Genomic DNA, 105,815 nt, shown 5'->3' with positions numbered 1-105,815 from the left:
AAAATACAATGGAAATGTGGAACGGCCAGTAAGCGCTTTTTTTGCTTCTCTATCCACTCAACCCTTCGGTGCTCAGCACATAAATAACAACTGCGATGACGACACGAATGATAATGCTCCCAAGTATCGTGCCCTTGAGCGCAACGATATGTACTCACACCCATTTCCGGAGAACGGCAAGCAGTGATAGCATCTATCGCTTTTCGATTTTTCAGCGGCTGTCGCTGCTGATCTAGTTCCGAGCGATACGCTCGAAACACACTTTGTAAGAGTCTATTTGGCATGTCCCTATGCCTATAATCCTTTGAATTTACTACTCTACCGCGTAGCGGTTATGTCCAACATTTTAATAACACGCCAACTCGCTTTGTCGAACCTACCATTTCAAAAAAACGCATCTATTTAACTGTTTTAAAATAACTTTTTTAAAAACGTTTCAAGTACAGACCCATCAAAACGAGCTCGCACGGTTCGTCAAATCACTCAGGCACGTTATTCTGGTCGGAAAATTAATAATACATTGATCCTAATATAGATTTTTTGAAAAAACCAGTGAAAACCGAGCGACTAAATGACATATTTGCCGACTATTCGTGCCAATCTATTGAAATCCCAAAAATATACTGTATATTTATACAGTAAATATCATCACACAGGAAGTGAATCATGTCTTCAAGCCCCTTTATAAACTCAATACGACGTGAGATTAGGCTCAGAGGTTATAGCTACACAACAGAGAAGTCTTACTTATACTGGATTCGGTTTTTCATACGTTACAATGCCTTAAAACATCCAACCGAAATGGGTGCTACTGAGGTTAGAAACTTCTTATCTTATCTTGCTACAGAGCGTCATGTTGCGGTCAACACTCAAAAATCGGCACTGAATGCTCTCGTTTTTTTATACCATAAAGTATTAAACAGGCAGCTAGGTGACCTTGGATTCCAACATGCTAAGCAAGGGCGTAGATTACCAACGGTCATCTCAGAGGTTGAAATCAAACTATTGATTGACCAGATGAATGATAGAGATAAGCTGATTTTTTCACTCCTCTATGGAAGCGGTTTAAGAATTAGCGAATGCTTAAGAATACGAATACAGGATCTTAACTTGTCCAATGGCAGCTTGCTCATTCGATGTAGCAAAGGAAACAAGGACAGAGTCACTATTTTAAGCCAAAGGCTTGAGAACGCACTAGATGTACAAACAGACATAGCGATCAAGCTTCAAACTGAAGACAATTCACGTGGCTATGGCCCTTACTTACCCTACGCATTATCAAAGAAATATCCAAACGCCTTTCGACAAAAAGGATGGATGTACTTATTCCCATCCTCGACTCTAAGTCCACATCCAATTTCAAATCATCTATGCCGACATCACTTACATGAATCTGTACCACGAAAATCATTAAAAAAAGCTGTTAATCAACTGGGTACAATAAACAAAAAAGTGAACTGCCACACCTTTCGTCATTCATTTGCAACTCACCTTCTAATGGCTGGACGCGATATACGAACGATACAAGAGCTATTGGGCCATAGCGATGTATCGACAACGCAAATATACACTCATGTCATCGGCCAGCACTTTGCTGGCACAACCAGCCCCCTAGACAAAATCCTATAACTCTTTCCCCATTTTCTCACCACTAACCAAGACTCAGCCCCTCAAAATCTGGATAATAGCGGGTTATCGCCTCTGTTTGATCAATCTTTAGCTCGGTACCCTCTGCATGGAAATCAAAGTTAACTTTCTCGACAATCTTCGACTTGAAGCCAAGTTTGATGATTTCACCGTCATCACTGACCAGCCCATACGTTACAAGGGGGATGGCTCTGCACCGAGTCCTTTTGACTATTTTCTCGCTTCTTCTGCCTTGTGTGCGGCCTACTTTGTGCGGGTGTATTGCCTGGCGCGTGACATTCCGACCGATAATATTCGCCTGTCGCAAAACAACATTGTCGATCCTGAGAATCGCTATAACCAGATTTTCAAAATTCAGGTGGAGTTGCCCGAGAGTATTTCTGAAAAAGACCGTGACGGTATTTTGCGCTCCATCGAGCGTTGTACGGTTAAAAAAGTGGTGCAAACGGGGCCTGAGTTTCAAATTGAAACGGTCGAGAATCTTGATGAAGATGCGCAAGCTCTGTTGATGGTGAAGCCAGAGGGCGAGTCGAGTACGTTTATTCCCGGTAAGGATTTACCGCTGGAGCAGACCATTGCCAATATGACGCAGATGTTGGCGGACTTGGGCATGAAGATCGAAATCGCATCATGGCGTAACTTGGTGCCGCATGTTTGGTCTTTGCATATTCGAGATGCAGCCTCGCCCATGTGCTTTACCAATGGCAAGGGCTCGACAAAAGAAAGTGCGCTTTGCTCTGCATTGGGTGAGTTTATTGAGCGTTTGAGCTGCAATTTCTTTTACAACGATCAGTATTTTGGTGAAGACATCGCCAACAGTGCGTTTGTGCACTACCCCAATGAGCGTTGGTTTAAACCCGGCGCAGATGACAGTTTGCCAAAGGGCATCCTGGATGATTACTGCCTAGAGATATACAACCCAGATGGGGAGCTGGGCGGTTCCAATCTGATTGACACCAATTCAGGCAACGAAGCCAGAGGCATTTGCGCCCTGCCCTTTGTGCGTCAGTCTGACGGTGAGGTGGTGTATTTCCCATCGAATTTGATTGAAAACCTCTACCTCAGCAACGGCATGAGCGCAGGCAATACGCTGTATGAAGCGCAGGTGCAGTGTCTGTCTGAAATTTTTGAGCGTGCGGTTAAAAAAGAGATTATCGAAAACGAACTGGCGCTGCCCGATGTCCCTGCCGAAGTGCTCAACAAGTACCCCAGCTTGTTGGAAGGCATCAAAGCCTTGGAAGAACAGGGCTATCCTGTGCTGGTGAAGGACGCGTCGTTAGGCGGTCAGTTCCCTGTGGCCTGTGTAACCCTGATGAACCCGCGCAATGGCGGTGTCTTTGCCTCGTTTGGCGCACACCCCAGCATGGAAATTGCCTTGGAGCGCAGTTTAACCGAGTTGTTGCAGGGTCGTAGCTTTGAGGGGATGAACGATTTCCAGCCGCCAACTTTCAGTGGCTTAGCTGTGTCCGAACCCAATAACTTCGTCGAGCATTTTATCGATTCGTCTGGCGTGATTTCGTGGCGTTTCTTTAGTAACAAAGCCGATTACGATTTCTGCGAATGGGACTTTTCTGGCACCAATCAAGAAGAAGCGCAACGTCTGTTTGCCATCTTGGAGGACCTCGGAAAAGAGGTCTATATGGCCATTCATGAAGACCTCGGCGCACCTGTGTGTCGCATTCTCGTGCCGGGCTATTCTGAAGTGTACCCGATTGAGGATTTGATTTGGGACAACACCAATAAGGCGCTGGATTATCGGGATGACATTCTCAATTTGCATCGTTTATCCGATGCGCAGTTGGCCGCCTTGTTCGAGCGTTTGGAGGAGAGCCAGCTCGATGATTATATGGACATCATCACCCTGATCGGCATCGAGTTTGATGAAAACACCGAGTGGGGACAGCTTACGATTCTGGAGTTAAAGCTCTTAATTCATCTGGCCTTGGGTCAGCATGAAGAGGCCTTGGAGCGCGTTGAGCAGTTCTTGCAGTACAACACCAATACTGTGGCGCGCGGCTTGTTTTATCGCGCAATCAATGCCGTGTTGGAAATCACCTTAGACGATGAGTTGGCATTGGAGGACTTTTTACCCAACCTCGTGCGCATGTTTGGTCAAGAGACCATGGATGCTGTGGTGGGTTCGGTGACTGGGGAGGTGCGCTTTTATGGTCTCACGCCCACGAACAGCCAATTAGAGGGACTCGACAAGCATTTGCGCTTAATCGAGAGTTATAAAAAGCTACATGCCGCGCGAGCAGCAAAAGCCGCCGTCTAAAAAGAATCAACAGCCTGCGGCCCACCTCTGACAAGACGGGCGGCAGGCTGTTCATGAACACGCCCCTACTGAATCAGCGTGATTTCAGCCGGAGCGATGGATGGTCGCTTGCGGTGTTCGCTTAATGCGCGCCCGTCCAGGTGCGTTAAGAGAATCTGCAAGGGATCACCATGGCTCACAAGCACCAGTGTTTGATCCGCATAGGTGGCTTCGCAGTGTTCAATCACCGAGTGCATTCGCTGGGCCACACGCTCTAGGCTTTCGACCCCCTCGGCTGTGACATCAAGCCCGGCGGAGTCTTTGGCCCAGACGCTCTCATAAAACTGATCGCTTTGTTGTTCATACACCCCAAAACAACGCTCACGCAATAAGGTGTTCACCTCGATTGGGCAGTTGAAATGCTGTGCTAAACACTGGGCGCTCTCTGTTGTTCTTAAAAAGTCAGAATGAAGCAGGCGATCTGGGATTGGATAGAGCCAATCCTTAAGCGTCTGTTGCAGTTGCGCACGCCCCACATTCGATAGACCATACGCATGAATGCCATTATCTGGATGGCTAATAATGCAACCCGCTTCATTCGCCAAACTATGACCATGGCGCATCAGTAAGTAGGTGTTTTTTAATGGAGGCATGCTCTGGCTCTCGTTACATTAAACGTTTACGAACTTGGACAACAATAAACTCTATCAGGAGCACCACAGCGAAGATTGTGGTTAGCACCATGGCCACTTTCGGCCATTGAAACAGGTTCATTGCGTCATTCAATACAACACCAATTCCCCCGGCTCCCACCAGTCCTAATACGGCAGATTCTCGCACATTAATGTCCCAACGGAACAACAAGATACTAAAAAAAGCGGGTTTGGCTTGTGGCCAGTAGGCTTTGATCAACACCGAGGTAAAGGAGGCACCCGTTGCGCGAATGGCTTCAACACTGCCCATATTGACCTCTTCCAAGGCTTCTGAAAACAGCTTGCCGACAAAGCCGACCGAGCGCAGCGCAACCGCCAGTACACCCGCCAAGACACCCGGTCCAAAGATCGCGACAAACAATAATGCCCAGATCAAGGAGTTGACCGAACGTGATGCAACCAAGAAGAACTTGGCAATCCAGTTCACCAATGAAGACTTCACAATGTTGTTGGCATTCATTAAGGCCAGAGGCACGGCCAGAATCAAACTGAGCAAAGTGCCCAGTGTGGCAATATGCAGAGTGTCGAGCATGGCACCGTGAATGGTGGTTGGATAGGCGGCAAAATCCATCGGCCACATGCGTCTGAACATGTCAGCCAATTGCTCGGGTGCATCCAGCAAAAACTCAGGGATGATTTCGACCGTGCGCAAAGAGGCAAAAAAGGACATGACGATGATCAGATACACCATATAGCGTGCGGATCGTTGTCCGAGCGTAAAACGCTGCCATTTTGGGGACTCCGTTGCATGGGAAACAGGCGTCATTACGGCATCTGCTTTCATTGGAAGATCCTCCGTACAAGATTGGATAAGGCTTCGCCCACTAAGATCAGGGCAATAATGGCCAACAAGATGGCTGTCACAAAGTCATAATCGAAACGCTGGAAGGCCGAGAAGAGTGTTCCCCCTAGACCACCGGCGCCAACGATCCCCACCATGGTGGAGTTGCGCAAGTTGGAGTCTAATTGATAGATGGAAAAGCCAATAAATCGCGAAAACACTTGAGGAATCACCCCAAACACAATGGTGCTGATAAAGCCTGCCCCCGTGGCCCGGATCGCTTCGACTTGTTTGAAGGAGATTTCTTCAATGGCTTCGGCAAAGAGTTTGGCGACAAAGCCAATGGAAGCCACGGTCAGGGTTAAAATCCCGGCAAGGGCTCCAAAGCCCACCGCCTTCACAAACAAAATGGCAATAATCACCGGGTGAAAAGTACGGCACAGCGCAATAAACACACGCACGGGGATACTAATCACGTTTGGCATCATATTGCGAGCGGCCATGAGCCCAACGAATAAGGAAATAAAAATACCCGCCACACTGGCGATAATGGCGATTTGAAGACTTTCAATTAAGTCATGTAACAACAATTCCCAACGAGTAAAGTTGGGTGGAAACAGTCGATCAAGTAAGCGCCCTCCTTGGTCAAGGCCCAGGACAAAACGATCCCAGCCAATATCCAAGGTTGTGAAGGCATAGGCTAGGTAAACGAACAGCCCCAGCCATAAGAACTTGGTGGACAGCGAAGTTTTAAAAGGGTTTTGACGGTCAACTATTGTAGCCATGACTCACCCCCATAAATGGATTTTAGATGCGTATCGGTAATGCCATCTGGCTTGCCGTCATACACCACTTGGCCACCACTCATGCCGATCATACGTTGGGCGTAACGCTTGGCAAGGTTGACATCGTGAATGTTGACGAGGGTGGGAATGCCTTTATCCTGTGCCAGCTGTCTCAACAGCTCCATAATCTCTACCGATGTTTTGGGGTCCAAGGATGAGGTTGGCTCATCTGCCAGCAGAATCACGGGTTCTTGCATAAGGGCACGCGCAATGCCGACACGCTGGCGCTGGCCACCCGACAGGCTGTCGGCGCGTTGCATCGCAAAGTCACTGAGCCCTACAAATGCCAATAATTCGAAGGCGCGCTTAATGTCTTTATCGCTGAAGTTGCGCCGCCAAGCACTCCATGCTGACATATAGCCCAAACGCCCCGTTAAGACATTTTCCAACACAGAGAGACGTTCAACTAAATTGTATTCCTGAAACACCATGCCTATTTGGCGGCGTACTTCTCTGAGTGATTTGCCTTTGATCTTCGCAACATCTTTGTCCTTGAACAAAATGCTGCCATCGGTTGGTTGAATCAGTCGGTTAATGCATCTCAAAAGGGTGCTTTTTCCGGTTCCAGACGGTCCAATAATCGCAATAACGCCCGGCTCATCAATTTCTATATTAATGTTTTTTAAGATGGGTTTATTCGACACATAGGCATGATTAAGCTCACGTATTTCAAGACGGCTCATAGCAGTATCCTTATAGGCATAGCGAACCCAAGACCATCGAAATAAGATGGCCTGAGTTCAAAGAGGATAAAAAAGTGGACGGTTATTTTTTCGCGGCGGCAGCTTCACGCTCAGCCAATTGTTGCAAACCGCGCTCTGTGTACGCGGTACCGGTGGCGTGTGCTATATCACGAACAACTTCCCAGTCGTCTTTGTAGGTAATTGGGAAAAAGCGATCTGCGCCGTCAAAGTTTGCCTGCATTTCGGGCGGAAAGCGGTAAGAGTCGAAGGCGTCTTTGATTTTTTCCACTAACTCGGGATGCAAGTCATGTGCATAGCCAAATGCGGAGGTGGGAAAACGTGCACTGCGGTAAATAACTCTAAAGTCCTCTGCCTTCACACGGCCTGCTTCAACCATGCGATCGTACACATCGGAAGCAACGGGGGCTGCATCGTAGTCACCGGTCAACACGCCCATTACGGATTGGTCATGCTTGCCAGAATAGGCCACTTTATAATCTTCATCCGGTACAACACCTAAGGCCGGAAACAAGGCTCTAGGGGCTAGGTTACCTGAGTTGGACGATACGGCGGTATGAGCCACTGTACGGCCTTTGAGGTCTTCCATCGTTTGAATATCACTGTCGGCACGCACGATGGTGATCAGATTGTAGCCTTGGAATTCATTTTCATAGCCTTTTACTGCAATCGGTACATAGCCTGCAAGGTTCACAGCATAGCCTGTTGGCCCTGTTGAGAAGCCTGCGATATGCAAGCGCCCTGAGCGCATGGCTTCGACTTGTGCCGAGTTGGAGTGAACGTTGTAGTAGACCACTCGTTTGCCAGTGGCTTCAGATAGGTGGCGTTGGAAATCAGCAAATGCATCTTGGTACACAGCGGGGTCTTCCACCGGGGTATAGGTGAACACCAATGTACTGGGGTTGCGCCAACGGCTGGAGTCTTTGGGGGTGTCGGCCACCATGTCCATGTTCTCATCGCAGAAGCGATCATCCAATGCACCGCGATGCCCACAATCGGCTGCAAATGCTGCAGAGGTGGATAAAGCAACGATCAGTGACGTGGTAATACCGAGACGACCAAGGGTGAGTAAACTCATGTGAAGAATCTCCGAATTATTATTGTATTGTTAGCCGCCAACTGTATTGGGAAAATGCAGTGCGGGTACGCAAATACAGAGCAAAAGCGATACCAACACAAAATAGTCATTATTTTTCATATCGTTAGAATAGAATCAAGAAAAAAGTCTATTCACCTGCCCAAAAAATGGGACACATCTGCCCCATTCAAACGGGTGATTTTTCAGGCGATAGGTCACCAATGTCCCATCAGGCTCTAAACGTTTGCTTGTCCAACTGGAATTTTTTCATTTTGCGATACAGGGTTTTACGAGACATTTTTAACTGCTCGGCGGCTTTGCCTATTTGACCCGCAGCGGCGGCTAAGGAGTCTTCAATCAGCTTGCGCTCATAGTCTTCAAGCTTCTGATCAAACTCATCGAGCGCAGGAGCACGGATAGCCTGCGACGTATCGTTCAAAGAAAAGCCATCGCCTTCGATGCCCAGCACAAAACGATCTGCCGTGTTGCGCAACTCTCTGACATTGCCTGGCCAGGCATAGTGCAGAAGTTTTTCTTGATGATGGGCGCGTATCGGTGGGCAGGCTTTTTGAAAGCGTTCGGCGGCCAGTTGGCAGTAATGCTGAAACAGCATCAGGATATCATCACCGCGCTCTCTCAAGGGCGGAAGCCTCAAGCTCGCAACGTTTAAGCGGTAGTATAAATCGAGACGAAACAGTCCTTTTTCACTGATTCGCTGTAAATCGTCTTTGCTTGCGGCGATCACGCGAATGTTCACCTGAATGGATTGTGTGCTGCCAAGACGCTCCAGGCTGCGCTCCTGTAACACGCGCAACAGCCGAATTTGCGCTGTCAACGGCATGGTTTCAATTTCATCTAGGAACAGTGTGCCTCCTGAGGCGGCCTCTATTTTCCCCATTTGACGCTGTTTCGCCCCAGTAAAAGCGCCAGCTTCGTAACCAAAGAGTTCGCTTTCGATAAGGTTTTCGGGCATGGCACCGCAGTTGATCGCGATAAACGGATGGTGACGACGCTGACTCGCATCGTGCAGTGCGCGAGCGACGACGTCCTTACCGCTGCCCGTTTCACCGTAGATCAGGGTGTCTACATCGGCATTGGCCAGCACCAAAATTTGCTCGTGAAGTTGTTTAATGCCGGGGGACTCGCCCACAACATGGCGCTCGACAATGGCTTTGTCGTCTTGGCACAACTGCTGCTCACGACGCGCAAGCACCCATTTGCGCTGACGTTGCGCTTGGCGTAAGCGTTCAACCAAAAGCGAGGGCGAGACGGGTTTCTCCAAAAAATCAACGGCCCCTTCACGCATGGCTTGCGTTGCCATCGGAATATCGCCATGGCCACTCATTAAAACAACCGGTAACTCCGCATCAAGGTTTTGCAGGTGTGCAAGCAGCTGCATGCCATCCACGTCCGGCATGCACACATCGCTCAGTACAACGGCATTGGGATTTTGTTGCAAAAAGGTCAGCAGCAGCGAGGGCCCACTAAAGCATCGAGGTTCAAAGCCTTCAAGGGTCAGCATTTCGGCAAAACTGTCGAGAACAGAAGGATCGTCGTCAACAATACAAACTATCGGTAATTGGGACATAGGCGGATTCTTATCGTTTTGGGTAACGCATTAATAAGGGCTGGCTATTCGTCATAACAACGGGGATTTAGCTAATTACACCATCTTGCCAAACATTTGCCATGAGTTAAACAGGTGTCGTGTCGGATGCCATCGGAATCATGATTTGAAAACAGGCACCGGATGTCGTGTCCATCAAGGAAATGCGCCCATCAAAGTCCTGTAAGATGTTGTAACTAATCGATAACCCAAGACCTAACCCCTTGCCGGGTGACTTGGTGGTAAAGTAAGGGTCGAATATATGCTCCTTGCAGTCCGATTCTATACCCGGTCCGTTGTCTTCAACAAGGATTTCGACCCACTCGGCGTTCGTACAGACGCTCCAAGAGACGCGCACAGACGGATTTTGGCTCTGTTGAACCGCATCCAGTGCATTCATAATCAGGTTAACCATCACTTGCTCAAGTCGAATCGGCTCAGCCATCACCCAAACATCGGCATCGCCTGTCAACTCAGGCTGGCAATGGCTGGATTTTGACTTAAGCAATTCAACCGCTGCATCAATGACGGGCGCCAAGAGGATGGGATAGGGTTTTTGATCGGTTTTTCGGGCAAAGCCACGTAAGTGGTGCGTAATCCCGGCCGTTTTTTCCAACTGTTGGGTGAGCCTCTCTACCCCGGATTTGGCTTGATCCATTAAGCCCTTGTCCAGACACAGGCCAACACTGTGCAGTTGGTTGCGCATCACCGCAAGGGGTTGGTTAATTTCGTGTGTAATCGCCACGCTTAACTGCCCCAGCGCGGCCAGTTTACCTGCTTGAATCAAGTCTTGCTGTGCCAGTCGTAAACGCTTTTCGGTGTCTAATCGCTCTTGCGTTTCCGCGGCCAATTGGCGATGCATCGCTTCTGTCTGAACCGCCGCTTCTTGAAAGGTTTTGAGATCTTTGGCCATTTCAGAGATTTCATCCTGCCCTTCTTGAATGACATTGATGCTCAAAGTACCGCTGGCGATGGAGTGCATATTGGATTGCAACCTCACCAAACGGCCCAGTATGTTCCGCCTCACGTAGAACCAAGACACGCTCGCTGCGAGCAGCAAACTCATGATGGACAGCATCAGAGTTGCATCCCTCGCTTTGGAGACCGACAGGCCCGCCTCTGCAATTTCATCATCAACACGCTGGTTTACTCGCTCGGTGTACTGTGAGATTTGAGCCGCCAGCTGCTGTATATGGCGCTGGCTATTGTTCACCAAGAATTCTTCTTGATAGCGCAGGTCGAGTTCACGGTTTTTTTCGGTAAAGAGCGGTCCCTCACGGGAAACCAGTAAGAACAACGCATCGATAGGGGCATTGTCAAATGCGCGTATTAGATCGTCATCCTTGTGCTGCAAGGCTTGTATCTCTGCCACTAAGGCTTCCAAGCGTAAGAAGGTGTAATCCAACTCCTTAAATGTACTGTCCGTGTGTACTTTTTCAGCCAGCGCAAACAAATAACTTAGGCTTAAGCGTGTGGACAAAAATGCCTCTGAATAGGCTGATAAGGGGCGTTGATCCAAGGCTTGATTCACCTCGACGTAGAGTGGGTAGAGGCGCAAACGTTGCTGATCCGACGACTGAGCATGGCGATGGCGCTCTTCAACGGTTTGATGAATCAGGCCAATGCTGTAACGAATCTGGTCACTGATTTCGATGAAATAACGGTTGTAGTCGGGCAGATGAATCACCCACGTCTGCATTTCAGCTAAGACGCGGTTTAGCTGCTCCCTAGTGCGCTGCCGCACATAGTTTGAGTCGGCACTGATTAAACGCGGGACCAGCGCTGTGAGTTGTTGGCTGAGCTCATTCAAACGTGCGGAAGCATAGAGCACTTCAATGCTATCCGCCCGAATCTGCTCTAAGCGCTGTTGCAAAAGCCCATTGCTGTGGGAGGCAAACCCCGCGGCCAACAAGGTCATCAAGGCAACGGTTGCAAAGGCCAGCATCAAGCGCGTGCTGACACTTTTAGGAATCCACTGCTGAAACTGCATCATCGGCCAGATTTAAAAATTAAAACGCCCGGATTCTTCAACATTGATGAAGGGAATCAAGGATCCTGCATCAATGCGCGCTTTGAAGGTGTAGTTGTACTGATTGCGTTGCGAGGATAAAACATCGCTGATCAAACGCGCACTGCCCAATAAATCGGGGCTGGCCTCTATGACAAAGTTGGCACTGCCATACGCAGGCACAGAGGGTAAATCCGGTGCAGCACCGCTTAGAATTCGATAATTCTCAACCTCTACACTGTAGCTCATCCCACGCAGGTTCAATCCCACTCGGTTCGGATTCACCACCTCTAGACCTATGGCAAACTTGGGGGCAATCCCTTGTTGATTCGGCACCATCGTGAAAGACGTTACCTTGACATGCGGCTTTTCGTAGGCCCCTTTTAAGGATGCACACCCCATCACAGGCAAGGCAAGAATCGACAGTAATACAGCGCGTCTTGTTGAGTTCATCTCTGTCTCCTTTGGGTAATTAGGCTGGATTAAACCTGAGTTCAGCTGAGCCTTAGCTGAACTCGGTGGAGACCCTACACCACTTCCGCTAAATTCCCTTTATCTTCAAGCCATTGTTTACGATCAGATGCACGCTTCTTCGCCAACAACATATCCATCAGTTCATGGGTGTCATCACCATCATCAATCGTCAGTTGCACCAGTCGACGGGTATCCGGTGACATGGTGGTTTCGCGTAGCTGTAAAGGGTTCATTTCCCCCAATCCCTTAAAGCGCTGCACGCCCACTTTCGCATTTTTACGTTCAGCACGGATGCGATCAATGATGGCGTCTCGCTCATCATCATCAAGAGCATAAAACACCTCTTTTGCAACATCGATGCGATACAACGGCGGCATGGCCACGTAGACATGCCCTGCGGCCACAAGGGGTTTAAAGTGCTGCACAAACAAAGCGCACAACAGCGTTGCGATGTGCAAGCCATCGGAGTCGGCATCTGCCAGAATGCAGATTTTGTTGTATCGCAGTCCTTCAAGATTATCTGAGCCTGGATCAACGCCAATGGCGACAGAAATATCGTGAATTTCCTGCGAACCGAGTATTTCAGATGAGTCCACTTCCCAGGTGTTCAGAATCTTACCGCGCAGGGGCATGATGGCCTGAAACTCTCGGTTTCGGGCTTGTTTTGCCGAGCCACCTGCCGAATCACCCTCAACTAAAAACAGTTCGGATTGAGCGGCATCGGCACCGGAACAGTCGGCCAATTTACCGGGTAAGGCTGGACCTTGCGTGACTTTTTTACGAACCACTTTCTTGTTGTTGCGCATGCGCTTTTGCGCGTTCGTAATCACCAATTCGGCGATTTTTTCACCTTCTTCGACATGACGGTTGAGCCAGAGTGAGAAGGCATCTTTCACGGCACCTGAAATGAAGGCTGCGATGCCGCGTGACGATAAGCGCTCTTTGGTTTGACCCGAAAATTGAGCGTCACGCATTTTGGCCGACAGGATATAACAGCATTTATCCCAAATATCTTCCGGCGTGAGTTTGACACCACGGGGCAGCAGGTTACGGATTTCACAAAACTCACGCATGGCTTCCAAAAGCCCGGTGCGCAGCCCATTCACATGGGTTCCGCCTTGTGCCGTGGGGATGAGGTTAACATAGCTTTCGGCCATGATCTCTCCCCCCTCTACCAACCACTGCACAGCCCACTCGACGGCATCTTCCTGCCCCACCAAACTGCCAACAAAGGGCTCTTCTGGCAGGGTGTCGTATACCTGGGTTGCCCCTTTTAAATAGGCCACCAAGCCATCTTCGTAGTACCACTCTTCTTGATCTTGCTTAGCGCCGCTCAGGTCTTTAAAAATCACCTTGAGACCTGGGCATAGCACCGCTTTTGCCCGCAAATTGTGCTTTAAACGAGAGACACTGAATTTTGGCGTGTCAAAATACTTGGGATCGGGCGTGAATCGAACCGTTGTTCCGGTGTTGCGCTTGCCACATTGCCCTATCACTTCAAGATCGGATACTTTTTCTCCGTCGGCAAAAACAATTTTATGGACTTGGCCGTCACGACGAATTTCAACGTGCAGGAGTTTAGACAGGGCATTTACGACCGACACCCCAACACCATGCAGACCGCCGGAAAAGGTGTAGTTGTCATTGTTAAATTTGCCGCCTGCATGCAGACGCGTCAAAATCAACTCGACACCACTGACGCCCTCTTCTGGGTGGATATCGACGGGCATGCCACGGCCATCGTCTGAAACAGACAGCGAGCCGTCTTCATGTAAGGTCACTTCAATTTGTTTTGCATGGCCAGCCAGTGCTTCATCGACCGAGTTATCTATGACTTCTTGTGCCAAATGATTGGGGCGGTCCGTTTCGGTGTACATACCTGGACGGCGTTTTACGGGGTCTAAGCCACTGAGAACTTCAATAGCGTCGGCATTGTATTGCTTTGTCATTAGGCTTCCTGTTGTGCTAAAACGGTCAAAGTAGTTGCTGGAGGCTCGATGGCTTTGCCTTCGGAAAAGGCAAGTATCATGGGTATCCACTCATCAAAGGCATCAAATCCATGACTCCCGCCCTCTTGAATATACTGAGTGGAACCCGCAAATTTTTCAACGGCTTCACGGTAATCCAAGGTTTCATCTCCGGTTTGCGTTAACAACACATAGCGGGATGGATCAAAGATTTCCGGTACATCCAACGCATGCAACTGCGCTAAATGTTCATGCGTTAATTGGTAACGCTCGTGGGTATAGATGTTTTCGTTTTCACCTAACCAGTTTTCAAGCAGCCGATAGGGGTAGACCGCTGGATTAACCAACACGCTGCGCACATTCAAGTAATGCTCGGTTAGCCACGTGCTGTAATACCCACCCAACGAGCTGCCGACCAGAGTAATAAAACGCTCTCTGTGTGCTTGGACAATTTCTTGTAATTGTTCCATCGCCTCCGCGGGGGATGCTGACAGCGGCGGAACAAGTACATCCTGCTCTCGACCGATTGCTTGCATATACGCAACCAAACGTTGGGCTTTCCATGAGGCAGGAGAGCTGTTAAATCCATGAACATAAATAATTAGCGGTAAATTAGCCATTCATTTTCTCATGAAGTTATACGGTGTTATAGCAACGGCATGGGGCTCATTCGGGAAGTGCGACTTCAAGCTGATGACCATGGTTTAAACACTGGTTCAGCCATTCACCTAAAAAAAGATTGAGTTGAATCTTTTCATCGGGCTGATGCATGTTGCGATTGGGGTAACCATAAACCCCACTGAGCTGCTTGCGTCGGCGCGCACAAATGACCTCAGCCATTAAGGCGTCGTGGTACAAGCGTATCACCAATTGTGGGGACTCAAGCCAAGGGGAATAAGGCTCATGAATATGGGTCATCACCACCGAGCTGGTATAGCGAAACTCTTCGTCTATGTGCAAACGGACCAAGACGTGTTTCTGATGCCAAACCACCCGAAACTCGCGGACAGGGTGTTCGCCCGCTTTAGGCAGCAGTTTTTGCAGGCGTGCATAATTCGCTTGGCAAACAGCCATTTGACGTGTCAGGTCAGGAACATACTTACGTTTCATTGCTCTTCCGCATCACTTCAACACCCTCTTGTACAATTCGATCATAGTGTATTCTTAACCATTGTACGCCAATAATGATTGCACCGTTATTCAAACGTCCTTGATCAAGCAAGTCGAACACCTCTTGTGCAGGTAAGCTTAGCACTCGAATGTCTTCGTGCTCGGAATCCAAGCCGTGTATTCCAGAGGCCAATGACGCATCAACGAAGCCATACCATAAATCAATCCACTCATCCATACCGCCAGGGCTGGGTAAATAGCCAAGAATGGGCGCTAAGTGCTTGACGGTGATGCCGGCTTCCTCTTGTGTCTCACGTTCGGCAACCTCTTGAATCGACTCACCTGGCTCGACCATACCCGCAACCAATTCCAACAACCAAGGACCTCCGGGTGCATCAACCGCACCTGCTCTGAACTGCTCGATCAACACCAGACTCTCACGGATAGGATCAAACAACAAGACAACCACCGCATTGCCGCGACGAAAAATTTCACGTGTAATGGTCATAGGTGCCCGCTCAAAACAGGCATGACTCAGTGTTAAACGATGCATTTTAAAGAAGCCGTCAAACACACGTTTATCTTCTTGAATCACAACATCCTTTGCGTCAAATGTAGGTGACCATGTCATCGTTAATACCTCGTTAGGGGTTGGACGTTATACACGCCAATTTAAATAACCTTAGATTTCTTCGTTGTTACTTTGCACTTGCGATGGCTCAAAAAATGTAAAGCCATTGCGGCCTTTTGCTTTGGATGCATACATGGCCAGATCGGCTTCTTTCAAAAGCGCATCGACGGGCTTTTCCCCTGCACAAAACACCGTAGCACCAATGCTAATGGTAATTGGATACTGAATATCTCTGAGTTGATACAGATCCGCAAGGTCACCTTGTAGACTCAAAATAACATTTTCAGTTCGAGTATAGGCTTTCTGTACATCTTCACCTGCATCGTCGACTAGCACAACAAACTCATCCCCGCCTAAACGTGCAACAAAACAATTCCCATCGACACCTTCCTGCAATCGATCGGCTATCTGTTGTAACAGCAAATCCCCATAGTCGTGACCATAGCTGTCGTTTAAGGGTTTGAAGTTGTCAAGATCGATAAAAAGTAAACTGGCATATCCAGCGCCTGACTGACGGCCATCATTGCGATTGGACAAGGTGTTCATAAAGGAACGTCGATTCGGTAAAGAGGTCAGCGGGTCGAAAAAAGCTAAGGCGCGAAGCTGCTTTTCTTTCTCCTTTAGCTCTTTTGCTTGTTTCTCTAATTGACGCTGCTGAGCTTGATTGGTTTCGTGATAGCTTCTGAACAGGCGTCGGGACCAGCGCGAAAACACCAAGGATGCCAGAACCGATAGAGTCAGAGCAATACTACCCCCTATCAACAACTGACGATAGTTTCGCGCTTGCGCCACTGAGAAGGCTTGCCGCTCTTGACTGAGTAAGCTGTTAAAATCGTCTTCAAAAATAGTGGTTGCCAAGATCCACCCCCAGTCTTCGTAGACCCCAACTAACGCTTGTTTTTTTCTCAACACTTTAGTGGATGGCTCTTCAAACCAATAGTCAACAAAGCCACCACCATCGGTTGCAGTCAATACCATTTGATTGAGCGACGCTTGCTCAATCTGTGAGCGTTGAGTAGGAGGTGTTTGCTCAAGTTCAACATTCCCCGGCGACACAAGCAACTGCCCTGAAATATCAAATAAGGTAATGTATCCCGACTGCCCAAACCGATGTGACCGAATCCAATTCTTGGCAACCTCCTGTTGTTTTTTGTCCCACTCGTAGGTGTAATCACCCGTGCCAATTAACCAATCGAAGGGCTCAAAATACCGAACATAGGCAAGTTTATCTGACATTTGGCTTGGATGTTCTGGATGATACCAACGATATTGCGAAAACCCCTCGCCTCTAGGCTTGCGTGCGGCCTCAATTAAGCCCTGCATAATAAAGTGCCCAGTATCGTCTTGGTTATCCGGCATTAGACGCCCTTCGAACTCAGGTGCTGTCGGCAGTAAGATAAAACGCCCCTCCATATCATCAACAAAAAAATAACCACGCCCATCAAAAAACCTCAGTTCTCGCAGAGATTCTACAATCATTTTTTTGATTTCTTGTGTATTGCGTATATTGCGCTCTTGTTGATAAATCGTATTCATCAGATCATACGCAAGATCGACTTGTTCGATTAAGCGAGCACGAAGAATCTCGTCCGATTGAGCACGGGTATGATCTAAGTAATTGCGTAACGTGATCATTTCCGATTGCAGCTGATCCTGAATTTGCTGGGCGACCGAGTCTTCGAGCTTGTTTAGAAAGTTGATTTGATCAGCAAATCGTTGACCTAAAAAAAGGCCTCCGAGCATCAGGGTTAATGTAAAAACAACCAGTAATGTCCCCAAAAGATGTAGCTTAGGTAGGTTTTTAGCAGGGTTTGACAATCGCATAGACGTGAGTAATACCTATCATTTTTTATTTGTGTAAGTGTATAAGAAACGGCGCTATAAAGCAGTTAAAAGCGATTTTCTAATGTACAATTCCAGACTTGAGTCAAACGTAAATCTACCCATTATCAAGAGATAACACCCGATGTCTATTGAGAGCGCAATTACCTATTTTATCGCCATTTTTATCTTTGCCATCACACCCGGTCCGGGTATTTTTGCATTGATTTCAAGAGGGATGAGCTCTGGTTTCAGTGCCTGCATCCCCCTTGCGGCGGGAATGACACTGGGCGATCTCATTTATCTAACGCTTGCATGTTATGGATTAGCGACCCTGGCCGAACACTGGAGTGAGGTGTTTACTGTGATTCGTATTGTAGGGGCGATATACCTGATCTACCTAGGGTGGAAAATGTGGACAGCGCCCACTCATCTAGCGGACATTCCTAAGGATACTACGCTTGGGTCAGTCAAAGGCTTTGTTCAAGGCTTTTTGATTTCGTCGTCCAATCCTAAGGTTATTTTGTTTTATATTGCATTCTTACCTACGTTTATTGATTTAACCCAAATGACTCAGTCGGATATTGTCTTGATTGCCGTGCTGACACTAACAGCTCTCATGCTGGGCCTTTTATTGATTTCAGCGGGTGTCTCAACGGCTCGCAAAGCCTTTAGATCCCACAAAGCCATGCGTACATTGAATCAAAGCGCAGGCTCTCTGATGATTTTGGCCGGGGTCTACTTGGCGACGAAAAGCTAACGTCACGATCAATCATCGCCGTCTTCATGCGATGGAATAATTTCAGATAATAGGGTTTGAATAGGTGATATTTATGGTCATTTTACTTAAAATAAGGCGGTTAAACGACCATCCACCCAACTCCATAGCACATGCGGATACTATTATGACGGACCATCTATCTTCTTCACCTAAACGTCGACTAATCTTCCCTCTAGCAGGCTTACTCATCGCGAGCTTAGGTATTGCTTATGCTGTATCGGATTACTATTTGACGTATCAACAAAAGCAGGAAGGCGCCGCAGAAAAAGCACTTATTCAGGAGCAAGTTGCGGCATCTGTTGCCGACATAACTGCGTTAAAAGCGCAAATGGCTGAATTAGAAGCGAAAAAACAAGGCCTGATCGATACTGAGCAAAACAATCTTGTTCAGCTAGAGTCTTTATACGAGCAGGCCAATCGTTTTCAAGAGAGCTTAGTCGGCAATGAAGGTTCTATTTCAAGCTTACCCAGCGCTGTGCCTTCAGGCGCCGAATCGCTCTGATAAGTATTGATGTATTTGCTTTGATTCATACATCCAAGTTGTCTTGCCGTTGTCCTCAATCTTTAGACAAGGCACTTGGATTTTTCCACCCTCTTGCTCTAGCTCACGGCGATACTCTGGATTTCCCTTAGCATCTTTTAACGCAATGGATACGTTGAGTCGATGAAGCGTGCGTCGTGTTTTGACACAAAATGGGCAAGCATGGAATTGATACAAGGACAGTTGCTGAGCGTCTGCATCTACTTTCGCCTGCTCTTCTGGCGTACGTTTCATTTTAGCGGGGCGCGAAATCCAATCTAAAAAGACGATCACATTTCCCAAACCTTTTCTAAGCATCGATACCAACATTTGTTCTACAACCTTTTATTTCGAACCTTAATGAAGTACTCATTTTACCAGACTGCCCAAAGCAACGTTAGCCTCTCTGGCGAATAGCCCCTATGGACTCAATCGATTACTAGTTAATTTAATTGGATCAAGCAGGCTCATCAGTTCAGACTCCGACAAGTCTGTCATTTCAAGGGCAACCTCTAAGACAGGCCGCTGTTCTTGGTACGCACGCTTGGCTATTTCAGCCGCCTTCAGATAACCGATGACGGGATTCAAGGCAGTGACTAAAATGGGATTACGCGATAACGACGCAACGATATTTGCCTCGTTGACTTTAAAAGTGGCAATCGCTTTGTCGGCTAGGGCATAGGCAATATTTGTCAAAAGCTCAATGGATTGCAATAGATTACTGGCTACTAACGGCAGCATCACATTCAATTCAAAATTGCCCGACTGACCCGCCAACGTAATACTGGCATCATGACCTATCACCTGTGCCGCCACCATCGTGGCCGCCTCTGGAATCACCGGATTTACCTTTCCAGGCATGATTGAAGACCCTGGCTGTAAAGCTTCCAGTTCAATTTCGGCCAATCCCGACAAGGGACCTGAATTCATCCAACGTAAATCATTTGCAATTTTCATAATTGACACAGCGGTCGTTTTTAACTGTCCGGACAGGCTCACCGCCGTGTCTTGGGCACTCATCAGTGCAAAGACATTGTCTGCTGGTAAAAAGGTGATCCCGGTTTGATCACTTAAAGATGCACAAAACTCCGAGGCAAAGTCCGGGTGTGCATTAACCCCTGTTCCAACTGCGGTCCCTCCTTGCGGTAGATGCTGCAAGCTCACCTGCAACGATTGTATATGCTTAATATTCTGAAGAATTTGTGCAGACCAAGCACTCAAAGATTGGCTCAAACGGATTGGCATGGCGTCCATCAGATGTGTTCGTCCTGTTTTAACACAGTGATCCACCGATGCCGCTTTACGCATAATAGCTTCAGATAAATGACTCAAGGCCGGGAGCAACGCATCTTCAACCATGACAGCGGCACTGATATGTATCGCGGTTGGAATACAGTCATTACTGCTTTGTCCAAAATTAACATGGTCATTGGGGCTAACGTCATCTTTTAAAATACGGCTGGCTAAAGTGGCCAATACCTCATTTGCATTCATATTACTGCTTGTCCCAGAACCCGTTTGGTAGATATCCACTGGGAAGTGCGCCATCAATTGCGCATCGTCCATTAGGTCATCGACGGCTTGCACGATTGCATCGGCTATAGGTTCGGATAGGAGTTTCAGACGTTTATTGGCGACGGCCGCTGCTCGCTTTGTCATTAATAACGCACGAATAAATGCAGTAGGCATAGGCTGACCGCTAATCGCAAAGTTGTTAATTGCACGCTGCGTCTGAGCGCCGTACAAAGCCTGCTCAGGGACACTAACGGTTCCCATACTGTCTTTTTCAATACGATGCGTCATGTTCAATCCTCCCCAATATGTGCATTGAAATACAAGCCTGCTCTGATGTACTCAAACGTAATGTGCAATTCATATTGCAAGCGATTAAGGGTGCGATAGCTCCCTTTAAATCGTGGCAAACGCTTCATCGCCAACAGGGGTCTATTGATATTTTCCAAACAAAAGATACGCCACTGAGCAGGCAACACCTCATCGGCAAGGGTTTCTAGCAATAAACGAAATTGCTGTTCATAGTGGGCAAACTTTTCTTTGTGATGATCGGGTAATGCTTCATTTTCTAAAGAAAACCAGCGGTAAATCAGCAGCGGATCATCTGGACACTGCGCTTGCCTGATCATGGTCCGTAACTGTTCTAAAGAAACTGTATGCGTGTAACTGGACATAACTCATCTCATTTTGAAGTGATAATACGGCGTAAGGTCAACTAGTGCATGACTGATGACGGCAGGATTAGCATTGTGGTGCAGAGCGCCCCCACACCAACACAAACAAACTCGAACCAATAATTACTCATAGGTTTCTCTTCATTATAGGTTAGGATAAAAATGCGCCGATTAGCTGCTGAAACAAGAAGTGGCTACAAACGCAACGAATACCAAATGTTATTGATAATTATTATCAATACTGATTCGATCTATGTCAAGCCTGTTCTCTAAAACATGGGATATAAAAAAAGCCCAACAGCATCTCTGCCATTGGGCTTTGAGGAGAACATCGGGATTAGGCGGCCGCTTCGTCTTCGACAGAAGAGCGGATCAGATAATCGAAGGCACCCAATGCAGCGCCTGCGCCATTACCCATCGCAATAATAATTTGTTTGTACGGAACGTTGGTCACATCCCCTGCTGCAAACACACCTGGGATATGTGTTTCGCCGTGCGAGTTGACTTCAATTTCACCAAAACGCGTCAGCTCAAGATCCCCTTTCAACCAATCGGTATTTGGGATGAGTCCGATTTGTACGAAGATCCCCTCTAGGTCCAGATGGTATATTTCATTACGCTCGCGGTCTTTATAGGTCAAACCAATCACTTTTTTACCATCGCCTCGAACCTCAGTGGTTTGAGCCATTTTTATGATGGTAATGTTGCTCATGGATGCAGCTTTTTTCTGCAGAACGGCATCGGCTCTGAGCGTGTCGCTAAACTCCAACACCGTTACGTGCGCAACGATCCCGGCAAGATCAATGGCCGCTTCGATGCCTGAGTTACCGCCACCAATTACGGCTACACGCTTACCTTTAAATAACGGGCCATCGCAATGTGGGCAATAGGCGACACCTTTTCCACGGTACTCTTGCTCACCGGGAACATTCATTTCTCTCCAGCGTGCACCTGTGGCTAAAATGACAGACTTACTCTTCAGCGTTGCACCACTTTCAAGATCAATTTCAATCAGGCCATCTTTGCGCAGTTTCTTAGCACGTTGGTTGTCCATGACATCCACATCGTACTCTTTAACATGCTGTTCAAGACTGGCAACCAGCTTTGGCCCTTCGGTGTAGTTAACCGAAATAAAGTTTTCGATGCCCACGGTATCCATTACCTGACCGCCAAAGCGTTCAGCAACAATACCCGTGCGGATCCCTTTACGTGCAGCATAAATAGCCGCTGCCGCACCTGCAGGCCCGCCACCCACAATTAACACATCGTATGGGTCTTTTTCATTCAGGGCTGCAGCTTCACGCTTTGCTGCACCTGAGTCAACTTTTGCAACGATTTCTTTCAACGTCATACGACCTTGACCAAAGGGCTTGCCATTGAGCAGCACGGTTGGCACGGCCATGATCTCTCTTTCTGCAACTTCTTCTTGGAAGAGCGCACCGTCGATCATGACGCTGGTCACATTCGGATTCAAAATCGCCATTAAATTCAGAGCCTGAACTACATCAGGACAGTTTTGGCATGACAGTGAGATATAGGTTTCAAAATGAAACTCTCCCTGCAATTGTTTTACTTGCTCGATCAATTCTGGATCGGCTTTTGATGGATAGCCGCCTGCTTGCAATAAAGCCAGGACTAACGAGGTAAACTCGTGACCCATCGGAATACCTGCAAAGCGCACTCTTGGTGCTTGTCCTTGTGCAGCAATCGCCATACTTGGCGCACGTTCTCTGCCATCGGTAAGGACTTGAAGGCTGATTTTACTATTCAGCTCAGCAATTTCCTCGCAGAGGGATAAGAGTTCTTTTGATTTTGCACTATCGTCAGTGGACACAAGTATCTCAATCGGATTGACGATATTCTGCAGATAGGTGTCCAGTTGCTTCTTAAGATTCGCGTCCAGCATGAGACCGCCCTTTAACGATAAGGTTATCTAGAAAATATAGGAAATTAAGACCGACCCCAAGATCTGGGGCCGGAAATGACACAGTTGTTAAACCGTATTAGATCTTGCCAACCAGATCCAAAGAAGGAGCCAGTGTTTCTTCACCTGGCTGCCATGCAGCTGGGCATACTTCACCGTCGTGAGATGCAACGTACTGAGCCGCTTGGATTTTACGAACCAGCTCTTTTGCTGAACGGCCAATGCCTAGATCGTGAATCTCAGCAACTTTGATTTGGCCTTCTGGGTTGATAACAAATGTACCACGCAAAGCCAAACCTTCTTCTTCGATCATAACGTCGAAGTTGCGAGAAATGACGCCTGTTGGATCTGCAACCATTGGGAAGTTGATTTTCTTGATGGTGTCAGATGCATCGTGCCAAGCTTTGTGAGTGAAGTGAGTATCAGTTGATACTGAATAGACTTCTACGCCCATTTCCTGCAGCTTAGGATAGAAATCAGCCAAGTCACCCAGCTCAGTTGGGCAAACAAATGTGAAGTCTGCAGGATAGAAGAAAACGACTGACCATTTTCCTTTCAAATCGGCATCAGATACTGGAACGAACTCGCCATTGTGGTAAGCCGTTGCATTAAAGGGTTTAACTTCAGTGTTAATCAGTGACATTGTGTTCTCCTAAAAGGTTGTCGTTATTCAACGAGACCATAATAGGAAAATATCACGCACATGGGAAATTAATATATCTTAGTATAACGATTTATTTTACCTATCGAAGGAAGTAAAATCTCTTTAACATTTCTATGGTAAAGATACATTGAGCCTCAGGAGGCTTCAAGGTAGTCCACCATTAACTGCAAACTCACCTGCCCCCGAAACTCATTACGCGCCAAACGATAGACCATGCGTATTGATTGCACTGCATCATTGGGCCATTGCTGAGTGTCGACACCAAAGGCAATTGCATCAATGGCTTGCTGCCCCCCGACTGGCATAACGACCAACTTCAGATGCTTTTGTCCAACAATTCGCTGTTGCAGTATTTTAAAATACCCATCAAAAACAGGTTCGGGAAACTGATGCCCCCAAGGGCCTGCTTGTTGCAAAGCATCGGACAGTTCGAGCGTAAAGTCGTCATGTTGCAGCTCACCATCGGTCATCAACACTCTTTGCAGGTCGGCTTCGGTTAAAGCTTTTTTCACCTCGGCATTAAATGCATCTTTAAAGATCGCTAGGTCTTTAATGGAGATGGATAAACCGGCGGCAGCTGCGTGCCCCCCAAACTTTTTCAACAAGCCGGGATGCCGGGCAGCGATTGCATCCAAACCGTCACGTATATGAAAACCTGGGATAGAGCGAGCAGAGCCTTTGATTTCGCCTTCATCACCGAGGGCAAACGCAATCACAGGACGATGCAAACGATCCTTGATACGTGAAGCCAAAATACCAATCACCCCTTGGTGCCAACTGGCTTCAAATAAACACACTCCCCAAGGCATAGAGGGATCGTCTAACGACAATTGATCCAGGATCTCAATGGCTTGTTTTTGCATGCTCTGTTCTATACCGCGACGTTCGACGTTCAGGTGATTGAGCGTTTGCGCTAACTCTCGCGCATGATCGGGATTATCGGTGAGTAAGCATTCGATCCCAATCGACATATCTTCCAAGCGCCCTGCCGCATTCAAACGGGGCGCAATGGCAAAGCCTAAGTCAGCAGCCATGAGATGTTCACGCTGACGCCCGGCAACCTCTAGTAATGCCAAAATCCCAGGGCGGGCTTGCCCTGCACGAATACGCAAGAGCCCCTGATGCACGAGCGTGCGATTGTTATGCTCAAGCGCAACAACATCGGCAACCGTTCCCAAGGCCACAAGATCAAGCAGGTTTGCCAAATTTGGTGCAGACTGGTGACCTGAGAAATAGCCTTTCGACTGCAACGCGCGCCTTAAAGCGATCATCACGTAAAAGATCACCCCGACACCACAGGTTGATTTCGCTATAAAATCACATCCCGGTTGATTAGGGTTTACGATGGCAACGGCATCCGGTAATACCTGTCCCGGTAAATGATGGTCGGTAACAATGACATCTATGCCGAAGTCCTGCGCTTTTTTAACCCCTTCGATACTGGAAATACCGTTATCAACCGTTACGATTACGTCTGGCTTCTTTTGACGGGCAACTTCGACAATTTCAGGGCTTAAGCCATAACCAAACTCAAAACGATTGGGTACAAGGTAATCAACCTGTGCAGCCCCCATCATACGCAACGCCAATACGGCCAGCGTTGTACTGGTGGCCCCATCACAGTCAAAGTCACCCAAAATCAAAATACGCTCTTGTCTTTCTAACGCCAGCACTAAGCGATCGACTGCGGCCCCCATGCCTTTCATGAGGTGGTCCGGTAGCAGTTCATTTAAGTGACGTCCTATATCCGCTAAGGATTCAACACCACGTGCCGCGTAAACGCGTGCCAGTACTGGGTGTAAATGAGAGAAAGGCGTAGAGGAAACCGTCGGCACAGGTCGACGTTGGATAATCGCTTGGGTCATTTCAAATCACTAATGGGAGGGGTAAAACGGCTTAAACGCTGAAAAAGAGCACTGATTCTCATCAGTGCTCTCTCTAACATCAGTCGCGATGAACGTTGGACGCGACGAATGCCTGCACGCTTGCTAAATCTTTTGGTAGAACCGTAAAGCGCTCTTCACGCTCGTACAAATCTGCCAAATGCGCGGGCAGTGCTGGCGACTCTAAACCTGCTTTCACGATGGGTTCAGGGAACTTCACCGGATGTGCCGTTGCCAGCGTGATCATAGGAATGGTTTTGTCTTTCCAACACTCACGCGCGGCTTTTAAGCCAATCGCGGTGTGTGGGTCTAACAAATACCCTGTCTCTTGGTACACCTGTTTGATCACATCGCAGGTCGTAGCATCATCGACTGCATAGCTGTCAAATAACTCACGCACCGCTTCCCAACGTCCAGACTCCAGACTCACGGACTCTGTTTTGAAACGCTTCATCAGATCTGCAATTGCGGCACCATCACGTCCATATACATCAAATAGCAAACGCTCAAAGTTTGAGGACACCATGATGTCCATTGATGGCGACAGTGTATGCTCAAGCGTTCCTTTCGACATATCATTGCCCGAAATCACGCGATGCAAGATATCATTACGGTTGGTAGCCACCACCAACTGCTTAATTGGCAACCCCATTTGTTTAGCCAGGTAACCTGCAAAAATGTCCCCGAAGTTCCCTGTCGGGACAGAGAAGGACACTTCACGGTGCGGACCACCTACGGCTAAAGCAGATGAGAAGTAGTACACGATCTGAGCCATAATCCGTGCCCAATTAATCGAGTTGACGGCTCCTAACTTAAGGCCTTGAAGGAAAGACTGATCAGCAAAGCTGTCTTTGACCATTTCCTGGCAGTCATCAAAATTGCCTTCTAACGCAATGTTAAACACATTGTCGTTTAATAAGGTCGTCATTTGGCGACGCTGAACCTCAGACACTCGGTTGTACGGGTGCATAATGAAAATATCAAGGTGCTTGCTGTGTCGGCACCCTTCAATAGCCGCCGATCCAGTGTCTCCTGAAGTCGCTCCCATGATCACTAAGCGCTCACCACGCTCAGACAACACATGATCCATTAAGCGTCCTAGCAACTGCAGTGCAAAATCTTTAAACGCCAACGTTGGACCATGGAACAGCTCTAGAATCCACTCGTTGCCACCGAGCTGAACCATCGGGGCTACACCTATGTGATTAAACCCGGCATAGGTTTCATCAATCATGGTTTTCAAATCAGATGCTTTAATGCAGTCATCCACAAAGGGTTTGATTACATTAAAGGCTAACTCGTTATACGGCAGCCCTGCCCAAGACGCAATTTCGTCTTGACTGAAAGTCGGAAGCGTCTCAGGTACATAAAGGCCGCCATCATCGGCCAATCCGGCCAGAAGTACGTCAGCAAAATTAAGGACAGGTGCCTGACCACGCGTCGAAATATAGTTCATAACAGCCCCCTTAATCGGCTAAATGGTCTACACGGATACGGATCACTTCACCTAAAATATCAGGCAAAGCTTCAATTTCACGAATGGCTTCATTCATCATTCGCTCAGCAACACGCTGGGTCAACATAATGACGGGCACTTGAGCTTCTTTTGTTTCTTTTTGCACGATAGCTTCAATGTTAATGCCCTTTTCACCCAGAATCCGTGTGACATGCGCCAATACACCGGGACGTTCAACTGCTTGCAAACGCAGATAATAGCCACTGACTGTATCCTCAACCGATAACACCGGTGTTTGTGACAACTCGGCACTTTGGAAGGCTAAGGGAGGCACGCGGCTTTCTGCCGATGCATCCAACATCCGTGCAACGTCAATCAGATCAGACACAACCGCTGAGGCCGTGGGTTCAGCACCGGCACCCGGACCATAATAGAGTGTTTGTCCAACGGCATCACCCGATACCATCACGGCATTCATAACACCATTCACGCTCGCCAACAAAGAAGATTTCGGAATTAACGTCGGATGAACCCGTAGTTCAATGCCTTTATCTGTATGGCGACTAATGCCTAAATGCTTAATGCGATAGCCTAATTCTTCTGCATACTGGACATCATCTGGCGTGATTTTACTGATTCCTTCGGTATAGGCTTTGCTGAATTGCAAAGGTATACCGTATGCAATTGACGCCAAAATAGTCAGCTTATGCGCAGCATCGATGCCCTCAACGTCGAAGGTTGGGTCAGCTTCTGCATAACCCAAGGCTTGAGCTTCAGCAAGCACATCGGCAAATGCACGCCCTTTTTCGCGCATTTCGGTCATGATGAAGTTGCCAGTACCGTTGATAATACCTGCCAACCAATTAATACGATTCGCGGCTAAGCCTTCACGAATCGCTTTAATAATTGGGATACCTCCAGCAACAGAAGCTTCAAAGGCAACCACCACGTTTTTCTTGGCGGCTGCAGCAAAAATTTCATTGCCGTGCACCGCGATCAAGGCTTTGTTAGCCGTGACAACGTGCTTGCCGTTTTCAATTGCGGTCATCACCAACTCTTTGGCAACTTCATACCCACCAATCAATTCGACAATAATGTCAATTTCAGGATCTCTGGCCAATGCAATCACATCTGTTTGTAATGTATAAGCAGATGTATCGCACGCCGGATTCGGACGGCGTGAAGCGATCGCTTTAATTTCAATTGAACAGCCCGCACGACGGGCAATTTCTTGTGCATTGCGGGTCAAGACGTTAAACGTGCCACCGCCAACTGTACCCAGACCACAGATCCCTACTTTTACAGGCTTCAAACGACACCTCGCAGATTGCTTACTCAGGACGCACTCTTTCTGACGAAAGAGTAAAAAATGGGTCTTAGTATAACGAAAACAGGGGCGTTGCACTATGCAAAGCCCCTGTAATCAACACTGAATTCATAAGATATTAGTTGAGACCTAACATAGGTGCTAAACGCTCAGCAGGCAGATATCCCGGCAGCAGAGTTCCATCTTCTAAAACCAATGCAGGTGTGCCAGTAACGCCCATTTTTTGCCCCATCACCAACTGACCCACAACTGGGTTTTCGCAATTTTCCTGGGCAATTGTTTTCCCTGCTTTGACACGATCCATTCGCTGATTACGTTCTTGTGCATCTTTACCGCACCAAATAGACACCATTGTGTTATAGGTTGCTGTGTTTGGACCGCCACGCGGGAAGGCTAAGTAACTGACCTCAACCCCCATCTTATTTAAGGCAGGGATCTCTTCGTGCATACGACGGCAGTAAGGACAATCAACATCGGTAAACACCCACAAATGCGCTTTACGATCACCCTCTGCAGGGTAAGTGATAATGTCGGCTGCTGGCACATCGGCCAACGCCTCTAAACGAAGGCGGTTTTGCGCTTGCTCAGTTAAATTAACCAACCCCTCAGCATCATCAATTTCATATAGATGGCCTACCAGTAAAAAACGCCCTGTCGATTCGGCGTACAAAATTTCACCACTCTCCAAGGTCACTTGATAAAACCCCTCCAACACGGCAGGCTCTATCGACTGCACGGGAATTCTGGCATCGGCTTTATTAAGCTGTGAACGAATGGTCTCTTTAGGATCAGAGGCCCAAACCGCAACACTCAAGAAGACTGCGGTCAGCAAAACAGCCAGCGAACTTTTTTTCATAACATCCTCAGATCGTCATTAATTACAGGGATAAGAGTCTCAAACCAGGCTTTAGTTCAACCTCGGGGGTGATGTGCCTGATGAATTGCATTCAGTCGGTGCGTCGCCACATGAGTGTATATCTGGGTTGTGGATAAGTCAGAATGCCCTAATAACATTTGCACAACACGTAAGTCTGCACCATGATTCAGCAGATGGGTCGCAAAAGCATGACGCAACACATGGGGAGATAGAGGCTTATCAATGGCGGCCACCTCCGCATGGTGCTTAATTCTATGCCAAAACGTTTGCCGCGTCATTGCACTGCCACGCTGGCTTGGAAACAGGATCTCTGATGAAGACCGGATCAACAAGGGCCGAGACTCGCGCAAATATCGATGGCACCATTCGACGGCGGTATCGCCAACGGGCACCAAACGTTCTTTATTGCCTTTTCCCACCACTCGCACAACACCCAATCGAAGATTTAACTGATCCAACTCCAACTCAACCAGCTCAGTCACTCGCAAGCCAGACGCATAGAGCAGTTCCATCATGGTTTTATCACGCAAACCTAAGCAGTCGCTCACATCTGGGGCCGATAAAAGCGCCTCCACATCCTGCTCAGTCAAGGTTTTAGGCAACGGACGTGCAGGCTTTGGACTGGCAAGCGTGAGAGTGGGGTCTTCGTTAAGCTCCCCTTCCCGTAGACAATAACGATAAAAGCCACGCAAACACGACAAGGCTCGTGCCGATGAAATCGATTTAAAACGCTCTACCACTCGCCAAGCTAAGTAGGCTTGGAGGTCGGATCGACGCGCGCTTAACAAATGTATCGAGCGCTCATTCAGCCAACAGGCGAAATGGCACAAATCCCGCTTATAGTTACTCAAGGTGTTGGGACTTAACCCTTTTTCTAACCAGAGGTTACGGCAAAAACGTTCAATCAAAATCTGATCTTGATCGCTCGGCAAAAGCGCGACATAACGCCGATCCGCCATTAACGATAAACCTCGGTCGCTTGAATTTTATCCAATTCAAAGGGGTACTCCGCCACACCTCGATCCACCCGTTCAATAACCCGGATGTTGTTGCCCTCAACCGCGACCAAGATCCCTTCGACACGCTTACCAAAGAAGGTATAGAAACGAACGGGATGACCGATGTAATTGAAAAACTCGTCTGGACTCGTCTCGCGAAACTGGCGAGGCACAAACACGTTTTCAGTTTCAACGGGAGTGGATCGCCGTCTAGGATTCAGCTCTGGCACTTCGGGCTCAGGTATTTCGATTTGCATCGAAATGGCCTCAAGCAATGCAATCCACTCATCGTCGGTTAATTCGATGTGAGTTCCATTCACTTTAATGCTAGGCCTCAGTAAGCCAATGTAATCCGCTGGCTCATGTGAGCGCGCAAAGGTTAATGGGATTACCAGCTCAGTGGGAGACAGACTAACCTCCAATTCAGCATCCGGACGGCTCATCGCGTCGTAACCCGCTATCATGGGGCGCGTTGGCTCAACGCCACGCTCTCGCAACCAATCCTGTATCATTAAGCCATGATTTAAATAAAACTGAGCAGGTGACACTTGCGACTGAGTCGAACAGAATTCGCCTCGACGCCGATTAAACCCTTCATCTGAGTAACGCAATTTTGCATTCAACACACCAGGAACTTCGCGCAAATTCGATGCTTGACGCAGTGTTAAACCTAACACAGCCGAAAAATCAATTTGCCACCAGTCTTTCACATTGGCATTGACGTCTAACTGTACACGGTTTTCGTCTAGACGTTGCCAATTAAAATAGAAATCCGTTTGCACTAAACGCATACCGATCATACGCAGTGTCGTTAGGTCGAAACTGCGTACATTTCCACAACCAAAGGCAATAGGGCTGACATGAGAGGGAGGCGTATCGCTCATTAACTGTTTAGCCATATGTTCGAAAGACGTAAACAGAGGCGAATTAAAATCCAGCGTTAAGCCCGTCATGCTCACATGCAGATCATTCGGTACGCTCTCGCGATTTAAGGTCGCACCTGGATTTAACCAAAATGCTGGATCGCGGCTACGCATTAATAGAGTATCGATCAGAAAGGGATTTGCCTGCCCTAACGGCATGATGCGGATACCTTGAATCTTTACTTCACCAAAGGGTGACAAGACTAAGCGATTGTAACTCACTTGAAGTAACGGATTGAGCCCATTCAACGTGCTGTCCAGTTCTCGCTTCAACTGATACCAATAAAGACCATAAGCGGCCAGTGCAAAAGCGACCATCAAGCCTAGGAAGGCAAAAACCCATTTAACTGTACGCATCAAAACTACCCTGTGTATTCACAACCACTTATTCCATTCTATTTGACGGGATGCATTATAGCGAATAGATCAAGTAAGATTTCTAGAAAAAAGATACTTTTCTATATTGAAGACGGATTTCATGACATTCACAACAAAAAAGCGGCTAAAAAGCCGCTTTTTTTATCAGGTATCGAAAAGTTGGAATTAACCCAATTTTTCTTTGATACGTGCAGACTTACCACTACGCTCACGAAGGTAGTAGAGTTTAGCCTGACGAACATCACCACGACGCTTAACGCTGATGCTGTCGATAACAGGGCTATACGTCTGGAACGTACGCTCAACGCCTACACCGTGAGAGATCTTACGAACGGTGAAAGCTGAGTTTAAACCACGGTTACGCTTACCGATTACAACGCCTTCGAAAGACTGTAAACGGGTACGCTCACCCTCAACCACTTTAACCTGAACTACAACGGTATCACCCGGTGCAAATGCAGGCACCTCTTTGTTCATTTGTTCAGCTTCAATCTGCTGAATAATTGTGCTTTTGCTGCTCATCGCTCGCTCCTATTTTTTCAACCGCACGCCGCTTGGGCTTCGCGGATATATTCGCTTAACAGCGTTTGCTGTTCTGGGCTTAGATTCATCTGTTCGAGCAAATCAGGTCGACGCTGCCAGGTTCTACCAAGCTGTTGCTTTAATCGCCAACGCTTAATTTCAGCGTGGTTACCACTCAGCAACACCTCTGGCACATTCATGCCATCAAGCTGTTCAGGACGAGTATAATGCGGACAATCTAGCAGACCATCAGCAAAAGAATCCTCTTGTGCTGATAACTCATGACCCAATACACCGGGCAAGAGTCTTGAAACTGCGTCAATCATCACCATTGCGGGCAACTCGCCTCCACTGAGAACAAAATCACCCAACGACCACTCTTCATCTATTTCGGCGTGTATCAGGCGCTCGTCAATACCTTCATAACGTCCTGCCACCAAAATAAGACTCTCATGAGTCGCTAACTCTTCTACACCAGCTTGGTTGAGTTTACGCCCTTGGGGTGATAAATAAATCACCTTCGCCAGCCCAGGCGCTTTCGCCTTAGCGGCTTGGATCGCATCCCTCAACGGCTGCACTTTCATTAGCATACCTGGACCCCCACCGTAAGGGCGATCATCCACGGTACGGTGCTTATCGAGCGTAAAATCTCTAGGATTCCAACACTCTAGATGTAAAGCACCTGAACGCACAGCCCTTCCTGTAATGCCATAGCCTGTAACAGCCTGAAACATTTCAGGAAACAAACTAACGATCCCGAACCACATTCGTTAAAACTCTGGATCCCAGTTGACCCTAAGCTCACCCGACTCTAGATCTATCTTTGTTATCACTTGATCCGGTAAATAAGGAATCAAACGTTCAGCATCATCAATGCTGTCTTGAGTTGCTTTAACAACCAACACATCGTTTGAACCTGTTTCAATCAAGTGATCAACCCGCCCCAACAAAACGCCGGATTCGGTATAAACCAAAAGATTTTCAAGCTGACTCCAGTAGTACTCACCGTCATCTAAATTTGGCATTTGGGATGCAAAAACACTAATTTCAGCACCAACGAATGCGCGAACGTCTTCAGGAGTATCTACACCCGCCAACTTGGCAATCAAGCCTTTTCCATGAGGTTTAAAGGATTCAAGCTTTAACGCTTTCCATTGCCCCCCATGGTTTACCTGCCAAGGTGTATAGGTGAACACGTTCTCGATTGGATCCGTGTAAGAATAAATTTTCACCCAGCCCTTTACCCCATAAGGAGCACTGAACTTAGCGATGACTACACGCTTATCGGTTGATTCACCTTGCATATCTGACAGGTCCGCCAAGCTAATTACTGTGCGGCCTTACGTGCATCTTTAACCAGCTGGGCAACACGCTCAGACGGCTGTGCACCTTTGCTGATCCAGTAATCAACACGCTCTAGGTTGACGCGTAAACGCTCTTCCTGACCCCGAGCAATAGGGTTAAAAAAGCCCACCCGCTCAATAAAGCGGCTGTCACGCGCAAAGCGCGAATCGGCAACGGTGATATGATAGAACGGACGCTTTTTAGCGCCGCCGCGAGACAAACGAATAGTGACCATGCGCTGGACCCCTTTATTTCGCAAGGATGGGTTTTAGGATCGCCCATCGTTAGTAATCCCCGCTCAGTTCGCTATGTAAGCCGGCTGAACGAGGGCCAAATCAAAATTAAGGCGCGAATTGTACGTTAAACGCACACACATTAAAAGCCTGATAAGTGCTATAGCGCCCCTTAAGCACGACTATTCCTGATTTTTTCTTTTGCCAACTCCAATGCAATGGCACCTGTGGGTCTTGATTCCACTTGGCTTCTTTCAAAAATCATGCTTAGCGTGTTTGAGATTCCCTCAACATGGCTTTTTACCAGCAAAGGATCATAGCCGACCCGTTCGTAATAAATATCGATGATGCCACCTGCGTTTATCGCAAAATCGGGTGCGTACAAAATCCCCTTTTCGTGCAACTGACGGTCATGACACTCACGTTCCAACTGATTATTCGCAGCCCCTGCAACCACTTTTGCTTGCATGGCCTGAATAGACGCATCATTTAATACGGCTCCCATGGCACAGGGTGCAAAAACATCAACATCGAGCGATGCAATTTCGTCCGATGACACCACGGTCGCGCCTAGCTCCGCTTGCGCTTTGGCCACGGCATCTGGATAAATATCACTGACGTAAAGCTGGGCACCCGCCGCATGAAGATGCTGAGCTAAACGATACCCCACATTGCCGATGCCTTGAATCGCCACTTTTAACCCCTGTAAGCTGTGATGACCAAAACGCGCCTGCACTGCCGCTTGCAAACCTACGAAGACACCGTAGGCGGTTGCGGGTGATGGGTCACCATTATTTCGACCACCGACTAGACCTGGGCGGTCATGAATTCCAGCCACATACGACGTATGCTTTGACATGACTTTAAGATCGGCCACTCCCGTTCCAGAATCCTCAGCCGCAATATAACGGCCACCCAAGGATTCTAAACAGCGCCCCATCGCTTCCAGAAGCGCTTGTGATTTATCTTGGCGTGGATGACCTATAATCACGGACTTCCCGCCACCTAACTTCAAATTTGCCAAGGCGGATTTATAGGTCATCCCTTTTGAAAGACGAAGTACGTCTGTGATGGCTTGAGATTCGCTTTCATAAGGCCACATACGACAACCGCCTAAAGCGGGCCCTAGCTGTGTATCATGAATGGCAACGATTGCTTTAAGCCCTGAGCTTGCATCATGAAAGAAAACCACTTGCTCGTGCTGCTCGAATTCAACATGCTGAAATACTGACATCGTTTTTTCTCCTACAACTGGATCTCAGTTGTAACTTGATTTTTTATTATAAGTGCGCCAGAAATGCCCAGCCCACGGAAAACCACCCTTTTGGGATGGCAAATGGGAAGTTAGGTCAGACGCGCCTCTAGGTCAAGGTGCATTTGCATCTTTGCAGGGCACTGCATTTTGAATTTTAGTGAACAAGTCTTTCTCAAGCGCTAAAATAACGCCCTATTTTTTGAGAGCCGCCCGATGAACATAGCGCTAACACCCATAACGTCCTGGCAAGATGAGCTAAAAAATGCCATCACCTGCCCTGAACAATTGCTTAAAGAGCTCGAGCTACCCGACTCTCTTCTTGCGGGTGCTAAGCTGGGTGAAGCATTATTTTCTTTGCGCGTACCTCGACCCTATTTAAGTCGAATAGAGAAAGGCAACCCTAACGACCCGCTACTAAGACAAATATTGCCCCTTCAGGAGGAGGCCTCAACGGTTCCTGGATATGTATCAGATCCTTTAGCGGAAAACTCTGCAAATCCGCAATCCGGCCTAATTCATAAATACAAAAACCGTGTGCTATTGATTATGAGCGGCGCCTGTGCCATTAACTGCCGCTATTGTTTTAGACGTCATTTTGCCTATGATGAGAATCAGATTGGGCGCCAACAGTGGGCATCTGTCCTTGCGTATTTAAAAAACAATCCCCAGGTCAACGAGGTCATTCTGTCCGGAGGCGACCCACTTGCAACCAGCGATCAGCGCTTACTGAATATTCTGGCTGATCTCAACCAACTGCCCCAACTGACACGACTGCGCATTCATACCCGCCTTCCAGTGGTCATTCCTCAACGAATAACAAACAATCTTCTGACTGGCTTACAGGGGTCGCGACTTAACGTTGTCATGGTGCTTCATATCAACCACCCCAATGAGATAGATGACGCCGTTATCCGAACCTGCCAACGAATTAAATCTCATGATATTACGCTCTTGAATCAAGCTGTTTTGCTAAAAGGCATCAATGATGACGTCTCTGTACAAAAAACACTCAGCGAAAGGCTTTTCGCCGCAAGCATTCTACCGTATTATCTATTCCTATTTGATAAAGTCGCTGGAGCCGCGCACTTTGACCTAGAAGAGTCCGTTGCTAAAGAGCTGGTTGGCAAACTGCAAGCGGAACTTCCGGGTTACCTTGTGCCTCGCTTAGCGAGAGAGATTCCTGGCAAGCCCGCAAAAACCTTGCTGGCACCACTACTGAACACCTAATAAACCGGAGTAGTTACATGAAAGCAGGCTCTGCATTCGGCACTCGCCGCAGCCCTCTTTTATCCCCTCGCTTTATACGCACAGCTGCTTTACTAAGCACCGCCTCTTTGCTGTCCGCTTGCGGCAGCCTTGATTTTAGTATGTTTGCTCGTAAATCAGCACCCGTTGAAGAAGTGGTTGAAGTGATTCCACCCCCTCCTGCTTTGCCCAAGCCTGCACTGATTATCAGTCGCATGGTCGCAGAACCTCCTCAATCAAGAGGGGATGCAGGTGCATACATTGATTTTATCAATGGCACAGACCTAACCGTTGAGTATGTGATGTTCAAAACCACAGCTTACGATGAAAGCGGCCGCATCGTGCCTGCGAAGCGTTCTGGAGATCCGAATACTTGGCTTCGTGTTGCCGGTCCTTTTGCACCCGGACAAGCCAGTGGCAGTCGTCATTGGGAGCAACTCTGGCAAAACCGCAATCTACGCTGCTTTGAAATTGAAGGCGTTGAGTTGATTTACATGGATGGCATGGTCGAGTTTTATGAGTCAGACCGAATCGCCTTATTGCCAGGCAGTGAAGACAAAAACAGCTGCAGTTAAGACTCTGCTACAGACAAGCCCATAAGCCGCTTACTCGCTAAGCACCCTGCTTATGGGTTTTTTAATCTTCAAAAACGCTAAAATTGGCCTTAGGCTCGGTTTAGAGTAAAATTATCGATTCTTTTTCCGTTTCAATTTGTTTCAAGGAACTCTAATGGCAACTTATTCCAGTAACCAGCTTAAGAATGGCCTCAAAGTAATGCTTGATGGTGACCCATGTACGATGCTGGATGTTGAATTCGTTAAACCCGGCAAGGGTCAGGCCTTTACTCGGGTAAGACTTCGCAATTTAATTACAGGTCGCGTCTGGGAAAGAACCTTCAAATCCAATGAAACACTGGAAGGTGCTGACGTAATGGATACCGACATGGAGTATCTATACAACGATGGCGAAATGTGGCACTTCATGGACAACCACACCTTCGAACAGGTTGCCGCCGATAAGAATGCAGTGGGTGATAATTACAAATGGCTTAAAGAACAAGACAAAGCCACCGTTACCCTTTGGAATGGCAACCCTATCGCTATCACCCCACCTAACTTTGTTGAGCTTGAAGTGGTCGACACGGATCCAGGTGTCAAAGGCGACACAGCTCAAGGCGGCTCTAAACCCGCAACGCTCACCACTGGAGCGGTTGTTCGCGTTCCCTTATTTATCGAAATCGGGCAAAAGCTGCGCATTGATACGCGTACAGGTGAATATGTCAGCCGTGCATAATAGCTGGCGACCCACCGCCTCTATTCAGAATTTACGACGTCGCGCAGAAATTCTGAGTCAGATACGCGCATTCTTTGCCGAACGTCAAGTGATGGAGGTGGACACCCACCTCTTATCTCACTGCGCGGTCAGCGATCCCTTTATTGACTCAATGCAGGTCAACTATCAAAGTTTACCGGGTGGCGAGATCACTCCGATGTTTTTGCAAACATCACCGGAGTATGCGATGAAACGCTTACTCTGTGCAGGTAGCGGCCCCATTTACCAGCTCGCCAAAGTCTTCAGAAACGGTGAGTCTGGTCGTCGACACAACCCAGAGTTCACCTTGCTGGAGTGGTATCAAACTGGATTTAATCTGCCGCAATTGATGCAAGAAGTTGAGGCGCTTATTCAGTTGATCCTACCTGATCAATCCTTTGAATACATAAGCTATCGTGATGTTTTTAAAAGAACGTTACAACTCGATCCTTTCACCGCAAGCTTAGCAGAGTTAAAGGCCGCTTGCCGCGAACAGGTTGAAGCCTCTTTTGAGGATGAGGACCGCGACACTTGGCTGAACCTTCTCATGTCGCATCTGATTGAACCCCACTTAAACGCAACCTTTGTTCACAGCTACCCCCCCTCACAAGCCGCCTTGGCTAACATCGCTCAAGATGAGTATGGGACACGTGTCGCGGCTCGTTTTGAAGTGTACGTTCGAGGGATTGAGCTTGCAAATGGCTATCATGAGCTCACAGATGCCCAAGAGCAAAAAAGACGCTTAAAAGCCGATCACGATCAACGCAAACAGCTTGGCCTTCCAACCTACCCTCTGGAGATGCGATTGGTTCATGCACTAGAGCAAGGCTTACCTCATTGCTCCGGTGTGGCACTGGGCGTCGATCGATTAATTATGCTGGCGTTAGGCTGCAACCAGATCCAAGACGTCATCCCTTTTTCGATTGATCATGCTTAAATTAAACTAAAGTCGAACCTATAAAAGTACTACTTTTGGTGCGGGATCACATATACTTAGTATTAGTTAAATTTAATATTACTCAGATTTTCATACTGTTAGCTCTCCCTATAGGCAAGGTTCAAGCTTAGTGCCCTTAACACTTGCTCATCCTATCCTCCCTTAGGATCTGAGCCATTGGAGCCCCAGCCATGTTAATAAAAATGAAACTTCGCACACGCATGTTGATCTTGATTGCGCTTATCATCTTGGGGTTAAGCTTACTCACCCTTACCTCAATCCTGTCAACACAACGCGATCTAACCCAAGGCCGAAAGGACGTGATAACGGCCGTTTTAGAGTCGGCTTATAGCATTGCTGAGTTCTATCACAGCAAAGAACGTGATGGCAGCATGAGCCGCGAAGATGCACAACAGGCAACGGTTGCTGCCTTTTTAGCGGGTCGTTACGGCGGACTGGATGGAAAAACCGAGTATGTATACGCCTGGACAATGGATGGAGTCGGTGTCGCCCACGTGAATCCTAACTTCATCGGTCAAAACATGATGAATCAAGTACGTGATGTTAAAGGTCGATACACCCTGCAAGACATCTCAAGTGCCGCCCGCCAATCACCTAAAGGGGCTTTTGTTGATAGCTTATTCCCTCGCCCAGGCACAACTGAAGCCGTTGAGAAACTTCAATTTACGAAGATGTTTGAACCTTGGGATTGGTTTATTGGTACCGGAATTTACATGGATGACCTTGCTGCCGATATGCGCAAACAAATTATTGCTGACATCAGTACCGCATTGATCATTATCACGTTGATTACAGCCTTAGCTTTATTGATTGCACGCAGCGTGCTGAGGCAAATAGGAGGCGAACCCGCCGATGCCATCCGCTTTATGGCCAGTGCTGCTGCAGGCAATTTAACCATCAAAATTGATCAAGCCCCTAAACACAGCGTATTGGATGAACTGGCAAAAATGGTGGCATCACTACGCGACACCATGAACCATATTCGTGATGAATCGGCACGTGTGAATGGCAACGCAAACACCATTAACCAAGCAACTGCCAATGTTGCAAGTGCTGCTTATGAACAGTCAGAGGCAATCACCTCAATGGCTGCCGCCATTGAAGAAATGACCGTTAGCATTTCACACATTTCTGACAGTGCTCGTGACACTGAAGACAGCTCGAAATCATCGGCTCAGCTGGCAGAGCAAGGCGTTCAACAAGTTGCACTTGCCAATACCGAAATTCACAAAATCGCCAAGACGGTTCGTGAAGCCTCCACCAAAGTTGAAAATTTAAACAATCGTGCAACGCAAATTTCTTCGATTGCTGGTGTCATCCGTGACATTGCCGAGCAAACCAATTTATTGGCCTTAAATGCAGCCATTGAAGCGGCACGTGCAGGCGATCAGGGCCGAGGCTTTGCAGTGGTTGCCGATGAAGTCAGAACACTGGCCGGACGCACCGCGAACGCCACAAGCGATATTGAAGCCATGATCGCAGGCGTCTTAACCGAAACCGGTCAAGTGGTGGACACAATGAAAACAGCGCTGCCACAGGTTGAGTCAGGTGTTAGTGCAACGGAAACTGCATCGCAGATTCTCGCTCATATCAAACAGGAGTCTCACTCCACCTTAAAGAGAATTTCGGAAGTCGCCAACGCGACACGAGAACAAGGCTTGGCAAGCAGCAGCATTGCTGAAAAAGTCGATCAAATTGCAGCCATGGTTGAAAGCACTAGCCAAGCCATGCGCGCAACCGCTGAGAGTGTTCATGAGTTAAATCAGGTATCATCTGAGCTGAATACCATGGTGAATCGATTTCAGTGCCACTGAATCGTTCATCCGAACAATCTCTTGAACAAGGATTAAGGATGTCAAACTTACGTTACTCTCTGCCCAGCCTGCTATGTGCGGGCTGGATGTCCATGTCCGTTGCCTATGCAGACGCCTCATTCGAAGCCTGTAAGAGTGAGCTGCGTCGCTCTGCGATCAGCAATCAGATTTCTGCTCAGACGTTTGACCGATACGTAGGTGGTGTACAACCTGACATGACCGTTATTGATCGCCTCAACTTCCAACCTGAGTTCAGAACTCCGATCTGGGACTACATGGCAGGTTTAGTGGACGAAGAGCGTGTTGAAAAAGGTCAACAGATGCGAGCCGAACATGCGCATCTCTTACAGGAAATTGAACAGAAATACGGCGTCGAAGGCCATATCGTTTTGGCCATTTGGGGTGTTGAAACCAACTATGGAGCGATTTCAGGTCGCTACTCCGTTGTCGATGCCTTAACCACGTTAAGCTGCATTGGCCGTCGTCAGACATTTTTCCGCAACGAGCTAAACAGTGCATTACGCATCCTTCAAGGCGGACACGTTAACCCTGATGACTTCAAAGGCTCTTGGGCGGGTGCTTTCGGTCATACTCAGTTTATTCCCTCAACCTTTGAGCGCATTGCGGTCGACTTTACCGGTGATGGCAAACGCGACATTGTTGGCAGCATTCCCGATGCACTTGCCTCTACAGCAAACTATCTTAAGCGTTCAAACTGGCAAGCCAATCAACCTTGGGGATTTGAGGTTAAACTCCCGGCCAACCTGAACACAAACGATGAGGGCCGCCGCACCAAACGACCTCTTTCAACCTGGGCACAACGAGGCCTGACTCGCGTTAATGGCTCCCCTCTCACTGCTCAAGGATTAAGGGCTGACATGCAAGCAGGCCTCATTATGCCCGCTGGCCCTGAAGGCCCTAGCTTCCTTGTATTTCGGAACTTTGATGCCCTATTTAGCTATAATGCGGCCGAAAGCTATGCATTAGCGATTGGTCATCTCTCTGATAGAATTTTAGGTGGCCCTGGCTTTAGCACACCCTGGCCCACTGATGATCCACCGATTTCACGCTCAGAACGACGTGAGTTGCAGCAATTACTGCTGGATCGTGGGCATGATATAGGAGCGGTCGATGGGTTGATTGGCGATAGGACGCGCGGAGCCATTCAATTGGAGCAACGCCGCTTAGGACTCGCGGATGATGGGCGTGCAGGCTTAAAAATACTGACTGAGCTACGCAAAGGTCACTGAGCAGCGACCAACCTGGAGCGTTATTCGACGCCCCAGGCCAACACAAGCATTACATGCGAGGGAAACCACCACCGCCACCCATACCGGGTGGCAACATGCCTTTCATGCCTCTGGCCAGCTTAGCCATACCGGACTTAGTGCCAAACTTTTTCATCATTTTGGCCATTTGCTTATGCTGTTTGAGCAAACGGTTCACATCTTGAATCTGCGTACCGGAGCCCATCGCAATTCGGCGCTTGCGCGAACCTGAAATAATATCAGGATTGCGTCGCTCGCCTGGCGTCATTGAATTGATGATCACCTCAAACTGCTTCATGCCTTTTTCAGCTTGTGCCGTTTGTGCTGCCTGAGCCATTTGCCCCATACCGGGCAATTTCTCCAGCATGTTCATCATGCCGCCCATATTGTTCATCTGCTGTAACTGTTCACGGAAATCTTCAAGATCAAACAGTTTGCCTTTGGTAATTTTCTTGGCAAGTTTTTCCGCTTTAACCTTGTCGATCTTGTGCTCGGCCTCTTCTATCAAGCTCAGCACATCGCCCATTCCAAGAATACGGGAGGCGACTCGCTCGGGATAAAAAGGCTCTAGGGCATCGGTTTTTTCACCAACACCTAAAAATTTGATGGGCTGTCCCGTTATATGACGAACCGATAAGGCCGCTCCACCGCGAGCATCACCGTCGGTCTTCGTTAGGATGACCCCGGTTAACGGCAGCACTTCGTTAAAGGCTTTAGCGGTGTTGGCTGCGTCTTGCCCTGTCATTGAGTCAACGACAAAGAGCGTTTCAATCGGTTTGACCGCCGCATGCAACTGACGGATTTCTTCCATCATTGCTTCGTCAATGGCTAAACGACCCGCGGTATCAACCAACAGCACATCATGATGCTGCAAGCGAGCGTGACGTATGGCCGCTTCGACTATATCAATCGGCTTTTGATCGGCAGACGATGGAAAAAAGTCAACCGCGACATCCTTCGCCAGCGTTTCGAGCTGGCGTATCGCGGCAGGACGGTATACGTCTGCTGAGACGACGAGTACTTTTTTCTTTTTACGCTCTTTCAAGAAACGCGCAAGCTTGGCAACCGAGGTGGTTTTACCCGCCCCCTGAAGACCGGCCATCATGATGACAGCAGGTGGAGTCACACTGAGGTTAAGCTCAGAATTGGCCTCACCCATCACTTTAATCAGTTCTTCATTTACGATTTTGACAAAGACCTGCCCAGGACTGAGGCTTCTGCTCACCTCTTGCCCGACGGCACGCTCTTTAACACCGTTAATGAACTCTTTTACAACCGGAAGCGCAACATCCGCCTCCAACAACGCCATGCGCACTTCACGCAAGGTGCCTTTAATATTGTCTTCAGTCAGGCGCGCCTGACCGGTCACACTCCGCAGGGTTTGCGTGAGTCTATCTGTTAAATTATCAAACATCGGGTGCCCCTGGTTTGTGTCTTTGCCCCGCCATGGCTGGAATCAGCAACACAATGAAGTCAAAGCTGTCATTCTTTTATGGTGACATTATACAGAAGCTGTTCTCAAGACGGCAGCTTATATTTCTTCTGAGAGGAGTTTATGCCAAACTTGCACTCCGATAAGGAGATTTTCTAAGATGCTGATCAGTACGACATTTGCAACCTCTTTCTTTTACGCCATCGCATCCTGGCTTCAGTGGCAACGTGCCAAGGGTAAAACCTCTGATGTTCGCATCAAGGTTCTTGTCTTTGCGATTTTGGGCTTCTTAGCGCATGGTGTCTCCGTGTACTTCACACTTCATCATGCACAGGGGATAGATTTAGGTCTTTTCAGCGTAGGCTCTTTGATCGCTTGGCTTGTCACAGCCCTCGTCATCGGCAGCAGCTTCAGGCAACGCGTGGACAACCTTTTTATTGGCGTGCTGCCAATGGCAATGCTCGCTACGCTCTGTGCTGCATTTATTCCATCATCCGGTGTTCATCGTCCTTATGAAGGTGGATTAATCGTTCATATTCTCTTGTCGATTTTAGCCTACAGTATTTTCACTTTAGCCGTACTGCAAGCCTTGCTCTTGTCTCGACAACAACTGGCGCTTAAACAACACCATACGCGTGGACTGGTTGCGAGTTTACCACCACTGCAAGTGATGGAGCGTTTGTTGTTTGAAATGATCTGGGTGGGCACTATTTTACTGAGCGCGGCTCTTTTAAGTGGTTTTTTGTTTGTCGACAACTTGTTTGCTCAACACTTGGTGCATAAAACGCTGCTGTCGATTGGGGCTTGGATCATTTTCACAGGCTTACTGATTGGTCGTGCAACATTGGGTTGGCGTGGGAATACTGCCATTCGCTGGACAATTGGTGGATTTATCCTATTAATGCTGGGTTTTTTTGGCTCCAAACTCGTATTAGAACTCATTCTAACGAATTAACATATAACTATTGACAGAACTGGGCTCGACTCAGAAAATACAAGGCCATTCAATAAAAAAGGTCTGATCTCTTGGAAGACGCGTCGATAGGTTCTTTGCTGATTCTACTTGTATTTTTAATTTTTCTTTCAGCCTTTTTTTCCAGCTCCGAAACGTCGATGATGGCATTGAATCGTTATCGACTAAGGCACTTGGTCAAACAGAAGCACCGAGGTGCCTGCCAAGCCAGTCAGTTGCTAGAGCGCCCTGATCGACTGATTGGGGTCATTTTAATTGGTAACAATTTCGTTAATATTCTTGCCTCCGCCATTGCAACGATCATCGCCGTTCGCTTATGGGGAGATGCGGGCATTGCCATCGCTACTGGTCTGCTGACGCTGATCATACTCATTTTTGCAGAAGTGACCCCAAAAACAATTGCTGCTATTCATCCAGAGCGCATTGCTTTTCCTGCGGCATTTATACTCAGGCCTCTACTTAAAATCATGTACCCCATGGTGTGGATCATCAATACCATCACCAACGGCCTCATGCGCATGCTACGCATTAATATGAATGGCCAAGGCAGTGATCATTTAAGCACAGAAGAGCTCAGAACTTTGGTCAATGAAGCGGGAGCTTTACTGCCCAAACGCAATCAATCAATGCTGTTAGGCGTGCTGGAATTAGAGGCCGTCACTGTCAATGACATTATGATTCCGCGCAATGAGGTCGAAGGCATCGACCTTGATGAGAGCTTAGATACCATTTTAACTCAGCTGTCTAAGACTCAGCATACACGATTGCCCATTTTTCATGGCGATATTAATCAGGTTGTTGGTCTTTTACATATGCGCAACCTTGCCCAGCTCATTCAAAAAGGCGAGGTGACAAAAGAGGCCATTCTTGCGGTAGCCCGCGAGCCTTATTTCGTTCCTGAAAGCACCCCCTTACAGACACAATTGCTTAACTTTCAAAAAGAAAGCCGCCGCATTGGTATTGTGGTTGATGAATATGGCGATGTCGAAGGGATCGTAACACTGGAAGATATTCTGGAAGAAATCGTTGGAGAACTCTCTGAGCAAAACAACGATCTGATTGAAGATATACACCCCCAAGAGGATGGCAGTTTCTTTATTGACGGCGGTGCTTATATTCGTGACATCAATCGCGCCTTGGATTGGGACTTACCCACCGATGGCCCCAAAACACTCAATGGTCTGATTACCGAAACACTCGAGTCATTACCGGATGCTAATGTCTGCTTAGAGATTAACGGCTATCGCGTTGAAACCTTACAAATACACGATAAATTTATTCAGACAGCACGCATGGCCAAAAAGAGCTAAGCGTCTTTTTCAGCCAAACGTCTTTCGGGGCGGACTGGAAATGCAGACGGCTTATTAAAGCCTACGGTGAGCAGCTCATTAATCACATGTGCAGTTAACCCCCAGATCAACTCACCCTCATAGCGCCAAGCAGGTACGAGCCATTCTTGACCATTACGCTCAAATCGATGCGTAATGGGCGCTGGGCACTCGAGAAAATAACGAATCGGCACACGAAAGATTCGTGCGATTTCGGCAGGATTAGGGACAAGTTCAACTTGCGCTGGAATGACACCGACCCAAGGGGTCACTTGTAAACCATGCTTAGACACGACCTGGCTCAAGGTCATTTGCACCTTGACCTGCTCTGGCATCAGCCCAATTTCTTCATGAGCCTCACGCAGAGCCGTGGTTTGTAAACAGTGATCAATTGCATCTCGCTTACCACCCGGAAAGCACACTTCGCCCTTATGGCTGTTTAAATGCTGCGCCCTTACAGTCAAGATCAACTCAGGGTTCATCTCATCCTGCGTAAGGGGAACTAAAATAGCGGCTTCTTCGCCTGATGTACGAAGACACCAAGGACGATGGGTCGATAATTGTTTTAATGCATCTGAAAGCATACCACCTCCTGAACTTAATTCATGATAACCCGTAAAAAGGGGGTCGACTAGTCCGTTCTCTCCTGTCTAAAATACGGTTGAATAAAAAAGGAAGATTCTATGAAATTTTGCTCTCAGTGCGGCGCGAACGTCTCACATAAAATTCCCGCAGGTGATAACCGACATCGCTATGTTTGTGATCACTGCCATACTGTGCATTATGAAAACCCTCGCATCATTGCGGGCTGCCTTCCTGTCTACAAAAACCAAGTGTTGCTGTGCAAGCGCGCAATTGAGCCTCGCTACGGACTATGGACGCTACCAGCAGGCTTTATGGAAAATGGCGAATCAACAGAGCAAGCTGCTCTTCGAGAGACTTACGAAGAAGCCAATGCAAAGGTTCATATCGAAAAACTCTACACCCTAACCTCCATACTGCATGTGGATCAGGTACAAATCATTTATCTGGCAACCTTGCCCGAACCAAAGTTCAGTGTCAGTGAAGAGTCACTTGAGGTGAAGTTGTTTTCTGAAGATGAGATTCCGTGGGACGAACTCGCCTTTCCAACCATCACCAATGCATTGCGCTTTTATTTTGAAGACCGAAAAGAAGGGATATTTCCAATGCGGCATTTACAGATAGGACGTAACGCCTCGGGAGAATGGTACTGTGAACTTGGGAGCCATCAGTAAAGGCACAGCAGACTCGCTTATTGAATAGAGAGTCTGCTGAAACCTACTTTATCTGAGCGATAATACATCCTGCATATCGTACAGACCGGCCGATTTATCCTGTAACCAGCCTGCCGCTCGAACAGCGCCTTTAGCAAAGGTCATTCGACTTGAGGCTTTGTGCGTGATTTCGATGCGTTCACCCTCTGTTGCAAACAGAACGGTGTGATCACCAACGACATCGCCCGCACGGATGGTCTCAAAACCAATTTCTTTGGCTGATCTTGGTCCGGTATAGCCTTCCCTACCATAAACAGCACAAGTTTTGAGGTCACGCCCTAATGCATCTGCAACGACTTCACCCATTCTCAGAGCGGTACCTGAAGGTGCATCCACTTTATGTCGATGATGCGCTTCGATCACCTCAATATCGTAACCACCGTCATCACCCAATGCTTTTGCGGCAATCTCAAGAAGCTTAAAACAGAGGTTCACACCCACACTCATATTTGGGGCAAACACAACTGCAATTTGCTCACCTGCACGCGTAAGTGTTGCTTTTTGCTCATCGGATAAGCCCGTCGTCCCAATGACGATTTGCTTCTTATGCTCAACACAAAACGCCAAATTTTGCATAGTGACGTCAGGGGCGGTAAAGTCAATTAACACATCAAAATCCTTCACCGCTTCGGCTAAGGATGCCACTAGTGTAACACCGAGCTTACCAACACCTGCCAGCTCGCCAGCATCGGCTCCCAGCAACGAACTGCTCGGTTCAACAATGGCGGCAGCCAGAGTGACTCCTTCAGCTTGAGTGACCGCTTCGATTAAGGTTTTACCCATGCGCCCAGCGGCACCTGTGACTGCTATTTTGATCATTACTTTTCCTTACTGCCCCTAATGGCTTAGGTCATGTCTTCAAAAAATTTCTTAACCGAGTCAAAAAACCCGTGACGCTTGGGGCTGTGCTTATGCTGCCCTTCTTCAGTTGCATCCTGAAACTCACGTAAGAGCTCTTTCTGACGACTGTTAAGATTAACCGGTGTTTCAACAATCACTTTGACCATCAAATCGCCCACACCACCACCGCGAACTGGCGTTATACCTTTGCCACGCAAGCGGAATAACTTTCCGGTTTGCGTCTCCGCAGGTACTTTTAGTTTGACGCGTCCATCCAATGTTGGCACGTCAAGCTCGCCACCGAGTGCGGCATCCACGAAGCTGATTGGAACTTCACAATATAAGTGCTTTCCATCACGCTGGAAGATCGGATGTTCACGGACATTTACCTGAACATACAAGTCGCCCGTTGGGCCACCATTGGCGCCAGCTTCACCTTCTCCGGCCAAGCGAATACGATCACCTGTATCAACACCTGCAGGAATTTTAACCTGAAGCGTTTTGACCTTTTCAACACGTCCATGCCCATGACACGCTGTGCAAGGATCTGGAATAATCTTGCCCGAGCCATGACAGGTAGGACAGGTTTGCTGAACAGAGAAAAACCCCTGCTGCATTCTAACCTGACCCACACCACCACAGGTTGAACAGGTTTTAGCACTGGTTCCAGGTTTCGCACCACTGCCGTTGCAGACGTCGCAACTGGCCAAAGAAGGTACGCGCAAACTTTTTTCACAACCACGTACGGCTTCTTCAAGCGTAAGGTCTAGGTTGTAACGTAGATCGGCACCTCGCTGCACACTGCTGCGACGCTGCCCTCCACCGAAGATATCCCCAAAGACATCGCCAAAGATATCTGAGAAGTTACCTTCAAAGCCACCGCCTCCGCCAAAGCCACCGGCTTGACCATCAACACCCGCATGACCAAATCGGTCATAGGCCGCTTTTTTCTGATTGTCAGACAAGACTTCGTAGGCTTCGCTTAGCTCTTTGAATTTATCTTCTGACTCTTTATCTCCGGGATTACGATCCGGATGATATTTCATTGCAAGACGGCGATACGCTTTTTTGATATCGCGGTCTGAGGCATCACGAGAGACACCCAGTAGTTCGTAGTAGTCTGTTTTTGACATAGTCCGAATCTGATCCGGTTATCTATGACTCCTCCGGGAGCCGGACACGACAACGCGGGCCTTTGCCCGCGCTGCCACACATTTGTACTTTACAGCCGCGGATGCTTACTTTTTATCATCCTTAACTTCTTCAAACTCTGCATCAACCACATCATCGGCAGGCTTTTGTTCAGCACCTGCATCAGATGCTCCCTCAGCAGCGGCGGCATCTGCATACATTTTTTGAGCCACAGCTGAAATCGCTTCAGTCAGTGCTTCAGTTTTGCTTTCAATCTCAGCCTTGTCGTCGCCTTTTAGGACGTCTTCAAGTGCAGAAATAGCACTTTCAATGTTGGTTTTTTCGTCTGCAGACACTTTATCGCCCGCATCTTTTAGAGTCTTCTTAGCGGTGTGAACCATGGCATCGCCTTGGTTACGTGCTTGTGACAACTCTTCAAACTTACGGTCTTCTTCAGCATGCGCCTCAGCATCGCGTACCATTTGCTCAACTTCGTCATCGCTCAAACCTGAAGAGGCTTTGATCACGATAGACTGTTGCTTGCCAGTCGCTTTATCCTTCGCAGACACGTTCAAGATACCGTTGGCATCGATGTCGAACGTCACTTCAATTTGCGGTACGCCACGAGGTGCTGGTGGAATATCTGCCAAATCGAAACGTCCCAACGACTTGTTTTGTGACGCTTGCTTACGCTCACCCTGAACAACATGAATCGTTACCGCTGTTTGATTGTCATCCGCGGTTGAGAACACCTGAGATTTTTTGGTTGGAATCGTAGTGTTTTTCTCAATCAGCGGCGTCGCAACCCCACCCATGGTCTCAATACCCAAGCTTAAAGGTGTTACGTCGAGCAAGAGAACGTCTTTTACGTCACCGGACAGTACCGCGCCCTGAATCGCCGCACCAATCGCAACAGCCTCATCTGGGTTGACGTCTTTGCGTGGCTCTTTACCAAAGAACTCACTAACACGCTTTTGCACCAGTGGCATACGTGTCTGACCGCCAACGAGAATGACTTCGTTGATTTCAGACGCTGATAAACCTGCATCTTTCATCGCAATGCGGCAAGGCTCTAATGAACGCTCAACCAAATCTTCAACCAAGGATTCCAATTTAGCACGTGTCAGCTTAACGTTTAAGTGTTTTGGACCACTTGCGTCTGCGGTGATGTACGGTAAATTCACATCGGTTTGCTGTGATGATGACAATTCTACTTTTGCTTTTTCAGCCGCTTCTTTCAAACGCTGTAGCGCTAAAGGATCATTATGCAGATCAATACCCGATTCTTTCTTAAACTGATCCGCCAAGTAGTTAATGATTGCTAAGTCGAAATCTTCACCACCCAAGAAGGTATCACCGTTTGTCGCCAACACTTCGAATTGATGCTCACCATCAACATCGGCAATCTCAATGATTGAGACGTCGAAAGTACCGCCACCCAAGTCAAATACAGCGATGGTTTTATCGCCTTTAGACTGGTCCATACCGTACGCCAAAGCCGCAGCCGTTGGCTCGTTGATGATACGTTTAACTTCTAAGCCTGCAATACGACCCGCATCTTTTGTTGCTTGACGCTGAGAATCATTGAAGTAAGCCGGTACTGTAATAACCGCTTCGGTTACGGCTTCACCTAGGAAGTCTTCAGCGGTTTTTTTCATTTTTTTCAGGATCTCTGCAGAGACCTGTGGTGGTGCCATTTTTTTGTCGCGTACTTGTACCCAAGCATCGCCATTGTCAGCTTTGACAATTTTGTACGGCACCATCTTGATATCTTTTTGCACGACATCGTCTTCAAAACGACGACCAATCAGTCGCTTGATCGCGAATAGCGTGTTGTCTGGGTTGGTCACCGCCTGACGTTTGGCAGACTGGCCCACAAGCGTCTCGCCATCGTTCGTAAAGGCGATAATCGATGGAGTGGTACGATCCCCTTCTGCGTTTTCGATTACGCGTGTTTTGTCGCCATCAAGAATTGCAACGCATGAGTTGGTTGTACCTAAATCAATACCGATAATTCTGCCCATTTTATGCTCCGTCTGTTTCATAACCGCCGTGCGGTTTAAATTCTGTAATCGTTGTAAAAACGTATTTTTTCGATGATGTGTATATGGGGTTTAATCAAGACATTTCAAGCCTAAAAATTAACCTTTTGCAACAACGACCATGGCAGGGCGCACTAAGCGTCCATTCAGCGTGTAGCCCTTCTGCATCACAGAAACCACTGTATTCGCCGCCATATTTGGAACATCTACCATTGAAATGGCCTGATGCAACTCGGGATCAAAAGGCTGCTCAATCGGATTGACAGGCTCTAGGTTGAACTTGGCAACGCTATTTAAGAAAAGCGTTAGGGTCATCTCCACCCCTTCGCGTAACGCTACCGTCGCATCATCTTCCGCTTGGCAGGCATCAATTGCTCTTTCCAAACTATCAACAACAGGCAGCAATTCTTGAGCGAACTTATCCAGTGCGAATTTATGCGCTTTTTCGACATCTTGTTCTGCACGACGGCGAATATTTTGAACTTCGGCCGCTGTTCTTAATTTTTGTTCACTCAATTCGTGGGTCAATTCATCAATACGCGCTTGTGCCAACACAAGCAACTCAGCTGGCTCTGCTCCCTGTTGCGCAGATGCTTCGCTGATCTCTTCAGCAAGATCGGCCTCGTTTACAGAAGACTCAACCTGATCGACTAAATTCTCATCACGTGACTCTGCATGCTGCTGTTCAGACTGCTTCTGTTGCTCAGTCGCCATCTTACTTCTCCCATTAACTAATCAAAAAACCCGCAAAAAAGTTATTACCCTAGATGGGGGCATCAGGCTCGTCTTCAAGGGCTAGCAAAAGTTTTTTCACTCAAGACTTGCGCGTTTTTTCAAAATGGCTTATACATTAACTACTGTATAAATAACCATGTGTTGACCATCATGCTGACCCAATTATCAATCCGAAATTTTGCCATTGTTGAACGCCTTGACTTAGACCTAAATACTGGAATGACGGTCATTAGCGGGGAAACCGGCGCAGGTAAGTCCATCATGCTTGACGCATTGGGCCTAACCCTGGGTGATCGCGCCGATTCAGACACCGTCAGGGTTGGCGCTGAGCGCGCCGAGATTGCAGCCAGCTATGACATCACCCAGATTCCCGAAGCACTCAATTGGCTTAAAGAGCATGATCTTGAGCAGGACTCAGAATGCCTTGTCAGACGCATTATCACGAACGAAGGTCGTAGCCGAAGCTATATCAATGGTCAGCCCACTCCCTTAGCCATGCTTAAAGAATTGGGGCAGCTTTTGGTGGATATTCATGGTCAACACGAACATCAACGTTTACTTAAAAAAGATCATCACCGCGTCTTATTGGATGCCTATGCCAACCATACTCCCCTAGCGGAAGACGTTAAACGTCACTTCTTACGCTGGCATCACTTACAAAACGAACTAAAGGTCGCAACAGAGCAAAGCAGCGAAAAAAACGCCCGAATCCAATTACTTAGCTATCAACTCGAAGAACTGGAGCAACTTAGCTTAACCGAAGCCGAATTATCGGACCTAGAAGAAGAACAGCAAAGGCTCGAAAATGCGGGAGATATTCTTCGCTCTGGTCATCAGTTACTGGCATTAACCAGTGACAGTGAAGACGAAAATGCCATCGCAATTTTGAACCACTGCTTACAACTGCTTGACAACATGCAAAGCCAGTCGCCACGTTTGCTACAAGCCAATGAATTGCTCAACAGTGCGTTGATTCAAATCGATGAAGCGGGACACGAAATTCGACATTATGTCGACAGCGTTGAAATCAATCCTGAACGTTTGCAAGAAGTGACTGAGCGCTTAACCAGCATCTATGATGTCGCTCGCAAACATCGAGTATTGCCCGAACAACTGCCCGCTTTACATCGACAATTACAAGATGAAATGAGCAACATCAGCCGCTCAGATGAAGCAATAGCCGAACTTAAAGCAGAAGTAGACCTCGCCTTAGCAGCGTACCTTAAACAGGCCGAAAACCTAAGTAAAAAGAGACAGCAATTTGCTGAAAAGCTTAGCAAAGCCGTTGATAGTCAATTACACACTCTGGGTATGCTTGCCGCACACTTCTCAGTTCAACTAACACCATTGGCTCAAAACACCTACAGTGCTGCGGGCTTGGAAGAGGTTGAATTCTTAATTAGCACTAACAAAGGCCAAAAAGCTAAACCGCTTGCCAAAGTTGCATCTGGTGGTGAGCTGTCTCGTATCAGCCTTGCCATTCAGGTGGTCACTGCCGAAACATCTAATACACCCACGCTGGTCTTTGATGAAGTCGATGTGGGCATTGGTGGAGCGATAGCAGAGGTCGTTGGACGCATGCTTAGAAAGCTTGGCGAGCGCACTCAAGTTTTATGCGTGACACACCAGCCTCAAGTTGCCTCTCAGGGGCACCAGCATCTCTTCGTGAGTAAAACAAGTCAAAAAAATCAGACGCAAACGCGAATTGATGTTCTAAGTGATGATAGAAGAGTGCACGAAGTGGCACGAATGCTAGGAGGAATTGAACTCACGGACACGTCCTTTGAGCATGCAAGGGAAATGCTTCGAGTTCATTAACAATTACGCTGTTTATTCACATCAGTGTAACGATTCAAAATCCCTTTCTGCTAGACGCCCTTCAAGCAACAGAGAACAAAGCGGGTAAGCATTCTTACCCGCTTTTTCCAACCTTCCTTTTACGCTTTATCGTCTTCAAACTGCCCGTACAGATATAGAGTTCTATCTGAGATGTTAAAGCCGTTTGCCTTGGCAATTTCATCTAAGAGAGCATTCAATCTTGGATCCGTGAATTCGCTGACTCTCCCAGTTTTAATACAAACCATGTGGTCATGATCATCATCTCGTGCCAACTCAAAGACGGAATGACCGCCCTCAAAATGATGACGACACACTAAACCGGCGGATTCAAATTGAGTTAACACACGATAAACGGTTGCGAGGCCAACATCCTCACCTTGCTCCATCAACATCTTATAGATATCTTCTGCACTAAAGTGCTCACTTTCTCCGGCTTTTTCTAAAAGCTGGTAGATTTTTACCCTAGGTAAGGTGACTTTAAGACCCGCTTTACGGAGTTCTTGATTTTCGAGTGCCATAATCTGTCTCTATTCACTATGCGGTTTGGGTTATGCGGTGGTAGACTTCATTATCAATGTTTAGACAGCAAAGTGGAAGTTATTTACAAATGCGCAAAGTTTTAACTGTCCTGTTAACCACCTTATTAATTTCCGGATGTTTTCCAGGGGTATATAAAATTGATATCCCTCAAGGAAATATAGTCACTCAAGAGATGGTTGACCAGCTCCGGCCCGGAATGACGTACAACCAAGTTAGGTTTGTATTAGGTACCCCCCTTGTCACAGATACATTCAACGACGAGCGCTGGGATTACATTTACAGCCTTAAAAAAGGCGGCAAAAAAACATCAAAAGAACGGGTAACCCTTTTCTTTGAAGATGGCCGCTTATCTGGCATTACTGGAGATTATAAACCATCTTCGGTTCCCGCTCAGTAAGTAATGCCTTTTACGAACGCCAACCAGAACTAATTGTTTTGGTTGGCCTTTTCGTGCTTTGCTTTTTCAGCGGCCTTGCGTGCTCGAATCTCTTTAGGATCCGCAATCAGAGGCCGATATATTTCTATACGATCGCCTTCACGCACTAGGGTGTTTTTGACATCTTTAACTGACTTACTAAAGATCCCCATCGGAGCCGTTTCGACATCGATTTCTGGAAACGCCTCAACAATCTTCGACTGAACCACTGCCTCAAATATTGTTGTATTGTCGCTTACATTCACTGCAATGATTTTTTGCTCATTTGGCATGGCATACGCCACCTCAACCTTAATCATGGCTGCTCATCTCCTAAAAACCTGATCCGTATAACTCATCGGCTCTTTGCACAAACACATCGACCATCGTGGTTGCCACAGAATTAAACACCTTGCCCATTGCAAAGCTCGCCAACTTACCCGAAAAATCAAACTTCATTGAGAACTCAACTTTACAAGCCTCATCGCTCAAGGGAGTCAGCGTCCACACGGCACTAAACGCTGAAAAAGGTCCTTCGACCAATGCCATATCCATATAGACAGGGCGTTTTTTGGAGTTTCGGGTCGTGAAATGATAGTTAAGGCCAGCCTTAGAGACATAGAGTGTAGCCTCTATTGAGTCTGCTGTATCATGCTTAACTTCAACTTTTGAGCACCAAGGTACAAAGTCAGGGTAGCGAGCAACATCATTGATAAGGTCAAACATTTGCTCAGCTGTATGCAGTACTAGTGCTGTTTTATGGACTTCTGTCATCCGTTTTAGATCCGCTGGCTAAACTACAAAACGACATTATACAGATTCATTACAAAGATGACGCCTATTGCAGTCGGGACAATAAAGCGAATACACCCCTGCCAAATTTCAAAGACACCATTTTCGGGTAAATTTAATTCTTTTTTAGCCATGGATTCAGACATAAACCAGCCAGAAAAGATCGCCAATAGCATGCCACCGATGGGTAAAAGAAGATTTGTAGTCACAACATTAAGTAGATCAAACAGGTTCAATGAAAAGACTGTCCAATGTGACAAGGCCCCAAAGGAGTAGAGCGTTGCCACACCCAACACCCAAGCGGCAAACCCCATCAACACGGCAGCTTGATGACGCTGTACACGAAACTTTTCGATCATCCATGCTGTAATCGGTTCCATCAATGAAATGGCGGAAGACCAAGCCGTCAGTGCAACCATTAAAAAGAACATAAAACCAATGACTTGCCCTCCAGGCATTTGCGCAAACACAACCGGAAGGGAAACAAACAATAAACTAGGCCCAGTGGCGGGAGCCATTTGATAGGCAAACACGATGGGAAAGATAGCCAATCCAACCAAAATTGCTATCAATGTATCCAACGCCCCGATCATGACCACTGAACGCCCGATTGACTCTTTTCCCGACAAATACGCGCCATACGCCATTACCGTCCCCATACCCAATGATAGGGTGAAAAACGCATGCCCCATTGCGACCAGCAACACCTCAGCCGTCACATAATACCAATCAAAATGAAACAGAAAAGTGATGGCATGCGGCATATAGCCTGTGCTGGTTGCATAGACAACCAACATAATCAGCAACATAATCAAAACTGGCATCATGTATCGAATGGCTCGATCAAGCCCTCGACGCACACCGAAACTTAGAACCCATACAACCAAGCAGACAAAAAATGTATGACCGACTAACAAGGCCTCTGTATTCAGCAGCAACTCACCGAAGTAACGTGTCGCTTGATCTACACCCACATCCGCAATACGACCTGTCAAAAGGGCCAGCAGGTAATGCAAAATCCATGCAGCGACAACGGAGTAAAAGGAAAAAATCAAAAAACCCGTAAACATCCCCATGCTGCCAAGGTAGCGCCAGCGCGGGTCTTGATTGGAGAACAGAGCGACAGCTTTTAATGAATTGACAGGACTCAAACGTCCGTGCCGCCCGATGACGATCTCCGCCATCATGAGAGGGAAGCCAATAAGACAAACACAAATGATGTAAATTAATAAAAAGGTGCCGCCCCCATTCTCGCCCGCCATGTAGGGAAATTTCCAGATATTTCCTAATCCAACCGATGAGCCAGTGACTGCCAGAATGAACACCCAGCGATGAGACCAGCTCCCATGTATTGAGCTAAATGAGGGCATAACGATATATCTGCCTTTTGAGTGGACGTTCGTATTGAGTCGTTGAATTGTTATATTTTCTTTTAAAGATAACAACATTTTCAGCACACAAACTGCTTTTAAAGCGTCTAGAGCCTCTATATAATGCGCGCATGTCAAAAAAGAAAGCAAAACCTACCAGTTCAACCATTTGCCAAAACCGAAAGGCACGCCACGAATACAGCATTGAACAAAAGTTCGAAGCAGGCCTTGTGTTGACTGGATGGGAAGTCAAAAGCCTAAGAGACGGGCGCGCTCAACTTGTCGACTCCTATGTTGTCCTCAAAAACAGTGAGGCATGGCTTGTCGGCGCTCACTTCACACCGCTTATCTCTGCCTGTACACACGTTTTAGCAGAGCCCAAACGCGATAGAAAGCTTCTTCTCAACCGTCGTGAAATCGACAGACTCATTGGTGCCACTCAAGCAAAAGGTTATACCTGTGTCGCTCTTGCGCTGTATTGGAAAAACGGCCGAGTGAAGTGTGAAATCGCCTTGGTTAAAGGTAAAAAACTTCACGACAAGCGAGCTGCCGAAAAAGACAAAGACTGGGATCGCCAAAAACAACGCGTAATGGCCGCCCAATAAGCACTTTACGCTTTACCTAGATTCTTTGTAACGATAGTCTTACCTAAATAACTATAAAGGTGTAAGACTATGCTTCGAAACCTGTCAATATCAATTCGTCTTCTTCTACTCACCCTGCTTCCAATATTAGCAGTTGCGAGTATCATTTTAATCGCTATCTCGGATATGCGCTCTCTGATCAAAAGTACAGAATCGATTTATTTTGAAGCTGTGGTTCCGTCACGAGACATTAAGTTTGTGTCTGATGCACTTACAGTCGAAATGGTTAATCTTTTCCAGAGCTTTCACCAAGAAACACTCACTTACAGCCAACTGATGTCGGACTTAAATCAAGCCCAATCCACATATCAACGCTACTGGGCAAGCTACTTAGAAAGTATTGGCAACTCAGAAGAGGAGTTAGCACTCTCCAGCGACGTTGCCAAACTGATTGAACGCAGTCAATCTTTAATCGCTGATTTTACAAGCCAAGCTGAATCGGGTGCATTGATATTGATGGACTTCAACTCGTTTAATTTCAGATTAAATGCGACGTTTGGTCCACTAAGAGCTGGACTAGATGACTTAATTGAATATCAACTTAATGAAGCATCAGCCCTAAAAGACCAATCCGTTGAGCAGTTTTCCAAAGACCTGATCCTGTTTATATCGATTGGCACGGTGGTGGTTATTCTGCTATTGGTTTTCGGCTGGCAGATTTCATCATCTATCAGAAAGCCAATCGCCTCTTTATCCAACAGTATGTCACGCATTAGCTCAGAGTCGGATTTGAGAATACGCGCCGATGTTTCGGGTAAAGATGAGATTGCGCTTCTGAGCAAATCATTCAATGGCATGATGAATCATTTCCAAAGCTTAATTGAGAACCTTGTTCGAGCTACTCATCAACTCGCAGCCTCAGCTGAAGAAATGAGCGCCATCAGCCAACAGGTGAGTGGCACAGCTCAGGAGCAAGAACAACAAACCACGATGATAGCAACTGCAATCAATCAAATGACTGCCGCTATCTCTGAAGTTGCAAGTAATGCACAGAATGCCTCTTACTCTGCTGAACAAGCAAATGAGCTAGCTAAAAAAGGGCAAGATCGCTCACGTCGTACGGTTTCGGCTATAGAATCCCTCGCACAGAGTATTGAGCAATCGGCTGTGCAAATATCTGCACTTGATGAGCAAACTCAACGAATCACCGAAGTGTTAGATGTAATTGAAGGCATTGCCGAACAAACCAATCTATTGGCGCTGAATGCTGCAATCGAAGCTGCTCGCGCTGGAGATGCGGGCCGCGGCTTCTCGGTAGTCGCGGATGAGGTCAGAAGCCTAGCCGCCAATACTCAGCAATCGACTGAACGCATCCAGAAAACCATTAATACACTGCAAAAAGTTGCCAGAGAAGCGGTTGAGGACATGAGAAAATCGACTCAACAAGCACAAGCGGGTGTCGTTGATGCACGGGAAAATGGTGAATCGTTTGAACATGTGGGTGCAGCCATCGGCACTATTGCCGATATGAATGTCCAGATATCCAGTGCCACCGAAGAACAAACCGCTGTTGCCAATGAAATTAATGAAAATGTCACCATGGTGGCTCGAAGTGTTTCTGAAGTGGTCAGCGGCGCTGAGCAAAGTGCCATGGCCAGCCAACAACTGGCGGAGCTGGCTCAGCAACTGCAAAGTGAAGCGGAGAAATTTAAAGTATAGGCCAAAAAATGTTGGACTGAGCTGAAGAGAAGATTGGCGTTATCCTATAGATTCGTCTATACTTCGGCTCTTATCTGGGGGTGACATGGCTTCGACGCTGGTTACGAACCCTTGGGTGCATGTCGAGAACGTGATGATTCTCGTAAATCCCTCATCACATTGTTATAGTTGCAAACGACGATAACTACGCTCTAGCCGCTTAAGTCGGCTAGCGCCGCACTCTAAGGTGTCTGTAACTCAGAGGTTCGCGGTGTCATATGAGACAGAATCGCCCGGATGCTTTGCTCTAAGCTGAACGGTTAAAACTAAAAGAGCTCGCCCATAACACCCTGGCTCTCGGGTCGTGACGGGTTAATTGAATAGAGAAGCCTAAGCATGTAGATCTTAAGGCAGAGGATTGGCGGACGCGGGTTCGAAACCCGCCACCTCCACCAGACAAACCCTTTAAAAACAATCACTTCTAAAAATAAAATCACTTGGGTGTCGATAAACTGTCGAAACTCAACGGATTAAGCCTCAAAGAATCATTCAAAAAGTCAGAACAAAGGTGTGCATAGCGCATTGTTGTCTTTACGGATGAGTGACCCAAAATTTTCTGCAAAGTAACAATATTACCCCCATTCATTACGAAGTGGCTTGCAAACGTATGACGTAAAACATGCGTTGCCTGACCTGGTGGTAAATCGATACCAGACTTTTCCAAAACACGCCGAAAAGCACCAATAGAACTCGTAAAATTACCGTAGCTTGTCCAATGTTGAACAATCCGTTGAGCAAGATCAACACTTATGGGGATCGTACGATTACGGTTACTTTTCGTTTTAACAAACGTTACCTGGTTATTTCTCAAAGTTGCTGAATTAATGTTTTCAGCTTCGGACCATCGAGCACCCGTTGAAAGACATATATCAATCAATATAGCTAAATGAGGATTCTGATTAAGAGCAGTCCGGTCCTGAACAGTCTTACGAAGCAAGGTAATCTCTTCATGAGTTAACCAGGATAATTCCCTTTCAAGTACCTTCAACGGCTTAACCTTGTCCAAGGGGTTTTGATAGCTAATCTGTTGTAGTGCAGAAAGCTCATTGTAAACAGAACGAAGATAAATCAGCTCATTGTTAAGAGTCTTAGCCGCCAGTCCATCATTCAAGCGCTGTTTTCTATACAATAGATAGGATGATGCAGACAATATAGATGCGATGGGATTGCCAAGAGCTGCAGCGATTCGCAAAACTGCATGATAGCGTCGTTTAGCATCTTTAAGTGTATGGCCATGAAGAGTAAACCATAGGTCAATCAACTCTGTTAATTTTCTCTTGTCTGAGCGTACATCAACCCAAAGCGGATTTTCGGCATACTTAGCAAGAATTGCTGCTTCGAAGCGTTTACAGTCTGCTTTAGTGTCGAATGTCTTACGGAAGCGTTTACCCTTAATAGGCTCAATATCAACTAGCCAACGGCCATTCAGTTTCTGTGTAATCATCAGACAGCAACACCCCATCTGATAGTTCGTTCAGTCAGCTTGTCTCGTATCCAGTCGTAAATATCACGCTCAGTTTTGCCCTTTTGCTCAAAATGATCCTTGATAACAGTCCAACACTCCCAACGCTGTAGACTGTTAAACGCCTTTTTTGCTCCAACACCCTCACGGGCCAATAAGCTGATCATGTTGCCCAGGAACAACTCAACGTTTTTACCACTAAAGCCGGATGCCGTTTTATAGTGCCGCTTGTATTCAACGTCGTCTGGTGTCAGATCAGGAGGGATTGAAACGATGATATCTTGGCGCAAGAACGTCCAAAGTGCGTTGTAAGTCGATGGTGTATCAAGTAGCTTGAAGTTAGACAGTCCATAGCGCCAAATTGCCGTTAAGTGCGGTACCAGATCAGCATATGTATGGGTATCAATAACAGCGCCAGATGTGACGTTTACAGAGCCTTGAGCAAACTGTTCAATGACAGAATGATGATAGCGAAGCTCAATTCTAAGAACCGGCATTGAAGGGTCATAGTTAAGCGGGTCTTTGTCATCGAAAGGGTTATCGTGTGATCGCCAAATCGATTCCCAATAGTCCAGTTTATCAATGGCCTTTGCCTGAGCTGTCTTGTTATACATAGACAGTTGTATACCCGATGGAGCGCCCCACATGAACGTTTCTCCCCTTCCGTACACAGCAAACTTACCATCAAATTCTATACGCTGAACGCCTGATATATCACGTTGAGCGCGAGCTTTGCAGTGCATACGTGCAACCAAATCGCTTGGCAGGTTATAGCCTTGTATGTCAACGGCGATATGAATTGCACATTGGTTATGTGTACATTCATCAAGTACCTGGTGAGCATATGAGTCTAGGAGCTTTTGCAGATCCTCAGGAGTCCTGCTTTGGATCAGATGGGGCGATACTTCAATTTTCAGGTGAGGGCCAAAGTGTTCAGGCTTAGCATTGAAATTCTTTACCAGCAGGATCAAACCAAGATCCAAATTTTGTAGCTTGTATTGATAACCAGAGTCTCGACCGACACGACCTGCAAACCAAACGGTGCCGAACATCGACACATGACCGTTTGATTCAGCCAACTTATCAACTAGACCTGGTACAAGCTTGCCGCGGTACAACTGACGCACCGTATCAACGCCAGTGTGCAATACACGAACGTTTTTGAGATCAGTGATTGCAGCCGTTTTTGGACAAACGAATAAGCGGCCTTTCGGGTCTTCTTTTCCTCCAAAATTAATTCTATGTTGATCAATTGGCTTTGTCATAACGAGCACCTAACAGTTATATAACGGAACGTTTCTCTACATGTTTAAAGACGTGTTACAAGGACGTCTCAGGCGGCGATGTGATTAGACGACTACCGCCAGAGGGGCCCCTTCTAATCACATCGCCGCCTGAATCGATTGTGATGCGGCTCCACAGGTTATAAAGCCGTTGTAGTTCTGATACTGAATGTGCATGAGACAATCTCCACGTTGATCAAATGTGTAACCCGCATTAAGCAAATCATTGTCAGTAAGGACAAAGGCGAACTGGCCATTCTGTAAAGCCCTAATGACAATCGTAGGGCCCTTGGGTGAGTTAACATTGCCGGATATTCGAAGCTGGAATTCTGAAAATGGGTGCAGATTGGCTTTTGCTTGAGCCGGATCTGCGGGCAATGTATCGGTATAGACGTATGTTTCTGTCTGGCCGGAGCCTTCGAGCATGTCAAACTGGTTTGAAAGCATGGTAAATGTGGGGTCAGTTTTTGATGCTGTGCTTTGGGTTGGCTGTGAAGATGACTTAGTTCCGAACATATTTGGAACACTAACGAGCATCATGGTGACACCAGACACTAAAAATAATGCAGCTCCTACGAACTGCCATTTTTTCCAGATGGGTTTTACATCCCTTACGGTAGCCTCTTTACCTGCTGTGGTAGATGCAGTATGAGACTGATAAAAAGGAAAGAATGCAGGATCATACGTGCGAACTTGTGTATCCAGTGTAGTTCCACGTATACCGGATTTTGTGTGTCTGACATACCTTTCTTGGGAACCAAACATTGTTTGCTTACCAAGAGAATAAACAATATCAATCAAATCACATATGTTTAGATCTAACTTTCTGTGATATTGAGAAATTAATAAAATATCCGACTTTGAATGTCGATGTTCTGCATACCATTCTTCAACATCCTGTTTGGTTTTACCACGCCGTAGTGGTTTATGGCATTCGTCGATAACATAAAGGGGACCAACACCAGTTTCTGGATGTGTCCATGTATCCCCATAATCTGCCAGTGTTGAGAATGGAACCGGGTTTTCTTTTGTGGGGAACTTAAATTCAATAAGATCAGCAACAGCTGACCCAAAAACAGCTTTTATATAGTCAATCTTTAATGGCAGATTTGTAATAACCTTTCGACCTTCATTAAGGGCTGGAATAACATGGTAAGCAACAGACTCGTAGGATTTTCCGCCACCTGGACGACCCATTATCAAAAAAATCATGAAAAGGTACCTGCAAGATTAAAGTAAACGTTCAGGAGTGAAGCAATCAATAAATAGTCAACTGGATTCAGCTCGATCATGATCCGAGCCTCACAAACGGGATAAGCTGCAAAATTAAGCGAATGACAAGAGCCGCTGAAATCATGCCCATTGCCTCAACGAATCCGACAGCTGCGAGAACTTGTTTTGCTTCTGGTGGGAGTTGATTCAGTAAAGGGCCAATAGCAAACGAGCCTAGTTCACCGATGCCGGATATTGTCGAGATAACAAGCAGAAGGATCATGTCAAAGAGATAGAAAAAAACCTCTTTGATTGCATCAAACAATGTCAGTAAGACATCACGCATGAGTGTTAAAAAGTTTTCCCAAAGGGTTTTGAAAAAACCTAGTACTTTATTAATCATGTTAACCCCCAAAAATCAGACGACGGCATACAACGGCCGCTATGAATAAAAAGGCTATTCGCATAAATGGGACTACGCGAGAATCAAGTTCTATTTGTGATGCAGGGACAGACATTGGACCGATTGAATAGCCAGGAAATGTAAAAAGCGGGAATGAACCATTAGCAGATATACCAGCGGTGTCTGTAATCACACCAATCATAGAGGCTTGAATAAGCGCCTCTTTGTGCGTTTCGAAAATTCCGGCTAGGCCATCAGGATAAGAGCTTTCCCACCATGAACCACCCTCTTGATATTCTGGACCACCCATAACATCTTCACATTCGAGCCCCTCACAATCTCCACCTTGACCGCTTCCAGATCCTGAGCCTCCACCGACTTGGTCTCCAGTTGAAGAGCTTGAGCTTTCAGAACTGGTTAGTTTGCCGTCAGGGCCATAATTATTAATCGTCGTATTAGTTGTTGATGAACTGACAGGAGCTGTTGCGCTGTTCGTGACTGGGCCAAGTGGCTTCTGGACTGTGAATGTTTCAACGCCATTGTTTGTATAGGTTGTGACCGTTTCCGTTTGAACGGCTTTTGAACCGTCAGGATTCGTAATCGTTGTTTGGACTGTCGTTTCTGTCTTCGTAATTCCATTCGACATCTGAACAACAGTTACTTGTTCATTTTCGACTCGATCAGTTCCAACGCCTCGCACTTCATTTGTGACTGTTGTTTCAGTTTCAATCATAGTGCCATCAGGCATTGTGATTGTGTCACGCTCTACGTTAACGGATGATTCAGCAGGTTTTACACCGATGGGTTCAAAGCTAGGCTCAGATTCTAGAATATCATCTGAGTCTATTTCTGGTATGGGTTCGTTAGTAGGAGTTTGATTTCCTGTATATTGATTGCCTGTAATAACATTGCATCTGATTGTTTCGTCAGAGTCACAGGCGACATCTGTATAAAGTGGAACAACTTCACAGCCGTTAATTGATCTTGCTCCACCTACAGTAATAGGTTGATCTAATCCTGATTCACCCCAGTTTAATCTATTAACAACGGTTACTGGTGTACCTGATGAAGGGCAGTTGTTTGGGTCCGGTGGAGGTGGTTGACTACAAATAGGATGATTAGGACAAGCACCGCGAAATACTTGACCTAAAAACATAGTGCTATCTTGTGATTCAATAAATGAAGACATACATGACCAGACATTCGGACTATCTCTTATTACAGATGCACCCGATCCAAATTCAGGGTGAGTTATTTTAGAACATGCACCCATTGGCGTCTGAGATACACCGTAATAAACCCACATGCTATAGTTAGTATAATAAAAATATGCAGGATCATAATCAGATGATTTAGCATGAAAAGAACTAATAAAAAATAATAAAAAAAATAAAAGCCTTCTCATATTCATCCTAAACCTTCCTTAAATCATAGTGTCTTTTTTTAAATCAGGGGCAGCTATCGCCCTGCCCCCAGTATTAATGCCATTGCACTTGCAGTGCCCAGAAATAAAAAGGCGACGTGAAACGCCGCCTCCGTAAGTGACATCAGCACAGATTAACGAGCGGCTGAGTTGATGCCTTTTTTACCCAGTCGGCCAGCGGCAAAGGCCAAGGTGATACCAATACCCAGTACCATAAAGCCAATTACTGCCGCTGATGCTCCGGCCAAGTCTACTGCTGCAAATACGTCTGCCATTTTCTAAACTCCTAGCGTCATTTTGACGCGATATTGATGGATTTTGTGGACCAGCGGTATGCCAGTCCTAAACTCCAGAATGTCAGTACGGCACCAAACGAAAACGCATAGGTTAAACCCATCTGCGTCGGGTCTACTGTCATACTGCTACTCAGGAACTGGACGTCTGACGCAGGGATCGCAACAAATCCAGCACACTGTTCAACCAGTGTTTCTGTTAAGCTGTATTGGCCGGAACCGTTAGGCGTCAGACATAAAATCATTTTTGTTAGCCCTTAACTGCGTTAGAGGGCTTATCAGTTGTAGAGGCTGGCTGTTGGCCGTCGCCCAAGGAAATCAATTTCAATATGTGATCCGTGTTCGTCATGTTGCCAAAACGGTTCCTTGACTCACGTGGCTCACTCTCAAACGTCGCCATGGTCGGGAATGTGTCGCCCAATGCGTCATAAACCGGAGCGTCTAACGTGTATTCAACAACTGAAAATCCCCGCTTGTTGCGGCTCGTGTCAGTGGGCGTCAGCGCTTGGATGTTGCCACGGAATTCACCGTCTTTGCTGATGTAAAAATCTTTGTTGATAACAAACAAAGTCTTGGTACTGCGTGAACTTGGAATCGTAAACATCTGTAATGCTCCTTTGCGGGTTGCTAGCGTTTCTATAGCTCTTGGCCGCGTCGTTGAGTTGCTGTGTTAATAATCGTTTATTGTGTGACTTGGTCACATATCGGACATCTAACCGCTGGACGGTTGTCCGGTACTGCTATCAGGGTCTTACAACCCTTTGTGGTGCATAAGTGCCAATGGATCTCCCGAACATCTGCACTTCGTTTAACCAGGCATACCAGCGTTAATAAATTCGGTACCTGGTCAAAATTCTGTTTATTCGGACTTGAGCAGCTGCATTGCTTCCAGTTGCTGTAAGTCCCGCATATCAAGCAAAAGCCTATGTCCTCTGCCGTGAGTGCTCTTTTCTTCACAAAGTCGATAGTGCTTAAAGCTCTTTTGTGCATGCCCCTTTGGGGCCGAGCCTTATTTGCTTCGCAAACTGAGCCTAAGGTCTCAGCCCTTACGGGTAACAGTCTCTCATGCCTACAGGCTTCGCCTTGCGCGCTCTGCTTGCCAAAATCAAAAGCAAAAAGCGGCAAAGTCGCTCCTGACTCAGACTCGGGGGGCGGCATGTCCGACCCCGACAACCTCGCCAATCTCTGTGCGGACTGTGAGGCACTGAGGCATGAACGCAAGGGACGTTGCACTTCTGCCCTTGCGTTCATGACTCAGTACCTCCCTTAACGTCCGCGATTGGCGACGATGACGGGGGCGGACAAACAGATTTACCAGCACAGAAATCAGGACAACCAGCGGCAAGCCAAGCAGTTAAAACTGATCCACCAAGGGTCCACAAATCGGTGCCGCGCTGGATGGCCTCTTGCTGTAATTGCAAATAAACAGACGAAGGAGCGACGATATAAAAGCGCCTTTCCTTGTCTTCTACTTGCTCTTGGCGTGGGGGAATGATGTTAGTCATGACTTAGCATCCTGAGACAATTGGTTAATTAAAGGCATAAGGTGTGTTATGGGTTTTATTTCTTGTGATGGATCTTTAACGCGATGTATTGAAAGTACATCACGAATAGAAAGAAGATTTGAAAATGTATAAACGAGAAATGAAACGTCTTTTTCACGTTCAAAAACTAATTTCGTGTTTTCATATGCTTGATCTAGATATTTCTGAATCTTTTTTTCTAATTCAACAAATTTGAAATGATCCATTGTTTCTGATGCTGGTTTTTCATCAGGTACCAAAATATCTACGAATGCATTTAAAAATGACTCAACAAAAAAATGATAACTTTGAATGATTTCTAAAGCACTGTGAGCATTTATCGGAGTGCTGTCATGACACAACCCAAAATCATCAATATAAGTTTCATTTAACTGATAAAACGGAATTGAGCCCTTCATTGATATCAATAAAGAGGTTTGTGTACCTACATCAGTATCCTCATGGAATGTGATCAAAATTTTCTGATCATCTCTTGATGAAGCAATTTTCTGTAAAGCTTCTAACTGGCTGAAAGTGTCCATCAGATCGACTCCTTTTCTGATAACTGCTTTGAAAGCAACACGACATTCACAAGACGATGCTTGCCAATACGTTCCGTAGGCAAATATCCATTCTCAATCCAACCACGAACAATCGCCTGATCCATGCGGATCCAATCTGCAAACTCTCTCCATGCCATCAAAGGCGGCATTGGCGTAGCGACTGGGATCAATTGTTGTTCCATGGTTGTTCCTCTATAATTACTGGTTATACAGATCACTAACTTACTTAGTAACATCTACTAAGTAATAAATATAGATGATATATTATACTAAGTAAATAGTACTTAGATGGTTTATAACTATGATAAAAGACAGGCTGATAAGCCTTTTCAATAATGAAAGAACCAGTACTTGGTTTGAAAAACAGACCGGGATTGATAGATATCGCTGGGGAAACATTAGAAATGGTAAAGCCAGGATATCTGATGCTGAAATTGAAGCAGTTGTAAAACTATATCCTCAATATGCTTTATGGTTAGTTACTGGGACAGTGGCTCCGGAGGCCGGACAAATAAGCCCTGAAATCGAAGAGATTAGACACTCAAACTCAGGGATTCAAAGCGCGGGTTGAAAATCAGCTCGGACGTAATGAAAAGGTGGTTCGAAAGGAAGGCAGGGATTTGATATGAACTATGACATAAAGCCGGAAAGAATAGAGATAGAAAGCAGGCGCACTAACAGAAAAGTAAGCAGAGAAAGACCTTTATGGGTTGATATAATGTTGGGTATCGTTGGTGCAATGATCGCAATATGGGCTATATGGTTTGCAGGGATAACTTTTTTCGCCTGGGGACTTAGCAAGACTGTTGAAGCATCTGCAGAAAAAGCTAGGTTACACCAAGTACAAGAATCAAGAATGAGAGCGGAGGAACTTAGACAGCAACAGCGTATTCAACAGCTTAATAGCCCACAGTGTCGTTTTTGGACTGATCACTATAGAAAGAATGGCGATCAGAGGTCTTTAGAAAACATGAGAAGCCATTGCCCTAAATAATTAAGGGTGTCGATAAAGTGTCGAAAACATAGTGGAACATTGCGGTTTAACAATAGTGGCTAGTGTTCAGGCATCAAATAGAATCAAAGCATTATGTAACGTAGCGGCATAACAAAGCATAAAGGGCACGGGTTCGAAACCCGCCACCTCCACCAGATTTTCGAAATTCACATCAAGCATAACTCATTGATTCAAATAAACAAAAATCTGTTAAGTGACATACCAAAAAGAGCTAAGTGTCAGACCTCAGTGTCATTATTTTTTAAAAATTTAGCTTAATGTATAGTAACCTGACTTGAATTAGTTCGCATCACTTTAAGCATGTCTAAGGTATCCATTAAGCAATCTGGTCTGCTTCCGGTAATTTCGCGCAACTCTTCAATAGCGCTTAGCAGAGTGCTTCTGCAATTGCCGTTTACTTTTGCCCCGAACTCTTCAACCTGAACTATCTTATAAGCATTGCCGTCAACGTCGAGCAAATGGCTTATTCGAGCGTATGACAGGCTTATACCTTCGTCATGTTTAGGAAGCCCTAGCCTTGAATTGAAAAAACTGACCGAAAAACGTTATGAAAAAGTCGCCGGTTCACGTGAGATTGGCAAGCACTTGGACTTGGAAAATGGAAGGTCACCCAGTTTCCGTAACTTGATTCGTGCGATTCAACGCATGGAAAAGGAACTCATTAACGAGGCCGTATGAATACATCGACCCTAGTCCAAAAAATCTGGAGTTTCTGCCATACCCTGCGCGACGACGGTGTGGGTTATGGCGACTACCTCGAACAGCTAACCTATCTGCTGTTTTTAAAACTCGCCCATGAATACTTGCAAGAACCTTACAACCGTAAAACCCACATCTCGAAACACTACAGCTGACCTACACTGACCGCTAAGATGGGTGAACCATTGGAAGCCCATTACCTCTGCACCTTGCATAAGCTGGGACAAAATCGTCTCCGACCTCGCACGTTTTACGCCAGAGGAATCCTTATCATAAAAGTAGTAAGTACCGGATTGGATTCAACAGAGATCTCTCCACCATGAGCCTCAACGATTGAACGAGTGATGGATAAGCCAAGTCCAGAACCATCACCATGTCTTGACCGTGAGGGATCAACTCGATAAAAACGATCAAAAATACGTGAAATTTGATCGGCAGGAATCGGCTCTCCTGGATTACTAATGGTCAAAATCACACCGTTTTTTTGCTGATGAATGTTAATAGCTATATGTTCACCAGAGTGTGTGTGTCGAATAGCGTTGGACAGTAGATTCGACAAGGCCCGTCGCAACATCAAAGGCTCTCCCCTTACCCATCCCTCCCCTTCAAATGTCAGTCGAAGCTGCTTTTCGTCAGCAAGCGCTTCATAAAACTCCAATAACGCGATCACTTCTCTATCCAGATGAACGGTTTTTAAGGGGGTTGGAAGCTCGCCATTATCGGTTTTAGCCAAAAACAACATATCCGCAATCATTCGGGCTAAGCGATCAAATTCCTCCAGGTTGGAGTGCAAGACTTCCCGGTATTCATCAGCAGACCTTATACGCGAGAGCGCAACTTGGGTCTCAGTCATTAAATTGGAAACGGGGGAGCGCAACTCATGTGCAATATCATCGGAAAACTCATTTAAGCGACGAAATGAAGCTTCCAAGCGCTCTAACATGCCATTAAAGGCTTCTATTAACTCTTGCATTTCGGCAGGCGCATCATCAGTCGAAAGCCGTTCAGCCAAGCGTTTGGCAGAGAGTTGTCGGGCTGTTGAAGCAACCTTGCGTATCGGTGCCAATCCTTTATATGCCGCGAACCAACCCAATAACCCAGCAAGCAAGGTGGCCATGCCAATACCTAAGCCTAAGTACAGCCTTAGCTGCTCGAGAAAGTGAACATGGTGAGAGATATCTAACCCAATCAAAAGGTTGACTTCAGATGCGCCAGGGACTCCAGCTTTTAAAAGGATAGACTGACCAATATAATGACCGCCCCCAGCGGTATCCCATTTAAAAAAAGGGTCTAGAGAATTGTGCAGCTGAGTGTGTATATCGCCGAACTTATCCGCGTTTAAGGTATATTGCCATGATGTTTGGGGCAGAGTGATCAACAGCGCGACCGTGTCATGACCTACAAACGCATCATCGATCCGAAGAGACAATCCCTTAAGGTCATCTTTTGAATGAATGTGGCTCCACAAGGCTTCAACCTGAACTCGTTTTGCTGACAGGTCGTGAAGATCCAACTCATCAAAATGAGCAGAGACACTGCGATCAATAAATATCGCCACGAACACTAAGAAAGCACAGGCCATGGAGGCAAAAAGCAGCGCTAATCGAGCCGTAAGAGACAGCGTTTTTCTCACACTTCGTCTACCTCGATAACGTACCCCATCCCCCTGACGGTGCGAATAAGTTTTGGCTCATAGGCCTCATCCACTTTGGCACGCAAACGACGCACAGCGACATCAATAACATTGGTGTCGCTGTCGAAATTCATATCCCATACTTGAGACGCAATCAGTGAACGAGAAAGCACTTCTCCTCTACGTCTGAGTAACAACTCCAGTAAACTAAATTCCTTTGCCGTTAAATCGATTCTCTGCCCGCTTCGAGTCACGCGCCGCTTGATAATATCGAGTTCCAAATCAGCAATGTATAAATTTTCGATAGGTTTACTTTTACCACGACGTGCCAGACTTCGAATGCGAGCGAGCAGTTCAGAAAACGCAAAGGGTTTGATTAAATAGTCATCTGCGCCCATTTCCAGCCCTTGTACGCGATCCTCGACCCTATCTCTTGCAGTTAGAAATAGGATCGGGATGTCCTGTTCGGCCCGGCGCACAGCTTGAAGAATGCCCCAACCATCAATACCAGGCAACATAACATCGAGCACTAACAGGTCATACTCGCCAGTCAGTGCTAAATGCATTCCGTCGATGCCATCACGTGCCAAATCAACAACAAACCCGGCCTCACTCAAGCCTTGGCGAAGATAGTCGCCGGTTTTGTGTTCATCTTCGACGATCAGAATTTTCATGCTGCTTAATCAAGGCCTCTTTCTGCAAGCCAGCGGCGCATCATCTCAATTTCCTCCACTTGTGCTTCGATCACCGCCTCTGCTAGAGCACGGATTTCAGAATCGCTGCCATGTTCCAACACCACCTTAGCCATCTCGACTGCGCCTTCGTGATGGGGGATCATACCACGAACAAAATCAACATCGGCATCACCCGTAAACTCGATACTCATAGCGGAATGCATTTGATCATTAATTGCTTGATAAGCCGCCACTGAAGCGGGTATTTCCGCATGAGCGGCACTATTGCTGCTATGCTGTTCGTGCTTGTTATGATGCCCTTGATGTCCTTGATGCCCAGCGGATTGATGATTACCGGCAAAGGCATAAAATGCAGCACCTGATGCCACTAATAAGCTGCTTAGTATAATTGCTTTACGCATGATGTCTTCCTCATTTGCTTGCTTTATACTCATCTTAGTCGCCGCTCTCTTTCAGACACATGACAGCAAAATTACATTTTTGTCATTAAATACCAAACCTTTCCCGATATTGGCTAGGTGTTAGCCCTGTCTGTTTATGAAACATCTTACGAAAAGCGCTCACATCTTCGTATCCCACTTCCCACGCCACACGCTCGACCGTTACTCGACTGTTCTCAAGCGCCTCGCGAGCTTTAAGCAACCGCTGTTGCTGCAGATACTCCGTGGGACGAAAGCCAGTGGCTCGGTGAAAGCGTCGCATAAACGTGCGCTCCGTCAGGCCAGCTAGCTCCGCCATTTCTCGGGTAGATTGTTTGTGTCGATACTCTTTATGTAGATGATGCTGCACTCTCAGAACCGACGCATCTCCGTGCGACATCAATGGCATGAATGAACGGTAATAGCTTTGCTGACGCGCCCCAGTATCCACCACCAGAAAGCGTCCCAATGCTTGGACGACTGAAGGAGGAACATAACGCCCAATTAAATGCAGTGCAAGATCGATCCAAGCCATCACACCACCTGCGGTCACCAGATCCGAGTCTGACAAGAGCAGAGCATTGGTATCTAGATCGATCTCGGGGTAGTGATAACGAAAAACACCTTCCAGTTGCCAATGTGTTGTCGCTTTACGCCCATCCAACAGCCCCGCTTGTGCCAATAGGAAAGAGCCCGCGCAGGCGGAACAGATCATAGCCCCCTGTCGATGCCAGTCTTGCAGAAACGAGCAAACCAGCGGTTGAGGTTCAAGGTAGGCCTGCCCTTCCAGTATCGGTGGCACAATGACTAACGACGGCGAAGACTCCATCTCATCCAAGGGTAACAATTGCCCCTGCTCAAGTGTCCAACGTACAACCTTAAACTGAAGATCAGGCGCCTGCTGCAATTGAGCCAACATGCGGTTGGCCGCCGAGAATAGATCGATCAAACCGTGGACTGCGGAAAGTGCAGTACCCGGCACCATGAGTATAGCGACAAGTATAGTCTTAGACATGTCAGTTTTAGCCTTGTTAATGTCAGTTTTGCCACCCGAACAGGGTAACAGGAAAGGCTATGATGAGCGACAACCCTTTAACAGGAGAAAAGCATGAGTAAAACAGCACTGATCATCGTCGATATGCAGAACGATTATTTTCCCAGTGGCAAGTGGATTCTGGAGGGCGTAGAAGCCGCGGCCATCAACGCCGCTCGAGTATTGGCTGACTGCCGCCAGCGTGGGCTGCCAATCATCCATGTGCGTCACGAATTCCCATCCAGCGATGCACCCTTTTTTGTGCCCGGCAGCGAAGGCGCTAACATCCATCAAAGCCTGCAGCCTGCGGATGGTGAGTTCCAAATTTTGAAAAATGAGGTCAACAGCTTCAAGGGCACTGAGCTGCACGCGCTGCTTCAGCGAGAGGACATTACTCGCCTAGTGATCACGGGTGCCATGAGCCATATCTGTATCGATGCCATCACGCGCGCCGCTTCTGATTTAGGTTACAGCAACACCCTTATACACGACGCCTGCGCTACACTCAGTGTTGAGTTCAATGGTGTGCATGTTCCAGCGCCTCAAGTGCATGCTGCCTTTATGGCTGCACTGGCCTTCGCCTATGCTGAGGTCGTCAGTACGGATTCTTTCTTGTCGAGTCATTGATCGCCTTCCTGCATCGCTCGCCCCTGCTCTGGGGGCGAGCAACCCGATACTCAAAACTCAGCAGGATCTATCGGAGAACTCTACAGTTCAAGATCTACATCAAATTGGATTTTTTATTCAAATACACCTCTTGCACAAAATGAAACCGATTCTCGGTGGTGTCTGGACTCAATACATACAGCGTGTCCATTGAGTACCCACCCACCGCCATCCTAAAATAGCTTTCTGCGAGAATAAGTATCTCGTCCAACCCATCACCCGTGAAGTCCCCGCGTGCAATAAGTGAAATCTGTGTAATTTCACCATCATCTGTTTCAAAGTGAAACTGATTGGGGCTTTCAGAAGAGAATTCGACAATCTGATTATCAAGCACTTCGAGAACATCAGCCCAGGTCTGAACTTTTGGATTCCGTAACAAATCCGCTCTGTAGCTTTCTGATGCAACAAACGCCACCTCCGCTGGAAGTTGCTGAGGTAGCATTTTGCCATCCAGTGGATAGCTTAGACTGGTTGCTGTCGGTGGTTGCGCTCTCACTATCAGATCACCGGCATGACACATCGTCGCAATCATCCTGAAATATGCATATTCATACTCCAGTACCGTTGATAGTCCATCATACTGGCGCGATAAATATTCATTGCAAGACGATATGGAAACAACCTCATCAGGGTTATGTTCAGTAACGATATCGTATGCTGTATTCCACTGTGCAAACAGCATCGAGTGAATGACTGTTTGATTTTCCGCCTTCGTGGGTACTGCCAAATAATCGGGAAGCATAAAACCCTCATACCACTGCACAAGCGGTTCAGCATTGATACTTTCGACTACCCTTGTTTCTGTAGCACAGCCATTTAGGCTTAGGATACCCGCTGACAGGATAAAAGTGGCGATAGATCTCATGACTCTATCTCGACCTCAGCCGCTTTCAAAAACAGCTCTCTCACATAATTATTACGCGATTGGTTAACATCTCGCCGATAAGACTCAGCTGCAGCTTTTTCCCAGTCTTGATCTTGAACAGCTGTATAGAAATTAATAAAAATGCTTCTTAACTTAGTCATTCCTAGATTAAAAATCATATCAAACAGGCCCAACTTGGCATCTTCCGGAAATGAATCAAACTCAGGGAACAGTCTTTTAAGTTCTTGATGAAAATTAAAAATATGTAGATAAATTAATCTATCAATTTCTGCATTTGATAGCACAAGGGTTGCATGCTGCCTAAAATATGAAGCTACATTGTTGCCATTAGGCAAAGCTTTGATCGCTTCATACTCAGAGCGTTTTTCAGTAGCGGTCGCAACCGAGCCATTTAGCTTTCTGAGAGGCAGCCGTTCCGCTGCTTGGGCCGAAGTAATGAGATGGCCGATACCAATGGTGACGAAACCTTTAGTATCTTTATACATATGAGGCACACGGCCTTCATAGCTCTCTAATTTGGATTTGAGCACGTGTTGAATTTGAGCAGATAACATATAGTACAGCCTATCCTTGTCCATGTAATGTCTATTGAAAACCACCTATTACTCCAAAAGTGGTCGGTGTAAATCACTAATCAAACTCACATAATTAGATGAAACACCTTAAGCAACCATACTAAGTCGTTTATTTTTATCTTGCAATAGCCTAGGAATGATCAAAATTTACATTAACTTAACACAACCAAGCTAATCCAAACTGATTTTGGTGACAACTGATTTTAAACAGAACCCGAATAAGGGATAGTGCATCTAGACCTCACAGATATGCATGATTAATTTAAAACACCCTATCTCATCTTAGCGATTAGATAGGATGTCTGATTTAAATTAATGGCTGATCATCCAAGGACGCATAGAAGGAAAGGTTTTATGCCCTTCTGCTGTATAGAACAACATCGACTTATTTTTTTTATGCTCAGAGCAGCCACACCCAGATCCATGTTGATGAATATGTTTTTCGTGTGCCTCCTTCCTGGATTCGGGTGTTGAAAACGTAGGTTCAAACTGAGCTTTTTCATTACGCTCATGCGCCGTCATTTCTTCCTTTTTTAGCTTAACTAAATGAGGCGAAATCAAGATAATTCTTGCACTGAGTTCTCCGCACTCTGGACACGGCTTAGGCACTGCGCTTTCATCCAAGGTTGCCAGTGCATAAAAAACACCGTGCTCATGACATTTATAATCATAGACAGGCATGGCTTATTCCTTATCTTTAGAAAGCGGTATATCTACAGAAGATGTCACTTTATTTTCAGGTCCTGATGCGTTGGGGTTAATATCAAAGTCAAAAATACCCGTCGGCAACCATAATGTCGCGCAAGCGTTGGGGATGTCGACAACTCCGCTAATGTGTCCCTCTACCGGAGCACAACCCAGAATAGCATATGCTTGGGCTCGACTGTAACCGAACTTTGTCAGGTACTCAATGGCATTTAAACACGCCTGACGATAGGCAACATGGACATCAAGATAATGCTGTTTACCTTGTTCATCAACCGAGATACCCTCAAAAATAACATAATCGTCATAACGCGGTTTAATCGGACTCGGTTTAAAAATAGGGTTTTTAATCCCATATTTTGACATACCATCTTTAATTAAATTAACGCGTATATGAATCCAGCCAGCCATTTCGATTGCGCCACAAAAAGTAATTTCACCATCGCCCTGACTGAAGTGGAGATCACCTACCGAAAGGCCTCCACCCTTTACGTACACGGGGAAGTATACTTTTGAGCCTCTCGACAAGTCTTTAATATCGCAGTTTCCACCATGCTCACGTGGAGGAACTGTCCGTGCCCCTTCCATGGCCGCTTTTTGTTTTTCATCTCCCTGCAATCGTCCCATATGAGCTGTTTCGGCATAGGGCAAACATGCAAGTGCAGGAACTCGATCCGGATCGGTGGCTACAATTTCAGCTTCGCGTTTATTCCACTCATCTAGCATTTCTTTAGATGGTAAACAGCCAATCAGGCCAGGGTGAATTAAGCCTGCAAATTCGACATTAGGGATATGTCGGGACTTAGTAAACATGCCATTAAAATCCCAAATCGATTTTTGTGCTTCAGGAAAATGCTCAGTTAAAAATCCACCGCCATTTTGTTTTGAAAAAAATCCATTAAATCCCCATTGACTGTCACTAAATGCCCCAATATCAAGAATATCAACTTCCAGTAAATCTCCTGGCTCACACCCCTCTACACCAATCGGTCCCGATAAGAAATGCACCTGACTTAAATCAACATCACGCACATCGTCTGCACTGTCATTATTTTCTATTTGTCCACCTGTCCAGTCGTAGCATTCGATAATGAAATCATCACCTGGTTTCACCATAGCTACCATCGGAATATCCGGATGCCAACGGTTATGAACCTGATCATTTTCATAAGGGGATATGTTCAAATCAATTTTGATAAGGGTGTCTGCCATCTTCGTAACTCCTCAGCGAATAATAAGGTCGAATCAAAATCTACGTACCTACTATTGATGAAACGTTTGAGTGCAACAATTCGTGAAATAACTCACTTACCTACGTTAAATGACGTAGGTGCCTACAAACTTACAAAGTCCAGGTATCACTAAAAAAAAATCGAAGCACATAACCTATTCTCAGAATTATGCGCTTCGACTGAAACAAGACAAAAGGCTCTTTAAAAACAGCGGAGGCTCACACCGCTAAATAGGAGGCAACCTTCGCCTCATCGACGCTACTGCGCAACTCTTCATGCACTATCTCCCCTTTTTCTATCACCAGAATGCGATCTGCAATATCTAATGCAAACTTAAGCACTTGCTCGGAGACAATAATCGATAAACCTCGTTGATCACGAATCAGCTTTAAGGTACGCGCCATCTCACTGATGATAGACGGTTGGATCCCTTCTGTCGGCTCATCGAGTAAAAGCAATTTCGGATCACTGGCGAGTGCTCTAGCGATAGCCAACTGCTGCTGTTGACCACCCGACAGATTCCCTCCTCGCCGTGATCTCATTTCCAACAATACAGGAAATAAATCATATAAATCGGACGGTACCGTCCGCTTATTCGTTGTGGTCAGTCCGGTTTCGATATTCTCTCTCACCGTCATGGTTGAGAAAATCATGCGACCTTGTGGAACATAACCCATTCCCGCTTTCACTCGATCATGGCTTTTTAAATGAAATACCTCCTTTCCATCCAGTTCAATACTACCCTGCTTGCTAGGTATCACCCCCATCAACGACTTCATTAAAGTAGTTTTGCCCATGCCATTTCGCCCCATAATGGCAACAATTTCATTGCGCCCCAGGGTAAAGTTCATGTTTTTAATAATCTCGCTTTGCCCATACGCAACCGAAAAGTCTGCCACCTTCAACATGATTGTGCCTCACTCGTGTCATGATCTACATTAATGACCCAGATATACCTCTATCACTTTTGGGTCGCTTTTAACTTTTTCTGGGGAGCCTTCTGCCAAAATCTGGCCTTGATGCAAAACGGTGACCTTGTCGGCAATTTCGGCGACAAACTGCATATCATGCTCAATCACAATCATAGTTTGCTGCTTCGCTATTTCCTTGAGTAACAGCGCCGTTTGCTGGCGTTCCGAAACAGACATACCAGCAACAGGTTCATCCAGCATCAGCAATTGTGGCTCTTGTATGAGAAGCATACCGATTTCTAACCACTGTTTTTGTCCGTGGCTTAATAAGTCAGCCTGTACATCTAATTGATCGGATAAGTAAATTCGACCTGCGATCTCCTGTATTTTATTGATCACCGTTTCGGTCCTCTTAAAACCGAGACTACCAAACACACTTCGTCCCTTGGGATAGGAGATTTCTAGATTTTCAAATACGGTTAGATCAGAGTATACCGATGGGTTTTGGAATTTTCGCCCAACTCCCACCTTCACAATTTCGTGTTCTTTTAAACGCGTAATTTCTTTGTTCTTAAAGCGAATGGACCCATCTGTTGATTTCGTGCGTCCACAAATCAAATCCAGCACCGTCGTTTTACCGGCACCATTAGGCCCAATAATGACCCTGATTTCGTTTTCATCAACGTAAAAGCTCAAATTATTAACGGCTTTAAAGCCATCAAATGACACGGTTAACCCTTCAACGGCGAGTAGAAAATCTGTGTTTGAGCCTTCAGTCATGACACTACTCCTTGTTTAACAATAGGGATTGAGGTGTAAATCTCCTGATTTTGTTTTTCGTGGCCTAAAAGGCGATTTAACATCTCATCCACTTTAGGCGCTAACCATGTGGAGTACACACCCGCTAAACCATTGGGCAATCCCAATACAATCCCGATAAAGATCAACCCCATCGCAAACAACCAAAGCTCTGGAAACGTTTCACCAAACGTGGTTTTGGCAATATTGACTAATAGCGCGCCGTATACGGCACCGACTAATGACAACCGCCCCCCTACTGCACAGAAAATAACCATTTCAATGGAAGGAACCACGCCCACAAAACTAGGAGACATAAATCCTTCTTGCAGAGTGAACATTGCACCACCAATGCCAGAAAATGCAGCACCAACGACAAAGACAAAGGTTTTAAAGTTGGCAATGTCATATCCTGAAAAACGAACACGGTCCTCCTGCCCACGCATGGCAATCAGAATACGACCTGTCTTACTTTTTTTAATAAACTGAGCTATAAGAAGACAGACAAACAGCAAAAAGACACACAAGAAATAAAACACATAATTAGCAACATCGGTATGTATGTCCCAGCCTTTTAATGTGCGTAAGTCCGTAATGCCATTAATCCCCCCTGTCAAACCCTGCTGGCCAATAATCAGAATGGTAAGAATGGCTGCAATTGATTGTGTTATAATGGCAAAATACACCCCGCCCACGCGTCGTTTAAACATCGCGACACCAATCAGATAGGCGACAATCGATGGCAACACAACAATGGCAATAATGGCAAATGTCAGACTGTAAAACGGCTCCCAAAACCAGGGCAGTTCGGTGATCCGGTTCCAATCCATAAAGTCTGGGATCCCAGGCGTCGTTTGAATAAGCGTGTTTTGCGGTGAGGAGGCCTCTAGTTTTAAATACATGGCCATTGCATACCCACCAAGACCGTAAAAAATTCCCTGCCCCAAACTCAGGATTCCACCGTATCCCCAACAGAGGACTAAGCCGACGGCCACAAACGCGAAGCTCAGGTATTTCCCCACTTGATTCAGGCGCATTACATCCAGAGATAAAGGCAATAGTACCAATAACACAAGCGCCAGCACGGCAAAGGAAAGAGCCTCTTGCCGTGTTAGATAATCTTTCATATGATTAAAAGGCATCATAGTCTCTCCTATCGACGAACTTTCAAGCTAAAGAGGCCTTGAGGTCTGAACATTAAAATCATCACAACAATTAACAAGGTTAAGACCTTCGCCATTGATCCGCCCATGAAGAACTCAAGAATGGACTGAGATTGTGAAATACTGAATGCTGACGCCACCGTACCGAGTAAACTACCTGCACCGCCAAAAACAACGACTAAGAAGGTATCGACAATATATAACTGACCAGAACTTGGCCCCGTTGAACCAATCATTGTAAATGCACTGCCTGCAACGCCAGCAATACCGCAGCCCAAAGCGAATGTCATTCGGTCTACCTTCGCACTGTTAATTCCAACGGCACCCGCCATTTGACGATTTTGCACCACGGCTCTCACTTGCATCCCCCAACGAGATCGATACATTAACGTGATGACAAAAACGGTCGCAGCCAAAGCTAGACACATCACAAAAATGCCATTGATGGGTACTTCAATCATGTCAGTCAGCTGGTAAGAGCCCATTAGCCAATCGGGAATGACGACACCCACTTCACGCGCACCAAAAATGGATCGATATGCTTGCTGTAGAATCAAACTTAATCCCCAAGTTGCCAACAAGGTATCGAGCGGGCGGTGATATAGAAAACGAATCATGCTCCACTCAACAAGAGCACCAAGAAGTGCTGCAGCAAAGAAAGCAAAAACAATCGCAAAGAAAAAATAAGCGCCAAACAAGTCTGGAGCATGAGTTGAAAATAGAGTGGAGGTTAAATACGTTACATAGGCACCGAGAATCATAAACTCCCCATGCGCCATATTAATAACGCCCATTTGCCCAAAAATAATGGCCAACCCTAGGGCCATTAAAATAAAAACCGCAAATAAGATAAGGCCGGCAAAGCCTTGCATGGCAAAAATAGCCATGAGTTCAGCTGTTGAAAAGTCTGAGAACATAGCCCTTACTCCAGAAGAGAGAATTTCAATGATCGACGGAGACTAGGCTCACCACACGCAAGGTGGCGAGCCTAGATATACTATTGATAGCCTGCTGGAAAGGGATTTGGCTCCATCAAATCATCGGTTTCATACACCACCTTAAACTGACCATCTCGTTGGGCTTCGCCAATACGAGTTTTTGACCATAAATGATGATTCTCATGAATGCGAACATAGCCTTCTGGAGCAGTGGTCAGTTCAACACCTGGCGATGCCTCTCTCACTTTATCCACATCAAAAGACCCCGCAGCCTCAACGGCGGCCTTCCATAGCCAAGGTCCCAAGTACGCTGCTTGAGTAACGTCCCCTATAACTGCATTTTCTCCCCATCTCTCTTTGAACGCTTTTACAAAGGCATCATTATTCTCATTATCTAAACTCTGGAAATACTTCATGGAGGCATATGCGCCTTCAATATTTTCACCACCAATACCCAATATTTCGTCTTCGGTAACTGAAATAGTCAGTAGAGTAAAATCTTCTTTACTCATATCGAGGCCCGCAGCCTTTAATTGCCGATAAAACGCAACGTTAGAACCGCCAACAACAGAAGCAAACACCACATCCGGCTTACGCAAACGAATTCGATTAATGACTGAGTTAAAACTGGTATGACCTAGAGGAAAGTAGTCTTCACCAACCACACTCCCACCGAGGTGTTGTTCGATGTGAATTCGCGCAATTTTGTTAGAGGTTCTTGGCCAAATATAATCAGAGCCAATCAGGTAGAAACTTTTTGCGCTTTTTTCGTTACTGATCCAGTCCAATCCAGCTAAAATCTGTTGAGTGGCTTCTTGACCTGTATAGATGACATTTGGCGACTGCTCTAGCCCCTCATAAAACGTGGGGTAATATAGCATTCCATTAAAGCGTTCAAAGATCGGCAGCACCGCTTTTCGAGATGCCGAAGTCCAACAACCAAACACTGCCGCCACATTATCCTGTCTTAAAAGCTTTCTTGAACGATCCGCAAACGTCGGCCAGTCACTCGCGCCATCTTCTTGTATGTACTGAATTTGACGCCCAAGAACCCCTCCCATGGCATTAATTTGCTCAATTGCTAGAATTTCCGCTTGAACAGAACCTTCTTCACTGATTGCCATGGTTCCAGTAATCGAGTGTAGAATCCCAACAGTAACGGTGTCATCCGTCACAGCAAGCCCTGTTGTATTGACGTCTGCTGTGGCAGGCTTATCCGCCAACGCCATCATAGGTGTGGTGGATAGCATCACTGCCGCACTAATCGCTGCAGCAAGAAAGTGCCTTCTATTAAGTTTGAAACCTTTACCTAAATCCTTAGACTGAGCCATTTTGACACCTCGTTTAAACTGAACCTTCAGACTTCGAACACTGATTTTTGCCCTTGTCACCTACTGAGTCATTTTTAAACAGAGCCAATGTACCTGCCCATTCGACAAACACCCCACCTATCTACGTCATTTAACGCATAGCAAGAATCTCAGGAAATAGATACAAGGAATAGCAAACGGGCACAGTTCTTGAATACTGAAGATGAGCCCAGTTTAAGAAAGACATGATTTTTTAATTCAGCACATGTTTGTGCTCTTTGGATGAGGTAAGTGCTAGGTGTCGACGAAGCAGCATATTTTTCGTGTGAGACGCAATTACAATCAGTGGGTTGCGAATGAAACACTGGAAGATTATGCATTACGCTTTACTGCCAAAAAGGTCAGGCGGTGGTCCCTAAGCTGGGTTGCAGCAACCGCCTTGGGCGCTATTTCATTTTTAGCACTAGAGGCCATTGGCGGTGCTCTTACTCTTCAATACGGATTTTACAACACCCTTTATGCTGCTTTATCGGTCGGCCTAATCATTTTTTTAACAGCCATTCCCATTAGTTACTATGCTGCAAAATATGGTGTTGACAGTGATCTGCTCACACGAGGAGCAGGCTTTGGCTATCTTGGCTCAACCATCACTTCATTAATTTACGCTTCTTTCACCTTCATTTTTTTTGCCATAGAAGCTGCAATTATGGCGATGGCTTTAGAAATTTTGTTTAGCATCCCACTTGCGTTAGGCTATATTCTTTCCGCACTTGCCATTATTCCATTGGTCACCCATGGCATTTCTTTAATCAGCCGTTTCCAGATTTGGACACAACCTTTATGGATTTTTTTACAACTTGCTCCCTTCGTTTTTATTTTATGGAAAGATATTGAATCCGTTGAAAACTGGACACAGTTTTCAGGATATGCCCAATCCAGCCATGAATTTAATATTGTATTTTTTGGTGCCGCTTGTGCTGTTATCTTTGCACTGATTGCACAGATTGGCGAACAAGTTGATTTCTTGCGCTTTCTACCCGAACCCAATCGCCAATCAAAACGTGCTTGGTGGGGTGCGGTCCTAATGGGAGGACCTGGCTGGATTATCATCGGCATCATTAAAATAATGGCTGGCTCTTTTTTAGCCGTCCTAGCCCTTCAGCATGGTGTTGCACCTTCATCTGCTTCAGACCCTACACATATGTATAGAGTTGCCTTTGGTTATATCACCCATTCCCCAGAAATTAATCTAGCGGCGGCTGGTATTTTTGTTATCTTATGCCAAGTGAAAATTAACGTCACAAACGCCTATGCAGGATCTATTGCTTGGTCAAACTTTTTTTCGCGCTTAACGCACAGTCATCCAGGACGGGTTGTTTGGTTAGTCTTTAACGTATGCATTGCTCTACTGGTCATGCAGTTAGGGGTTTACAAAGCACTAGAAGAAACCTTAGGCCACTACGCGCTGATCGCAATAGCTTGGGCAGGCGCACTCGTTGCCGACCTTGTCATCAACAAGCCTTTAGGACTTTCACCGAAGCATATCGAATTTAAAAGAGCTCACCTATATGACATTAATCCTGTTGGAGTGGGAGCAATGCTTATCGCCAGCATTATAGGCGCTATTTGTTTTTCAGGTGTTTTGGGGGGTGTCGCTCAAGCCTTAGCTCATTTTATCACCTTAGGCGTGGCCCTATTAACGGCCCCCCTCATTGCGTGGAAAACGCAGGGGCGTTATTACCTTGCTCGCCCTACCCACCTTATTGCTACAGACCAACCTGACTCCATCTGTTGTATTTGTGAAAACAAACTTGATATTGAAGACTTGGCATTTTGCCCAGCCTATAAAGGCGTAATCTGCTCTCTTTGTTGCTCTCTAGATGCACGTTGCGGTGATTCATGCAAAGAAAATGCTCGCTATACCGAACAAATACGAGGTTTTTTCCTCGCTGTTGTTCCAGCAAAGTGGATACCGCGACTAGGGGGACGAATTGGGCACTTTCTTTCTCTGATGTTACTGATAAATTCGGTCACTGGTTTTTTATTATTACTCACTCTTAGCCAAGCACAAACACCGGATGCCGAAACCCATTCACTATTAGGAGCCGTCTTACTGCAGGTATTCTTCATACTGCTCATCATCACCGGAGTCATTAGTTGGTTGTTCGTTTTAGCACATGAGAGTCGACACGTTGCTCAAGAGGAATCGAATCGACAAACTCAACTGTTATTAGAGGAAATCGAAGCACATGAGAAAACAGATTTAGCTCTACAGAAAGCCAAAGAGCTAGCAGAGGCAGCAAACCTTGCAAAAAGTAAGTATTTGACGGGTATCAGTCATGAATTACGCTCGCCATTAAACGCAGTCATGGGCTATGCCCAACTCTTACACCAAGACCCTAAAATACCCGCCGAAAGAAGAGAAGCTCTACTCGTTATCCGCCGCAGCAGTGAATACTTAGCTGACCTGATTGAAGGCTTATTGGACATTTCTAAGATAGAAGCGGGCAAGCTTGATTTGCAGTCTAATATCGTTCGAATTGACTTACTGCTTGATCAAATTGTGCATATGTTTCGACTTCAAGCTCAAGAAAAGGGTCTAGGTTTTTCCTTTCACTGCCCCTACGCACTACCACACTATGTCAAAACAGATGAAAAACGCTTGCGACAAATTCTAATCAACCTGCTATCCAACGCCATTAAATACACCGATAAGGGCCAAGTAAGTCTGACCGTCAGATATCGAAATGAGGTCGCAGAGTTTAAGATTGAAGATACAGGCGAAGGTATCGCAACTCAGGATATAGAACGTATATTTATGCCGTTTGAGCGCATCAGATCTGCTCACTCAAATGCAACAGGTACTGGTTTAGGGCTTACCATCACTAAACTACTCTGTGAAATTCTGGGTGGTGACATCAATGTGCAAAGCCAATTAGGCTGTGGCAGTGTGTTTAAAGTTTCATTGCTGCTGTCCAGCATTCGGCAAGTGGTTGATCAACCCTCTGCTCAATTCGATAAACCAGTTAGGGGCTACACTGGAAACTGCAAGCATCTACTCGTGATTGATGACGAAACATCTCATCGACAGTTGATGCGTAGCATACTCGAACCGATAGGCTTCAAAATCAGCGAGTTGAGCAACCCACTCTTAGCATTGGACTACCTCAAATCGAACACAGTTGATCTTATTTTCTTGGACTTAAGCATGCCTTACATGAACGGCTGGGAGCTCCTTCAAACACTCCGCGACGCCAATGTACGTGTGCCGATCATCATCATTTCAGCCAATGCTATGACAAATGATCCCTGTCCAAGCGATGGCTCAATGAACATGCTCCATGATGCATTCATCAAAAAACCAATACAGTTACATGAACTTATAGAAAAAATCGGACAGCTTATCAACATTCAATGGCTCTATGACACTCACGACTACCCGCTGCCAAAGCAAACAATAGATTGCACACTACCCTTATCAAGCCTCGCCCAACAGGATGAAATTCTTCGATTAGCCTCAATCGGCCATCGTAAAGGATTGTTAAAACTACTTTATGAATTAAAACAGTCCGATACAGAAAATGGGACCTTCTATAAAACATTAATTGGACACGCCGAGAACTTTCAATTCGAACAAGTCAAAACCTATGTACAGGAGTGGGTAGATGAAATCCCGTGAAACGCCCTCAACAACCGTTCTTATTGTTGACGACTCTCTCGATACGATTCGAATGCTCAATGATGTACTTGAAGATGCCGGAATGACAGTATTGGTCGCCTTGGAGGGTACTCAAGCGTTAACAATTACACAGAGTATTGTTCCTGATGTGATTCTACTGGACGCTATCATGCCCAATATGGATGGCTTTGAGGTTTGTCGAATTATGAAAGAGCGACCCACACTCGAAGATATCCCTATTATTTTTATGACGGGTCTTTCCGACACTGAGCATGTGGTAATGGGGCTTAACGCAGGCGGCGTGGACTATGTCACAAAACCAATCAACACAAGCGAGTTACTCGCGCGAATCCAGGTTCATTTGACCAATGCTCGTATTACGCAAAGTGCACGTATGGCATTAGATAAAACAGGGCAATTTATTTTTGCAGTCAATGCACTAGGCTCTTTGATTTGGGCGACACCTCAGGTGAAGTTAAAGCTTTTAAAAGAAAACCAGCAACAAGTTCCCATAACCCGCACCCTAGAAGCCAAGCTACCTTTATGGCTAGAGCATTTACCTCAGCCAGGACATACTATTCGACTGAAAGATGATGTAGGACCCGGAGTGGAGTTTTTGGCCAAACTTTCAGCTGATGAGTTTCTACTTCGCTTAATTGATGTGGATAGCTCAGAACAAGCCACCGATAAATTGAAACATCATTTTCCAATCACTACTCGAGAAGCCGATGTCCTTTTGTGGATTGCTAAGGGTAAAACCAACCGTGAAATAGGGTTGATTTTAGAAATGAGTCCGCGCACCGTCAATAAGCATCTTGAGCAAATTTTTAAGAAACTCGGCGTTGAAAATAGAACCTCAGCAGCAGCCTATGCTATCCGCTGTTTAGCAGAGTTAACGCTTTAAACTGAATTTCGAGACATGAACTGATTATCCTCTATCCATCAACAGATGCACCAAAAACATGCAAATATCATAAGCAACGTGCTAATGAAGGATTTGATTGAAAATACTCTCCATGCCAGAAGACAAACATTGACTCCATTTAAATAATTTGTCATCCATTTTTACTAGTCTTAGTAAACTAAAGTCAACTGGCACACAAACTGCAATCTTCCCAAACAACTCACAATACATACAGTCTTCTTAGCCACAAAGAGGTGTGCAATGGAAAGTCTATCGAGTCGCAGTCACCCATTGCGAGATGTCCTAGATAAAGAGCTTCAACAACGGACGTTCCCACCCATCAGCACTCCCTGTAGCCTCTGCCACTTTACCCTAACAGTCGACCCCGCCTCGCGGGCGTTGGAATTACAGCTGATGCAACAACTCTCAGCACAATTGGGCCAAGTCCTTGCTGACACAGCACAGGATATAACCCTACCACTTTATGGCCAATGGCTGCGCTGGGAACGTCACGGTGAGTTTTCGAGTTATACATTTATTCGTACAGGTGCGAACCAACCCTGGTTTGATGACCCATTGGATTTTTTACCTGCCCGCGATTGGTTTAACGGCATTCCCGGTCAAATTTTTCGCATTATTCAGCTCACCGTACTCCCTGAAGAACAATCCCTGCCTGATGCCGAAATAGCCATGCTCTTTAATCCTGAGAACTGCATTAGTAGCCATCTGGCCGCGGGTAAAGCACGGATCTGGACTGACTTTCAAAAGCACGCTGAGGGCGCCGGCCGAATGCTGCTGATCAATAAGGGATTATCGGCTTCGGCCTTGGGACGTTTGGCGCAGCAGTTATTCGACTTAGGCAACTACCGAAAATTATCGTTACTGGGCTGGCCCGTGTCACGGCAAAGCTTGCTCAAGCTCAATCAATTAGAACAAGATCTTGCGTGTTTAACGCAGCGAATTGAACAAGAGCCCCACAATGACGAGCAGTTACTCAATGAGATCACTCAACTGGCCGCCGCGACGGAACGATTAATTGCTGAAAATAACTCGCGCTTGCAAGCAACCGCCGCTTATTATCAACTGACATTGGATCGTTTAAAAGCACTGGAAGAACAAGCGATTGATGATCAGCTTTCACTGCAAGACTTCACCGCACGTCGACTGACTCCAGCCTTTCGTACCAGTGAATCCGTGCAATTCCGGCAAAACAGTTTATCAGGGCGATTGGGCCGCTCCACTGAACTCCTCAGGACGCGTATTAATCTAAAACTGGAGCAGCAAAACCAACAGTTACTGCTCTCAATGGAGCAAAAGGCGAAGTTACAGTTAAAATTACAACAAATGGTCGAAGGCTTCTCATTTGTTGCTATTAGCTATTATGCAATACAAGTTGGACATAAAATGTTAGATGCTTTGGCCTATTGGCTTCCGGGGATTAACTTACCTTTATGGCAGGCCGTGAGCGTTCCCGTTCTGGTGTCAGGTGTTGTTATCTTATTAAACTGGCTCAGTCGGCGGGTCAAAAAACACTAACATTCAGACGCTAACGGCCCTATTAACTCGACTGTAAAACACGACGCACTTTGCTTCCGTCCAAACGCCAGCCTTCGGCTTCTAAGCGCGCTTTTTGCTGAGCAAAACTGGCTGACTCTGGAGGAAAAGACAGGCGTCCTTGAGCATTAATCACCCGGTGCCAAGGCAGTTGCGAATCGTCCGGTAATTGCTTTAAAACAGCGCCCACATAACGTGCATGGCCAGGGTAACCGCAGAGTCTTGCAATCTGACCATAACTCATCACTTCCCCCTCAGGTATCGAATACACCACTTGCCAAATAATATCTTTGAGGGTCTGTGACGGCATACTCACCTCTTTCATTCACCGATTAATAAGGACGCTCATTTAAACAAGAGCGTTTTCAGTCGCGCAAGCGCCTGTAGGCGCTGTTTATTCCAAGGATGAGCAAAACTTAATCGTAAACAATTGGCATAACGTCCCGATATAGAAAAGAGTGGTCCAGGTGTGATCACAATTCCCTGACGCAAAGCCTCCGAATAGGCATTCAGTGTATTCACGGCCTCCGGTAACTCTAACCAGATGGATAACCCGCCCAGCGGACGACTGATTGTCATCGGCTGAATGGGCCACTCATTTAAAGACATCATTAATTGATCTCGCCGCCTTTGCAAGACTTGACGCTGACGTCGAAGATGAGCCGCAAACCCTCCTTCCGCCATAAAATGTGCAACCCCTTGCTGTAAAAAGCGACTGTTGGCCAGCTGTGTCACAACCTTGAGCTGTTGTATCTGTTGATGCCAACGCCCTCCACAAATCCAGCCTATTCGCAAATCACGCGATACACTTTTCGAAAATGAACTGCATAAAATCACACGCCCCGACGTATCTAAGGCTTTTAAGGGGGCTGGAATCTCACCCAATGCTGTGTCAGCATAGATATCATCTTCAATCACAACCACATCATGACGCTCTGCTAAGTCCAACAATCTACGCTGTCTGTCGATAGGCATGAGCGCACCACTGGGCGTCGAGAAGGCTGGAGCAACCACACAGGCACGAATAGGCCAGCGTTGCAGCATCGTCTCCAACGCTTCCATATCCATACCATGATTGACAGAGCTGGGCACCTCAATCACCTGCAACCCCAATGTCTCCAGCAATTGCAACACGCCATAAAAGCCTGGAGACTCCACCGCCACAATATCACCCGGCTGGCAACTGGCCATCAAGGCTAAAAATAACCCCTGCTGTGTTCCAGATGTAATGCAGAGTTCATCACTTTCCACTCGCCAGCCACGCCGCGCTTGATGAATCGACAATTGAGATCGTAACCCCGCATCACCCGCTGGCGAGTCATAATACTGACTTTCCTGAGTGTTTTGTTGCCGTAGCGCGCGGGCAATCGACCGATTTAATGTGCGAATTCCCGGTGATTCCTCCAGCGTTGGGCTTGATGGCAATAGATCAAATGCGGCACTGCGCTGCATAATATCCAGAAACAGATCACTCACATTTGCCAAACGCGGCACATCGAGTATGTTATGAGACTGAGCTGCCTTGGGAGGGTTGACATGATAGGTGACAAAATACCCGGACTTAGGTCGTGCCTCTATCCATCCTTGTGCCTCTAAATGCATCAGCGCATGCAACACTGTCGCCTTAGACACCTGATGAAGCTGGCATAAACGACGAATAGAGGGCAGTTTTTCTCCCAAGCGCCAGCGCTTCTGTTCAATCCCTTCAAACAACCAAGCCTCGACTTGTTGATAACGATAGCGCAAAGGAGAACGTGACACGGGCAAGCCCCTCATCTGTACCTATAAATATTAATTTATTTATACCTGATATGGACAGATAGGCAAGTGTATTCTGCATCCAATTAAACTGTTCGGATGTGCCGCCATGGATAAAATCCACGCTGTTCAAATCAATACGCCCAGCTATGCCAAGGATGGAAAGCTCCATGTTCGCCTCACGAAGGGCTATTTTCAGAATGTGCGACGCCTGACCAGCTGGCCGTTAATTGTGCTGTTTTTTTTAGTTGTCTGGTTAGAGTGGGAAGGAACGCCATTGCTGCTTTTTTCGTTCGAGCAGCGTCAGATACTTTTTTTTGGAACTCAACTCTCGTGGCATGACTTACCATTATTAGCGGGAATCATGATTGCAGGTGCCAGTTTGCTGTTCTTCGCCGCTGTGGCGTGGGGGCGTGTTTGGTGTGGATTTGCCTGCCCACAAAGCATCTGGACCTGGATTTTTATTCGGATCGAAGATTGGATAGAAGGACCCGCTCAGCAGCGTTCGCGCCGCGAAAAACGCGCACTCACCCTGAATGACTCTCTTAGACGCATCACCAAGCATCTGCTATGGATAGGTGTCGCTAGCCTAACCTCTATCACCTTCACAGGTTACTTTATTCCTATTCGTGATTTAGTCAGCCCTGACGTATTTCAATCATCAACGACCTTAGGTTGGCTGATCATCATGGCCACATTAACCTATTTGAATGCGGGCTTAGTCCGCGAAAAAATTTGTTTACATGCCTGTCCTTATTCACGCTTCCAGGCGGTAATGTTTGATCAGCACACACGAACCGTAACCTATGATATTGAACGCGGGGAACCTAGAGGCAAACGCCGTCAAGTGGAAGCTCTACAAGATCCCATTGGGGATTGTGTTGACTGTGGAATCTGCGTGCAGGTTTGTCCTACGGGGGTTGATATTCGTGAAGGGTTGCAAGCAGCCTGCATTGACTGTGCGGCCTGCATTGATGCGTGTGACAGTGTCATGCAAACCTTAGAGCGACCCAAAGGACTCATTCGTTTTGCGTCAGAAGTCCAACTGCAAAAGCAGCCATCCCCCCTGATTCGCCCTCGACTCGTTGGCTATGGTGCAGTTATGTTGGTTGCGATGAGTGCGGTACTATTGGGCTTTTCTACCAAAGAAAACCTGCGAGTTGATATTGCCCGTGATCGAGGCCCCTTATTCATGCAGCTTGATGAGCGTACCTTCTGTAATCTTTACAATGTGAAGGTTGAACGTTTTCATCCCGATTTACGCAACGTCAGTATTCGCCTGACGGACCCCACCTTATTTGAACTTTTTGGCCCCACTCAGTTGGACTTAACAGACCAAAATGCACAGTGGATCGCCTATCGAGTGTGTTCTGATCAAATCAGCTCACCACGAGCTGAGGTCGGCTTTCTGGTTGAAGGACATGGAATGAGTCGGCAATTAAATACGTCCTTTTTCACCCGTTCACTTGATTTTCAAAACCATTAAGCAACACTTGAAAGGCACTGTACACTTACGACTGCGACTACTGTCGGCCCGATACAAAACGTCTTAGCCGACCAGTAGTGCCGCATTTTCTGCCTTACGTCTGGCACTACGTCTGGGGCAAAAGCTGCGCCGTTTACAGCTGAAGGCGGCCACACTCTCGTGATGGAAATCCTCTCAGCATATGCGTAAGAAACCATACTCTAGGCGGCCACACTGGAAAAATATTCGAATTCCTGCTGAATATAGCGGGGGAGATGTTGCCCCTTTGCCTCTAGCAAGACTTTGAAAGCTGGATAGTGCGCTCAATCAGTGTTAGAGAAGCGTTTGCTCGGGTTGGTGACGTTCGTAACCCTTTGTTTAAGTGAGCGATTGGCTCGCCTTGGCGTTCTTTATCAGTGACATGGGTATCTTCCGCTGATAGTATGTTTGGTTACTAGATGGTTGACTGGATAGTTCGACTAAGTGAAAGGAGTGCATAAATGAGTAACCTAGACCAGTGCGAGTGCGTCAGTCAAAATCGTATTGTTCAGTGGGGGTACTGATGCCGCAAAATGGAAAACTGCTTTATCACTTAACGGCATTGGATAATCTGGAATCAATTCTCCAAAACGGATTGCAATCTCGCGCAGCTTTACAAGAAAATAAGTTTGAAGATGTCGCGGATAGCGAGATTTTAAAATCGCGCCAACAGCATGGCTTAGATCAGTTCGTCCCGTTTCATTTTTTTGCAAAAAATCCTTTTGATTATGGTGTTCAGAGAACTCATCATGATAAGAATTTTGTGCTGGTAACGGTGCATCGAACGGTCGCGCAAGCAAATAAATGGAAGGTTATAGCAAGGCACCCTTTAGCCGAAGAGGGTTATGAAATTTTTGATTATGATGACGGAATTGCTGTAATAGATTGGGCGCTGATTGCAAAAAGAGACTACAACGACCGAGCATGCAAAGTTGCTTGTATGGCTGAGTGTTTATCTCCAAGCACTGTACCTGCTGAAAAAATATTTAGTGTATATGTGAAGACTGAGGCAGCTAGGGTAGTTGTAAAGGATTGGGCTGATAAGTATAAGGTTGTGCGTCACATCAATCTGCAGAGCCACATGTTTGCGGGTGAAGTGAATGTATGACTATAGTAAAACCCTCAACCCTCAAAAAGCCCTGATCTGGCGTATTGTTCATCGCGATAATATCCCCTGGATTTTGGATAATGGCCTACACTGTGGGAATAGTAGCGTGCAGGCGCCCAATTGGGTGCATATTGGTAACCCTGAGTTGATTGATAAGCGTGCAGCCCATCTTGTACCTGTCGGATTAGGTGGCTTTTTGAGTGATTATGTACCGTTTTATTTCACCCCTTTTTCACCGATGATGAAAAACATCCATAGTGGTTATGGTGGCATTCGGCAGCGTCAGAACGATGAAATTGTAATTCTGGTGTCTAACCTCTATCGGGCCCGGGAGTTGGGTTTACCTTTTGTATTCTCTGATGGCCATGCCTATTATGCATGGTCTAATTTTTATACGGACTTGATCGATTTAGACAAAATCGACTGGCGTATCATTCAGTCGCGAGACTTCAGGCGTGACCCTGACGATCCGGCAAAATTTGAGCGTTATCAGGCTGAGGCGTTGGTGCATAAGCATTGTCCTGTCCATGCGTTGGCAGGAATGGTTTGTTACACTGAAAGTACGAAAAGTAAACTGGATGGATGGCTGCAAGAGCGCGGTTTAACCATGCCAGTGTTTGCAAGAGCAAGGTGGTATTTCTAATGATTCATTACACACAAGGCAACTTGCTAGAAGCCGACGTCGATGCATTGGTTAATACCGTGAATACCGTCGGAGTAATGGGCAAAGGTATCGCGCTGATGTTCAAAGAGCGCTTTCCTAACAACACGCAGGCCTATGCCAAAGCATGTAAAGCTGGTGAAGTGTTTACTGGTAAGATGTTTGTCACAGAGACTGGTGAATTGATGGGGCCAAAGTGGATCATCAACTTTCCCACCAAACAGCATTGGCGCGCCAACTCCAAAATGGAGTGGGTAGAAGAAGGACTAAAAGACTTACGCAATTTCATTGCTGAATCCCGTGTTAAATCCATCGCCATCCCACCCTTGGGTGCAGGCAATGGTGGTCTAGCCTGGCAAGAAGTGAAGCCGAAAATTGAACTTATGTTGGCTGATTTGGCTGATGTTGAAATTTGGGTATTCGAGCCGACTGAAAAATATCAAAACGTCGCAAAGAAAGTAGGCGTAAAGAAGTTAACGCCTGCACGAGCTATGGTTGCTGAACTTGTCAGGCGATATTGGATTTTGGGTATGGAATGTAGTCTGTTAGAAATCCAAAAGCTGGCCTGGTTCTTACAGCGTGTAATTGAAGCGCAAGGCCTTAAAAACGAGTTAAAGCTCAATTTCGAAGCCAGAAATTATGGCCCTTATGCCAATAATCTAGAACACTTGTTAAATGCGTTGGACGGTAGCTACTTAAAATCTGACAAGCGTATTCCCGATAGCGACCCTATGGATGTGATCGCCTTTAATGATGCTCAAAAGCAGCAAGTTGAAGTTTATCTCAATAGTGAAGGTAAAGACTTTTTACCTGCATTGGAAAAGGCTAGCGAGATGATTGACGGCTTTGAGTCTCCCTTTGGCATGGAGTTGCTTTCCACTGTTGATTGGTTATTAGTGAAAGAAGGCTGTCAGCCTACACTAGCTTCGATTAAAACTGGCCTCGTTAACTGGCCAGCAGGTAAGAAATGGGCTGATAGAAAGCTTAAATTGTTTGATGATAAGAGCCTACAAATTGCAATAGATCGTTTGCAACTAGTTTCACTATAAAAGGAGCATTGATGTGTCAAACACTTGCGATTACTGTCGGTCGGATGCAAAACGCCTAACTCAAGAAGAGGCCGAGCACGAACTCAAGTCATTAATTGGCTGGTCATTGATTGCTGAAAATCAGGAAAGGTTAATGCTACAACGCCAATTCCCCTTTCCGGATTTTGCCAGCGCACTTCATTTTACGAACCAAGTTGGAGAGTTCGCGGAACAGGTCGGTCATCACCCCGACCTATACACCGCATGGGGAAACGTGACGGTTGTTTGGTATACCCACAAGATTAAAGGGGTTCAAGTGGGTGATTTTTTATGTGCAAAAGAAACGGATCGTATCTATAGCCAAGGCTAAGACTTAATCATCCTTCTCACGTTTCAGAATATCACCCGAGATGGCATCGACCTCAACATCCCACTCCACACCCATGGCGTCACGAATTTCAACTTTGTAAATGTAACGACCGTATTTTGTTTCCAACTCCGTGTCCTTAATGGAGCCTGGCTGCACGGCCAACGCGATGTCGTTTAATTCATTTAAATGTTTAATCACGCCGGTTTCGACCAGTCTCAGAGCTTCATCTATGCGAACATCATCAGCCATTGCCGCACTTCCCATGATCAACAAACCCGCTACACAGGATTTATAAAACTGACTCTTTTTCATACAGATACCTTTCGTTTTTTAATCACGCTCAGATCGTTCTAATTGGGTTGGACACGCATTCCAGGATTAAGTTTATGCGGCAATCCTAATCAAATTTCGCCCACCCTGTTTAGCTTCATATAAGGCCATATCTGCGCGTTTCAAGAGATCTTTGCTGGTTTCATTTTGATTGAGCAAAACTAATCCGGCACTTAGTGTGGTTTGGATCGATTTGTCATTATCAACGGAAATACTCACTTGGGCACACAGTTGGCGGATACGGTCTGAACACACTTTCGCATCCTCTAAGCTTAGCCCAGGAAAAACAATGACAAACTCCTCACCGCCGTAACGGAAAAAAACGTCATAGGCACGTAGGGTTTGATTCAACTCTGTAGCCACTTTACTCAAGACCTGATCGCCAACATCGTGCCCATAGGAGTCGTTGATTTTCTTAAAATTATCAATATCAATTAATAAACAGGATAAGGGACTGTTTAAACGCGAGGCCTTATTGATTTCGATTTCCAATAGACTCATACCATAACGACGATTAAACACTCCTGTTAACCCATCGTATATGGCCTGTTTCCGTAATTCTTCTTCAACGGTCTTCAACCAATACCCCAGTATTAAGGAGACGATAATACCCGCGAGCGTAACCAAAATATTCGCCACAATGCCTGTGATGAGCCCTGTGCGGTTATACACCAACTCAATCACTTGATCTGGAGCCCCAAAGGACATCATATGCCCACGATTTTCCTGCAGAATATAGCGTGTGAGTGTATTCCAATTTACCAGTTCTAAGGATTGCCGAGTTTCTCGCACTCGGTTGGCTCTTGCCAACACGAAGGGTTCTATCTGCTCAGGATTGGACATAGAAAGCTCCCAACCTAAGCGATCGATAATTCGAATACTGTCAATCACATCATTGCTGAGTGCGATTCTCCGCCCCACCTGCACAGGGTCCAGTTTCTTCATATACTCAGCAATGACCTCTGGTTTGATGCCAAGCTCTAAAATCCACTCTTTATCTGGTGTCGGATAATAGCCATATTTACGAAAGAGTCCGGTCAAGGTCTCTCGGCTCATTCGATCAACAACGGGCACTCCTTCCGCTCGAATCGTTTCTAAATACTCATGAAAATCAGCCCACTGCGTTAAATCTAGACCTAAATCCTGCTCGATGGTTGAAAACTCAACAATTCCCTTGCTGTTGATGATATACACATCCATTGTATGGTTAAAACGCCCCTTTAATGCCATAAGATCAAGGTCACGTGGCGATTCTCCAGATGCATGATACGCTTGCATGAACTCGTCCAAACCATCCAACATTTGTCGATCAAATACTTTTTCAAGAATCTCTAAAGCGTCGTCGATTAATTGCAAAGAATGAATGACGTCTTGTTCAACTTGATTAATCATTTTTTCGAAGTCACTGGACATTCGAATGCCATTAAACACACCAATTAAAATTAAAATTGGAATGAATACACCCAGCATTAGACGTGTAATTCGATAGAGTGATGGGGTCGCTTTATTTGGCGCTGCTTGCATGAATAGGATATCTCGACGAATGTGTGGACTGTCCCTGATTTTTTGAACTCATAGACCAATTCCAGCCATGGCTCATTCGATTAAAAAATAATCGACTACCTTAATTCATCACCATGAATTATGCATCTATTTTTTGTCACTGAATGCGCTTTGTCATGGACGGACACTCACCAAATAATCGTTTGTAATCACTTGAAAATTGACTCAAATGCCAAAATCCCCATTCACTGGCAATTTCGCCCACCGCTCGCTGCGCATGGTTCGCCTGAAGCGCACGCCGAACAGCGTTCAAGCGAGACAAACGCAAGTATTGCAAAGGACTCATACCCAGCACTGTCATAAAGCTGTACTGAAGCGTGCGACGACTGACATTGGCCAACTCACAGAGTTCAGTTACCGAAATGGGCCTATCCTTGTTGTCGTGTAAATACCCCCTAACTTGATCGACCACTTTTTTTCGATGTTTGAATCCTGACGTTTGTGTACTCACCAGCGAATATTGATCAAAAATATCCAACAGCATCAGGCAAATCAAATCATACTGAAGATGATCCGGTGGCCTTAAATCACGCGATTTTAGCACATGATCCAATAAATACTGTGCTTGCTGTAATACCTTAGGAGGTAGCTGAATACGTGGTGTATCAAATAGTGCTTTTGGTAAGGCAATATCGTGACGATCGGCAATCGCATGAAAGTCAGATTGCGAAAGTACAATCCCAAATATTTCAAAGTGCTCAGGCGTTGTTAATTCAAAGGCAATGCCACCTGGACGGCAAATAATTTTGTTGTTCTCCACTTCCAAGCCATTCACGCGGCTTGTCGAAGATGTAGGTACGGGCAACCCCAGCCAAAATGAATCCGAGCACACTTCACAATCCTGTTGCAATGCCTGCTCAGTCTCTTCTTTAAAAACATGCACCCCCATTAGCGTCAACTCTGTCAATTTACCAAAAAACTCACCATCACTGATTTGATCATACTGCTGATGCCATGTTCTTAAGCTCTCAGCTTGCTGATTAACATCAAATGTCTCTATTACAGTAGGCGCACTGCCAGGTGTCCATTGTTGATATTTGGTCTGTTTTTGTGCGCTCTCATATTGATAGGACATTTTTTGCCTCCTTTTGGTGAAGCAGGTTACCAACCCAACATCAAAAAAACACAAATCATTGATATATAATAAATTTTACTTTGCCAAAATTTGTTAACGCCCCAACTTGAGCAATTGTTAAGCTAAAAAATCATTGAATACGGCTGTATTTAAAACCGAGATCACTGTGAATAACAACTGACCCTTCGTTTTCAGTTTAACGGTTTTAAATACAGCAAAAGCTGTGCCTTTTCATGATGACGCCAGAAAAGGCACGACTAAAGATTACGAAAAAAACGACTTCACCACTGACGAAATATCTAAATTGATAGACTGAGAGGATACATCCTATGGCCTTAGAAACACCGACGTTAGAAAGTCTGCAGGCAGCGCTGGATGCGCAGCAAGCCGTCTTTGCTATGCACCAGTCGATGAATATGGAAGTTTTTTACTGGTGGTGCACCGCCATCATGCTCATGATTCATGCAGGCTTTCTTGCGTATGAAATGGGCGCTTCACGCAGTAAAAATGCGCTCGCGGCGGGTATCAAAAACATATTAGCCTTGGCGACCATTATCCCAGCGTTTTACCTATTTGGCTGGTGGATATACAACGCGTTTCCGGGCGGTTTATTGCCAGCAAGCGTTCCAGAAGCGCTTCCTTGGTCGGACAGCATGGGCCCCAATATCAGTGATATGGAAACGGGCATTTTTTGGGGAGCCTTCGCTCTATTCGGCGCCACAACAGGATCAATTCTATCCGGTGCCGTTATTGAGCGCATTCGCGTCAGTGCCTTCCTCATCTTAACCATCACCGTGGGCAGTGTCGCTTGGATACTCGCAGGTGCTTGGGGCTGGCATCCAGATGGATGGCTACTCACACAACTGGGCTATCATGATGTGGGCGCATCGGGTGTTGTCCATGCCGTTGCGGGCTTCTTTACCTTGGGCGTTTTGATCAACTTGGGCGCACGCAAGGGTAAATTCATCAATGGCGTTGCTCAAACAATTGCACCACACAGCCTCCCCATGACCTTGATTGGGCTCATGATGATCATCTTCGGCTTCTTTGGATTTTTAGGCGGTTGCATTATTTTCAACGGCGGCGATATTGGCTGGACAACAATTTACAACACACCAACGAACCTGTCCGCGTTTGCCTTTAACACGCTGATGGGCTTTTCAGGTGGCGTGATTGGATGCTATGTCGCAACGCGTGATCCTTTTTGGACAATGTCTGGCGGACTGGTCGGTATCATCTCGGTTGCCGCTGGACTTGACCTCTACGACCCAGCGCTTGCCTTCATGATCGCAACCTGTATGGGTGTTCTGGCGGTTAAGTTTGCAAAAATTCTTGAAAACAAGGGCATCGATGATGCTGTAGGTGCTGTTGCGGTCCATGGATTCACTGGCTTTGTCGCCGTTATTCTTGTTGGTGTATTTGCAGGTGGCACTCCTAACGTTGATGGCAATCCCGCCATTTCTATCCAAGGACAGTCTATCGCGGCAATCGTAATGGCGCTGGTCGGCTTCATACCCGGTTACGCAATTTCTTTGCTTCTGAAAAAACTGAGCATGCTGCGTGTACCAGATGCCGTTGAAGACTTAGGCATAGATGAAGTGGAAATTTTAGCCAAACCCTATCCTGAAACCAGTGTTCCGGCCACTCGTCCAAGTGAAGTGCCCAATAAACTGGCCAATGTTTAGACATACTTTTTAAATAATGAATAACTGGAGAAAACCATTATGGGCGCATCAATTACAGAATGGGAAAATGCAGCCGCGTATTTTACATTTGCCGATAATCCTCTGGCACTGGTTTTATTTTCAATCGGAGTAGCCTCAATAATAATAGGGGTAATTGCATCGATTAAACACCATGAAGATAAGGCGTTTGATAAATATAAAGACAAATAATTTGGTCTGACCTATTTACACTAATCGTTCTTTTAAGCACCCGCTCTTATGTTTGAGGGCGGGTGCTTCAGTACGGCGATGGACAAATACGCTTACCCACCTGTCAACTCTGAAAGACAAAATACGTGCCTAGAACATACCTGTACTCGTCTACACGCGCTCACAGAGCAATAGTATCGGCATACAACTGTGTACTTTACTTATCTTAAACCTAAAGTACCCTTAGTAAATTTTCTCTATTCATTCTATAATGCACCCACACAAACACTTCTTTATTATCATCTGATAAACATAATTTTTATCATTTGCACCTAATTATTTTACGGTCTTTTTAATACCACATGATACAGAATAATTTTCCATCTTCTATGCTTACTACATCTGCAAACTTTTGAAGGATCAAGTGATGAGAAACAACGGCCCCACAACGCTAACTGAGAAGACCTTTCCTCAAGATGTCAGGCTTATTTCGGCAACCGATCTTAATGGCACCATCCTGCATTGCAATGATGCATTCATTGAGATCAGTGGTTTCTCTAAGGAGGAGCTGATCGGGCAGCCGCATAACTTGGTGCGACACCCCGACATGCCGCCCTTGGCCTACCAAATCATGTGGGAGCATTTAAAACAAGGAAAGCCTTGGATGGGGCTGGTTAAAAATCGCTGTAAAAACGGTGATTTTTATTGGGTCGATGCCTACATCACCCCAATCACAGAACAGGGAAAAGTGGTTGGTTATGAGTCTGTTCGTTCTTGCCCGTCTCGACAAGATGTTGAACGAGCCGATGCCTTGTATCAACGTATCAATGCTGGCAAAGGCGCCAAATTTACGCTTCCATTTAAGCCTGAAACCCTATTTATCGCCTTCGCCTTACTCATCACCGCTGTATTATTTGCCTACGGGTTTAAAGAAATCACACAGGCTATTTTATCCACATCCGTGATTATCTATGGTGTTGTCGTCACCTATCGTCAAAAGCATATGTTACGTTACTTGAATGAATTAACGGCCCATTCCTTTAAACACCCCCTCGCCGTGCAAAGTTATTCCGATCATCATGCTGACCTAGGGACTCTGAGCGTTGCCATTAAGAGTCAGCAAGCCCACTTAAACACGGTGCTCACCCGCATTGAAAATGCAGCGCAACTGGTGTCGAAAGAGTCTCAAAATGGGCTAAAACTCATGTCACACACCCATGCCGAAATTAATCGTCAGCACAGTGAAACAGAACTGGTTGCAACGGCCATGAACGAAATGAGCATGACGATTGCCGAAGTCTCAAATCATTTACAAAGCACAGCCACAGAAGCTGAAACAGCCAACCGACTGGCCAATGAAGGGCGAAGTGTCGCGCAAACGACGTTAAAAGCCATACAAGAACTGCGCGATACCGTCACCAATATCAGTCAGTCAGTTCTGGATGTGGCGGAGCAAACAAAACTCATTTCTGAAGCCGCACAGATCATTGAAAATATTGCAGAACAAACCAACCTCTTGGCATTGAATGCCGCCATTGAGGCGGCTCGTGCAGGCGAACAAGGCCGAGGGTTTGCGGTGGTCGCGGATGAAGTACGATCGCTGGCCAGCCGTACACAAGAGTCAACCAAAGAAATCTATAGCATCATCAAACAACTCACCACGGCGGCTGAAGACGCTGTGCGAGTGGCCGATTCTGGCCGAGAAGATGCGAACACAGGCATGCAGCGCGTTGCTGAAACCTCAGAGGTGTTAAACGGTATATCCGAAGCCATTAGTGTGATTGATAACATGACCACACAAATGGCGGCGGCGGTTGAAGAACAAGCCCATGTTGCTGAAGATATTAATCGCCAAGTGGTCAATATTTCGACCTTGGCACAAAGCAGCCAATCCAGTGCAGGCAGCGCCTATCACTCTGTCGAGCAACTGCAAAAAACATCCAATGAGCTCCATGAACTTGTTATTCGCTTTAAGCGTTAAGGAAACACAAACGGATTCAAGTTGGATCTGTCTCTAAACAAAAAACGCCAGTCATCACTGGCGTTTTTCATATCAGGATACTGGTTTAACAATCGCCCACACTGGTGGCCGATGATAACGCCCCACCACTGAACTTAACAATAAAAATGCAACCAGTGAATAGGCCACCTGACTGAGTTCAAAAAACACCAATGCACAGATTAAAACACAACAGTCACCCACGAGTGTCGTCTTACCTGCATGAATCGAAAAGCGTCGTTCAAGATACACAGCCAGAATATTTAACCCACCCAGCGATGCATTGTGACGGAAGAGGATAATCAAACCGAACCCCACTAACATCCCACCTAAAATTGCTGCCATCAAGGGATCAATTTCGATGTGAATAAAACGATGCATAAGCTCAGACATGACGGATAAAAGGCTGATGCTGCAAAACGTCCGCAAGGTAAAGGCCAAGCCCAATGTCCGAGCCGCCAGTACGTAAAAAGGAAGGTTCAGAAGAAAGAAAAGCTGTCCAAATGACAGATCCGTTAAGCGTGTTAAAATCATGCCCATGCCTGCGGTACCACTGATTAACAAGCCGGAAGCATTAAGTAGATGAACGCCAAGCGCAACTAACAGACAGCCCTCAAAAATTGAGAGCCAACGATGGGTAGTACTCATAACAAATCCTCACTATTCACCTCAGCTTATGGCTGATCGGGTATAGAGATTAATAAAAGAGCTTCTTGTGGAAGCCAAAGGGTTGCATAGACTGCAAAGTAATGGCTGCATAATACATACCAATTGTGAAAAATAGCAGTATGACATGAAAAAAGAGCAGAAAATGGGAGGTTGAAGCGAATGATGGGGGTTTTATACGAGCGACCTTGGTGCAAAACTGGCTTTCTAGTAGGGTAAAAAGGTGCACATACGCACACCTTTTAGCCTAAACATGCCAAACTTAGTCAAACAAATGCTGAGCATGAAAGCGTAAATGCTCTTCAATGAAGCTCGCAATAAAGTAATAGCTATGGTCATAGCCATCTTGATAGCGAATTGCGGCGTCGAAGTTCATCTCTTGGCATACTGTCTCTAATTCCGATGTTTTCAACTGCTCGGATAGAAAGGTGTCCGATAAGCCTTGATCAACCAACAACGGAATGTGAGCCGCACCACGACGGATTAACTCAACACTGTCATAGTCTTTCCAGGACTCTACATCTGACCCTAAATACCCCGAAAAGGCTTTTTGTCCCCAAGGGCAATCGCTTGGATTCACGATCGGTGAAAACGCCGAAACACTTTGATACTGTCCCGCATTTCGCAGTGCAATCATGATGGCGCCATGCCCACCCATGGAATGTCCTGAAATCGAGCGCACCTGAGTGACAGGCAGCTCTTTTTCAACCAAGGCGGGCAGCTCAGTAACGATGTAATCATACATCCGATAATGCGCAGACCAAGGCACTTCGGTTGCATTGACATAAAAGCCGGCCCCCAAACCAAAATCATAGGCGCCCTCGGCATCATCCGGAACCTGATCACCCCTAGGGCTAGTGTCCGGTATCACCAGAGCAATTCCCAACTCAGCCGCCACACGTTGAGCACCCGCTTTCGTTGTAAAGTTCTGATCATTGCAGGTCAACCCTGATAACCAATACACAACTGGCACAGGCGTTCCAACGCAGGACTGAGGCGGTAAATAGACGCTGAACTGCATCGTGCAATTCAACGTGTCTGAATAGTGTTCATACTGGTTTTGCTGTCCACCAAAACACCGAACAGAGCTCTTCAGAACAAAGGATGTCGACATGCCAGCTCCCTGTTAGTAATGAATAACGGTTCGTATCGATTTGCCTTCATGCATCAAATCAAAGGCCTCATTGATTTGTTCAAGAGGGAGTGTATGGGTAATGAAGGTGTCCAACTCATACTCACCTTGCATAAAACGATCAACATAACCCGGTAATTCTGAGCGCCCTTTAACACCACCGAAGGCACTGCCACGCCATACGCGCCCTGTCACCAATTGGAAAGGACGTGTCGAGATTTCCTGTCCAGCTCCGGCAACGCCTATAATGACGGACTCACCCCAACCTTTATGACAGCACTCTAAAGCCGCTCGCATGACATTCACATTGCCGATACATTCAAATGAGAAGTCCACGCCCCCATCTGTGAGCTCAACGATGACCTCTTGTATCGGGCGGTCATACTTGCTTGGATTAATAAAATCAGTTGCTCCCAGTTTTTTGGCTATTTCAAACTTATCTTCATTTAAATCAATGGCGATAATTCGACTGGCTTTTGCTTGAACCGCACCAATAATAACGGCCAAACCGATGCCCCCTAAGCCAAACACCGCGACCGTATCACCTTCTTTGACTTTGGCGGTATTGTGCACAGCGCCCATCCCAGTGGTGACACCACAGCCCAACAAGCAGACTTTTTCCAAGGGAGCGTCTTTGTTTATTTTGGCTAGCGAAATTTCGGGAACCACCGTGTACTCAGAAAACGTAGACGTTCCCATGTAGTGATAAATGGGTTGACCATCTTTATAAAAACGCGTCGTGCCGTCCGGCATCAGCCCCTTACCTTGAGTCGCACGAACCGCTTGGCAGAGGTTGGTTTTGCCTGACTTGCAGAATTTACAAACACCACACTCAGCCGTGTAGAGCGGAATCACGTGGTCACCCACCGCTAAGCTGGTTACACCTTCGCCAACGGCTTCAACAATGCCAGCCCCTTCATGACCAAGAATCGCAGGAAAAATACCTTCTGGATCATCACCTGACAAGGTGAAAGCATCCGTATGACAGACACCCGTAGCAACAATGCGCACCAACACTTCGCCTTTTTGAGGCGGCATCAAATCCACCTCTTCAATGCTTAACGGTTGGCCGGGTCCCCAAGCAACGGCGGCTCTTGTTTTGATCATGTCCATCTTAACTCCTGATTTTCTTAAGCTAACGAATGTTCTTAATAGCTAACCATTATAGAGATTAAGCGGCTGGGGATTAGGGGTTGGTCAGCAAATGACTTTTGTTACTGAGAAATAATGCGCTTATACCTGAGCAAATAAGCGCAAAATATCGGGCTTTTGTGTACGTTCAACCAGAAAATCAATGAACAATCTGACTTTAGGCGAGAGATAGCGATGATGAGGGTACATAATCCATACCGCGGATTCCCGAAAGCGGTATTCATCAAGCACAGGTACTAGCCGCCCCGTTTCGATGTATTCATCAATGTAATACCCCGGAAGCTGAGAAATTCCCATTCCTTTCAACGCCGCATCCACGAGCGCCAATCCTGAGTTCGCATGGTAGCGACCGCTGATACGGATCTCTCGACGTTGCCCGTCCACGGAAAATAACCAGCGATCTTTCGTACCCACTAAACACTGATGTTGATATAAATCCTGCAAACACTCAGGTGCCGCATGGTGCTGGAGATACTCCGGCGACGCCACTAAACGTTCATTTCGATCCAGAATGCGTCGTGCAATCAACGATGAGTCATCCAGGACACCCATACGAATAGCAACATCATAGCCCTCTTCAACCAACTCAACGCAGCGGTTGGTAAAGTGCATACGCACTTCCAACAGGGGGTACTTCAACATAAAATCATTCACAATGGGTGCGATAAAGTGCTCACCAAAGGTGGTTCCAGCCGTCAGGCGTAAAATACCTTTTGGACTGCTTTGCAAATCATTAATCGCTGCTTCAGCCTCCAAAAAGCCATCCAGCATGTGACGACAATGCTCAAAATACACTTGGCCAGCATCGGTTAAGCGTATGTGCCGAGTGGTTCGATACAAAAGCTGCGTCCCCAGTTGCTCTTCCAAGCGCGCGACCAAACGACTGACATGTGAACCCGAGACATTCAGATGTTTAGCCGCTGCTGAAAAACTACCGAGCTTTACTACTTCTACAAACGCATCAATACAGTCCCAGCGGTTCATGTCGCTTTCTCTCACTTATTATCAAACACCATTCACTTAAGGCAGTTCTGCCGGCAACAGGATAAAATGCTCTCAGACACAACGCAAAACTTCTTTAAGAGATTTCAATATGTATGACCTTGTTGCGAACGAAACGGATTTCCTAGTGGTGGATAAACACCCAGGTGTCGATTTCCACAGCCAGTCGGGTGAGGCAGGTTTAGCGGCGCAATTGCAACAGAATTTAGGGTATCCCGTATTTGCCGTCCATCGGCTCGACACACTGACCTCGGGCTTACTTCTGTTTGCAAAATCGTCAGAAGCGGCACACCAGCTAGCCAAGCGCTTTTCAGAACGACGTATACAAAAGTTCTACTTAGCGATTGCCAAAGGCAAGCCCACAAAAAAACAAGGCAAAATACAAGGCGATATGGCCAAATCACGACGCGGCCAATTCAAACTGATGCGCAGCCAAGACAACCCAGCGATTACGCGCTTCTACTCACATGCGCTACAGGAGGGGTTACGTCTTTACCTATTAAAGCCCGAAACAGGCAAAACACACCAGCTACGCGTCGCACTCGCCAGCCTAGGCACTCCGATACTTGGCGATCAACGCTACGGAGGGGGTGACGCGGATCGTGGGTATCTACATGCCTATTGCTTAAGTTTTGAGTACAACTCGACTCATTACCACTATCGAAGCCCACCTTCGCAAGGAAAGATGTTCCTGACTGACAACTGTCAATCATGTATCAATACAGAGTGGTTCAGCCCTGAACACCTCGACTGGCCAACTCGGTGAAGGCTAACGCTCAAGGCTAACCACCGCAGCTCTTTGGTTACGACCCAGCCAAAGACCCAGCATAAACACCAACAAGGCTGCCCACACCAACCCAAACGTCACCAAACGTTGCGGTGGGTAGTCTTCTTGAAGAATCAATACGGCAATCAAAAACTGTAAGGTTGGGTTAATGTACATAATAAAGCCAACAATCGATAAATCGAGTCGCTTGGCTGCAGCGGCAAACAGCAGCAAAGGAATGGCCGTCAAAATCCCAGAGGCAAACAGCAGCAA

108 protein-coding genes, 1 other RNA gene and 1 pseudogene (1 of these 110 only partly in view) are annotated in these 105,815 nt (G+C 46.5%); 35 read left to right on the top strand and 75 right to left on the bottom strand.

Features of this window, described 5'->3' with window-relative positions:
* Positions 1-284: transposase zinc-binding domain-containing protein (locus F5971_RS09035; RefSeq protein WP_193494769.1), on the bottom strand; the 284-nt coding region annotated here is incomplete at its 3' end.
* 382 nt (positions 285-666) lie between these two features.
* Between F5971_RS09035 and F5971_RS09030 the strand changes: the two genes are divergently transcribed.
* Complete coding sequence (locus tag F5971_RS09030) at positions 667-1,629, top strand: integron integrase (protein ID WP_036513931.1); 963 nt, start codon at positions 667-669, stop codon at positions 1,627-1,629.
* Positions 1,630-1,735: 106 nt separating this feature from the next.
* Positions 1,736-3,922: an OsmC domain/YcaO domain-containing protein gene (locus F5971_RS09025; RefSeq protein ID WP_193494768.1), complete on the top strand. Its 2,187-nt coding sequence runs from the start codon at positions 1,736-1,738 to the stop codon at positions 3,920-3,922.
* A gap of 65 nt (positions 3,923-3,987) precedes the next feature.
* Here the strand turns inward: F5971_RS09025 and F5971_RS09020 are convergent, their stop codons facing one another.
* From F5971_RS09020 to F5971_RS08960, 13 genes are all read right to left on the bottom strand, one after another.
* Positions 3,988-4,554, bottom strand: coding sequence for a histidine phosphatase family protein (locus F5971_RS09020; RefSeq protein ID WP_193494767.1), 567 nt, complete (start codon positions 4,552-4,554; stop codon positions 3,988-3,990).
* Between the two features lie 13 nt (positions 4,555-4,567).
* Positions 4,568-5,398, bottom strand: coding sequence for a phosphonate ABC transporter, permease protein PhnE (gene phnE, locus F5971_RS09015; RefSeq protein WP_246187782.1), 831 nt, complete (start codon positions 5,396-5,398; stop codon positions 4,568-4,570).
* Positions 5,395-6,180, bottom strand: a complete 786-nt coding sequence (gene phnE / locus F5971_RS09010; RefSeq protein WP_193494766.1) for a phosphonate ABC transporter, permease protein PhnE — start codon at positions 6,178-6,180, stop codon at positions 5,395-5,397. Before phnE (F5971_RS09010) ends, phnE (F5971_RS09015) begins: the two co-directional genes overlap by 4 nt.
* A complete protein-coding gene (phnC, locus tag F5971_RS09005; RefSeq protein WP_036513935.1) occupies positions 6,168-6,923 on the bottom strand; it encodes a phosphonate ABC transporter ATP-binding protein in 756 nt (251 codons plus the stop codon). The genes phnE (F5971_RS09010) and phnC overlap by 13 nt, the downstream gene beginning before the upstream one ends.
* Positions 6,924-7,005: 82 nt before the next feature.
* Complete coding sequence (gene phnD / locus F5971_RS09000) at positions 7,006-8,019, bottom strand: phosphate/phosphite/phosphonate ABC transporter substrate-binding protein (protein ID WP_036513938.1); 1,014 nt, start codon at positions 8,017-8,019, stop codon at positions 7,006-7,008.
* A gap of 229 nt (positions 8,020-8,248) precedes the next feature.
* Positions 8,249-9,607, bottom strand: a complete 1,359-nt coding sequence (locus F5971_RS08995; RefSeq protein ID WP_193494765.1) for a sigma-54-dependent transcriptional regulator — start codon at positions 9,605-9,607, stop codon at positions 8,249-8,251.
* A gap of 106 nt (positions 9,608-9,713) precedes the next feature.
* Complete coding sequence (locus F5971_RS08990) at positions 9,714-11,618, bottom strand: ATP-binding protein (protein ID WP_223116298.1); 1,905 nt, start codon at positions 11,616-11,618, stop codon at positions 9,714-9,716.
* 9 nt (positions 11,619-11,627) lie between these two features.
* Entirely contained in the window at positions 11,628-12,086 is a 459-nt protein-coding gene (locus tag F5971_RS08985) for an LEA/WHy family protein (protein ID WP_036513942.1), read from the bottom strand.
* A 74-nt stretch (positions 12,087-12,160) separates the two neighbouring features.
* A complete protein-coding gene (gene parE / locus F5971_RS08980; protein WP_036513944.1) occupies positions 12,161-14,056 on the bottom strand; it encodes a DNA topoisomerase IV subunit B in 1,896 nt (631 codons plus the stop codon).
* Positions 14,056-14,694, bottom strand: a complete 639-nt coding sequence (locus F5971_RS08975; RefSeq protein WP_036513945.1) for a YqiA/YcfP family alpha/beta fold hydrolase — start codon at positions 14,692-14,694, stop codon at positions 14,056-14,058. Before F5971_RS08975 ends, parE begins: the two co-directional genes overlap by 1 nt.
* A 46-nt stretch (positions 14,695-14,740) precedes the next feature.
* Positions 14,741-15,184, bottom strand: a complete 444-nt coding sequence (locus F5971_RS08970; protein WP_036513946.1) for a DUF1249 domain-containing protein — start codon at positions 15,182-15,184, stop codon at positions 14,741-14,743.
* On the bottom strand, positions 15,174-15,815 hold the full coding sequence (locus F5971_RS08965; RefSeq protein WP_036513947.1) for an NUDIX domain-containing protein: 642 nt from the start codon (positions 15,813-15,815) through the stop codon (positions 15,174-15,176). The genes F5971_RS08970 and F5971_RS08965 overlap by 11 nt, the downstream gene beginning before the upstream one ends.
* A 51-nt stretch (positions 15,816-15,866) precedes the next feature.
* Positions 15,867-17,639, bottom strand: coding sequence for a sensor domain-containing diguanylate cyclase (locus tag F5971_RS08960; RefSeq protein ID WP_036513948.1), 1,773 nt, complete (start codon positions 17,637-17,639; stop codon positions 15,867-15,869).
* Positions 17,640-17,781: 142 nt separating this feature from the next.
* Between F5971_RS08960 and F5971_RS08955 the strand changes: the two genes are divergently transcribed.
* Both F5971_RS08955 and F5971_RS08950 read left to right on the top strand, forming a co-directional pair.
* Positions 17,782-18,396, top strand: coding sequence for a LysE family translocator (locus tag F5971_RS08955; protein ID WP_193494763.1), 615 nt, complete (start codon positions 17,782-17,784; stop codon positions 18,394-18,396).
* A gap of 145 nt (positions 18,397-18,541) precedes the next feature.
* Complete coding sequence (locus tag F5971_RS08950; RefSeq protein WP_193494762.1) at positions 18,542-18,919, top strand: hypothetical protein; 378 nt, start codon at positions 18,542-18,544, stop codon at positions 18,917-18,919.
* Here the strand turns inward: F5971_RS08950 and F5971_RS08945 are convergent.
* The 16 genes from F5971_RS08945 to F5971_RS08870 form a co-directional block, all read right to left on the bottom strand.
* Entirely contained in the window at positions 18,899-19,267 is a 369-nt protein-coding gene (locus F5971_RS08945) for a glutaredoxin family protein (RefSeq protein WP_193494761.1), read from the bottom strand. The two genes, F5971_RS08950 and F5971_RS08945, sit on opposite strands and share 21 nt — an antisense overlap.
* Positions 19,268-19,357: 90 nt before the next feature.
* On the bottom strand, positions 19,358-20,740 hold the full coding sequence (locus F5971_RS08940) for a class II fumarate hydratase (RefSeq protein WP_193494760.1): 1,383 nt from the start codon (positions 20,738-20,740) through the stop codon (positions 19,358-19,360).
* Positions 20,741-20,742: 2 nt separating this feature from the next.
* The gene (locus F5971_RS08935; protein ID WP_193494759.1) at positions 20,743-21,123 is read right to left on the bottom strand and encodes a hypothetical protein; all 381 of its coding nucleotides are present in this window, start codon (positions 21,121-21,123) and stop codon (positions 20,743-20,745) included.
* A gap of 337 nt (positions 21,124-21,460) precedes the next feature.
* On the bottom strand, positions 21,461-23,029 hold the full coding sequence (ahpF, locus tag F5971_RS08930) for an alkyl hydroperoxide reductase subunit F (RefSeq protein ID WP_036513954.1): 1,569 nt from the start codon (positions 23,027-23,029) through the stop codon (positions 21,461-21,463).
* A 97-nt stretch (positions 23,030-23,126) separates the two neighbouring features.
* Entirely contained in the window at positions 23,127-23,690 is a 564-nt protein-coding gene (gene ahpC, locus F5971_RS08925) for an alkyl hydroperoxide reductase subunit C (RefSeq protein ID WP_036513955.1), read from the bottom strand.
* A 155-nt stretch (positions 23,691-23,845) separates the two neighbouring features.
* Positions 23,846-25,576: a single-stranded-DNA-specific exonuclease RecJ gene (gene recJ, locus F5971_RS08920; protein WP_036513956.1), complete on the bottom strand. Its 1,731-nt coding sequence runs from the start codon at positions 25,574-25,576 to the stop codon at positions 23,846-23,848.
* 79 nt (positions 25,577-25,655) lie between these two features.
* Positions 25,656-27,050 (bottom strand): threonine synthase, encoded by a 1,395-nt coding sequence (gene thrC, locus F5971_RS08915; protein ID WP_036513957.1) that lies wholly within the window; start codon positions 27,048-27,050, stop codon positions 25,656-25,658.
* 10 nt (positions 27,051-27,060) lie between these two features.
* A complete protein-coding gene (locus F5971_RS08910; protein WP_193494758.1) occupies positions 27,061-28,362 on the bottom strand; it encodes a homoserine dehydrogenase in 1,302 nt (433 codons plus the stop codon).
* A gap of 133 nt (positions 28,363-28,495) precedes the next feature.
* A complete protein-coding gene (locus F5971_RS08905) occupies positions 28,496-29,233 on the bottom strand; it encodes a DsbC family protein (RefSeq protein ID WP_193494757.1) in 738 nt (245 codons plus the stop codon).
* A gap of 56 nt (positions 29,234-29,289) precedes the next feature.
* Positions 29,290-30,213, bottom strand: coding sequence for a site-specific tyrosine recombinase XerD (gene xerD, locus F5971_RS08900; protein WP_193494756.1), 924 nt, complete (start codon positions 30,211-30,213; stop codon positions 29,290-29,292).
* A complete protein-coding gene (locus F5971_RS08895; RefSeq protein ID WP_193494755.1) occupies positions 30,213-31,532 on the bottom strand; it encodes an LSm family protein in 1,320 nt (439 codons plus the stop codon). The genes xerD and F5971_RS08895 overlap by 1 nt, the downstream gene beginning before the upstream one ends.
* A 186-nt stretch (positions 31,533-31,718) precedes the next feature.
* On the bottom strand, positions 31,719-32,075 hold the full coding sequence (rplS, locus tag F5971_RS08890; RefSeq protein WP_036513963.1) for a 50S ribosomal protein L19: 357 nt from the start codon (positions 32,073-32,075) through the stop codon (positions 31,719-31,721).
* 17 nt (positions 32,076-32,092) lie between these two features.
* Positions 32,093-32,842 (bottom strand): tRNA (guanosine(37)-N1)-methyltransferase TrmD, encoded by a 750-nt coding sequence (gene trmD / locus F5971_RS08885; protein WP_036513965.1) that lies wholly within the window; start codon positions 32,840-32,842, stop codon positions 32,093-32,095.
* 3 nt (positions 32,843-32,845) lie between these two features.
* Complete coding sequence (gene rimM / locus F5971_RS08880) at positions 32,846-33,379, bottom strand: ribosome maturation factor RimM (protein WP_036513966.1); 534 nt, start codon at positions 33,377-33,379, stop codon at positions 32,846-32,848.
* A 23-nt stretch (positions 33,380-33,402) separates the two neighbouring features.
* Positions 33,403-33,654 (bottom strand): 30S ribosomal protein S16, encoded by a 252-nt coding sequence (rpsP, locus tag F5971_RS08875; RefSeq protein WP_036513967.1) that lies wholly within the window; start codon positions 33,652-33,654, stop codon positions 33,403-33,405.
* 170 nt (positions 33,655-33,824) lie between these two features.
* The gene (locus tag F5971_RS08870; RefSeq protein WP_193494754.1) at positions 33,825-34,886 is read right to left on the bottom strand and encodes a Glu/Leu/Phe/Val dehydrogenase; all 1,062 of its coding nucleotides are present in this window, start codon (positions 34,884-34,886) and stop codon (positions 33,825-33,827) included.
* Between the two features lie 234 nt (positions 34,887-35,120).
* On the opposite strand from F5971_RS08870, the gene epmB reads away from it, so the two are divergent.
* The 6 genes from epmB to F5971_RS08840 all read left to right on the top strand — a co-directional run bounded on the left by epmB (position 35,121) and on the right by F5971_RS08840 (position 41,485).
* Positions 35,121-36,134 (top strand): EF-P beta-lysylation protein EpmB, encoded by a 1,014-nt coding sequence (gene epmB, locus F5971_RS08865; protein WP_036513969.1) that lies wholly within the window; start codon positions 35,121-35,123, stop codon positions 36,132-36,134.
* Positions 36,135-36,151: 17 nt separating this feature from the next.
* On the top strand, positions 36,152-36,727 hold the full coding sequence (locus tag F5971_RS08860) for a hypothetical protein (protein ID WP_036513970.1): 576 nt from the start codon (positions 36,152-36,154) through the stop codon (positions 36,725-36,727).
* 154 nt (positions 36,728-36,881) lie between these two features.
* A complete protein-coding gene (gene efp / locus F5971_RS08855) occupies positions 36,882-37,445 on the top strand; it encodes an elongation factor P (protein WP_193494753.1) in 564 nt (187 codons plus the stop codon).
* A complete protein-coding gene (epmA, locus tag F5971_RS08850; RefSeq protein WP_036513971.1) occupies positions 37,429-38,400 on the top strand; it encodes an EF-P lysine aminoacylase EpmA in 972 nt (323 codons plus the stop codon). The genes efp and epmA overlap by 17 nt, the downstream gene beginning before the upstream one ends.
* Positions 38,401-38,591: 191 nt before the next feature.
* Positions 38,592-40,235 (top strand): methyl-accepting chemotaxis protein, encoded by a 1,644-nt coding sequence (locus tag F5971_RS08845; protein WP_036513972.1) that lies wholly within the window; start codon positions 38,592-38,594, stop codon positions 40,233-40,235.
* Positions 40,236-40,273: 38 nt separating this feature from the next.
* Positions 40,274-41,485 (top strand): lytic murein transglycosylase, encoded by a 1,212-nt coding sequence (locus F5971_RS08840; RefSeq protein ID WP_193494752.1) that lies wholly within the window; start codon positions 40,274-40,276, stop codon positions 41,483-41,485.
* A 49-nt stretch (positions 41,486-41,534) separates the two neighbouring features.
* Here the strand turns inward: F5971_RS08840 and ffh are convergent, their stop codons facing one another.
* Positions 41,535-42,917, bottom strand: a complete 1,383-nt coding sequence (gene ffh, locus F5971_RS08835; RefSeq protein ID WP_036513973.1) for a signal recognition particle protein — start codon at positions 42,915-42,917, stop codon at positions 41,535-41,537.
* A gap of 178 nt (positions 42,918-43,095) precedes the next feature.
* Between ffh and F5971_RS08830 the strand changes: the two genes are divergently transcribed.
* Positions 43,096-43,890: a cytochrome C assembly family protein gene (locus F5971_RS08830; protein ID WP_036513974.1), complete on the top strand. Its 795-nt coding sequence runs from the start codon at positions 43,096-43,098 to the stop codon at positions 43,888-43,890.
* A gap of 71 nt (positions 43,891-43,961) precedes the next feature.
* Positions 43,962-45,218: an HlyC/CorC family transporter gene (locus tag F5971_RS08825; protein WP_036513975.1), complete on the top strand. Its 1,257-nt coding sequence runs from the start codon at positions 43,962-43,964 to the stop codon at positions 45,216-45,218.
* Here the strand turns inward: F5971_RS08825 and F5971_RS08820 are convergent.
* A complete protein-coding gene (locus F5971_RS08820) occupies positions 45,215-45,820 on the bottom strand; it encodes a CoA pyrophosphatase (RefSeq protein WP_193494751.1) in 606 nt (201 codons plus the stop codon). The two genes, F5971_RS08825 and F5971_RS08820, sit on opposite strands and share 4 nt — an antisense overlap.
* 99 nt (positions 45,821-45,919) lie before the next feature.
* On the opposite strand from F5971_RS08820, the gene F5971_RS08815 reads away from it, so the two are divergent.
* Entirely contained in the window at positions 45,920-46,492 is a 573-nt protein-coding gene (locus F5971_RS08815; RefSeq protein ID WP_051514639.1) for an NUDIX hydrolase, read from the top strand.
* A 48-nt stretch (positions 46,493-46,540) separates the two neighbouring features.
* Here the strand turns inward: F5971_RS08815 and dapB are convergent, their stop codons facing one another.
* The 4 genes from dapB to grpE form a co-directional block, all read right to left on the bottom strand.
* Positions 46,541-47,350: a 4-hydroxy-tetrahydrodipicolinate reductase gene (gene dapB / locus F5971_RS08810; RefSeq protein WP_223116297.1), complete on the bottom strand. Its 810-nt coding sequence runs from the start codon at positions 47,348-47,350 to the stop codon at positions 46,541-46,543.
* A 26-nt stretch (positions 47,351-47,376) separates the two neighbouring features.
* Positions 47,377-48,504 (bottom strand): molecular chaperone DnaJ, encoded by a 1,128-nt coding sequence (dnaJ, locus tag F5971_RS08805; RefSeq protein WP_036513976.1) that lies wholly within the window; start codon positions 48,502-48,504, stop codon positions 47,377-47,379.
* A gap of 105 nt (positions 48,505-48,609) precedes the next feature.
* Positions 48,610-50,547: a molecular chaperone DnaK gene (gene dnaK, locus F5971_RS08800; RefSeq protein WP_081763931.1), complete on the bottom strand. Its 1,938-nt coding sequence runs from the start codon at positions 50,545-50,547 to the stop codon at positions 48,610-48,612.
* A gap of 96 nt (positions 50,548-50,643) precedes the next feature.
* Positions 50,644-51,258 (bottom strand): nucleotide exchange factor GrpE, encoded by a 615-nt coding sequence (gene grpE / locus F5971_RS08795; protein ID WP_036513978.1) that lies wholly within the window; start codon positions 51,256-51,258, stop codon positions 50,644-50,646.
* 171 nt (positions 51,259-51,429) lie between these two features.
* On the opposite strand from grpE, the gene recN reads away from it, so the two are divergent.
* Complete coding sequence (recN, locus tag F5971_RS08790; RefSeq protein ID WP_036513979.1) at positions 51,430-53,097, top strand: DNA repair protein RecN; 1,668 nt, start codon at positions 51,430-51,432, stop codon at positions 53,095-53,097.
* Positions 53,098-53,216: 119 nt separating this feature from the next.
* Here recN and fur read toward each other — a convergent pair whose 3' ends face one another.
* Positions 53,217-53,636, bottom strand: coding sequence for a ferric iron uptake transcriptional regulator (gene fur / locus F5971_RS08785; protein WP_036513982.1), 420 nt, complete (start codon positions 53,634-53,636; stop codon positions 53,217-53,219).
* 89 nt (positions 53,637-53,725) lie between these two features.
* Between fur and F5971_RS08780 the strand changes: the two genes are divergently transcribed.
* Positions 53,726-54,055: an outer membrane protein assembly factor BamE gene (locus F5971_RS08780; RefSeq protein ID WP_036513985.1), complete on the top strand. Its 330-nt coding sequence runs from the start codon at positions 53,726-53,728 to the stop codon at positions 54,053-54,055.
* 29 nt (positions 54,056-54,084) lie between these two features.
* Here F5971_RS08780 and F5971_RS08775 read toward each other — a convergent pair whose 3' ends face one another.
* Genes F5971_RS08775 through F5971_RS08765 form a run of 3 tightly spaced genes read right to left on the bottom strand, consistent with a single transcriptional unit; the run spans position 54,085 to position 56,235 of the window.
* Complete coding sequence (locus F5971_RS08775) at positions 54,085-54,393, bottom strand: RnfH family protein (protein WP_036513988.1); 309 nt, start codon at positions 54,391-54,393, stop codon at positions 54,085-54,087.
* Between the two features lie 13 nt (positions 54,394-54,406).
* Positions 54,407-54,847: a type II toxin-antitoxin system RatA family toxin gene (locus F5971_RS08770; RefSeq protein WP_193494750.1), complete on the bottom strand. Its 441-nt coding sequence runs from the start codon at positions 54,845-54,847 to the stop codon at positions 54,407-54,409.
* A gap of 23 nt (positions 54,848-54,870) precedes the next feature.
* The gene (locus F5971_RS08765; protein WP_036513993.1) at positions 54,871-56,235 is read right to left on the bottom strand and encodes a sodium-dependent transporter; all 1,365 of its coding nucleotides are present in this window, start codon (positions 56,233-56,235) and stop codon (positions 54,871-54,873) included.
* Positions 56,236-56,366: 131 nt separating this feature from the next.
* Here F5971_RS08765 and smpB point away from each other — a divergent pair, with 131 nt between their 5' ends.
* From smpB to ssrA, 3 genes are all read left to right on the top strand, one after another.
* Positions 56,367-56,840, top strand: a complete 474-nt coding sequence (gene smpB, locus F5971_RS08760) for an SsrA-binding protein SmpB (RefSeq protein ID WP_036514006.1) — start codon at positions 56,367-56,369, stop codon at positions 56,838-56,840.
* 69 nt (positions 56,841-56,909) lie between these two features.
* Complete coding sequence (locus tag F5971_RS08755) at positions 56,910-58,538, top strand: methyl-accepting chemotaxis protein (protein WP_193494749.1); 1,629 nt, start codon at positions 56,910-56,912, stop codon at positions 58,536-58,538.
* 76 nt (positions 58,539-58,614) lie between these two features.
* Positions 58,615-58,972, top strand: a transfer-messenger RNA (tmRNA) gene (ssrA, locus tag F5971_RS08750).
* A gap of 38 nt (positions 58,973-59,010) precedes the next feature.
* Here the strand turns inward: ssrA and F5971_RS08745 are convergent.
* The 11 genes from F5971_RS08745 to F5971_RS08695 form a co-directional block, all read right to left on the bottom strand.
* Positions 59,011-60,021: a phage integrase gene (locus F5971_RS08745; protein WP_223116296.1), complete on the bottom strand. Its 1,011-nt coding sequence runs from the start codon at positions 60,019-60,021 to the stop codon at positions 59,011-59,013.
* Positions 60,021-61,304: a hypothetical protein gene (locus F5971_RS08740; RefSeq protein WP_193494748.1), complete on the bottom strand. Its 1,284-nt coding sequence runs from the start codon at positions 61,302-61,304 to the stop codon at positions 60,021-60,023. Before F5971_RS08740 ends, F5971_RS08745 begins: the two co-directional genes overlap by 1 nt.
* 117 nt (positions 61,305-61,421) lie before the next feature.
* Entirely contained in the window at positions 61,422-62,534 is a 1,113-nt protein-coding gene (locus tag F5971_RS08735; protein WP_193494747.1) for a zonular occludens toxin domain-containing protein, read from the bottom strand.
* A 76-nt stretch (positions 62,535-62,610) separates the two neighbouring features.
* Positions 62,611-62,937, bottom strand: coding sequence for a DUF2523 family protein (locus F5971_RS08730; RefSeq protein WP_193494746.1), 327 nt, complete (start codon positions 62,935-62,937; stop codon positions 62,611-62,613).
* Between the two features lies 1 nt (position 62,938).
* Complete coding sequence (locus F5971_RS08725) at positions 62,939-64,348, bottom strand: hypothetical protein (RefSeq protein ID WP_193494745.1); 1,410 nt, start codon at positions 64,346-64,348, stop codon at positions 62,939-62,941.
* A gap of 146 nt (positions 64,349-64,494) precedes the next feature.
* Positions 64,495-64,635, bottom strand: a complete 141-nt coding sequence (locus tag F5971_RS08720) for a hypothetical protein (protein ID WP_193494744.1) — start codon at positions 64,633-64,635, stop codon at positions 64,495-64,497.
* A 17-nt stretch (positions 64,636-64,652) separates the two neighbouring features.
* Entirely contained in the window at positions 64,653-64,898 is a 246-nt protein-coding gene (locus F5971_RS08715) for a hypothetical protein (RefSeq protein ID WP_193494743.1), read from the bottom strand.
* Between the two features lie 5 nt (positions 64,899-64,903).
* Positions 64,904-65,257: a hypothetical protein gene (locus F5971_RS08710; protein ID WP_193494742.1), complete on the bottom strand. Its 354-nt coding sequence runs from the start codon at positions 65,255-65,257 to the stop codon at positions 64,904-64,906.
* 643 nt (positions 65,258-65,900) lie between these two features.
* Positions 65,901-66,158 (bottom strand): hypothetical protein, encoded by a 258-nt coding sequence (locus F5971_RS08705; RefSeq protein ID WP_193494741.1) that lies wholly within the window; start codon positions 66,156-66,158, stop codon positions 65,901-65,903.
* Entirely contained in the window at positions 66,155-66,718 is a 564-nt protein-coding gene (locus F5971_RS08700) for a hypothetical protein (protein WP_193494740.1), read from the bottom strand. Before F5971_RS08700 ends, F5971_RS08705 begins: the two co-directional genes overlap by 4 nt.
* Entirely contained in the window at positions 66,718-66,921 is a 204-nt protein-coding gene (locus F5971_RS08695) for a DNA-binding protein (protein WP_193494739.1), read from the bottom strand. Before F5971_RS08695 ends, F5971_RS08700 begins: the two co-directional genes overlap by 1 nt.
* A gap of 119 nt (positions 66,922-67,040) precedes the next feature.
* Between F5971_RS08695 and F5971_RS08690 the strand changes: the two genes are divergently transcribed.
* The 4 genes from F5971_RS08690 (at position 67,041) to F5971_RS08675 (ending at position 68,608) form a co-directional block, all read left to right on the top strand.
* Positions 67,041-67,310: a DNA-binding protein gene (locus tag F5971_RS08690; protein WP_193494738.1), complete on the top strand. Its 270-nt coding sequence runs from the start codon at positions 67,041-67,043 to the stop codon at positions 67,308-67,310.
* A 54-nt stretch (positions 67,311-67,364) separates the two neighbouring features.
* Positions 67,365-67,733 carry a hypothetical protein gene (locus F5971_RS08685; protein WP_193494737.1) on the top strand — a complete coding sequence of 123 codons (369 nt, stop codon included), beginning with the start codon at positions 67,365-67,367 and terminating at the stop codon, positions 67,731-67,733.
* Positions 67,734-68,276: 543 nt separating this feature from the next.
* Complete coding sequence (locus tag F5971_RS08680) at positions 68,277-68,432, top strand: hypothetical protein (RefSeq protein WP_193494776.1); 156 nt, start codon at positions 68,277-68,279, stop codon at positions 68,430-68,432.
* On the top strand, positions 68,429-68,608 hold the full coding sequence (locus tag F5971_RS08675) for a type I restriction-modification system subunit M N-terminal domain-containing protein (RefSeq protein ID WP_223116295.1): 180 nt from the start codon (positions 68,429-68,431) through the stop codon (positions 68,606-68,608). The genes F5971_RS08680 and F5971_RS08675 overlap by 4 nt, the downstream gene beginning before the upstream one ends.
* Positions 68,609-68,703: 95 nt before the next feature.
* Here the strand turns inward: F5971_RS08675 and F5971_RS08670 are convergent, their stop codons facing one another.
* The 4 genes from F5971_RS08670 to F5971_RS08655 all read right to left on the bottom strand — a co-directional run bounded on the left by F5971_RS08670 (position 68,704) and on the right by F5971_RS08655 (position 72,215).
* Entirely contained in the window at positions 68,704-70,086 is a 1,383-nt protein-coding gene (locus F5971_RS08670; RefSeq protein ID WP_193494736.1) for a heavy metal sensor histidine kinase, read from the bottom strand.
* Positions 70,083-70,760 carry a heavy metal response regulator transcription factor gene (locus tag F5971_RS08665; RefSeq protein WP_193494735.1) on the bottom strand — a complete coding sequence of 226 codons (678 nt, stop codon included), beginning with the start codon at positions 70,758-70,760 and terminating at the stop codon, positions 70,083-70,085. Before F5971_RS08665 ends, F5971_RS08670 begins: the two co-directional genes overlap by 4 nt.
* Before the next feature lie 5 nt (positions 70,761-70,765).
* The gene (gene copM / locus F5971_RS08660; protein ID WP_193494734.1) at positions 70,766-71,182 is read right to left on the bottom strand and encodes a CopM family metallochaperone; all 417 of its coding nucleotides are present in this window, start codon (positions 71,180-71,182) and stop codon (positions 70,766-70,768) included.
* Positions 71,183-71,267: 85 nt separating this feature from the next.
* Positions 71,268-72,215 carry a GlxA family transcriptional regulator gene (locus F5971_RS08655; protein ID WP_193494733.1) on the bottom strand — a complete coding sequence of 316 codons (948 nt, stop codon included), beginning with the start codon at positions 72,213-72,215 and terminating at the stop codon, positions 71,268-71,270.
* A gap of 93 nt (positions 72,216-72,308) precedes the next feature.
* Between F5971_RS08655 and F5971_RS08650 the strand changes: the two genes are divergently transcribed.
* The gene (locus F5971_RS08650) at positions 72,309-72,860 is read left to right on the top strand and encodes a cysteine hydrolase family protein (RefSeq protein ID WP_193494732.1); all 552 of its coding nucleotides are present in this window, start codon (positions 72,309-72,311) and stop codon (positions 72,858-72,860) included.
* Between the two features lie 94 nt (positions 72,861-72,954).
* Here F5971_RS08650 and F5971_RS08645 read toward each other — a convergent pair whose 3' ends face one another.
* The 9 genes from F5971_RS08645 to urtA form a co-directional block, all read right to left on the bottom strand.
* Entirely contained in the window at positions 72,955-73,641 is a 687-nt protein-coding gene (locus tag F5971_RS08645; protein ID WP_193494731.1) for a hypothetical protein, read from the bottom strand.
* A 119-nt stretch (positions 73,642-73,760) separates the two neighbouring features.
* Positions 73,761-74,339 (bottom strand): lysozyme family protein, encoded by a 579-nt coding sequence (locus F5971_RS08640; protein WP_193494730.1) that lies wholly within the window; start codon positions 74,337-74,339, stop codon positions 73,761-73,763.
* Positions 74,340-74,672: 333 nt separating this feature from the next.
* A complete protein-coding gene (locus F5971_RS08635) occupies positions 74,673-75,041 on the bottom strand; it encodes an FmdB family zinc ribbon protein (protein WP_193494729.1) in 369 nt (122 codons plus the stop codon).
* A 3-nt stretch (positions 75,042-75,044) separates the two neighbouring features.
* Entirely contained in the window at positions 75,045-76,277 is a 1,233-nt protein-coding gene (gene fmdA / locus F5971_RS08630; protein ID WP_193494728.1) for a formamidase, read from the bottom strand.
* A gap of 238 nt (positions 76,278-76,515) precedes the next feature.
* Positions 76,516-77,205 carry an urea ABC transporter ATP-binding subunit UrtE gene (gene urtE / locus F5971_RS08625; RefSeq protein WP_193494727.1) on the bottom strand — a complete coding sequence of 230 codons (690 nt, stop codon included), beginning with the start codon at positions 77,203-77,205 and terminating at the stop codon, positions 76,516-76,518.
* Between the two features lie 30 nt (positions 77,206-77,235).
* Complete coding sequence (urtD, locus tag F5971_RS08620) at positions 77,236-77,988, bottom strand: urea ABC transporter ATP-binding protein UrtD (RefSeq protein ID WP_193494726.1); 753 nt, start codon at positions 77,986-77,988, stop codon at positions 77,236-77,238.
* Positions 77,985-79,148, bottom strand: a complete 1,164-nt coding sequence (gene urtC / locus F5971_RS08615) for an urea ABC transporter permease subunit UrtC (RefSeq protein WP_246187784.1) — start codon at positions 79,146-79,148, stop codon at positions 77,985-77,987. The genes urtD and urtC overlap by 4 nt, the downstream gene beginning before the upstream one ends.
* A gap of 11 nt (positions 79,149-79,159) precedes the next feature.
* Positions 79,160-80,086 carry an urea ABC transporter permease subunit UrtB gene (gene urtB / locus F5971_RS08610; RefSeq protein WP_193494724.1) on the bottom strand — a complete coding sequence of 309 codons (927 nt, stop codon included), beginning with the start codon at positions 80,084-80,086 and terminating at the stop codon, positions 79,160-79,162.
* Between the two features lie 80 nt (positions 80,087-80,166).
* Positions 80,167-81,438 carry an urea ABC transporter substrate-binding protein gene (urtA, locus tag F5971_RS08605; protein ID WP_193494723.1) on the bottom strand — a complete coding sequence of 424 codons (1,272 nt, stop codon included), beginning with the start codon at positions 81,436-81,438 and terminating at the stop codon, positions 80,167-80,169.
* Between the two features lie 277 nt (positions 81,439-81,715).
* On the opposite strand from urtA, the gene F5971_RS08600 reads away from it, so the two are divergent.
* The 3 genes from F5971_RS08600 (at position 81,716) to F5971_RS08590 (ending at position 87,536) form a co-directional block, all read left to right on the top strand.
* Positions 81,716-85,096, top strand: a complete 3,381-nt coding sequence (locus tag F5971_RS08600; protein WP_193494722.1) for a hybrid sensor histidine kinase/response regulator — start codon at positions 81,716-81,718, stop codon at positions 85,094-85,096.
* A complete protein-coding gene (locus F5971_RS08595; RefSeq protein WP_193494721.1) occupies positions 85,083-86,000 on the top strand; it encodes a response regulator transcription factor in 918 nt (305 codons plus the stop codon). Before F5971_RS08600 ends, F5971_RS08595 begins: the two co-directional genes overlap by 14 nt.
* A 261-nt stretch (positions 86,001-86,261) precedes the next feature.
* Positions 86,262-87,536 carry a DUF3422 domain-containing protein gene (locus F5971_RS08590; RefSeq protein ID WP_036511191.1) on the top strand — a complete coding sequence of 425 codons (1,275 nt, stop codon included), beginning with the start codon at positions 86,262-86,264 and terminating at the stop codon, positions 87,534-87,536.
* Between the two features lie 22 nt (positions 87,537-87,558).
* On the opposite strand, the gene F5971_RS08585 is transcribed toward F5971_RS08590, so the two are convergent.
* Both F5971_RS08585 and F5971_RS08580 read right to left on the bottom strand, forming a co-directional pair.
* On the bottom strand, positions 87,559-87,864 hold the full coding sequence (locus tag F5971_RS08585) for an MGMT family protein (RefSeq protein WP_202806858.1): 306 nt from the start codon (positions 87,862-87,864) through the stop codon (positions 87,559-87,561).
* 35 nt (positions 87,865-87,899) lie between these two features.
* The gene (locus tag F5971_RS08580; protein ID WP_246187781.1) at positions 87,900-89,315 is read right to left on the bottom strand and encodes an aminotransferase-like domain-containing protein; all 1,416 of its coding nucleotides are present in this window, start codon (positions 89,313-89,315) and stop codon (positions 87,900-87,902) included.
* A 106-nt stretch (positions 89,316-89,421) separates the two neighbouring features.
* Between F5971_RS08580 and ccoG the strand changes: the two genes are divergently transcribed.
* Positions 89,422-90,798, top strand: a complete 1,377-nt coding sequence (gene ccoG / locus F5971_RS08575; RefSeq protein WP_036511182.1) for a cytochrome c oxidase accessory protein CcoG — start codon at positions 89,422-89,424, stop codon at positions 90,796-90,798.
* Positions 90,799-90,867: 69 nt separating this feature from the next.
* Here the strand turns inward: ccoG and F5971_RS18515 are convergent.
* Positions 90,868-91,200 (bottom strand): annotated as a pseudogene (locus F5971_RS18515) (transposase zinc-binding domain-containing protein); the annotation flags it as partial.
* 139 nt (positions 91,201-91,339) lie between these two features.
* Here F5971_RS18515 and F5971_RS08570 point away from each other — a divergent pair.
* Genes F5971_RS08570 through F5971_RS08555 form a run of 4 tightly spaced genes read left to right on the top strand, consistent with a single transcriptional unit; the run spans position 91,340 to position 93,983 of the window.
* Complete coding sequence (locus tag F5971_RS08570) at positions 91,340-91,924, top strand: DarT ssDNA thymidine ADP-ribosyltransferase family protein (protein ID WP_193494719.1); 585 nt, start codon at positions 91,340-91,342, stop codon at positions 91,922-91,924.
* Positions 91,917-92,567: a type II toxin-antitoxin system toxin DNA ADP-ribosyl transferase DarT gene (gene darT, locus F5971_RS08565; RefSeq protein ID WP_036511179.1), complete on the top strand. Its 651-nt coding sequence runs from the start codon at positions 91,917-91,919 to the stop codon at positions 92,565-92,567. Before F5971_RS08570 ends, darT begins: the two co-directional genes overlap by 8 nt.
* A complete protein-coding gene (gene darG / locus F5971_RS08560; RefSeq protein WP_036511176.1) occupies positions 92,567-93,634 on the top strand; it encodes a type II toxin-antitoxin system antitoxin DNA ADP-ribosyl glycohydrolase DarG in 1,068 nt (355 codons plus the stop codon). The genes darT and darG overlap by 1 nt, the downstream gene beginning before the upstream one ends.
* 13 nt (positions 93,635-93,647) lie before the next feature.
* Entirely contained in the window at positions 93,648-93,983 is a 336-nt protein-coding gene (locus F5971_RS08555; RefSeq protein WP_223116294.1) for a 4a-hydroxytetrahydrobiopterin dehydratase, read from the top strand.
* Positions 93,984-93,986: 3 nt separating this feature from the next.
* Here F5971_RS08555 and F5971_RS08550 read toward each other — a convergent pair whose 3' ends face one another.
* The 3 genes from F5971_RS08550 to F5971_RS08540 all read right to left on the bottom strand — a co-directional run bounded on the left by F5971_RS08550 (position 93,987) and on the right by F5971_RS08540 (position 96,951).
* Positions 93,987-94,295, bottom strand: coding sequence for a PepSY domain-containing protein (locus F5971_RS08550; RefSeq protein ID WP_036511170.1), 309 nt, complete (start codon positions 94,293-94,295; stop codon positions 93,987-93,989).
* A gap of 72 nt (positions 94,296-94,367) precedes the next feature.
* Complete coding sequence (locus tag F5971_RS08545; RefSeq protein ID WP_193494718.1) at positions 94,368-95,837, bottom strand: GGDEF domain-containing protein; 1,470 nt, start codon at positions 95,835-95,837, stop codon at positions 94,368-94,370.
* Between the two features lie 136 nt (positions 95,838-95,973).
* The gene (locus tag F5971_RS08540) at positions 95,974-96,951 is read right to left on the bottom strand and encodes a helix-turn-helix domain-containing protein (RefSeq protein ID WP_036511167.1); all 978 of its coding nucleotides are present in this window, start codon (positions 96,949-96,951) and stop codon (positions 95,974-95,976) included.
* A gap of 329 nt (positions 96,952-97,280) precedes the next feature.
* On the opposite strand from F5971_RS08540, the gene F5971_RS08535 reads away from it, so the two are divergent.
* From F5971_RS08535 to F5971_RS08525, 3 genes are all read left to right on the top strand, one after another.
* Positions 97,281-98,636 carry an ammonium transporter gene (locus F5971_RS08535; RefSeq protein ID WP_036511164.1) on the top strand — a complete coding sequence of 452 codons (1,356 nt, stop codon included), beginning with the start codon at positions 97,281-97,283 and terminating at the stop codon, positions 98,634-98,636.
* Between the two features lie 39 nt (positions 98,637-98,675).
* Entirely contained in the window at positions 98,676-98,846 is a 171-nt protein-coding gene (locus tag F5971_RS08530; protein WP_193494717.1) for a hypothetical protein, read from the top strand.
* Positions 98,847-99,252: 406 nt separating this feature from the next.
* The gene (locus tag F5971_RS08525) at positions 99,253-100,806 is read left to right on the top strand and encodes a methyl-accepting chemotaxis protein (RefSeq protein WP_193494716.1); all 1,554 of its coding nucleotides are present in this window, start codon (positions 99,253-99,255) and stop codon (positions 100,804-100,806) included.
* Between the two features lie 72 nt (positions 100,807-100,878).
* On the opposite strand, the gene F5971_RS08520 is transcribed toward F5971_RS08525, so the two are convergent.
* The 4 genes from F5971_RS08520 to F5971_RS08505 form a co-directional block, all read right to left on the bottom strand.
* Positions 100,879-101,472 (bottom strand): YitT family protein, encoded by a 594-nt coding sequence (locus tag F5971_RS08520; protein WP_036511159.1) that lies wholly within the window; start codon positions 101,470-101,472, stop codon positions 100,879-100,881.
* A 280-nt stretch (positions 101,473-101,752) separates the two neighbouring features.
* Positions 101,753-102,604 (bottom strand): S-formylglutathione hydrolase, encoded by an 852-nt coding sequence (gene fghA / locus F5971_RS08515; RefSeq protein ID WP_036511156.1) that lies wholly within the window; start codon positions 102,602-102,604, stop codon positions 101,753-101,755.
* 12 nt (positions 102,605-102,616) lie between these two features.
* Positions 102,617-103,726 carry an S-(hydroxymethyl)glutathione dehydrogenase/class III alcohol dehydrogenase gene (locus F5971_RS08510; protein WP_193364998.1) on the bottom strand — a complete coding sequence of 370 codons (1,110 nt, stop codon included), beginning with the start codon at positions 103,724-103,726 and terminating at the stop codon, positions 102,617-102,619.
* 129 nt (positions 103,727-103,855) lie between these two features.
* On the bottom strand, positions 103,856-104,758 hold the full coding sequence (locus tag F5971_RS08505) for a LysR substrate-binding domain-containing protein (protein WP_051514414.1): 903 nt from the start codon (positions 104,756-104,758) through the stop codon (positions 103,856-103,858).
* A 109-nt stretch (positions 104,759-104,867) separates the two neighbouring features.
* Between F5971_RS08505 and F5971_RS08500 the strand changes: the two genes are divergently transcribed.
* Entirely contained in the window at positions 104,868-105,542 is a 675-nt protein-coding gene (locus F5971_RS08500; protein WP_193494715.1) for a TIGR01621 family pseudouridine synthase, read from the top strand.
* Between the two features lie 3 nt (positions 105,543-105,545).
* On the opposite strand, the gene rarD is transcribed toward F5971_RS08500, so the two are convergent.
* Positions 105,546-105,815, bottom strand: partial view of an EamA family transporter RarD gene (gene rarD, locus F5971_RS08495; RefSeq protein WP_193494714.1) — the 3' end only. Its footprint extends 624 nt past the window's final position; the window shows 270 of its 894 coding nt (coding positions 625-894); its start codon lies beyond the right edge, outside the window; its stop codon occupies positions 105,546-105,548.

Origin of the sequence: Nitrincola alkalisediminis (assembly GCF_009821115.1) — a bacterium.
GTDB classification, from domain to species: domain Bacteria; phylum Pseudomonadota; class Gammaproteobacteria; order Pseudomonadales; family Balneatricaceae; genus Nitrincola; species Nitrincola alkalisediminis.
The sequence above is the reverse complement of the archived record's forward strand: the minus strand, read 5'-3'. Positions and strand labels throughout refer to the sequence as shown.

Bases quoted from the DNA above. Each gene is read 5' to 3' on its own strand.
- epmA (WP_036513971.1), top strand. From the start codon at position 37,429: ATGTCAGCCGTGCATAATAGCTGGCGACCCACCGCCTCTATTCAGAAT.
- F5971_RS08975 (WP_036513945.1), bottom strand. From the start codon at position 14,694: ATGGCTAATTTACCGCTAATTATTTATGTTCATGGATTTAACAGCTCT.
- F5971_RS08845 (WP_036513972.1), top strand. From the start codon at position 38,592: ATGTTAATAAAAATGAAACTTCGCACACGCATGTTGATCTTGATTGCG.
- F5971_RS08520 (WP_036511159.1), bottom strand. From the start codon at position 101,472: ATGAGTACTACCCATCGTTGGCTCTCAATTTTTGAGGGCTGTCTGTTA.
- F5971_RS08570 (WP_193494719.1), top strand. From the start codon at position 91,340: ATGCCGCAAAATGGAAAACTGCTTTATCACTTAACGGCATTGGATAAT.
- F5971_RS08585 (WP_202806858.1), bottom strand. From the start codon at position 87,864: ATGCCGTCACAGACCCTCAAAGATATTATTTGGCAAGTGGTGTATTCG.
- fur (WP_036513982.1), bottom strand. From the start codon at position 53,636: ATGGCACTCGAAAATCAAGAACTCCGTAAAGCGGGTCTTAAAGTCACC.
- F5971_RS08905 (WP_193494757.1), bottom strand. From the start codon at position 29,233: ATGAAAAAAAGTTCGCTGGCTGTTTTGCTGACCGCAGTCTTCTTGAGT.
- F5971_RS08550 (WP_036511170.1), bottom strand. From the start codon at position 94,295: ATGAAAAAGAGTCAGTTTTATAAATCCTGTGTAGCGGGTTTGTTGATC.
- F5971_RS08755 (WP_193494749.1), top strand. From the start codon at position 56,910: ATGCTTCGAAACCTGTCAATATCAATTCGTCTTCTTCTACTCACCCTG.
- F5971_RS08720 (WP_193494744.1), bottom strand. From the start codon at position 64,635: ATGGCAGACGTATTTGCAGCAGTAGACTTGGCCGGAGCATCAGCGGCA.
- F5971_RS08540 (WP_036511167.1), bottom strand. From the start codon at position 96,951: ATGTCCTATCAATATGAGAGCGCACAAAAACAGACCAAATATCAACAA.
- parE (WP_036513944.1), bottom strand. From the start codon at position 14,056: ATGACAAAGCAATACAATGCCGACGCTATTGAAGTTCTCAGTGGCTTA.
- recJ (WP_036513956.1), bottom strand. From the start codon at position 25,576: ATGACCCAAGCGATTATCCAACGTCGACCTGTGCCGACGGTTTCCTCT.
- phnE (WP_193494766.1), bottom strand. From the start codon at position 6,180: ATGGCTACAATAGTTGACCGTCAAAACCCTTTTAAAACTTCGCTGTCC.
- dnaJ (WP_036513976.1), bottom strand. From the start codon at position 48,504: ATGTCAAAAACAGACTACTACGAACTACTGGGTGTCTCTCGTGATGCC.
- F5971_RS08940 (WP_193494760.1), bottom strand. From the start codon at position 20,740: ATGACGCATCGTATTGAAAAAGACAGTATGGGAACCGTTAGTGTCCCT.
- epmB (WP_036513969.1), top strand. From the start codon at position 35,121: ATGAACATAGCGCTAACACCCATAACGTCCTGGCAAGATGAGCTAAAA.
- F5971_RS08655 (WP_193494733.1), bottom strand. From the start codon at position 72,215: ATGTCTAAGACTATACTTGTCGCTATACTCATGGTGCCGGGTACTGCA.
- phnE (WP_246187782.1), bottom strand. From the start codon at position 5,398: ATGAAAGCAGATGCCGTAATGACGCCTGTTTCCCATGCAACGGAGTCC.
- F5971_RS08860 (WP_036513970.1), top strand. From the start codon at position 36,152: ATGAAAGCAGGCTCTGCATTCGGCACTCGCCGCAGCCCTCTTTTATCC.
- F5971_RS08770 (WP_193494750.1), bottom strand. From the start codon at position 54,847: ATGACAGAAGTCCATAAAACAGCACTAGTACTGCATACAGCTGAGCAA.
- F5971_RS08990 (WP_223116298.1), bottom strand. From the start codon at position 11,618: ATGATGCAGTTTCAGCAGTGGATTCCTAAAAGTGTCAGCACGCGCTTG.
- F5971_RS09025 (WP_193494768.1), top strand. From the start codon at position 1,736: ATGGAAATCAAAGTTAACTTTCTCGACAATCTTCGACTTGAAGCCAAG.
- F5971_RS08700 (WP_193494740.1), bottom strand. From the start codon at position 66,718: ATGGACACTTTCAGCCAGTTAGAAGCTTTACAGAAAATTGCTTCATCA.
- ahpC (WP_036513955.1), bottom strand. From the start codon at position 23,690: ATGTCACTGATTAACACTGAAGTTAAACCCTTTAATGCAACGGCTTAC.
- F5971_RS08955 (WP_193494763.1), top strand. From the start codon at position 17,782: ATGTCTATTGAGAGCGCAATTACCTATTTTATCGCCATTTTTATCTTT.
- urtE (WP_193494727.1), bottom strand. From the start codon at position 77,205: ATGTTGAAGGTGGCAGACTTTTCGGTTGCGTATGGGCAAAGCGAGATT.
- F5971_RS08695 (WP_193494739.1), bottom strand. From the start codon at position 66,921: ATGGAACAACAATTGATCCCAGTCGCTACGCCAATGCCGCCTTTGATG.
- F5971_RS08780 (WP_036513985.1), top strand. From the start codon at position 53,726: ATGCGCAAAGTTTTAACTGTCCTGTTAACCACCTTATTAATTTCCGGA.
- F5971_RS08505 (WP_051514414.1), bottom strand. From the start codon at position 104,758: ATGAACCGCTGGGACTGTATTGATGCGTTTGTAGAAGTAGTAAAGCTC.
- rimM (WP_036513966.1), bottom strand. From the start codon at position 33,379: ATGCAAGGTGAATCAACCGATAAGCGTGTAGTCATCGCTAAGTTCAGT.
- phnC (WP_036513935.1), bottom strand. From the start codon at position 6,923: ATGAGCCGTCTTGAAATACGTGAGCTTAATCATGCCTATGTGTCGAAT.
- F5971_RS08895 (WP_193494755.1), bottom strand. From the start codon at position 31,532: ATGCGTACAGTTAAATGGGTTTTTGCCTTCCTAGGCTTGATGGTCGCT.
- F5971_RS08725 (WP_193494745.1), bottom strand. From the start codon at position 64,348: ATGAATATGAGAAGGCTTTTATTTTTTTTATTATTTTTTATTAGTTCT.
- F5971_RS08985 (WP_036513942.1), bottom strand. From the start codon at position 12,086: ATGAACTCAACAAGACGCGCTGTATTACTGTCGATTCTTGCCTTGCCT.
- trmD (WP_036513965.1), bottom strand. From the start codon at position 32,842: ATGTGGTTCGGGATCGTTAGTTTGTTTCCTGAAATGTTTCAGGCTGTT.
- xerD (WP_193494756.1), bottom strand. From the start codon at position 30,213: ATGGCGGATCGGCGTTATGTCGCGCTTTTGCCGAGCGATCAAGATCAG.
- F5971_RS08745 (WP_223116296.1), bottom strand. From the start codon at position 60,021: ATGATTACACAGAAACTGAATGGCCGTTGGCTAGTTGATATTGAGCCT.
- F5971_RS08645 (WP_193494731.1), bottom strand. From the start codon at position 73,641: ATGCTTCCCGATTATTTGGCAGTACCCACGAAGGCGGAAAATCAAACA.
- smpB (WP_036514006.1), top strand. From the start codon at position 56,367: ATGTCAAAAAAGAAAGCAAAACCTACCAGTTCAACCATTTGCCAAAAC.
- F5971_RS09020 (WP_193494767.1), bottom strand. From the start codon at position 4,554: ATGCCTCCATTAAAAAACACCTACTTACTGATGCGCCATGGTCATAGT.
- dnaK (WP_081763931.1), bottom strand. From the start codon at position 50,547: ATGAAACAGACGGAGCATAAAATGGGCAGAATTATCGGTATTGATTTA.
- rpsP (WP_036513967.1), bottom strand. From the start codon at position 33,654: ATGGTCACTATTCGTTTGTCTCGCGGCGGCGCTAAAAAGCGTCCGTTC.
- F5971_RS08870 (WP_193494754.1), bottom strand. From the start codon at position 34,886: ATGTCAGTATTTCAGCATGTTGAATTCGAGCAGCACGAGCAAGTGGTT.
- thrC (WP_036513957.1), bottom strand. From the start codon at position 27,050: ATGAACTATATTTCGACGCGTGGTCAGGCACCTGTCCTTAATTTTGCT.
- F5971_RS08640 (WP_193494730.1), bottom strand. From the start codon at position 74,339: ATGTTATCTGCTCAAATTCAACACGTGCTCAAATCCAAATTAGAGAGC.
- fghA (WP_036511156.1), bottom strand. From the start codon at position 102,604: ATGTCGACATCCTTTGTTCTGAAGAGCTCTGTTCGGTGTTTTGGTGGA.
- efp (WP_193494753.1), top strand. From the start codon at position 36,882: ATGGCAACTTATTCCAGTAACCAGCTTAAGAATGGCCTCAAAGTAATG.
- F5971_RS08690 (WP_193494738.1), top strand. From the start codon at position 67,041: ATGATAAAAGACAGGCTGATAAGCCTTTTCAATAATGAAAGAACCAGT.
- F5971_RS08685 (WP_193494737.1), top strand. From the start codon at position 67,365: ATGAACTATGACATAAAGCCGGAAAGAATAGAGATAGAAAGCAGGCGC.
- F5971_RS08950 (WP_193494762.1), top strand. From the start codon at position 18,542: ATGACGGACCATCTATCTTCTTCACCTAAACGTCGACTAATCTTCCCT.
- fmdA (WP_193494728.1), bottom strand. From the start codon at position 76,277: ATGGCAGACACCCTTATCAAAATTGATTTGAACATATCCCCTTATGAA.
- ahpF (WP_036513954.1), bottom strand. From the start codon at position 23,029: ATGCTGGACGCGAATCTTAAGAAGCAACTGGACACCTATCTGCAGAAT.
- F5971_RS08830 (WP_036513974.1), top strand. From the start codon at position 43,096: ATGCTGATCAGTACGACATTTGCAACCTCTTTCTTTTACGCCATCGCA.
- dapB (WP_223116297.1), bottom strand. From the start codon at position 47,350: ATGATCAAAATAGCAGTCACAGGTGCCGCTGGGCGCATGGGTAAAACC.
- F5971_RS08820 (WP_193494751.1), bottom strand. From the start codon at position 45,820: ATGCTTTCAGATGCATTAAAACAATTATCGACCCATCGTCCTTGGTGT.
- F5971_RS08530 (WP_193494717.1), top strand. From the start codon at position 98,676: ATGGGCGCATCAATTACAGAATGGGAAAATGCAGCCGCGTATTTTACA.
- F5971_RS08960 (WP_036513948.1), bottom strand. From the start codon at position 17,639: ATGCGATTGTCAAACCCTGCTAAAAACCTACCTAAGCTACATCTTTTG.
- F5971_RS08775 (WP_036513988.1), bottom strand. From the start codon at position 54,393: ATGATTAAGGTTGAGGTGGCGTATGCCATGCCAAATGAGCAAAAAATC.
- F5971_RS08935 (WP_193494759.1), bottom strand. From the start codon at position 21,123: ATGTCCAGTTACACGCATACAGTTTCTTTAGAACAGTTACGGACCATG.
- ccoG (WP_036511182.1), top strand. From the start codon at position 89,422: ATGGATAAAATCCACGCTGTTCAAATCAATACGCCCAGCTATGCCAAG.
- F5971_RS08965 (WP_036513947.1), bottom strand. From the start codon at position 15,815: ATGACATGGTCACCTACATTTGACGCAAAGGATGTTGTGATTCAAGAA.
- urtB (WP_193494724.1), bottom strand. From the start codon at position 80,086: ATGTTCTCAGACTTTTCAACAGCTGAACTCATGGCTATTTTTGCCATG.
- F5971_RS08525 (WP_193494716.1), top strand. From the start codon at position 99,253: ATGAGAAACAACGGCCCCACAACGCTAACTGAGAAGACCTTTCCTCAA.
- F5971_RS08535 (WP_036511164.1), top strand. From the start codon at position 97,281: ATGGCCTTAGAAACACCGACGTTAGAAAGTCTGCAGGCAGCGCTGGAT.
- F5971_RS09030 (WP_036513931.1), top strand. From the start codon at position 667: ATGTCTTCAAGCCCCTTTATAAACTCAATACGACGTGAGATTAGGCTC.
- F5971_RS08995 (WP_193494765.1), bottom strand. From the start codon at position 9,607: ATGTCCCAATTACCGATAGTTTGTATTGTTGACGACGATCCTTCTGTT.
- F5971_RS08675 (WP_223116295.1), top strand. From the start codon at position 68,429: ATGAATACATCGACCCTAGTCCAAAAAATCTGGAGTTTCTGCCATACC.
- F5971_RS08740 (WP_193494748.1), bottom strand. From the start codon at position 61,304: ATGACAAAGCCAATTGATCAACATAGAATTAATTTTGGAGGAAAAGAA.
- F5971_RS08945 (WP_193494761.1), bottom strand. From the start codon at position 19,267: ATGTTGGTATCGATGCTTAGAAAAGGTTTGGGAAATGTGATCGTCTTT.
- phnD (WP_036513938.1), bottom strand. From the start codon at position 8,019: ATGAGTTTACTCACCCTTGGTCGTCTCGGTATTACCACGTCACTGATC.
- F5971_RS08970 (WP_036513946.1), bottom strand. From the start codon at position 15,184: ATGAAACGTAAGTATGTTCCTGACCTGACACGTCAAATGGCTGTTTGC.
- darG (WP_036511176.1), top strand. From the start codon at position 92,567: ATGATTCATTACACACAAGGCAACTTGCTAGAAGCCGACGTCGATGCA.
- F5971_RS08815 (WP_051514639.1), top strand. From the start codon at position 45,920: ATGAAATTTTGCTCTCAGTGCGGCGCGAACGTCTCACATAAAATTCCC.
- F5971_RS08595 (WP_193494721.1), top strand. From the start codon at position 85,083: ATGAAATCCCGTGAAACGCCCTCAACAACCGTTCTTATTGTTGACGAC.
- F5971_RS08665 (WP_193494735.1), bottom strand. From the start codon at position 70,760: ATGAAAATTCTGATCGTCGAAGATGAACACAAAACCGGCGACTATCTT.
- rplS (WP_036513963.1), bottom strand. From the start codon at position 32,075: ATGAGCAGCAAAAGCACAATTATTCAGCAGATTGAAGCTGAACAAATG.
- F5971_RS08705 (WP_193494741.1), bottom strand. From the start codon at position 66,158: ATGACTAACATCATTCCCCCACGCCAAGAGCAAGTAGAAGACAAGGAA.
- urtC (WP_246187784.1), bottom strand. From the start codon at position 79,148: ATGCCTTTTAATCATATGAAAGATTATCTAACACGGCAAGAGGCTCTT.
- darT (WP_036511179.1), top strand. From the start codon at position 91,917: ATGTATGACTATAGTAAAACCCTCAACCCTCAAAAAGCCCTGATCTGG.
- F5971_RS08765 (WP_036513993.1), bottom strand. From the start codon at position 56,235: ATGCCCTCATTTAGCTCAATACATGGGAGCTGGTCTCATCGCTGGGTG.
- F5971_RS08545 (WP_193494718.1), bottom strand. From the start codon at position 95,837: ATGCAAGCAGCGCCAAATAAAGCGACCCCATCACTCTATCGAATTACA.
- F5971_RS08840 (WP_193494752.1), top strand. From the start codon at position 40,274: ATGTCAAACTTACGTTACTCTCTGCCCAGCCTGCTATGTGCGGGCTGG.
- F5971_RS08650 (WP_193494732.1), top strand. From the start codon at position 72,309: ATGAGTAAAACAGCACTGATCATCGTCGATATGCAGAACGATTATTTT.
- recN (WP_036513979.1), top strand. From the start codon at position 51,430: ATGCTGACCCAATTATCAATCCGAAATTTTGCCATTGTTGAACGCCTT.
- F5971_RS08500 (WP_193494715.1), top strand. From the start codon at position 104,868: ATGTATGACCTTGTTGCGAACGAAACGGATTTCCTAGTGGTGGATAAA.
- F5971_RS08635 (WP_193494729.1), bottom strand. From the start codon at position 75,041: ATGCCTGTCTATGATTATAAATGTCATGAGCACGGTGTTTTTTATGCA.
- grpE (WP_036513978.1), bottom strand. From the start codon at position 51,258: ATGGCGACTGAGCAACAGAAGCAGTCTGAACAGCAGCATGCAGAGTCA.
- F5971_RS08730 (WP_193494746.1), bottom strand. From the start codon at position 62,937: ATGATTAATAAAGTACTAGGTTTTTTCAAAACCCTTTGGGAAAACTTT.
- urtD (WP_193494726.1), bottom strand. From the start codon at position 77,988: ATGACTGAAGGCTCAAACACAGATTTTCTACTCGCCGTTGAAGGGTTA.
- urtA (WP_193494723.1), bottom strand. From the start codon at position 81,438: ATGGCTCAGTCTAAGGATTTAGGTAAAGGTTTCAAACTTAATAGAAGG.
- F5971_RS08735 (WP_193494747.1), bottom strand. From the start codon at position 62,534: ATGATTTTTTTGATAATGGGTCGTCCAGGTGGCGGAAAATCCTACGAG.
- F5971_RS08715 (WP_193494743.1), bottom strand. From the start codon at position 64,898: ATGATTTTATGTCTGACGCCTAACGGTTCCGGCCAATACAGCTTAACA.
- F5971_RS08710 (WP_193494742.1), bottom strand. From the start codon at position 65,257: ATGTTTACGATTCCAAGTTCACGCAGTACCAAGACTTTGTTTGTTATC.
- F5971_RS08590 (WP_036511191.1), top strand. From the start codon at position 86,262: ATGGAAAGTCTATCGAGTCGCAGTCACCCATTGCGAGATGTCCTAGAT.
- copM (WP_193494734.1), bottom strand. From the start codon at position 71,182: ATGCGTAAAGCAATTATACTAAGCAGCTTATTAGTGGCATCAGGTGCT.
- ffh (WP_036513973.1), bottom strand. From the start codon at position 42,917: ATGTTTGATAATTTAACAGATAGACTCACGCAAACCCTGCGGAGTGTG.